The 94,984-nt window shown below is 34.2% G+C and carries 80 protein-coding genes, 1 pseudogene, 1 riboswitch and 2 other annotated features; of the genes and pseudogenes, 62 read left to right on the top strand and 19 right to left on the bottom strand.

Features of this window, described 5'->3' with window-relative positions; genetic code table 11:
- Positions 1 to 590 (top strand): annotated as a pseudogene (locus tag BM153_RS09470) (hypothetical protein); the annotation flags it as partial.
- Between the two features lie 88 nt (positions 591 to 678).
- On the opposite strand, the gene BM153_RS09465 reads toward BM153_RS09470, so the two are convergent.
- The 6 genes from BM153_RS09465 to hydF form a co-directional block, all read right to left on the bottom strand.
- Positions 679 to 1,107 carry a PH domain-containing protein gene (locus tag BM153_RS09465; protein ID WP_092873098.1) on the bottom strand — a complete coding sequence of 143 codons (429 nt, stop codon included), beginning with the start codon at positions 1,105 to 1,107 and terminating at the stop codon, positions 679 to 681.
- A 519-nt stretch (positions 1,108 to 1,626) separates the two neighbouring features.
- Positions 1,627 to 1,884 (bottom strand): hypothetical protein, encoded by a 258-nt coding sequence (locus BM153_RS09460; RefSeq protein WP_092873096.1) that lies wholly within the window; start codon positions 1,882 to 1,884, stop codon positions 1,627 to 1,629.
- Positions 1,885 to 2,489: 605 nt separating this feature from the next.
- On the bottom strand, positions 2,490 to 4,484 hold the full coding sequence (locus BM153_RS09450; protein ID WP_092873092.1) for an NAD(P)/FAD-dependent oxidoreductase: 1,995 nt from the start codon (positions 4,482 to 4,484) through the stop codon (positions 2,490 to 2,492).
- Between the two features lie 482 nt (positions 4,485 to 4,966).
- Positions 4,967 to 5,701, bottom strand: coding sequence for a DUF6796 family protein (locus BM153_RS09445; protein ID WP_092873090.1), 735 nt, complete (start codon positions 5,699 to 5,701; stop codon positions 4,967 to 4,969).
- 666 nt (positions 5,702 to 6,367) lie between these two features.
- Positions 6,368 to 7,675, bottom strand: coding sequence for an aspartate ammonia-lyase (locus tag BM153_RS09440; RefSeq protein WP_092873088.1), 1,308 nt, complete (start codon positions 7,673 to 7,675; stop codon positions 6,368 to 6,370).
- 68 nt (positions 7,676 to 7,743) lie between these two features.
- A complete protein-coding gene (gene hydF / locus BM153_RS09435) occupies positions 7,744 to 9,036 on the bottom strand; it encodes a [FeFe] hydrogenase H-cluster maturation GTPase HydF (RefSeq protein ID WP_092873086.1) in 1,293 nt (430 codons plus the stop codon).
- 375 nt (positions 9,037 to 9,411) lie between these two features.
- Here hydF and BM153_RS09430 point away from each other — a divergent pair, with 375 nt between their 5' ends.
- From BM153_RS09430 to tyrS, 4 genes are all read left to right on the top strand, one after another.
- Entirely contained in the window at positions 9,412 to 9,789 is a 378-nt protein-coding gene (locus BM153_RS09430; protein ID WP_092873084.1) for a GntR family transcriptional regulator, read from the top strand.
- Between the two features lies 1 nt (position 9,790).
- A complete protein-coding gene (locus tag BM153_RS09425) occupies positions 9,791 to 10,636 on the top strand; it encodes an ABC transporter ATP-binding protein (protein WP_092873082.1) in 846 nt (281 codons plus the stop codon).
- Positions 10,637 to 10,654: 18 nt separating this feature from the next.
- Positions 10,655 to 11,302: an ABC-2 transporter permease gene (locus tag BM153_RS09420; protein ID WP_092873080.1), complete on the top strand. Its 648-nt coding sequence runs from the start codon at positions 10,655 to 10,657 to the stop codon at positions 11,300 to 11,302.
- A 128-nt stretch (positions 11,303 to 11,430) separates the two neighbouring features.
- Positions 11,431 to 11,666: a binding site (T-box leader), on the top strand.
- Positions 11,667 to 11,745: 79 nt separating this feature from the next.
- A complete protein-coding gene (gene tyrS / locus BM153_RS09415) occupies positions 11,746 to 12,966 on the top strand; it encodes a tyrosine--tRNA ligase (protein ID WP_092873078.1) in 1,221 nt (406 codons plus the stop codon).
- Positions 12,967 to 13,066: 100 nt separating this feature from the next.
- Here tyrS and BM153_RS09410 read toward each other — a convergent pair whose 3' ends face one another.
- On the bottom strand, positions 13,067 to 13,915 hold the full coding sequence (locus tag BM153_RS09410; RefSeq protein ID WP_092873076.1) for a hypothetical protein: 849 nt from the start codon (positions 13,913 to 13,915) through the stop codon (positions 13,067 to 13,069).
- Between the two features lie 176 nt (positions 13,916 to 14,091).
- Positions 14,092 to 15,552 (bottom strand): carbon starvation CstA family protein, encoded by a 1,461-nt coding sequence (locus BM153_RS09405; RefSeq protein WP_092873074.1) that lies wholly within the window; start codon positions 15,550 to 15,552, stop codon positions 14,092 to 14,094.
- A gap of 271 nt (positions 15,553 to 15,823) precedes the next feature.
- On the opposite strand from BM153_RS09405, the gene BM153_RS09400 reads away from it, so the two are divergent.
- The 9 genes from BM153_RS09400 (at position 15,824) to hydE (ending at position 22,422) form a co-directional block, all read left to right on the top strand.
- Positions 15,824 to 16,327, top strand: coding sequence for a YcxB family protein (locus BM153_RS09400; RefSeq protein ID WP_092873072.1), 504 nt, complete (start codon positions 15,824 to 15,826; stop codon positions 16,325 to 16,327).
- Between the two features lie 11 nt (positions 16,328 to 16,338).
- Positions 16,339 to 16,791 carry a tRNA (adenosine(37)-N6)-threonylcarbamoyltransferase complex ATPase subunit type 1 TsaE gene (gene tsaE, locus BM153_RS09395; protein WP_092873070.1) on the top strand — a complete coding sequence of 151 codons (453 nt, stop codon included), beginning with the start codon at positions 16,339 to 16,341 and terminating at the stop codon, positions 16,789 to 16,791.
- Positions 16,792 to 16,828: 37 nt separating this feature from the next.
- A complete protein-coding gene (tsaB, locus tag BM153_RS09390) occupies positions 16,829 to 17,551 on the top strand; it encodes a tRNA (adenosine(37)-N6)-threonylcarbamoyltransferase complex dimerization subunit type 1 TsaB (RefSeq protein ID WP_092873068.1) in 723 nt (240 codons plus the stop codon).
- Positions 17,552 to 17,587: 36 nt separating this feature from the next.
- Complete coding sequence (gene rimI / locus BM153_RS09385) at positions 17,588 to 18,031, top strand: ribosomal protein S18-alanine N-acetyltransferase (protein WP_092873066.1); 444 nt, start codon at positions 17,588 to 17,590, stop codon at positions 18,029 to 18,031.
- A 41-nt stretch (positions 18,032 to 18,072) separates the two neighbouring features.
- A complete protein-coding gene (locus BM153_RS09380) occupies positions 18,073 to 18,981 on the top strand; it encodes a ribonuclease Z (RefSeq protein ID WP_092873064.1) in 909 nt (302 codons plus the stop codon).
- Positions 18,982 to 19,020: 39 nt separating this feature from the next.
- Entirely contained in the window at positions 19,021 to 20,037 is a 1,017-nt protein-coding gene (gene tsaD, locus BM153_RS09375) for a tRNA (adenosine(37)-N6)-threonylcarbamoyltransferase complex transferase subunit TsaD (protein ID WP_092873062.1), read from the top strand.
- Positions 20,038 to 20,339: 302 nt separating this feature from the next.
- Positions 20,340 to 21,044: a 2-C-methyl-D-erythritol 4-phosphate cytidylyltransferase gene (gene ispD / locus BM153_RS09370; protein WP_092873060.1), complete on the top strand. Its 705-nt coding sequence runs from the start codon at positions 20,340 to 20,342 to the stop codon at positions 21,042 to 21,044.
- A gap of 46 nt (positions 21,045 to 21,090) precedes the next feature.
- Positions 21,091 to 21,336: a TM1266 family iron-only hydrogenase system putative regulator gene (locus BM153_RS09365; protein WP_092873058.1), complete on the top strand. Its 246-nt coding sequence runs from the start codon at positions 21,091 to 21,093 to the stop codon at positions 21,334 to 21,336.
- Positions 21,337 to 21,360: 24 nt separating this feature from the next.
- A complete protein-coding gene (gene hydE / locus BM153_RS09360) occupies positions 21,361 to 22,422 on the top strand; it encodes a [FeFe] hydrogenase H-cluster radical SAM maturase HydE (protein WP_092873056.1) in 1,062 nt (353 codons plus the stop codon).
- Between the two features lie 42 nt (positions 22,423 to 22,464).
- Here the strand turns inward: hydE and BM153_RS09355 are convergent, their stop codons facing one another.
- Genes BM153_RS09355 through BM153_RS09345 form a run of 3 tightly spaced genes read right to left on the bottom strand, consistent with a single transcriptional unit; the run spans position 22,465 to position 25,754 of the window.
- A complete protein-coding gene (locus BM153_RS09355) occupies positions 22,465 to 23,649 on the bottom strand; it encodes a nitrogenase component 1 (protein ID WP_177205636.1) in 1,185 nt (394 codons plus the stop codon).
- Positions 23,646 to 24,983, bottom strand: a complete 1,338-nt coding sequence (locus BM153_RS09350; protein ID WP_092873052.1) for a nitrogenase component 1 — start codon at positions 24,981 to 24,983, stop codon at positions 23,646 to 23,648. The genes BM153_RS09355 and BM153_RS09350 overlap by 4 nt, the downstream gene beginning before the upstream one ends.
- A gap of 18 nt (positions 24,984 to 25,001) precedes the next feature.
- A complete protein-coding gene (locus tag BM153_RS09345) occupies positions 25,002 to 25,754 on the bottom strand; it encodes a nucleotide-binding protein (protein ID WP_092873050.1) in 753 nt (250 codons plus the stop codon).
- Between the two features lie 504 nt (positions 25,755 to 26,258).
- On the opposite strand from BM153_RS09345, the gene BM153_RS09340 reads away from it, so the two are divergent.
- From BM153_RS09340 to BM153_RS09300, 9 genes are all read left to right on the top strand, one after another.
- Positions 26,259 to 27,026: a nucleotide-binding protein gene (locus tag BM153_RS09340; RefSeq protein ID WP_092873048.1), complete on the top strand. Its 768-nt coding sequence runs from the start codon at positions 26,259 to 26,261 to the stop codon at positions 27,024 to 27,026.
- Positions 27,016 to 29,538 carry a nitrogenase component 1 gene (locus BM153_RS09335; protein WP_092873046.1) on the top strand — a complete coding sequence of 841 codons (2,523 nt, stop codon included), beginning with the start codon at positions 27,016 to 27,018 and terminating at the stop codon, positions 29,536 to 29,538. Before BM153_RS09340 ends, BM153_RS09335 begins: the two co-directional genes overlap by 11 nt.
- Before the next feature lie 73 nt (positions 29,539 to 29,611).
- On the top strand, positions 29,612 to 31,975 hold the full coding sequence (gene hypF, locus BM153_RS09330; protein ID WP_242949109.1) for a carbamoyltransferase HypF: 2,364 nt from the start codon (positions 29,612 to 29,614) through the stop codon (positions 31,973 to 31,975).
- A 168-nt stretch (positions 31,976 to 32,143) separates the two neighbouring features.
- Complete coding sequence (locus tag BM153_RS09325) at positions 32,144 to 32,353, top strand: HypC/HybG/HupF family hydrogenase formation chaperone (protein WP_092873042.1); 210 nt, start codon at positions 32,144 to 32,146, stop codon at positions 32,351 to 32,353.
- A 24-nt stretch (positions 32,354 to 32,377) separates the two neighbouring features.
- Positions 32,378 to 33,430 carry a hydrogenase formation protein HypD gene (hypD, locus tag BM153_RS09320; protein WP_242949108.1) on the top strand — a complete coding sequence of 351 codons (1,053 nt, stop codon included), beginning with the start codon at positions 32,378 to 32,380 and terminating at the stop codon, positions 33,428 to 33,430.
- 60 nt (positions 33,431 to 33,490) lie between these two features.
- Positions 33,491 to 34,498, top strand: a complete 1,008-nt coding sequence (gene hypE, locus BM153_RS09315; RefSeq protein WP_092873040.1) for a hydrogenase expression/formation protein HypE — start codon at positions 33,491 to 33,493, stop codon at positions 34,496 to 34,498.
- Positions 34,499 to 35,283: 785 nt separating this feature from the next.
- Positions 35,284 to 35,781: an NADH-quinone oxidoreductase subunit NuoE family protein gene (locus BM153_RS09310; RefSeq protein ID WP_092873038.1), complete on the top strand. Its 498-nt coding sequence runs from the start codon at positions 35,284 to 35,286 to the stop codon at positions 35,779 to 35,781.
- A gap of 138 nt (positions 35,782 to 35,919) precedes the next feature.
- Positions 35,920 to 37,719, top strand: coding sequence for an NADH-quinone oxidoreductase subunit NuoF (nuoF, locus tag BM153_RS09305; RefSeq protein WP_278278335.1), 1,800 nt, complete (start codon positions 35,920 to 35,922; stop codon positions 37,717 to 37,719).
- An 18-nt stretch (positions 37,720 to 37,737) separates the two neighbouring features.
- The gene (locus BM153_RS09300) at positions 37,738 to 39,495 is read left to right on the top strand and encodes an NADH-dependent [FeFe] hydrogenase, group A6 (protein ID WP_092873034.1); all 1,758 of its coding nucleotides are present in this window, start codon (positions 37,738 to 37,740) and stop codon (positions 39,493 to 39,495) included.
- A 310-nt stretch (positions 39,496 to 39,805) separates the two neighbouring features.
- Here the strand turns inward: BM153_RS09300 and typA are convergent, their stop codons facing one another.
- On the bottom strand, positions 39,806 to 41,647 hold the full coding sequence (typA, locus tag BM153_RS09295; RefSeq protein ID WP_092873032.1) for a translational GTPase TypA: 1,842 nt from the start codon (positions 41,645 to 41,647) through the stop codon (positions 39,806 to 39,808).
- A 172-nt stretch (positions 41,648 to 41,819) separates the two neighbouring features.
- Here typA and BM153_RS09290 point away from each other — a divergent pair, with 172 nt between their 5' ends.
- From BM153_RS09290 to dapF, 17 genes are all read left to right on the top strand, one after another.
- Positions 41,820 to 42,980, top strand: coding sequence for a DUF6273 domain-containing protein (locus BM153_RS09290; protein WP_092873030.1), 1,161 nt, complete (start codon positions 41,820 to 41,822; stop codon positions 42,978 to 42,980).
- A 10-nt stretch (positions 42,981 to 42,990) separates the two neighbouring features.
- Entirely contained in the window at positions 42,991 to 44,382 is a 1,392-nt protein-coding gene (locus tag BM153_RS09285; protein ID WP_092873028.1) for a vWA domain-containing protein, read from the top strand.
- Between the two features lie 50 nt (positions 44,383 to 44,432).
- The gene (locus tag BM153_RS09280; RefSeq protein WP_092873026.1) at positions 44,433 to 45,644 is read left to right on the top strand and encodes an ATP-binding protein; all 1,212 of its coding nucleotides are present in this window, start codon (positions 44,433 to 44,435) and stop codon (positions 45,642 to 45,644) included.
- Between the two features lie 100 nt (positions 45,645 to 45,744).
- Positions 45,745 to 46,065 carry a hypothetical protein gene (locus BM153_RS09275; protein ID WP_092873023.1) on the top strand — a complete coding sequence of 107 codons (321 nt, stop codon included), beginning with the start codon at positions 45,745 to 45,747 and terminating at the stop codon, positions 46,063 to 46,065.
- 59 nt (positions 46,066 to 46,124) lie between these two features.
- Positions 46,125 to 46,604 carry a cob(I)yrinic acid a,c-diamide adenosyltransferase gene (locus tag BM153_RS09270; protein ID WP_092873021.1) on the top strand — a complete coding sequence of 160 codons (480 nt, stop codon included), beginning with the start codon at positions 46,125 to 46,127 and terminating at the stop codon, positions 46,602 to 46,604.
- A 51-nt stretch (positions 46,605 to 46,655) separates the two neighbouring features.
- A riboswitch (Lysine riboswitch) is annotated at positions 46,656 to 46,841 on the top strand.
- Between the two features lie 85 nt (positions 46,842 to 46,926).
- Positions 46,927 to 47,814: a 4-hydroxy-tetrahydrodipicolinate synthase gene (dapA, locus tag BM153_RS09265; RefSeq protein WP_092873019.1), complete on the top strand. Its 888-nt coding sequence runs from the start codon at positions 46,927 to 46,929 to the stop codon at positions 47,812 to 47,814.
- 36 nt (positions 47,815 to 47,850) lie between these two features.
- The gene (dapB, locus tag BM153_RS09260) at positions 47,851 to 48,615 is read left to right on the top strand and encodes a 4-hydroxy-tetrahydrodipicolinate reductase (protein ID WP_092873017.1); all 765 of its coding nucleotides are present in this window, start codon (positions 47,851 to 47,853) and stop codon (positions 48,613 to 48,615) included.
- 189 nt (positions 48,616 to 48,804) lie between these two features.
- Entirely contained in the window at positions 48,805 to 50,766 is a 1,962-nt protein-coding gene (locus BM153_RS09255; RefSeq protein WP_092873015.1) for a fructose-1,6-bisphosphatase, read from the top strand.
- A gap of 235 nt (positions 50,767 to 51,001) precedes the next feature.
- The gene (locus BM153_RS09250; protein ID WP_092873013.1) at positions 51,002 to 52,045 is read left to right on the top strand and encodes an ABC transporter ATP-binding protein; all 1,044 of its coding nucleotides are present in this window, start codon (positions 51,002 to 51,004) and stop codon (positions 52,043 to 52,045) included.
- Positions 52,045 to 52,908 (top strand): ABC-2 transporter permease, encoded by an 864-nt coding sequence (locus tag BM153_RS09245; protein WP_092873011.1) that lies wholly within the window; start codon positions 52,045 to 52,047, stop codon positions 52,906 to 52,908. Before BM153_RS09250 ends, BM153_RS09245 begins: the two co-directional genes overlap by 1 nt.
- Before the next feature lie 24 nt (positions 52,909 to 52,932).
- Positions 52,933 to 54,480, top strand: coding sequence for a Gldg family protein (locus tag BM153_RS09240; RefSeq protein WP_092873009.1), 1,548 nt, complete (start codon positions 52,933 to 52,935; stop codon positions 54,478 to 54,480).
- On the top strand, positions 54,481 to 55,053 hold the full coding sequence (locus BM153_RS09235; RefSeq protein WP_092873007.1) for a DUF4340 domain-containing protein: 573 nt from the start codon (positions 54,481 to 54,483) through the stop codon (positions 55,051 to 55,053).
- A gap of 130 nt (positions 55,054 to 55,183) precedes the next feature.
- A complete protein-coding gene (gene hisA, locus BM153_RS09230) occupies positions 55,184 to 55,960 on the top strand; it encodes a phosphoribosylformimino-5-aminoimidazole carboxamide ribotide isomerase (protein WP_092873005.1) in 777 nt (258 codons plus the stop codon).
- A 13-nt stretch (positions 55,961 to 55,973) separates the two neighbouring features.
- Positions 55,974 to 56,813 carry an amidohydrolase family protein gene (locus BM153_RS09225; protein WP_092873003.1) on the top strand — a complete coding sequence of 280 codons (840 nt, stop codon included), beginning with the start codon at positions 55,974 to 55,976 and terminating at the stop codon, positions 56,811 to 56,813.
- A gap of 12 nt (positions 56,814 to 56,825) precedes the next feature.
- On the top strand, positions 56,826 to 58,157 hold the full coding sequence (glnA, locus tag BM153_RS09220) for a type I glutamate--ammonia ligase (protein WP_092873001.1): 1,332 nt from the start codon (positions 56,826 to 56,828) through the stop codon (positions 58,155 to 58,157).
- Between the two features lie 36 nt (positions 58,158 to 58,193).
- Positions 58,194 to 58,742, top strand: a complete 549-nt coding sequence (locus tag BM153_RS09215) for an ANTAR domain-containing response regulator (protein ID WP_092872999.1) — start codon at positions 58,194 to 58,196, stop codon at positions 58,740 to 58,742.
- A gap of 54 nt (positions 58,743 to 58,796) precedes the next feature.
- Positions 58,797 to 59,633, top strand: coding sequence for a diaminopimelate epimerase (gene dapF / locus BM153_RS09210; protein WP_092872997.1), 837 nt, complete (start codon positions 58,797 to 58,799; stop codon positions 59,631 to 59,633).
- A 132-nt stretch (positions 59,634 to 59,765) separates the two neighbouring features.
- On the opposite strand, the gene BM153_RS09205 is transcribed toward dapF, so the two are convergent.
- On the bottom strand, positions 59,766 to 60,713 hold the full coding sequence (locus BM153_RS09205) for a Cif family virulence factor (RefSeq protein ID WP_092872995.1): 948 nt from the start codon (positions 60,711 to 60,713) through the stop codon (positions 59,766 to 59,768).
- Positions 60,714 to 61,077: 364 nt separating this feature from the next.
- Positions 61,078 to 61,325, top strand: a binding site (T-box leader).
- Between the two features lie 69 nt (positions 61,326 to 61,394).
- Between BM153_RS09205 and aspS the strand changes: the two genes are divergently transcribed.
- The 9 genes from aspS (at position 61,395) to radA (ending at position 73,509) form a co-directional block, all read left to right on the top strand.
- Complete coding sequence (gene aspS, locus BM153_RS09200) at positions 61,395 to 62,720, top strand: aspartate--tRNA(Asn) ligase (protein WP_092872993.1); 1,326 nt, start codon at positions 61,395 to 61,397, stop codon at positions 62,718 to 62,720.
- 70 nt (positions 62,721 to 62,790) lie between these two features.
- A complete protein-coding gene (gene gatC, locus BM153_RS09195; RefSeq protein WP_092872991.1) occupies positions 62,791 to 63,084 on the top strand; it encodes an Asp-tRNA(Asn)/Glu-tRNA(Gln) amidotransferase subunit GatC in 294 nt (97 codons plus the stop codon).
- 17 nt (positions 63,085 to 63,101) lie between these two features.
- Positions 63,102 to 64,562: an Asp-tRNA(Asn)/Glu-tRNA(Gln) amidotransferase subunit GatA gene (gene gatA / locus BM153_RS09190; protein ID WP_092872989.1), complete on the top strand. Its 1,461-nt coding sequence runs from the start codon at positions 63,102 to 63,104 to the stop codon at positions 64,560 to 64,562.
- A gap of 3 nt (positions 64,563 to 64,565) precedes the next feature.
- Positions 64,566 to 66,005, top strand: coding sequence for an Asp-tRNA(Asn)/Glu-tRNA(Gln) amidotransferase subunit GatB (gene gatB, locus BM153_RS09185; RefSeq protein WP_092872987.1), 1,440 nt, complete (start codon positions 64,566 to 64,568; stop codon positions 66,003 to 66,005).
- A gap of 402 nt (positions 66,006 to 66,407) precedes the next feature.
- A complete protein-coding gene (locus BM153_RS09180; RefSeq protein ID WP_177205635.1) occupies positions 66,408 to 68,606 on the top strand; it encodes a cadherin-like beta sandwich domain-containing protein in 2,199 nt (732 codons plus the stop codon).
- Positions 68,607 to 68,772: 166 nt separating this feature from the next.
- The gene (locus tag BM153_RS09175; protein WP_092872983.1) at positions 68,773 to 69,156 is read left to right on the top strand and encodes a GntR family transcriptional regulator; all 384 of its coding nucleotides are present in this window, start codon (positions 68,773 to 68,775) and stop codon (positions 69,154 to 69,156) included.
- Between the two features lie 35 nt (positions 69,157 to 69,191).
- The gene (locus BM153_RS09170) at positions 69,192 to 71,645 is read left to right on the top strand and encodes an ATP-dependent Clp protease ATP-binding subunit (RefSeq protein ID WP_092873104.1); all 2,454 of its coding nucleotides are present in this window, start codon (positions 69,192 to 69,194) and stop codon (positions 71,643 to 71,645) included.
- Between the two features lie 81 nt (positions 71,646 to 71,726).
- A complete protein-coding gene (locus BM153_RS09165; RefSeq protein ID WP_092872981.1) occupies positions 71,727 to 72,140 on the top strand; it encodes an endosialidase in 414 nt (137 codons plus the stop codon).
- Position 72,141: 1 nt separating this feature from the next.
- Entirely contained in the window at positions 72,142 to 73,509 is a 1,368-nt protein-coding gene (radA, locus tag BM153_RS09160; protein WP_092872979.1) for a DNA repair protein RadA, read from the top strand.
- A gap of 56 nt (positions 73,510 to 73,565) precedes the next feature.
- On the opposite strand, the gene BM153_RS09155 is transcribed toward radA, so the two are convergent.
- The 4 genes from BM153_RS09155 to BM153_RS13730 form a co-directional block, all read right to left on the bottom strand.
- Positions 73,566 to 75,884, bottom strand: a complete 2,319-nt coding sequence (locus BM153_RS09155) for a cyclic nucleotide-binding domain-containing protein (RefSeq protein WP_092872977.1) — start codon at positions 75,882 to 75,884, stop codon at positions 73,566 to 73,568.
- A gap of 24 nt (positions 75,885 to 75,908) precedes the next feature.
- A complete protein-coding gene (locus tag BM153_RS09150) occupies positions 75,909 to 76,742 on the bottom strand; it encodes a DNA-3-methyladenine glycosylase family protein (protein WP_092872975.1) in 834 nt (277 codons plus the stop codon).
- A 183-nt stretch (positions 76,743 to 76,925) separates the two neighbouring features.
- Entirely contained in the window at positions 76,926 to 77,522 is a 597-nt protein-coding gene (locus BM153_RS09145; protein WP_092872973.1) for a GTP-binding protein, read from the bottom strand.
- Between the two features lie 47 nt (positions 77,523 to 77,569).
- Positions 77,570 to 78,025 carry a hypothetical protein gene (locus tag BM153_RS13730; RefSeq protein WP_092872971.1) on the bottom strand — a complete coding sequence of 152 codons (456 nt, stop codon included), beginning with the start codon at positions 78,023 to 78,025 and terminating at the stop codon, positions 77,570 to 77,572.
- A 436-nt stretch (positions 78,026 to 78,461) separates the two neighbouring features.
- Between BM153_RS13730 and BM153_RS09135 the strand changes: the two genes are divergently transcribed.
- Together BM153_RS09135 and BM153_RS09130 are read left to right on the top strand one after the other, a co-directional pair.
- Entirely contained in the window at positions 78,462 to 79,142 is a 681-nt protein-coding gene (locus BM153_RS09135; RefSeq protein ID WP_092872969.1) for an Hpt domain-containing protein, read from the top strand.
- 16 nt (positions 79,143 to 79,158) lie between these two features.
- Positions 79,159 to 79,383, top strand: coding sequence for a hypothetical protein (locus BM153_RS09130; RefSeq protein WP_092872967.1), 225 nt, complete (start codon positions 79,159 to 79,161; stop codon positions 79,381 to 79,383).
- Between the two features lie 263 nt (positions 79,384 to 79,646).
- Here the strand turns inward: BM153_RS09130 and BM153_RS09125 are convergent, their stop codons facing one another.
- On the bottom strand, positions 79,647 to 80,210 hold the full coding sequence (locus BM153_RS09125; RefSeq protein WP_092872965.1) for a 5-formyltetrahydrofolate cyclo-ligase: 564 nt from the start codon (positions 80,208 to 80,210) through the stop codon (positions 79,647 to 79,649).
- A 270-nt stretch (positions 80,211 to 80,480) separates the two neighbouring features.
- Here BM153_RS09125 and BM153_RS09120 point away from each other — a divergent pair, with 270 nt between their 5' ends.
- From BM153_RS09120 to BM153_RS09070, 11 genes are all read left to right on the top strand, one after another.
- Positions 80,481 to 81,758: a bifunctional folylpolyglutamate synthase/dihydrofolate synthase gene (locus BM153_RS09120; protein WP_143088296.1), complete on the top strand. Its 1,278-nt coding sequence runs from the start codon at positions 80,481 to 80,483 to the stop codon at positions 81,756 to 81,758.
- A gap of 18 nt (positions 81,759 to 81,776) precedes the next feature.
- Positions 81,777 to 83,210, top strand: coding sequence for an MBOAT family O-acyltransferase (locus BM153_RS09115; RefSeq protein WP_092872960.1), 1,434 nt, complete (start codon positions 81,777 to 81,779; stop codon positions 83,208 to 83,210).
- A 23-nt stretch (positions 83,211 to 83,233) separates the two neighbouring features.
- Complete coding sequence (locus tag BM153_RS09110) at positions 83,234 to 84,688, top strand: DHHW family protein (RefSeq protein WP_092872958.1); 1,455 nt, start codon at positions 83,234 to 83,236, stop codon at positions 84,686 to 84,688.
- Between the two features lie 52 nt (positions 84,689 to 84,740).
- The gene (locus BM153_RS09105) at positions 84,741 to 85,646 is read left to right on the top strand and encodes an AAA family ATPase (RefSeq protein ID WP_092873102.1); all 906 of its coding nucleotides are present in this window, start codon (positions 84,741 to 84,743) and stop codon (positions 85,644 to 85,646) included.
- Positions 85,647 to 85,669: 23 nt separating this feature from the next.
- Positions 85,670 to 87,454 (top strand): vWA domain-containing protein, encoded by a 1,785-nt coding sequence (locus BM153_RS09100; RefSeq protein ID WP_092872956.1) that lies wholly within the window; start codon positions 85,670 to 85,672, stop codon positions 87,452 to 87,454.
- Positions 87,455 to 87,550: 96 nt separating this feature from the next.
- Positions 87,551 to 88,900, top strand: a complete 1,350-nt coding sequence (locus tag BM153_RS09095; RefSeq protein WP_092872954.1) for an NCS2 family permease — start codon at positions 87,551 to 87,553, stop codon at positions 88,898 to 88,900.
- Between the two features lie 178 nt (positions 88,901 to 89,078).
- Positions 89,079 to 90,497 carry an efflux RND transporter periplasmic adaptor subunit gene (locus BM153_RS09090; RefSeq protein ID WP_092872951.1) on the top strand — a complete coding sequence of 473 codons (1,419 nt, stop codon included), beginning with the start codon at positions 89,079 to 89,081 and terminating at the stop codon, positions 90,495 to 90,497.
- Positions 90,497 to 91,177, top strand: a complete 681-nt coding sequence (locus BM153_RS09085) for an ABC transporter ATP-binding protein (RefSeq protein WP_092872949.1) — start codon at positions 90,497 to 90,499, stop codon at positions 91,175 to 91,177. The genes BM153_RS09090 and BM153_RS09085 overlap by 1 nt, the downstream gene beginning before the upstream one ends.
- A 3-nt stretch (positions 91,178 to 91,180) precedes the next feature.
- Positions 91,181 to 92,791: a biotin/lipoyl-binding protein gene (locus BM153_RS09080; RefSeq protein ID WP_092872947.1), complete on the top strand. Its 1,611-nt coding sequence runs from the start codon at positions 91,181 to 91,183 to the stop codon at positions 92,789 to 92,791.
- Positions 92,792 to 92,828: 37 nt separating this feature from the next.
- A complete protein-coding gene (locus BM153_RS09075; protein WP_242949107.1) occupies positions 92,829 to 94,190 on the top strand; it encodes an ABC transporter permease in 1,362 nt (453 codons plus the stop codon).
- A 172-nt stretch (positions 94,191 to 94,362) separates the two neighbouring features.
- Positions 94,363 to 94,668 (top strand): YerC/YecD family TrpR-related protein, encoded by a 306-nt coding sequence (locus tag BM153_RS09070; protein WP_092872945.1) that lies wholly within the window; start codon positions 94,363 to 94,365, stop codon positions 94,666 to 94,668.
- A 130-nt stretch (positions 94,669 to 94,798) separates the two neighbouring features.
- Here the strand turns inward: BM153_RS09070 and BM153_RS09065 are convergent.
- The coding region (locus BM153_RS09065; RefSeq protein ID WP_177205634.1) for a transposase at positions 94,799 to 94,984 on the bottom strand (186 nt) is incomplete at its 5' end.

Below are 94,984 nucleotides of genomic sequence, written 5' to 3'. Positions count from 1 at the left end.
TAGGCGAAAAAGATGGATTTTTTAGTAATTTTTATGAATTTGTAGAGCAGGATAAGGTATTTGAAGCTATAAAAGATGATATGGCTGATTGTGGAATTATAATGTCAATGGGAGAGATTTTAGATTATTGGTCTTTTCCTTTGTTAAAAATACCTGCTCATGTATTTCTTAATAAAAATCATCCTCTGGCTAAAAATGAAAAGGTTACTATAAAAGAAATAACAGATTATCCTGTTATTTGCGATGGAAATATTAAAGATTTTTATCGGTCTGTTTATGAAGTAAAAAAGGCTGATAAAAAACAGTTTCAATATATCATTGAGCCTACCATGCTAAAGGCAAGTGTATATCTTTGCGGCCATAAAGACGCGATTCTTTTGGGAAATTTAATTGAAAACTGGTCAAATTATTATGACTCCATAATAGCTCTTCCTTTAGAAGATGTTTCATGGAAGCTTTCAATAATAGGAAAAAAAGACAACATACATAAAGAAGATTGTTTTGAGTTTGGAAAATGTATTAAAAATCATATAATACCAACGGTAGGATTAAAGTATGCTTTGATGGAAAATAGTAAGGAATTTATATAGATTCCTTACTAAAAAATTTGGACGAAAATTCGTGAGAGCTATCATTCTCTAGGAAGATGTTAATAAAATTATTATGTTCATCTCTTGGTTAATTTGGGATTATTTTTTGAATTTCATCAATAAATTCATCTCGATTTTTAGGTGAAATCCCAACTAGATTTGTCACACCGTGATTTTTATACTTAATGAATACCATTTTTTCGCTTAATGCTGGATATCTTCCTAATGATGTCTTTTTATATACTTCTATAATATTTCGGAACGCAATTTCATTCTTATATAGTCTACATTTAATTACTAATCTATCTGTTTCCAAAATATACTTTGTATTTATTGCAGGGTATATCAGTACAAAACAATATACTAATGTAGCAATTATAAACGTCACAAAAATCACAACCGTATTTTCATCTCCTCGTGCGTATAAAAATGAACTAATCAATATTCCTAAAATAACAACTGAAACAATAAAATACATTATGCCTATATTGCTTCTATAAACCTTTTTATCTTTCATTCATAGTCACCTCTTTTTTTTATCAGATTCTCTTTTTTAAACATTGCGTATCAAAATCCCTCAGTGATAGTAACTGACCATCGTTTGAATATTCCAATGAATATAATAACTAATTAGGCAGTATTGTTACAAATTAACTATACCAGGACATATTCTTGTTTTCTGAAAACAATGTTTTTGTAAATTTAGATTACCATTAGTTCTGAAATAAGCAAAGTAACTTTTTTTTTACACTGATGTCAAAAAAAACTATAAAACTTTTTGAACGCAGTGTAAGCAATCCCCCGCTTCAAAAGCGTAAGCTTTAAGCGGGGGTATAAGCTTACTAGTGTCAGAAGGGGTTAAAGCCCCTTCTGACAGGTGGCACAGAGTGCCACTGCGTTCATGAGGAAGTAGCGAAGCGGATTTAAGAATGTCCGCTTTACTAATAGGAATTTTAAATTTCCCTTATTATAAACAAAATATAAAAGTTGCTCCCGTATCAAAAATATATGATATGGGAGCAGGAAAAGTAATTATTTATAAACACGTAATTAAATAAAACGATATAATGGAAAAAAATAAAACTATCCCACTAGAAATAGCTTTTATTTTTTTGTCTTCGCTTCTTAGCAAAATATTTGCTTCAATAATACACGGTGTAATAACAGCATATAATTTTAAAGAATTAGCGATATTAGAAACCGGTAATATATTAGAAAAAACAAAATAGCAATCTAAAAGGCTAAAAATTATAAATAGTCCAATTATAATATTTGCAATACTTTTCTTTGTCATAAGACTCCTCCTTTTAAAAATTACAATGCATACATTGTAGTGTATTTATCATACTTTTCCTTGTCTTAATTTTTTGAAATCAAGATTTCTTTTGTATTTATAGATTAGCATTATTCTGAAAATGAGTAAAGTAAGTTTTTTTTTAACATTAATGTTAAAAAAAACTTACTTTACTTAACTTATATAAATATATGAACTTATATAGATTTATGAAAAAATATGATTCAATATTGATATTAATTTAGGAAATACAAAAAAATACAGAATTAACACCAGAGAGAAAAAGTTTTATTTGTATCAAGACAGACGATTTCTATTGCCATTAGAGAGTTAGAAGAGCAAACAGGTTTTTTCCTTTGTTAAAAATACCTGCTCATGTATTTCTTAATAAAAATCATCCCTTAGCTAAAAATGAAAAAGTTACTATTAAAGAAATAACAAATTACTTTATTATATGCGATAGAAATATTAAAGAAATTTTTCGGTCTGTTTATGAAGTTAAAAAGGCAGAGATAAAACATCTTAATTATAAAGGAATATCTCCCTGTAAAACCCGATAAAAAGATTTCACAAGGAGATAAGCAATGAATATATATTAAAAACTTTTAGATATTAACTGCGGCTTTAAAGGCAGATTTAACTGCAGGACCTACATTTCCTGTTTCGTAAGCATCCCCTACAACAAATACTTCTGTTTCAGGAGCACAATGTCTAAGTTCATCCACTATTTCTATGTTGGATTTAACTCCTAGGGCAAGTAAAACTGTATCAGCTTTAAATTCTATTTCTTTGCCGGAAATTGTATCTGTACATTTAACAAAATCATCAGCAATTTCTGTAAGTTTTGTATTGTATGATATTGCAATTTCATCTTTAGCTATAAGCTCCATAAACTCTTTAACAGCAGCACCTGATGCAGCCATAAATGCTGAAAGATCTGGAGCCATCTCTACAACCACAACATCTTTTCCAGCCTCTTTAAAGTCTATGGCAGCTTCTATACCTACAGCACCGGCTCCAACTATAACTATTTTTTCTCCTACAGGCACTTCACCGGCTTCTGCTAAAGGAGCCCAATGAACATGAGCCTTGTCAACACCTTTAATATTAGGAATAATAGGTTTTGCACCTACTGCAAGTATTATTGCATCATAGTTTTCAAGTTCTAAAAGCTCTTTTGTTGCCTTTGTATTTAATAATATTCTTGCAGGAGCTTTTGCAGCCTGACATTTAAGATATTTTAGATAGTCTCTGATATCCTGCTTAAAGTAAGGGATTCCGGCATAGTGTAAGCTTCCCCCTAAAAATCCTTTTTCTTCATAAAGGGTTACATCATGGCCTCTGTCACAAAGGGTAAGCATCGCCTGGATACCGGCAGGACCTCCACCTATTACAGCAACGCGTTTTTTAACTTTGGCAAGTGGAAGTTCTCCTTCAGGATAACGCATTTCATCTCCCAAATACGGGTTAACGGAACAGTTTATAACTCCTGGAATAAGAAGTCTTAAGCCACAATACTGACATCTGATACATGGTCTGTGATCATCTTCATGACCTGTGGCATATTTTCTAGGCATTTCAGGGTCTGCTAAAAGAGGACGGCACATTGCCACAAAATCAGCTTTTCCTGAAGCAATTATTTCTTCTGCCATTTCAATATTTAAGATTGAACCAACGGTACAGACTAAAAGATCCGGGAATTTTTTCTTAATATCTGCTGCAAAATGAACATTATACATGCGGTCCATCATGTAGTTTTGCCACCAGTTTCTCATATATTCAAATTCTCCGTGAAGTCCGGCAGAAACATGTAAAATATCTATTTTATCTTTGATAAGTTCTATAAATTGTAAAGTTTCTTCAAAATGCATACCGTCAGGGTGAATTTCATCAGCAGAGATTCTAAATTCTATAACGAAATTCTCACCGACTCTTTTTCTGACTTCATCTAAAACTTCTATACAAAAACGGGCTCTGTTTTCTAAAGAACCGCCATATTCATCAGTACGATGATTATAAAGTTTGCTGGCAAATTGTGAAATAAGATTTCCATGACCACCATGGATAAGGCAGATTTTAAATCCGGCTCTTTTACATCTTTCAGCGGCATCTCCGAATTTTTTGACAGTTTCTTTTATTTTTGGTATGTCCATAGCCACTGTTTTCATAGGTTCTCTTCCAGCAGCCATAGCCCTCATTTTTTCTCCGGAAGCAATGATTTCAGATGGTGCAAAAGCCGGTTTTCCGGTTTTTTCAAACTGGGAATCTTTACCATTATGGTTGATTTCCAAAGAAGCTAGTGCACCATATTCATTACACATTTCAACAAAACGCGTAAGTGGAAGTATACATGAGTCATTTCCAAGGTCTAGTTGTCTTTCTTCGTCGCTGGCTTCGCTTTTATCAATAACGCAGTTTCCAACATCAATAATAGCAGTACCTCCTTTAGCCATAGAACGGAAAAATTCAACAAATTCAGCTGTAACTTTTCCATCTTTATCAGCAAGGTTTGGAGAAGGCGGTGCCATTTCCAGACGATTTTTAAAATCTACTCCCCTGACTCTTATAGAGTCAAATACATGTGAATATTTGCTTCCCATTAAATAAATCCTCCTATAATAAAATATGCTTTGTAAATAAGATACAAAAATCAGTTTTTATAATTTTAGATAATTGTTGATAAATATTATAACTATGCAATGTATTTTGTGAACGCAGTGTAAGCAATCCCCCGCTTCAAAAGCATAAGCTTTAAGCGGGGGATTGCTTACACTGCGTTCAAATTCTTAAGTAATTTAAGATTTGTTTATTATGATATGTTTTTTTGCTTTTGTTAAGTAAATTCTTGTAAATAAAATTTTCATTAATATTAACTACACTCACAAGAATGATTATATTATTTATATTATAATTTAAATACGTGGAAAATACTAAAAAAATTATTACATTTTTAAGCATCATATGTGCAAAAAGAACATAGCAGACAAAAAAATTATTAAAAAAATTGTTTAAAAATTAGAAATAAACTCTTAAATATAATGTTAGTTTATATACAATAGGGCATTCCCCTTAAGGCAAAGACTTAGATTGCCAAGGGTTCATTATTAACAGTACTTGGCATTGCAAGTAGTAAACCGGCAAACATAATAATATTACCAATACTTAAAAAGGCAGAGGATAGTGCATTGGCAAACTCAGTATTTCCAAAAAGACTGAATAAGATCCCCATAAACATTCCTAAAGGCAGAGAAAAAATGCTGCACCATTTTGGATATGGAGTAAATTCATTAATAAAGGCAGATATCTGTGCAGCAGATAAAACTATTACAGACAGGAAAAAAATCAAAATAGAGGGCAAAAGGAAAAAGGTAATATAAATGACAGCAAAGGAGGTAGCAGTCTGAACTGCTATGCCATGTTCTTGCATATATTTATTTGAATAAGCCAAAGCTGTTAAAGAAACATGAACTCCGCATGCCCCAAAGCCTATGTAACCAAGGACACCGCTTTTAAATATTTTTGCATGTCCCTTTGATTTGTATTCTATGAGTCTGTAAATTCCGTCATAGGAAAGTCCTTGTATAAATATTCCCAAAAGTCCAAGCAAAGCCCCTGCAAATAGCCTGCTATTTGAAAGCCTTGAATAAAGGGATAATTCCCTTAAAATTCCCGTAAGTCTTTCATCTTTTAGTCCCCAGCCAAGAATCATATTTCCTGAAAAAGCCAGGAATGAAGCAAATAGCCCCAGTTTTAAAAGCTCTTTTATTTTGTTTATATCCATTTCCTTTTTAATATATTGATTGTTTAATTCAGCCATAATTATTTTCCATCTTTAAATTTAATTTGTATATTTTTAATGTCATAAAGTTAATGTCGGCATTTTTTGTTGTTAGTATATGAATTCTCTGACTTAATTCCAAAAAATACCTATATTACAAACTATAAGGATTTAATTTTATATCAGTAAACAAATTTATGACGGAGATTTTTTATTTGAAACTTTAGCTAATTTCGATTAAATATAGGATTATTGAAAAAGTTTTCTTATAAGTTACTTCATCTACAAAGTGTAGCATAGTAATATATATATTGATTTAAAACTTAAATTTATCTTAAGTTTTAAATATTTACTTGCAAATATTGTGAATTGATGGTAAACTGAAAAAGAACAAAATGTTCGAAAAACTTAATGAAACATTCTTACAATATATGTTATTTAATTATAATTTTTGCATTGCGATTAAAGAATACAGTTATTATCGTTGCTTTGATAAATATAATTTTAATAATGTATATGTAAAATGAACATATTAAAAAAGCATAAAATGGTTGTACTTTGCAACTTTTTTATATATAATAACCGTATACCCCTATGGGGTACATTGTTCTATTTCCTATTCTGGGAAAATTAATAGTTAATAAGTTAAAAGCATGAATAAACCTCCGGTTCTTTTGAACTGGAGGTTTATTCTTTCCATTATTTCTAATTTAATATTTCATTTAGCTTTTGTCTGTCCATTAAATTATTATCTATAATATCTTTTTTTATTGCCTTCATATCCCCATTGTATTTTAAAACCAGCTCATTTACCTTATCATAGCCTAAAAAAGGTGTAAGATAGGTGGCAGTGGCAGTGGATTCTTCCAGGATTTTTTTGCAATGTTCTTCATTAAAGCTAAGATTTACTATGCATTTTTCCCTGAAGATTTTTACTGTAGAATTAAGTATTTTAAGTGACTCTAACAGGCTGTCGGCTATAAGGGGCATAAAGGAATTTAGCTCAAAATTTCCGTTTGAAGCTGCCATGGTGATTGCATAATCATTGGCCATTACCTTCATGGCAACCTGCATGGTCATTTCAGGAATGACAGGATTTATTTTTCCAGGCATAATGGAGCTTCCCTTTTGGAGTATGGCCAGGGTGATTTCCCCAAAGCCTCCCGCAGGACCGGAAGATAAAAATCTTATATCATTGGCAATTTTAAAAAGATTTGTAGCAAGGGATTTAAGAAGTCCCGAAACCTCCACGAAAACATCATTATTCTGGGTTAAATCCATGGGATATTCTGCTGGGGCAAGGCCGATTCCGGTGCTGTCTCTTAATATGTCATTTACAAGGTAGATATATTTTTTCCCTGCATTACTGTAAGTGCCTACGGCAGTTCCTCCTAAATTAATATATCTAAGTCTTTCTTCGCCTTTATAAATTCTCCAGCGGTCTCTGCCGATTGCTTGGGCATAGGAACCAAATTCCTCACCTACTGTGACAGGCACAGCATCCATAAGCTCTGTACGGCCAAGTTTTTTAATATGATAAGATTCGTGTTCTCTTCTTTGAAGAGCAGATTGTAACTTGGCACATTCCTCACTAAGGCTTCTTATAAGGCGGATAGCCGCTATCCTTAGGGCAGTGGGATAGATGTCATTTGTGGATTGGGATTTATTTACATCATCTAAAGGATGAATAAAATCGTGGTCGTAAACAGGGTGTCCCAAATGGCTAAGGGCAATGGAAGTAATTACTTCATTGACATTCATGTTTGTAGAAGTTCCTGCTCCCCCCTGAAGGTGGTTGGTGACAAATTCCTTATCATGATGCCCGGCTATTATTTCATCGCAGGCAAATATTATGGCATCTGCTTTTTCTTCATCAATTTCTTTTAATTTTTTATGGGCTATACAAGCAGCCTTTTTTATTTCGGCTATGGCGTGAATAAGTTCTATATGAACCACAGTTTCATCAATTGGAAAATTTTCCATAGCTTTTTTTGTTTCATCCTGGTAAAGCATTTATTTATAAATGTTCTTAATATCTCTTTTGGGTAAGTTGATATTAAAAACAAACTCCTTTCATTTTTTTAATATTCATCAAGACACGCATAAATAAATGGAAAGGCTTCCACGCTTCTTTTTAAAATGTTTTGCATGTAGGCAATGGTTATTCCATAATTTGTAAATGGTATATTCTGATCTTTGGCACAGGCCATTCGATATTTCATCTCACGCTCTGTTATCATACATCCGCCACAGTGAATTATCATTTTATATTCACTTAAATCATCAGGCCAGCCGGTTCCCGAGGTGAAATCAAACTGGAGATTTTTTCCGGTATAGTTAAGAATCCAGCGGGGAATTTTTACTGTTCCAATGTCATCACATTGTCTGTGGTGGGTACAGCCTTCCCCCATGAGAATTTTATCCCCGTCTTTAAGGTTTTCTAAGGCGGTAACCCCCTTTACCACTGTTTCAAGATTTCCTTTGTATCTTGCAAAAAGAATGGAAAAGGAAGTAAGCAAAATGTCTTTTGGAGTATCGGCATTTACTTTTGAAAATACCTGAGAGTCGGTAATTACTATTTTTGGCTTTTTACCAAGGGATTCTAAGGTTTCTCTAAGTTCGTATTCCTTACAGACCACTGCTGTGGCATCGGCTTCAAGTATATCTCTAATGGTTTGCTGCTGTGGAAGGATAAGTCTTCCCTTTGGAGCTGCCTTGTCTATAGGAACCACTAAAACCACAAAATCCGATGGATTTATAAGGTCCGCAACTATTTTTAATTCGCTTTTTGTACTTGGAATTATCTTAGATAGCTTTTCTTTTAATTCGTAGATAAAGTCCTTTAAAAGTGCCTGAACATAAATGGTGTGAGGCTTTTTGTCAGCAGGCAGGTTTTCATTTAAGGCTGCTATTTTTTCATGTAAGGACTTTGATATGTCAAGAAGTCGTCCATCTATTGAATGAACTATGGGAGTTTCCTCTTTTTCATATTCAAAGCAATTATATACTAAAAGATATGGAATTTCTTTATCTAGAAATTTTTTGATAAGTTTGTTTTCTGGCTCTTCAAGGCCGGTTTTATTGTTTACCACAAGAATAGCAATATCACATTTGTTAAGCACCTGATAGCTTTTTTTGACTCTTAGGGCTCCTAATTCTCCTTCATCATCTATACCCGGAGTATCGATGATGACAACAGGACCTAAGGGTAAAAGCTCCATTGATTTAATAACAGGGTCAGTGGTAGTTCCCTTTACATCTGATACAATGGCAAGATCCTGGTCTGTCATTGCATTTATAAGTGTTGATTTTCCGGCATTTCTTTTTCCGAAAATGCCAATATGCAGTCTTTCTGCTGCCGGTGTAGTATTCATTTTTTAAATGGCTGTTTCCCCTTAAAAACAGCCCCCCTCCTTCCAATATAGTTTATAAAAAATTCCCCCCAATGGGATTTTTTATAATGCAAAAAGTCTGTTATTAACTCTTTTATATACAGTTTATTCATAAAAAATTTATAACATCATTACGTCTAAATTTTATCATAATGGCAGTGATAATAAAATGGTCAAAAGGCTAAAAAAAGATATTAAAGTGAAGAAAAAAAAGAATAGTCCCTATGATATTAATATATAAAAAATTAAAATTTCCTATTGACAAACTGTATCTACTGTATATAATAATACATATACAGTAGATACAGTAAATACAGTATAGACATTAAGTGCACTTTTATACGGGAGGTAATATATTTGAAAATATTAATTTCAAATCAGTCAGAACTTCCTATTTATTCACAAATCAAGGAGCAGATTAAAGAGCAGATTTTAAACGGAAATATTGAAGAAGGTACTATACTTCCTTCTATTAGAAAACTTGCAAAGGAAATTGGTGTTAGCGTTATAACTACAACCAGAGCCTATAATGAACTGGAAAAAGAGGGATTTATTGCATCAATGCAAGGAAAGGGCAGTGTTGTTTTATCAAAAGATAATAAGATTTTAAAAGAACAATACCTTATCAGGATAGAAGAAGGGCTTGAAAATGCAATTCAAACTGCTAAAAAAATTGGTATGGATTATGTGGAATTAGAGGAATTGGCTAATAAGATATGGAAAGGAATGGAGTAATATGGAAGATATGTTAGTTGTAAAAAATGTTTCAAAAAAATTAGGAGATTTTTATCTTAATGATGTTTCTTTATCTCTTCCTAAGGGATATATAATGGGATATATAGGAAAAAACGGAGCCGGAAAAACTACAACCATAAATATTATTAATCATCTGATAAATCCTGATTGTGGAAGCGTCACCATTAATGGCATCAGCTATAAGGATAACCCGGTTTTATATAAGGAGCAAATAGGATATGTGGGAGATGAATCTTATTTTCCTCCGGAATTTAAAATAAAGGATGTAAAAAAGGTTTTAAAGATGTTTTACAAGTCTTTTGACGAGAAAAAATTTGATGAGATAGTTGAAAGGGAAGGCCTTAGTAAAGATAAGAAAATCAAGGATTTTTCCAGAGGAATGAATGTTAAGCTTATGTTTGCAACGGTTTTATCAAGAGAAACTAAAATTCTTATTTTAGATGAAGCTACAAACGGACTAGATCCTATAGCAAAGGACAGTTTAATGACAACTCTTCAAGAATATATTGAAGATGGCGAAAAAAGTATTTTTTTCTCAACCCATGTTGTAAGTGACCTTGAACAGATTGCTGATTTTGTTGTAATGATAGAAAATGGAAAACTTGTGATAAATGAACAAAAGGAAGAACTTTTGGAAAATTATCTTATTGTTAAAGGAAATGAATCAGAATTAAAGGGGCTTGAAGGCAATTTATTAGGTAAAAAAAGTAATGATTATGGTTTTGAAGCTATGATTAAAGCTGATTGTGCAGATGAATTTGGTAATAAATTTATTTTTGAAAAACCAAATATCGAACAAATCGCTATACATTTATTAAGGGCCTAAAAAGAGGAGGATGAATTTATGAATACTTTAAATTATATTAAAATTGATTTTCTTAAAAATAAAAGACAAATTATTTTAATTCCTATGTTTGCAATATTTGCAGTTTTATTGTCTAAAAATTCCAATATAAGTGGTGCGTCATATGCCATGTTTGCAGGAACGATAGTGGGAATCAATGCATTTACTTCAGAAAAAATAAAAGAAATCGGATTTATTTCTATGCTTCCAGGAAAGAATATTAATAAAGTTGCAGGAAGATTTTTATATGGAATGATTAATATGGTAATTTTAGAAGTATTATTTTTGGCATTATACTGTATTATTTCCGATTTTTCAAATACGGTTTTAGATAAAGAAAAGATATTTTTAATAGTTCTTTCCACCATGGCAGGAATTGTGCTTATTTCAATAGAATATACAATATTTTATATATTGGGTAAATTTAAAAGTCAATCATTGTTTACTTTTATTATGATGCTTCCGGGAATGTTACTTTTCTTTTTAAGCGTATTCTTTTTGGAAGATGAGAAGTTTTTAAATTTCTTATTTACCAGAAGCATTGAAGAAATTTATCTTTTAGTAACTGTGGCATTTATTATAATTGTATCTTTGTGCTTTACAATTTCAGTTATTGTAGTAAATAAAAAAGATGAAAGAAATGACTAATGACTTTGGAAAAATTATTTGCAAAAAATAAAGTGCTATGATAAAATTTTTTGATGTGAAAGCTTAAATAAAGTAAGTTTTTAATGAAAAAGAATTTGTGGATGTTAAAATATCCGCATTGCATATTTAATATGACTATGAGGGGAAAGAGTAATATGATTTATTTCTTTCAGAGAGTAGCCGGTTGCTGTGAGGCTATAGAAAGATTATATGAATACATCCCTGAGTTTCATCCTGAAAAGTATTCTTAGTAGGGGTTGACGGGTGTGCCCGTTACAGCGCTAAGGTGTGAAAGCACCTAATAAGGAAAAGCTTGTGAGAGCTTTTTAAACCAGAGGTGGTACCACGATGATTCGTCCTCTGCAGATTGTTCTGCAGGGGATTTTTTTATGGCTAAAAAAGATAATAATAAGTGGAATTTGCATTATTGAGAGGAGATTAAAATGGAAATTTATGAAGAATTACAGGCCAGAGGCCTTATTGCACAGGTTACAGATGAACCTGAAATCAAAGAATTGGTAAACAGTGGAAAGGCTAAATTTTATATTGGTTTTGACCCTACTGCAGATTCATTACATGTAGGACATTTCATGGCACTTTGCCTTATGAAAAGACTTCAAATGGCTGGAAATACACCGGTTGTTCTCTTAGGTGGAGGAACAGGTTATATAGGAGACCCTTCAGGAAGAACTGATATGAGACAGATGCTTACTCCTGAGACTATTGAGCATAACTGTAACTGCTTTAAAAAACAAATGGAGCGTTTTATTGATTTCTCAGAAGGTGGAGCTATAGTTGTTAATAATGCTGACTGGCTTTTAAAACTTAATTATGTGGATGTTTTAAGAGAAGTAGGCCCTCATTTTTCCGTTAATAACATGTTAAGAGCAGAATGTTACAAGCAAAGAATGGAAAAAGGTCTTTCATTTCTTGAATTTAACTACATGATTATGCAGTCCTATGATTTTTATCATTTATTTAAGGAATATGGCTGTAATATGCAGTTTGGCGGTGACGATCAGTGGTCAAATATGTTAGGTGGAACTGAGCTTATCCGTAAAAAGCTTGGAAAAGATGCCTTTGCCATGACTATTACTTTACTTTTAAATTCTGAAGGAAAGAAAATGGGTAAAACCGCTAATGGAGCTGTATGGCTTGATCCAAATAAAACTTCTCCTTTTGATTTTTATCAATATTGGAGAAATGTGGGAGATGCTGATGTTTTAAAATGTATCAGAATGCTTACATTTTTACCATTAGAACAAGTTGAAGAGATGGAAAAATGGGAAGGAAGCCAGTTAAACAAGGCAAAGGAAATTTTAGCTTATGAATTAACTTCATTGGTTCATGGTAAAGAAGAGGCCCAAAAAGCTGAAACTGCTGCAAAGGCTTTATTTGCAGGAGGAAGCGATGATTCCAATATGCCTACCACAAAATTAGAAGAATCCCAGTTAACAGATGGAGAAATCAATGTAATGGATCTTTTAGTTGCCTGCAAACTGGCAGCTTCAAAAAGTGAGGCAAGAAGGGTAATAACCCAGGGAGGTCTTACAATAGACGAAGTTAAGGTTACTGATATTTCTGAAAATGTTACCAAAGAAGCTCTAGAAAAGGGAGTTAAGATTAAGAAGGGGAAAAAGACCTTCCACAAGGCAATTATCTAGTAAAAAGTTTTTAAAAATGATAAGGAAAAGAAAGGACTGCCGCATTTTCATGGGGCAGTCCTTTTATGATAACATACAAAATATTTATTTTTTTTCTAAATTATTTCTTCTTTTCTACTTTTATCTTATAGTTAAATGCTTTTTGGTTTCCATAGTTATATATTTGAATATAATAGTAACCGCTTCTTTTAGCTGTTAGTGTAACGCTTCCATTTTTCCTTAATTTTGATCCATAGTCAAAATCGTAAATCTGGTTTGAAGCTAACACATTGATAAGAGTAGTTGATTTAAGGGAGTTTCTAGGTCTGCTGTAAGTAATTTTGTACTTTTTGCCCTTTTGAAGTTTAATTTTGTACCAGTCAGCGTACTGATTCTTTGCGAAATATGCTTCATCACCGTAGGTTCCTGAAGTTGCTTTACCCATGGTAAGTATATTTGCTTTTTGTCTGGTGCCATTACTTTCTCTTTCGTAATTGCTGCAAGACTTTGTTGTAATTGTTATTTTTGATTTGAGATTTTCGTCAGTTCCTGTAATCCAGGTGTTTGGAACAATCTCTAAAACATAGACACCTTTTCTTAATCCAACTCTTTTAGTCTGGCGTTTTAAACTTGTAAGATATAACTCGTTTACATTGTGTCCCCAGACTTCGTTGCTTTTTTTCTCTTTGTAAATGTACATATCAAAGAATTTGCTGGTTCCGTCACTTGCTACAGGATTAGTAACAGAAATATCTACATAACCGTTTTTCTTCATTGTAAATTTTACAAAACAATGATTATCAAAGCTGTTTTTATCCCAGGTTTTAGTGTAAGTACCTTTGGTATGTAGATTTACAACATGGTTGAAAGGTGTATCTGATACTGCATTAACAGTGTTTGTGGCAATGGGACTTAGAAAAAGTACCGTTACCAATAGCAAGATGGTTAATAATTGTTTGATGTTTTTCATTTAATCATATCCTCCTCATAAATATTTTTCTGTTATCTTAGGACATTATAACAGAAAAACAGATTTTACCAATGAAAAATTTATTTTTTTAATAAAAAAGCACTCATTACTGAATTTTTATCAATAATGAGCACTTAATGTAATTATTTTTTATATTTATTAAAGTACTATTTTACTTATTCCTGAGGAATATTTACATTAGGTACTTCAATGTTCTTTCTTGCAATAAGATATATCGCAAGGCATATTATTGCAAAAATAATTCCTGCGGCAATGGCTATCGGATAATAAATATCAGAATTAATATTTAATGCTCTCCACAAATATCCCATACATTCATCTGATGCAAAGAAATAGGTTGTGGTGACAGCTGACATGAATACGGCAGGTACAACTGAGATAATCCATTTTTTATCACTTTTGTAAAGATAAACGGATATAGCCCAAAGAGCAATCATGGCAAGAGTCTGATTTGACCAGGAGAAATATCTCCATACAGCTGAATAATCAAGCTGGCAAATTAATGCACCTGCTCCCAGTAAAGGAAGGGTTACAAAAAGTCGTTTCTTCCAGTCTGCCTGATCTAGTTTAAACCAGTCTGCCAGGGTAAGTCTTGCAGAACGATATGCAGTATCTCCTGAGGAAATAGGACAAATGATAACACCTACCATTGCTAAAATACTTCCGATTTTTCCCATTGTGGACTGACAAATGTTATAAACTACAGCAGAACATCCGCCGCCTGCTTCTAAAAGTGCCTGACTTGAATCATAAACTGAAACTCCGGCAGCAGCCCATACCAAAGCAATAACTCCTTCTGCTATCATTGCTCCGTAGAAAATATTTCGTCCTTGTTTTTCTGATTTACAACATCTTGCCATCATAGGTGACTGGGTGGCATGAAAACCTGAAATAGCTCCACAGGCAACAGTTATAAACATAAAAGGCCATATTGAAATATTGGAAGCGTGAAGGTTTTTGAAATTAACCCAAAGTTCCGGCATTGTAAAATTCCCAGAAAATAACAGTGATGATGCCACACCGATAGCCATTACAATAAGGCAAATACCAAAAAGCGGGTAAATTTTACCGATTACTTTATCGATTGGTACAAAAGTTGCAATAAGATAATAAGCTAAAATAACCCAAAGCCAGAAAGTTCCGGTAAGGTTTTGTGGCGTGATTAATGCAAGAAGGTCTGCCGGACCTGTTGTAAATACTACTCCACACATTACAAGAAGTATAACTGAAAATACCCTCATCACCTGTCTCATCTTATCCCCAAGATATATTCCTGTAAGTTCTGAAATACTTGCACCATTGTGCCTCATAGAGAGCATTCCGCACATATAATCGTGTACTGCTCCTGCAAATACACATCCGAAGATTATCCAAAGATAAACTACCGGACCAAATAATGCACCACTTAATGCTCCAAAGATAGGACCTGTGCCTGCGATATTTAAAAGCTGGATGAGGAATACCTTCCAGGCAGGCATAGGTATATAGTCGACACCGTCATTTATCTTATAGGCCGGTGTCTGTCTGTCGTCGGGACCGAAAACTTTTTCGACGAATTTTCCATAGGTAAGAAAACCGACTACTAAAAATACAACACATACTAAAAAACTAACCATGTTGTGTCTCCTTTCGTTTTCAAAAGATTTTTATATTATCACTTATGTCCCCCCAAAAACAAGACAGCAAATACGATAATAGCAGTTATTGCTTGTTTTGACAATAGTCAATAATCTTTTAAATAATAAGTCGGATTTTTATTATCATTTGTACAATGAAGTTAACTGCATAACTTCTCATAATTTGGAATATATGTTATACTTTTAATTTGTAGAAGAATAAGATTTAGTCATATTCTTTTTTAGTATTCAAAAAAAGAGGAGAAAAAGGTTGAAAGCAGAAGCAGATATTAAATTAAGTGCAGATGATGTGTATGATTTTACTATGTATCATGTCTATTCAAAATTCAGTGGAATCTTTAGTATTATTTTAGGAATATTGATTATAGGACTGGCAGTATATACCTATGATACTGTAAGTCTGGGCTATACCATTATTTATTTACTGGTGGGAGTTATATTTATAGCTTATAACCCCGTAGCCTTAAAGCTTAAAGCTAAAAAACAGTTTACAAACAATCAGGCTTTAGCATCAAATATTCATTATATTTTTGATGAAAAGGGAGTTCATTCCACCCTGGCAAATGAAAGGGCTGATGTGGAATGGGTCAGCATTTTTAAGGTGGTTGAGACAAGAAGGAATTTTCTTATTTACACAACAACCATAAATGCTTCCATTATTCCTAAATCACAGCTTGGGGAAACTGAAAGTCAAATCAGACAGATACTTTCTAAGCATCTTGACACTTATCAAAACAGACTTAAGAAAAGATAAGGAAAGATTAAATGTCAAAGATAAATATAATTGAAACAAATTCTTACGAAGAAACCTTTGAACTTGGAAGAAAAATGGGTCAGGAGGCAAAGCCTGGATGCGTTATTTGTTTAAACGGTGACTTAGGATGCGGAAAGACGGTTTTTACCCAGGGTTTTGCAAAGGGTTTGGGTATTGAAGGCGGTGTATTAAGCCCGACTTTTAATATTGTTTTATGCCATGATGAAGGAAGGCTTCCTCTTTATCATTTTGATGTCTACAGAATAGGTGACATTGAGGAAATGTATGATTTAGGCTATGAGGAATATATTTATTCAGACGGTGTCTGCCTTATAGAATGGGCTGATATGATAAAGGAGATACTTCCTGAAGAAAGAATTGATATACATATGGAAAGAGACCTTGAAAAAGGCCTTGATTACAGAAAGATAGTTATTGAAAAACCGGATAAGGATTTATTATAAACACTTTTACCAGAAGCTTTAGAAAGGCAGTTGTAATATGAAAATTTTAGCAATTGACAGTTCCGGGTTGGTGGCAGGGGCTGCTATTTATGAAGATGGTATTATCAAGGCAGAATACCAGGTTAATTATAAAAAAACCCATTCACAGACACTGCTTCCAATGATAGATGAAATTTTTAAGATGACAGAATCAGATGTGAAGGATATGGATATTGTTGCAGTGGCGGCAGGGCCGGGCTCTTTTACCGGATTACGAATCGGTTTTGCTACGGCAAAGGGGCTTGCCATGGTAATTAATTCACCTATGGTTCTAGTACCTACAGTGGATGCTTTAGCTTATAATCTTTATGGAAATGAGCAGATAATCTGTCCTATAATGGATGCCAGAAGAAATCAGGTTTATACGGGACTTTATACCTTTGAAAATTTTGAATTTAAGGTTATAAAGGAACAAATGGCAGTCGATATAAAAGAAATTATCAAAAAAATAAATGAAATCGGAAAGCCGGTAATATTTACCGGAGATGGTATGCCGGTTTTTAAAGAAAAAATAAAGGAATTAATTACAGTGGATTATTCCTTTGCACCGGCACATCTTTCAAGGCAAAGAGCGGCAGCCCTTGCAAGCCTTGCCCTTGAATATTATGAGAAGGGACTTACCATAGAGGCTGACAAGGCTACCCCTGTTTATTTAAGGCTTTCCCAGGCTGAAAGAGAAAGACTTGAAAGAAACAGAAGATTATTGACAAAACAAAATTAATTTATAAAGTCTTTAGTGGATTTAAAGGATATATGAATGGAATTTTATGTTGATAGGATGACAAAAGAGGATATCGTTTATGTAGCACAGATTGAAAAAGAATGTTTTTCAACGCCCTGGAGTATGGATGCTTTAAATGATTCCTTAAAAAGAAATGACACTGTTTTTTTCGCTGCAAGATGTGACGGAAAAGTGGTAGGATATTGTGGCGCTTATATTTCATTTGAAGAGGCTGACATTACCAATGTGGCTGTTTTAAAGGATTACAGAAGAAAAAATATAGCCATGAGCATTTTACAGGTGCTTTTTGAGTATTGCAGGGAGCTTGGTGTCACAGGCATCTATCTTGAAGTCAGGATTTCCAATGAGGGGGCTGTAGCCCTTTATGAAAAAGCAGGTTTTAAAAATTGTGGAATTCGAAAGAATTTTTATGACAAACCAAGAGAAGATGCAATAATTATGCGCAAAGAAATAGATTAAAGAAAGAAAAATATAAATTTTTTTTATTAGAGAGGAAATAAATGTTAGAAGTATGTTTACTTGGAACCGGTGGCATGATGCCTTTGCCGGATCGTTATTTAACGGCTTTGATGACTAGATATAATGGCAGTAGCCTTGTTATAGACTGTGGAGAGGGAACTCAGATGGCTATAAAGTCTTGCTGCTGGAATTTTAAACCTATAGATGTGATTTGCTTTACCCATTTTCATGCAGATCATATCAGCGGACTTCCGGGTCTTTTATTAACCATAGGAAATGCCGAAAGGACAGAACCTATTACCTTTATAGGACCTAAGGGACTTGAAAATGTGGTTAATTCCTTAAGAGTTATTGCACCGGATCTGCCTTTTCCTATAAAGTTTATAGAGCTTACAAAAAATGAAGAAGAGATAAAAATTCACGGATATAGAATAAAGGCCTTTAAGGTAAATCATAAAATTACCTGTTATGGCTACACCATAAATATTGACAGAGCTGGTAAGTTTGACCCGGAAAAAGCTGCTAAAAATCAGGTTCCTAAAATGTATTGGAGCAAACTCCAAAAAGGGGAAGTAATCGTTGATGGCGATATTACCTATAGGCAGGATATGATTTTAGGAAAGCCAAGAAAGGGCCTTAAGATTACTTATTGCACAGATACCAGACCTACTCAAGAAATCATTGATAATGCAAAAGAAGCAGATTTGTTTATATGTGAGGGAATGTATGGGGAATATGAAAAACTTGGAAATGCTAAGAAGTACAAGCATATGACAATGTATGAAGCGGCTGAAATAGCCCAAAAAGCAAATGTCAGACAACTTTGGCTTACTCATTATTCACCATCAACGGTTTATCCGGAAAATTATTTAAAAGCTGTTAAAAAAATATTTGAAAATACCCATGCTTCAAGGGATGGATATTATGTAGAAATGTTCTTTGAAAATTAACACTGTTTTTTTATATAGTTTTAGAAAGAGGAAAATTTCATGAGTGAAAAGGATATTTACATTCTTGCCATTGAAAGCTCCTGTGATGAAACAGCAGCAGCAGTTGTAAAGAATGGAAGGGATGTTATTTCAAGCATTATTTCGTCCCAGATAGACATACATAAGCTTTATGGTGGCGTTGTACCTGAAATAGCTTCCAGAAAACATATTGAAAGAGTAAACCAGGTTATTAAAGAGGCCATGAAAGAAGCAAATATGGAGTTTGAAGACCTGGATGCCATTGGGGTTACCTATGGACCGGGGCTTGTGGGAGCCTTGTTAGTAGGGGTTTCAGTTGCAAAAGCTATTGCCTTTGCTGCTAAAAAACCTTTGGTGGGAGTTCACCATATTGAGGGTCATATCAGTGCCGCATATATTGAAAATAAGGAATTGGAGCCTCCTTTTATTTCCCTTGTGGTATCTGGAGGACATACTAATATTGTTAAAGTATTAGATTACGGAAAATATGAAATACTGGCTTCCACCAGGGATGATGCCTGTGGAGAGGCCTTTGACAAGGTGGCCAGAGTTATAGATTTAGGTTATCCGGGAGGTCCTAAGATAGATGCTTTGGCAAAGGTTGGAAATCCTTATGCTATAGATTTTCCAAAGGCCAGCGTAAAGGATTCTCCAATGGACTTTAGTTTTAGCGGTTTAAAAACGGCAGTTATTAATTATGTCAATACCTGCAAAATGAAACATAAAACCTTTGTAGATGCTGACCTTGCCGCATCTTTTCAAAAGTCTGTTGTGGATGTTCTTACGGAAAAAACCCTTAAGGCCTTAAAAGACCATGATATGAAGGTTTTATCAATGGCTGGTGGTGTAGCTTCAAATATGGGGCTTAGACAAAGTATTACAAATATGTGCGAAGAAAACGATATTAAACTTTATATACCATCACCTATTCTTTGTACTGACAATGCAGCCATGATAGGTGCTGCTGCCTATTATGATTTTATAAATGGAAAAAGAGACGGCTGGGACTTAAATGCCGTTCCAAATCTTAGTTTCTAAATTTTTATTTTAAATAATAATGCTTGAATGTTTTTTATTCAGGCATTTTTTGTCTTATTAAAAAAAGAAGAACTTGCCTTTTTACTTAAGCTTTTATAAATTATTTTATAAGGAAATTATGTATTTTTGAACGTAGTGTAAGCAATCCCCCGCTTCAAAAGCGTAAGCTTTAAGCGGGGGTATAAGCTTACTAGTGTCAGAAGGGGTTAAAGCCCCTTCTGACAGGTGGCACAAAGTGCCACTGCGTTCATGAGGAAGTAGCGAAGCGGATTCCGAATGTCCGCTTTACAAGGAGAAAAAATATGAATTGTGGCATTTTATTAGCCGGTGGCAAAGGAAAAAGGATGAATTCCCAGATTCCAAAGCAATATCTTTCTTTAAGGGGATATCCTGTTCTTTATTACAGCTTAAAGGCTTTTGAAGAAAGTGATATAGATGAAATAATCATTGTTGCATCAAAAGATTATATGGATTATATAAAAAATGACATTGTTTTAAAATATGAATTTAAAAAAGTAAAAGCCTATGCTCTTTCAGGAAAAGAGAGAATGGATTCTGTGAAAAACGGGCTTTTAGAAGTTGAAAATTGTGAATATGTCCTTATCCATGATGGTGCAAGGCCCATGGTAAGTCCAAAACTTATTAATGATTGTCTAAAAGAGGTAAAAAAATATAAAGCTATTGTAACAGGAACACCTTTAAAAGATACCATCAGATGGATAGATGATAAGGATTTTGGCGGTGCTACTTTGGATAGAAGCAGGCTTAGAAATATACAGACACCTCAGGGATTTTTGTTTGAGGAAATAAAAGCTGCTCATTTAAAATTACAGGAAAACAGAGCCCAAAATGAAGATATAACCGATGATGCAATGGTGCTTGAAAGATTTCTGGGACGAAAAAGTGTTATAATTATGGGGGATTATAAAAATATTAAAATTACTACAGCTGAGGATTTGATAATCGCCGGGGCTTTTTTAGATGAAAAAGAAAAAAATAATTCTTGAAAGACATTTTTTGATACTGTATATTTGAGAAAAAAAGGAGGATTACATGGAGAACAGACTTGCTGTAATGGCTATTATAGTGGAAGATGCGAATGCAGTTGAAAAAGTAAACAAACATCTTCACGATTATAGAGAGTACATTATAGGGAGAATGGGGATTCCTTATAAACAAAGAGCTATTTCAATGATTAGTGTGGCTATGGATGCACCACTGGATGAAATAAATGCCTTGTCCGGAAAACTGGGGAAAATTGAGGGTGTTACAGCCAAGGCAACGATTTCAAAGCTTTAAAAAATATAATGAGAGGGTATGTGAATGGAAGAACTAATAAGAAAGTTATATGAAACAGGATTTTTAGAGAGGGAGGAGTTTAAAAAGCTCATAGAAGACAGGAATGAAGAATCCTATGAAGCTTTAAAAAAACTGGCATCTAAAAGAGCTATTGAAAATTATGGACATGATGTATATTTAAGAGGTCTTATTGAATTTACAAATTATTGCAGAAATGACTGTTATTATTGCGGAATAAGAGCTTCAAATAAAGAAGCGGAAAGATATCGTCTTAGTAAAGATGAAATTTTATACTGTGCTGATATGGGTTATAAATTAGGCTTTAGAACTATAGTTTTACAGGGGGGAGAAGATTTAACCTATAAGGATGAGGAAATTTGTGACATTATAAGAGAAATAAAAAAGCTTCACGAAGATGTTGCCGTAACCTTATCTATTGGTGAAAAATCAAAGGAAAGTTATGAAGCCTATTTCAAAGCAGGGGCTTCAAGGTATCTTTTAAGGCATGAAACGGCAAATGAAGAACATTACAAAAAATTACATCCTGATAAGTTATCTCTTGAAAACAGAAAAGAATGTTTAAAAAATTTAAAAGAAATAGGTTATCAGATTGGAGCCGGATTTATGGTAGGTTCACCGTATCAGACTATTGATTATATTATTGATGACTTATTTTATTTAAAAAAACTTCAACCTCATATGATAGGAATAGGCCCATTTATTCCTCATAAGGATACACCTTTTAAAGATTTTGAAAGGGGAAGTCTGGAATTGACCTTATACATGTTAGCCATACTAAGGTTAATGTTTCCAAAGGTTTTACTGCCTGCCACCACAGCTTTAGGAAGTATTGATCCTAAGGGAAGAGAAAAGGGAATTCTTTCAGGAGCCAATGTAGTTATGCCAAATCTTTCTCCAAAGGATGTAAGAAATAAATACATGCTTTATGATGGAAAAATCTGTACCGGAGATGAGGCGGCGGAGTGCAGAAAATGCATGGAAAGAAGAATTGAAAATATCGGTTACAAAGTGGCAGTTTCTAAAGGAGATCATATTGATTTCGTAAATAATCTAATAAAATGCTAAAAAATTTACCCCCGCTTTAAAAGGCGGGGGATTTATATTGGATTAAACTTTATCACATATCCAGTTTGAAAAATCTTCTCCGGCAAAAAGAGGTATTTCTTCCTGATAATATCTTCCTGAGTAGGCAATATGGGGAATACTTACAAAGTCTGTATCATAAAGATTTTCTTCATGCAGGACTCTTTTATAAAGAGGGTCGGCAATTACCAGTTCAGCTTCATTTATTAATTTTTCAGCATCATCTTCATAAATACCGTCACTGTCATCTTTACTTAGTAAATCGCAGTTTTCCTCAAAAGGCGAAAGAATTTTTATATTTTCATATCCAAATTCCCTGGACAAACAGTATTTTATGGAATCTGCATAAACTGCTTCCCCGATAACAAGAACCTTTTTACTTTTCTTAAAGGATTTATAGCTTTTATATTCAGTGGTATCCTGACTATAAGGAATATCAAGGGCTTCTTTTATTTTATTAATCATTCTTTTAATGCCGGAAATGCCCATAGGTATTCCACAGACATAAGGAATATCATATTTTTCTTTCATAAATTTTGCGGCTAAAAGTCCCGTGGCACTGACAACTACATTTACATGAGCCATTGCTGCTTTTGAAATATCCTCTAAGGTATTTCCCATGGCGAAATTGGAAATAATACTTATATCATTTTTTTCAAATACAGCCATTATGTTTTTGACATGATTAATATCGTAAAAATCAAGGGGTGTAAACCCAAGAATATTAATCTTTATGCCATCTTTAAGGAGCGCTTTTTTATTATCTAAAACGAAGGTTTGGGCTATGCTTTTAAAGGCATGTCCGGCTCCTTTTATGTAAGTATTTATTCCATTTGTCATATATCCAAAGGCAGGTATATCTGTAAGAGCAGTAATTTCTTTGGCAATTCCCACAAAATCCGTTCCCATAAACATAGGAACCGGGGAACCACACATTGCCACAAAATTAGGATGCTCACTTTTACATACTTCTAAAATATTATCTACTAAAATATCATCTCTTCCTAAAATGGCATCGGATTCTGTTAGTCCTGATACATAAAAAAGGCTGTCCATGTCATACCATCTGGGTTCGTCATGGGTATTGTAAGTGGAATTACAGCCTGATGCATCATGGATAATCACTAAGCCCCCTAGTTCGTAAAGGGCAGAAGCTATTCCAAAGGCATCTGCCGAATAGGTTGAAAGAACTCTGTAAACCTGTCTCATCCGTGACACCCCCATCCTTTAACTGAAATAATCGATTTTACATCTGATTCAACTTCAGAAGCATCCACCATCATTTCACACATTTGTCTTATGCCGTCAAAACCGTGAATTCCGCCATTTTCAACAATATTAACCATATGTTTTGTTCCGGTAAAATATGCAGCCTTTTGTCCTATTGCCAAAAGTTCTCCATTATAATCATCTGCAAGATGCTTGTCAACAACCCTGCATTTATAGTCAACCGTTGGAAAAATTTCAAGATTTGGAGCATTATCTTTTAAATATTCAATATCATCTTCTTCAGCCGGGTTTATTTCGTCACAATAAATTCTTATAACATTTATTCCGTAAGAAACAAGTAGTGCTGCTAATGAAAATGGTCTTAATACAGCAGCATAATCAATAACAACCGGCATATCTTTTAAAAATTCTTTTGTAAGTTTTAAGGATTTTATGGCTGTTTCCTTAAGATAAGAAATGTCCATTAAAGGAAGTGAAAGCTTTTTGGAAAGGGAAGCAAGTTCATCTTCAATGGCATCCATATTAAAGGTACAGGGCATAAAAATATAGTCTTGATGAATTCTTTTTTCTAAAGATTTTGCAGCAAACTCGCTACAGTTTCTTGTATAAATATTTAAAAAGCTAAGACTCATTGCCTTGTATTCATCATATTCTTTTGTGTTACAGATATCTCTTACCTCAAAACCTGCATTATTAAGCATTTGCACAAAATCTGAGGATTTTTTTATTGCAAAATTGTTTCCGATAATGTTTATGCTTTTTTTGTCCTTTTCAATGTCAACAAGACCTTCATACAAAGATTTAAACATTAAAGCTTCCGGGGTAAATTTTTGCCTCATGGTAGGTGTCATGTAACATTCAATAAAATCAATATCAGGAAAACGCTCACGCAAAGTTTTATACACAAGATTTAAGTCACAGGCCAGAAAATGGTGGACACAACTGGTGTAGGTTAAAACTGCCGGTGGACGCTTTTTAAGATTATTAATAATATCCGTTACCCCTTCTATAAATAAATCTTCTAAATCTCCCTCTAATATGTCATGTTCTTCCAGATTTATACTGGAATATCGATCAAGTCCGCCATATTCTTCTGCTGATAATACAACCCCCCTAAGACAGACACTGGCACAAAGAAAGATTTGATGACTGTGGGGAATGAGCATTGAGGTGTGGGCTATGGTCCAGGTACCTCTTGCAGGAGCAGAAAAAACAAGCCCTGCCTTAAAAGGCGTAAAGGAATCAAGATTTGAAATCTTAATGGCTAAAGCCTCATCTGCCTCCTTTTTTTCATGCGATAATTTTTTAAACATAAATCCTCCTAAAATAGTTTATAAATCCTTATTTATAACAGCTTCTGCCAAAGCAAGGTATTCCTTTGAAGCCTGACACTCAGGAAATGCATCAAGAACAGCCTTGTGAAGTTTATCAGCCTTTGTAATATCATTTGAATGATTAATTACACCAACTATTGGAGCATTTACTTTTTTAGAAAACTCCTCAACTGCCTCAAGCTCGTCTTCAACATCCTTTTTATTTAAAATAATACCGGAAAGTTTTGCATAGCCCCTGTTTTTAAAATGTTCCACTGCCAAAGCTATGTTATTTGCGGCATATAAAGCCATGTTTTCTCCTGAGGTGACTACATAAACCTTATCAGCATAGCCTTCTCTTATGGGCATGGAAAATCCTCCACATACCACATCTCCCAATACATCATAAAAAATAACATCAGGATTATAGATATCATAGGCATTGTTTTCATCCAAAAATTCCAGGGCTTTAATTATTCCCCTTCCGGCACAGCCTGTTCCCGGTATGGGCCCCCCTACTTCCACACATAAAACCCCGTTATAGCCTACTTTAACCACATCATCAAGGGTCATATCCTTCCCCTTTTGTCTGTAGAGGTCTAAAACCGTATCAATAGGCTTTCCGTCATGTAGATTAATTGTGGAATCGGCTTTAGGGTCACAACCTATTTGCATTACCTTTAGTCCCTTTTTTGAAAGGGCAACGCTAAGGTTTGATACTGTGGTTGATTTACCTATTCCGCCTTTTCCATAAATGGCAATTTTTATCATATCCTTCTCACTACCTCCATAAAAAACTCTTGCCCTTAATTATAGGTTTAATAAATAGATTTAACAATCTTTAAATTTAAATAATTAAAAAATATTAAAAAACTAATTTAATTCTTTGACAATTAGCCTGCCAAATGGTAGGATATTGATAAGATTTATCGTTCTGATTGGAAAGAGATTCTGAACAAAAAGAACTTTTATTACAAAATAATATTTAAGCTCACTCTGACTGCCGGCATTATTATACCTGTGGAAAGATTTGGTTTATAAAAATCCGAAAAAACCTTTTCTTATGTGGAAGGTTCTTTTGGTGAAGGTGCCGGCTGTATTTTGGTATGGTATTTTATAATATTATTTTTTAGGAGTTCATTTTTTAAGAATCGGGAAATGAACTTTTTTTGTTACCAAATACTTAAGGCAAGGCTTTACAATTCTATTTTTATCTAAAACATTTCCCTAAATCAGACGTTTTTTAACTTGTTATTTAAAAAGGAGAAGTAAAATATGTTAAAGATTGCTGTTTATGGCAAGGGAGGCATTGGGAAGTCTACCATTACCAGTAATTTATCAGCAGCCTTTGCAGCCCTTGGAAAGAAAGTAATCCAGATTGGCTGTGATCCAAAGGCAGATTCTACCATAAATTTATTGGGAGGAAATGTGGTAGAACCGGTTATGAACAGATTAAGACAAGAAACCGAAGAGGTTTCCATAGAAGATATATCAAAAAAAGGTTTTAAAGACATTGTCTGTATTGAAACAGGCGGTCCTACACCGGGACTTGGATGTGCCGGAAGGGGAATAATTGCCACCTTTAATTTGTTGGAGGATTTGGAATTATTTGAAAAATATAAACCGGATGTTGTAATGTACGATGTTTTAGGTGATGTAGTATGTGGAGGTTTTGCAGCTCCTATCAGGGAAGGATATGCAAAAAAAGTACTGATTGTCACTTCAGGGGAAAAAATGGCATTATATGCAGCTAATAACATAAACACAGCTGTTAAAAATTTTGAAGACAGAAGTTATGCCAAAGTCAGGGGTATCGTTTTTAATCACAGAAATGTAGAAAATGAAGAAGAAAAAGTAAAGGAATTTTCCAGAAAAAATAACCTTCCTATAGTTGGGGAAATACCAAGAAGTAAAGAAATCATCAAATTTGAGGATGAGGGAAAGACGGTTATAGAGGGAGATCCGGACTCAGAAATCAGCAAGAGATTTTTTGATTTGGCAAATTTACTCCTTTTGGATAAGGAGGATGAGGATGAAGATTGATAATCCAAAAGCAGTCAGCTTTAAGGTTAAAGAACTGGTAGAAAGAGGAGCAAGGGATATTCCAAATGAATTAATATCCAATGAACATCTTATTTATTCTTCCCCGGCTACTCTATCCTATAACTCTCCGGGAGCTTTGGGCTTTGGTGTAAAAAGAGCAGGACTTGTAATTCCTGAATCAGTAATGCTTTTGGTAGCACCAGGGTGTTGTGGAAGAAACACAACAGTTTTGGGAGATGAAAGCGGATATGCTAACAGAATGTTTTATCTTTTAATGAGTGAAAATGACCTTGTTACCGGAAAACATTTAAATAAGATTCCAAAAGCCGTTAAGGAAATTTGTGACAGTCTTGAAAAAAAGCCAAAAATTGTGGAGATATGTATTACCTGTGTAGATGCTCTTTTGGGAACAGACATGGACAGAATTTGTAAAAAAGCTCAAAAAGAAGCTGATGTAAAGGTAATTCACTGTTACATGTACGCTTTAACAAGAGAGGGAAGAAAACCTCCTATGGTTTTTGTAAGGTCAATGATTTACTCTTTGTTAGAGCCGGCAAAAAAGGACCCAAGATGTGTAAACATTCTTGGAAATTTCACACCTTTAGCTGATGATTGCGAGTTTTATGACCTTTTAAAAGAGGCAGGAATAAAACAGATTAATGAAATTTCAAGATTTAAAAACTTTGATGAATATAATGAACTGGCAAAGGCAAATTTTAATATAGTTTTACACAAGGAAACAAATCTTGCCGCAAAGCAGATGATGGATAAATTAAAGATTCCATTTATTGAACTTACAAGGCTTTATCAGCTTGCAAAAATTAGAAATCAATATAGATTGTTTTTTAAGGCAATAGATTGCGAAGTTGATGATGAAAAATACTATGATAAGGCAAAAGAAACCCTTCAAAAATTCAAAGAAAATTATAAAAATCTTACCTTTGCCATAGGTGAAATGATAAATGCAAATCCCTTTGAATTAGCACTAGCCCTTAGTCAGTACGGCTTTAAGGTAAAAGCGGTTTTTGCAAATCTTTCAAAGGATGATTACATTTACTTAAATGAGCTGGAAAAAATCTCACCGGATACAAGGGTTTTTACAAATCTTTCTCCTACGATGCTTAACTTTAAGGTGGAAGAAGAGGTTGATATAACCTTGGGAAAGGATGCTTCTTATTATTACAAAGATGCCTTAAATGTGGCATTTAATCATGAAAGTATTCCTTTTGGATATATGGGATTAATAAGCCTTTTAAAAGAGATAATGCATGTGGTTGATACTAAAAAAAGCCTTGGTGATGAATTTCAGATAAAATATCCGGTACTTTCACAGTACAAGATGAAAAAAGATGCCTATAAAAGTGAAACAAAGGGACTTTGGAAGAAATTATCACCGTTTGCACCGGATCAGTCAGGGGCTTCCTCTGTTTATTACGAGTTTGGAGGAACCAGTGTTATTATTGATGCCGGAGGCTGTGTTGGAAATGTATGCGGTTTTGATGAGCCAAGATGGTTTATTAAAAAAAGTACAATTTTTTCAGCAGGTCTTAGGGATATAGATGCCATTATGGGAAGAGATGAAAAGCTTTTGGAAAAGGTGGAAGATAACCTTAATACAAATGGTGGAGAATTCGTTGCCCTGGTGGGAACTCCTGTACCGGCAGTTATTGGTACAGATTTTAAAGGCCTAAAAAGAATCGGAGAAAAAAGATTAAATATTCCTTTTGTGGGGGCTTTTACCAATGGAGTTGAATATTATGACATTGGAGCCTATAAAGCCTACGAATCATTGATAGATACCTTTACGGATAAAAATGAAGAAGGAAGTAAGAAGGATATTATTGGAATATTTGGTGCCACACCTCTTGATATGCCAACCCTTGAAACAGCCTGCAATTTTAAGAAAAAAGTTGAAGAATTTGGACTTGGTAAAGCTTATGTTTACGGATATGGAGACGGATTGGAAGCTTTAAAAAAGGCCTCTTACGCCAGAGTAAACATAGCAGTTTCAGTATCAGGATTTTTAGCCTGTAAATATATGCAAAAGAAGTTTAATATTCCATTTGTCACCTCTTGTGCCTATGATAAAAAAAGTTTTGAAAGACTTTATAAATCCCTTAAAAATATCTTTGAAAACAAAGAGGAGTCAATAGATGAGGCTGTTACTTATGGGGATAAAAAAGCTCTGTTACTTCATCAGCAGGTATTTGCCAATGAAATCAGAAAAAATCTTTATGATAGTGGTAAATACAAAAAAATTGATGTATGTGGCTATTTTAAAATGGCAGACACCCTTCTTTGTCAAGGGGATAAAAGACTGGTGGAGGAATATGAATTTTGGGATATGGTTAAAGAAGGGGAATATAATGAAATATATGCAGATCCTCTCTTTAAAAAGCTGATACCGGATTTTGAAGGAAAATTCATAAGCCTGCCTCATTATTCCGTATCAGGTCATATGCATGAAATTAAAACAGACAGTGAATATTTTAAAGAAATCATGACAGAATAATTACTTATTGCTGCATAAAAAACGAATAATAACAATGCAAAATTCAATATCTGATTTGTGTGAGGTAATAAGCATGGAGAAGGAAAAACTAATAAGAGTATACGGAATTGTTCAGGGAGTGGGGTTTAGACCTTTTGTAAGTCGTATTGCTGATGAAAATGAAATAAAGGGTAGCGTCTGTAATAAAGGACCTTATGTGGAAATATTCGCCAAAAGCGAGGATGTAAAACTTGAAAAATTCATTGTGGATTTAAGACAAAAAGCTCCAAAACGCTCTGCTATTTTAAAAATCGAAGAAAAAGAGATAGAAGTGGATAAATCTACCAAATTTCAGATAATTAAAAGCAAAAAAGTCAAGGGGGATGTATATGTTTCACCAGACATTGCCATTTGCCCTGATTGTCAAAGGGAGCTTTTTGATAAAAATAATAAAAGATATCTGCATCCTTTTATAAATTGTACGGCATGTGGTCCAAGACTTACCATTCTTGATTCAATGCCTTATGACAGGGTTCGTACCAGCATGGGGGCTTTTCCAATGTGCAAAGAGTGCGAATACGAATATACAACTCCTACCACAAGAAGGTATCATGCCCAGCCGGTTTGCTGTAATGACTGCGGACCAAAGCTTTACATTGTGGGAAAAGAAATATATGACAAAGATGCCCTTATATATACAAGAAAGCTTTTAAGAGAAGGAAAAATAGCTGCAATAAAAGGAATCGGAGGTTTTCATCTTTGTGTGGATGCAAGAAATAAAGAAGCCGTTCAAAGACTTAGAGATTTGAAAAAGCGTCCTAAAAAGCCTTTTGCCCTAATGATGAAAAATATGGAAACTGTTGAAAAGGAATGTATTACAAGCAGTCTTCAAAGGGATATTTTAGAGGGGCCTCAAAAACCTATTATTCTTCTTGAAAAAAGAAAAGATTCTAGTTTGTGTGATGAGATAGCCCCGAAAAATCCAAGTGTTGGAGTAATGCTTCCTTATGCACCGGTACAGCTTTTACTTTTTGATTATCCTGATGGAGAAGAAATGACAGATTGTTTTGTAATGACTTCAGCAAATGTATCAGGAGCACCAATATGCAGAACTGATGAAGATGCAATTAAAGAAATTTCAAATATGTGTGATGTTATTTTATCAAATGACAGAACCATAAGATTAAGAGCAGATGATTCAGTAATGAGTTTTTATGATGATAAACCTTACATGATAAGGCGTTCAAGAGGATATGCGCCCCTTCCTGTAATGCTTGGAAAAGAGTACAAGGGCAAGGTTTTGGCAATAGGAGGAGAGTTAAAATCCACCTTTTGCGTAGGAAGCAATTCACTGTTTTACCTTTCACCATATGTAGGGGATTTAGAAGATATAAGAAGTGTGAAAGCTTTGGAATTTGCCATAGGAAGACTTTCAAGTTTATTAGAGGTTGAGCCTTCTTTAGTAACCTGTGACCTTCATCCAAGGTATAATTCCACCCTTTTAGCGGAAAAAATCGCCAAAGAAAAAGGTATTGAAATATTAAAAATTCAACATCATTATGCTCACATTGCTTCTTGTATGGCTGAAAATGATATAAGCCAAAAAGTTATAGGAGTATCCTTTGACGGAACCGGCTATGGAACAGACAATACCATATGGGGTGGAGAATTTTTAGTTGCTGATTTTTTGGGATTTGAAAGAGTGGCAAAAATTAAACCTTTTAAGCAGGCAGGAGGAGATGCCTCTTCGAAGGAAGGCTATAGAATAGCAGTTTCCATGATAGATTCCATCTTTGGAAGAGAAAAAACAAAAGAAATTTCAGATGCTTTGGGACTTTGTGATGATAAAACCTTAAAGGTGCTTTATATGATGCTTGATAATAACATAAATACCGTAAAATCAACCTCAGCAGGTCGTTTATTTGACGGGGTAAGTGCTATTTTAGGTATAAAAAAAGCTTCTACCTTTGAAGGAGAAGCTTCAATGAGTTTGGAATTTGCTGCCAAAAGCTACGAAAAAGATGTTTTAAGAAATCAAAAAGAAATAGAAATCGATGCTTTAAAAAATGAACTTAAAAACTTTGAAAATAAAGAAGTATACGAGTTAGAAACGGATATTTTAGTAAAAGAATTAGTAGAAAGAAAGTTAAATGGAGAAGATTCACAAAAACTTGCCTATGATTTTCATGTTAAACTATCAAAATTAATAATTAAAAGCTGTTTAATGATAAAAGAAAAAACAGGCTTAAATATAGTAGCCCTAAGTGGAGGCGTATTTCAGAATTTATTGCTTTTAAGACTTTGTGATAAGGGGCTTTCAAAGCTTGGTTTTAAAGTTTTAAAACATTCTCTGATACCGGCAAATGACGGTGGAATCGCCTTGGGACAGGCTGTAATAGCTATGAATTACCTTGAACGCAGTGTAAGCAATCCCCCGCTTCAAAAGCGTAAGCTTTAAGCGGGGGTATAAGCTTACTAGTGTCAGAAGGGGTTAAAGCCCCTTCTGACAGGTGGCACAAAGTGCCACTGCGTTCATGAGGAAGTAGCGAAGCGGATTTAAGAATGTCCGCTTTACAATAAAAACAAATAGAAAGGAAAATCTGTTAGACAGATAAAGGTGAAAAATATGTGTGTAGGATTACCGGGAAAAGTTGAAAAAATAAAAGACGGCATGGCAATAATCGATGCTTATGGTGCAAAAAGGCAGGTAAGTGCCGAACTATTGGAGGATTTAATGCCGGGAGATTATGTAATGGTTCATGCGGGAGTTGCCATTGCAAAAATAACATCAGATGATGATGAAGAGCTTGATGAGCTTTTTAAAGACGAAAAATAAAAGTTAATATGTGGAGGAAGTAAAGTGAGTAGTGAAACTTTAGATTTGGCAAGGGATATTATCAGCAATTATTCCGGTAGAACTTTAAAAATCATGGAAGTATGCGGAACCCATACCCACCAGATTTTTAAGTATGGTATAAGAAAGCTCTTATCTTCTGATATATCTTTAATATCAGGGCCGGGATGTCCGGTTTGTGTTACTCCTACCGGTTTCATAGATGAAGCTGTAATGCTGGCTCTTGAAAAAAATGCTACGATTGCCACTTTCGGCGATCTAGTAAGAGTTCCGGGAAGCGAACAAAGTCTTGCACTGGCAAGAAGCAAGGGGGCAAAGATAAATATAGTATATTCTCCTTTGGATGCTGTGGAATATGCAAAAAATAATCCTGATGAAGAAGTGGTATTTTTGGCTGTGGGATTTGAAACCACCACACCTTCGGCGGCTTTAGCAGTTAAAAATGCCAAAGAAAAGGGAATTTCAAATTTTTCTATTCTGGGAGCTAATAAAACCATGATGAATGCTTACAGAATGTTAAAAGACAGTGCAGATGCTTTTCTTTATCCGGGACATGTGTGTGCCATAACAGGTTTAAAAGAATATGATGAATTAAAAGACGAAGGTATTTATGGAGTAGTTACAGGCTTCACTCCAAAAGAGATTCTTGGTGCTTTGGCCATGACAGTTAAAAAGCTGGAAAAAGGAGAGGCTTTTGAGGAAAATTGCTATAAAAGAGTGGTGACCTATGAAGGAAGTCCCTCAGCACTAAAACTGATAGAAGAAACCTTTGACAGCTGCGATTCAGAATGGAGAGGTCTTGGAATAATAAAGGATTCAGGTCTTTGTCTTAAGAAAAAATACAGTGATTTTGATGCCAGAAAGAAATTTAATCTTCCTGAAATTACGGGACATCCAAATCCACATTGCAGATGTGGTGAAGTATTGCAGGGAAAATGTACACCTAAAGACTGTAAAGTCTTTGGAAAAGGATGTACTCCTGAGCATCCTATTGGAGCCTGTATGGTTTCAGGTGAGGGAGCTTGCAGTGCATTTTACAAATATGGCGGTGATTTTTAACAGCCAAAAAAATTATAATTTTAAGGAAAGAAGGGTAGAGCCCTAAAAGGCGAAAGAAAAATGGAAGAGAAGGTTATAACATTAGCACATGGAGCAGGAGGAAGACAGACTTCTGACGTAATAAACAATATTTTTAAAAAGAATTTTGCAAACGAGAATTTAACAGCAGATGATGCAGCAGTATTACCAATGGATGCAGGAAAGATTGCATTTACTACAGATGGTTTTATTGTTTCACCGGCTTTGTTTCCCGGTGGAAACATTGGAAAATTAAGTATCTGCGGTACGGTAAATGATTTATCCTGCATGGGGGCAAAACCTTTGTATTTATCCTGTGCCTTTGTAATTGAAGAAGGTTTTCCAATAGAAACTTTGGAATTAATTGCAGAATCTATGGCAAAAACAGCAAAGGAAGCAGGCGTTAGGATTGTAGCAGGAGATACCAAAGTTGCAGGAAAAGGTCAGGTAGATGGTGTATTTATCACAACCACAGGAATCGGAAAAATACAAGAGGGAGTTAATACTGCCGGAGACCTTGCAAAACCGGGTGATGCAGTAATAGTAACCGGAGATGTGGGAAGACATGGCTGTACAATTCTTGTAGCCAGAGATTCCTATGGAATTGATGCAGATGTAACAAGTGACTGTGCACCTTTGTGGGATGCAGTTAAAACCATGATTGATACTACAAAAGATATACATGTTATACGAGATGCCACAAGAGGCGGTGTAGGAACGGTTCTTTATGAAATTGCAGAACAAAGCAGCGTAGGGATTAGACTTGAAAAAGAAAACATTCCTGTAGATGATAAGGTAAAAGGTGTATGTGGAATGTTAGGACTTGAGCCTTTATATTTAGCCTGTGAAGGAAGACTTGTGGTATTTGCTCCTAAGGAACATGCTCCTGCCATAGTTGAAGCTTTAAGAAAAGGTAAATATACTCAAAATGCCGCAATCATAGGTGAAGTTACAAAAGAAAATGTCGGAAAGGTTATAATGAAAACAGAGATTGGTTCAGAAACCATTTTGCCTGCACCTGGTGGAGAACTATTACCTAGAATCTGTTAATTAATAGATATAATAATATTCCTTTTTTTATATAAACCCACACTAGAAATCATTTTGTTTTTTGGTGTGGGTTATTTTTAAAAAAATTCATATCAAAAATCTTCTGTCGAATAGTCAAAAATCTAAAAAATAACAATGAAAAAATTGGAAGATAATAACCATAAAATTGAAATTAAAAAGCCCTGATTTGGGAATTAATCAGTAAAAACAATGGTGTTTTCACCAAAAAATATGCTGATTGATAATAAAAATAATTGAGAAAACATATCAATTACAAGGCTATTGTAACAAAGATACAGTTGCCAAATTCCACTCTCAGAATTAAAAAATGGGGGCTTTTTTTAACTAAAAATATATTGCTAATGGTACAAAGAAAAAATCTAATTGAGAAAAATTTTCGTTAAAATAACAAAAAAATATCCAAATAACAGGGAATGGTAAGGTAAATATCTAATCATTGTGTTGATTTTGTACTGATTTGACCAAACTTAACAAAACTAAACTGTAAATAAAGTTTGTTAAATTTTCTGCGCAATATAAAAAAGGGCTTGAAATTATTGATTTTCCACATATTTTTAGTAAACATTTTATAAAAATAAACAAAATAGAGGGCTTAAATAATGAAAAGACAATAAAAAAATATTGAAAATCGGTAAAATTAATGGTAGCATTTAAGATGTAGATAAAAAATAGTTTTGTTAAGTTATTATTCGTTTAGCATTGTTTAAAACAAAACCAAAACAAATAATTAAGCACCTAAAGGTGTGGTAATGGAGGGTAAGAAAGTGGCAATAAAAAAATCAGCCGTTCCTTTTAAAGGAACAAAAGAACAAGAAGCAAAGCTTCATGAAGTAATTGCCGGACTCAAAGAAGAACAGGGATGTCTTATGCCAATAATGCAACAGGCACAGGATATCTATGGGTATCTTCCGATTGAAGTTCAAAAAATTATCGCAGACGATCTTGAAATTCCAATCGAAAAGATTTATGGAGTTGCAACATTTTATGCACAATTTCGTCTTCAGCCAACCGGAGAATACAGAATTTCTGTATGTCTTGGTACAGCTTGTTACGTTAAGGGGTCAGGACCGATTCTTGATAAACTCAAACAACTATTGCAAATCGATATTGATGAGTGTACTCCTGATGGAAAATTCTCACTTGAAGCATGTCGTTGTATAGGAGCTTGTGGACTTGCACCAGTTTTGACAGTTAATGAAGAAGTTTACGGAAGACTTACTTTAGAAGATATTCCGGGAATTATTGAGAAATACTCAAATTAACGTAATGATATTTTGGTAGATCATTACCAGAGAAATGGAGGATAATCAGTGAAGACATTAGAAGAATTAAATGCTGTCAAAGAGCAATATGAGGGTCTTGTTAACTTCAGAAGAATCGGACATGCCGAGGATGCTGTAATAGATAAAAAATACAGACTTCATGTTCTTGTATGTGCAGGTACAGGATGTACTTCATCAGGCAGCTTAAAAATAATAGACAAATTAAATGAAGAATTAAAAGCTAACAATATTGAAAATGAGGTTAAAGTTGTAAAGACAGGATGCCACGGACTTTGTGCATTAGGACCTCTTATGATTGTATATCCGGAAGGAGCTTTTTATTCAAGACTTGAAATAGAACATATTCCGGAAATTGTTAAAAAACACTTTGTAGAAGGAAATGTATGTAAAGAATACTTATACAAAGAAACAGTACTTGAGGATGGTAGCGTTCAGCCAATGAACAATACAGACTTCTACAGAAGCCAGAAGCGAGTTGCTCTTAGAAACTGTGGTGTTATCAATCCAGAAGATATTAATGAATATATCGGTACAGGCGGATATCAGGCAATTGCCAAAGTGCTTCAAACCATGAAACCTGAAGATGTTATCCAGGTAATGCTTGACAGCGGACTTAGAGGACGTGGTGGTGCTGGATTCCCTACCGGTTTAAAATGGAAATTCGCAGCAGCAAGTGTAAATGAGCAAAAGTATGTATGTTGTAACGCTGACGAGGGTGACCCGGGAGCATTTATGGACCGTTCCGTATTAGAGGGAGATCCACATGTAGTACTTGAAGCTATGAGTATTGCAGGTTATGCTATCGGAGCTAACCAGGGTTATATCTATGTTCGTGCTGAGTACCCTATCGCTGTAGAAAGATTAAATATTGCTATCAAACAGGCAAGAGATGCAGGTTTACTTGGAAAAGACATCCTTGGTACAGGATTTGACTTTGATATTGACTTAAGACTTGGTGCAGGTGCATTCGTTTGTGGTGAGGAAACAGCTCTTATGACTTCTATCGAAGGAAACAGAGGAGAGCCAAGACCAAGACCACCATTCCCGGCAGTAAAAGGTCTTTTTGCAAAACCTACTATATTAAACAATGTTGAAACCTATGCAAATATTCCAAAAATCATTATGCAGGGTGCCCAGTGGTTTGCGTCAATGGGTACAGAAAAATCTAAAGGAACCAAAGTATTCGCTCTTGGTGGAAAGATTAACAACACAGGTCTTGTTGAAATTCCAATGGGAACAACTCTTAGAACTGTAATAGAAGAAATCGGTGGCGGAATACCTAACGGAAAGAAATTCAAAGCTGCTCAGACCGGTGGTCCTTCAGGTGGATGTATCCCTGTTGAAAATATGGATGTAGAAATAGATTATGATAACCTTATAGCTATTGGTTCAATGATGGGTTCAGGTGGACTTATCGTAATGGATGAAGATAACTGTATGGTTGATATTGCTAAATTCTTCCTTGAATTTACAGTAGATGAATCTTGTGGTAAATGTACACCATGTCGTGAAGGTACAAAGAGAATGCTTGAAATCCTTGACAGAATTACTGAAGGAAAAGGAAAGATGGAAGATATTGATGAATTGCAGGAACTTGCTGCATTTATTAAATCCAACGCTCTTTGCGGATTGGGTCAGACTGCTCCTAACCCTGTACTTTCAACATTAAGATACTTTAAAGATGAGTATATTGCACATGTTAAGGATAAAAAATGTCCTGCAGGAGTTTGTAAGAACCTTCTTACATTCAAGATTGATCCTGAAAAATGTATTGGATGTACAAAATGTGCTAAGAACTGTCCTGTTGATGCTATCATCGGAGAAAAGAAGAAAGTTCATGAAATTGATACATCTAAGTGTATTAAGTGTGGTACTTGTCTTGACGGATGTAAAAAAGATGCAATCTATAAAGAATAATTAAGGAGAATTAATGCTATGGAAAATGTTACAGTTAAGATAAATGGTATGGATGTAGTAGTTCCTGCAGGCTCCACTGTTCTTGAAGCAGCAAGGATTGCTGGAATAGACATCCCGACATTATGTTATTTAAAAGAAGTAAATGAAATCGGTGCCTGCAGAATGTGCGTTGTTGAAGTAAAAGGTGCTAAAACATTAGTTACAGCTTGCGTATATCCTGTTAATGATGGCATGGAAATCTTCACAAATACAAAGAAAGTTCGTGATTCAAGAAAGAGAAATCTTCAATTATTACTTGCAAGTCACGACAGACAGTGTTTATCATGTGTTGCCAGTGCAAGATGCGAATTCCAGACACTTTGTCAGGAATATGGCGTAGAAGATGCCGGAGTATATGATGGAGCCCGTAATGAATATGAGCTTGATACAAGTGCTGCACACATGGTTCGCGATAACAATAAATGTATCCTTTGCCGTCGTTGCGTTGCTGTATGTGACAAGGTTCAGGGAATCGGTGTTATCGGAAGCAATGGCCGTGGATTTGCAACCTCTATTGGTCAGGCATTTGAAATGGATCTTGCAGACACAAGCTGCGTAAGCTGTGGACAGTGTATCGCTGTTTGCCCAACAGGTGCATTATATGAAAAAGATTACACAGAGCAGGTATTTGAGGCTATAGAAGATCCTGAAAAGACTGTTCTTGTTCAGGCAGCTCCTGCCGTAAGAGCAGCTTTAGGAGAGGAATTTGGCCTTCCAATCGGAACAGATACACAGGGTAAACTTGCTGCATCTCTTAGAAGACTTGGCTTTGATAAAGTATTTGATACAGTATTCTCAGCTGACCTTACAATCATGGAGGAAGCTACAGAATTCTTAGATAGAGTTAAAAATGGTGGAACACTTCCGTTAATTACCTCCTGTTCACCAGGATGGGTTAAATATTGTGAACACTATTTCCCTGATATGACAGAGAATCTTTCATCTTGTAAATCACCACAGCAGATGTTTGGTGCAGTTGCAAAGACCTATTATGCACAAAAAATGGGACTTGATCCTAAAAACATCGTTATGGTTAGCGTAATGCCATGTACAGCTAAGAAATTCGAAGTTGGAAGAGAAGACCAGTGTGCTGCAGGGGAAGGAATTGCTGATGTAGATATTGCAATTACAACAAGAGAACTTGCTTATATGATTAAGAGAGCTGGAATTAAATTTAACGAGCTTCCAGATGAAGAATTTGACAACCCATTAGGTGTTGGTACCGGAGCAGGTGTTATCTTTGGTGCTACCGGTGGTGTTATGGAGGCTGCTCTTCGTACAGCATATGAGACTCTTACAGGAAGTGAACCTGCATCTCTTGACTTTGTTGATGTCAGAGGAACAGATGGAATCAAAGAGGCTTCTTATGAAATTGCAGGCATGAACATAAAAGTTGCTGTTGCATCAGGACTTGCAAATGCTAAGAAACTTCTTAAGGCAGTTAAAAATGGTGAGGCTGATTACCAGTTTATAGAAATCATGGGTTGCCCTGGTGGATGTGTAAATGGTGGTGGACAGCCAAAACAGCCTGCATCAGTTAGAAACTTTGTAGATATACAAAAACTTCGTGGACAGGTTCTTTACGGACTTGATAAAGCAAATCCAATGAGAAAATCTCATGAAAATCCAGAGATTAAAACAATTTACAAAGAATTCTTTGGAGAACCAGGAAGCGAAAAAGCTCATCATATTTTACATACAAGCTATGTTAAACGTGGTGTAAATTCAAATATTTAATAAAAAAACTGTATTAGAAATAATAAATACAGTAAGGGTTTTGTTTGATAAATCTAATTAAAATATATTAAAACACTAAAAGATAGGGAGCTGTCTTGCTTGTAAAAGCGGATGGCTCCTTATTTTGAACGCAGTGTAAGCAATCCCCCGCTTCAAAAGCGTAAGCTTTAAGCGGGGGATAAGCTTACTAGTGTCAGAAGGGGTTAAAGCCACTTCTGACAGGTGGCACAAAGTGCCACTGCGTTCATGAGGAAGTAGCGAAGCGGATTTAAGAATGTCCGCTTTACAAATAACAACAAAAAAAATATTATCATTTTTGTTGTTTTTGCTTAAATGAAGCTCTCTTTCTAAGAGTAGGATCAAGAATTTTCTTTCTGATACGAAGACTTGTTGGGGTTACTTCTAACAATTCATCTGTATCTAAGTATTCAAGAGATTGCTCTAAACTCATTACTTTTTTAGGTGAAAGAGTCAGGGCATCATCTGCTCCTGAAGAACGGGTGTTTGTAAGATGTTTACGCTTACAAACATTAATTTCAATATCTTCGGTTTTTGAGGATTCTCCCACAATCATTCCGGAGTAAACTTTTTCTCCAGGTCCTATAAATAACACACCTCTTTCCTGGGCGGAAAAAAGTCCGTATGTTACTGATTCACCGGATTCAAAAGCGATAAGAGAACCATTTTTTCTATAGGTGATTTCACCTTTATATGGTGCATATCCGTCAAAGATTGTATTCATGACACCGTTTCCCTTGGTGGAAGTCATAAATTCGCTTCTATATCCGATAATTCCTCTGGAAGGAATAGAAAACTCAAGTCTTGTAGAACCGCTTCCGGAAACACTCATATTTCTAAGCTCGCCTTTTCTTTGGCTTAATTTTTCAATAACGGCTCCTGAGAATTCGTCAGGTACATCTACATAACAAAGCTCCATAGGTTCAAGTTTTTTACCTTTTTCATCTTCTTTATATAAAACTTCTGCCTTACTTACAGAAAATTCATAACCTTCACGGCGCATATTTTCAATAAGAACTGAAAGATGAAGCTCACCACGACCTGAAACCTTAAAACTTTCTGTTGTTTCTGTTTCTTCAACACGAAGGCTTACATCTGTATTTAATTCTCTAAAGAGTCTGTCACGAAGATGTCTTGAAGTAATAAATTTTCCTTCTTGTCCGGCAAGCGGAGAATCATTAACATTAAACTGCATTGAAATAGTCGGCTCGGATATTTTCTGGAAAGGAATAGCAACAGGATTATCTACAGAACAAATGGTATCTCCAATATGAATATCCGCAATACCTGATATGGCAACAATTGAACCAATCTTAGCTTCGTTTACTTCAATCTTTTTAAGTCCGTCAAATTCGTACATTTTACTGATACGAACCTTTTCTTTCTTGTCAGGATCATGGTGGTTTACAACAACGGCATCCTGATTAATTTTTAAAACACCATTATCAACCTTACCAACGCCGATACGGCCTACATATTCATTATAATCAATAGTAGATATAAGAACCTGTGTATTAGCTTCAGGGTCACCTGTTGGAGCTGGTATATAATCAACAATTGTATCAAAAAGAGGCTTCATATCCACAGGTTTATCACCAATATTTTTAAGAGCATAACCATCTCTTGCTGAAGCAAATACGAAAGGACAATCAAGCTGTTCTTCGCTGGCATCCATATCCATTAAAAGCTCTAAAACCTCATCTATTACTTCATCAGGACGAGCTTCAGGTCTGTCAATTTTGTTAACACATACAATAACAGGCAAATCTAAAGCTAATGCCTTTCTAAGGACAAATTTGGTCTGTGGCATGGCACCTTCAAAAGCATCAACTACAAGAACAACTCCGTTTACCATTTTAAGGACACGCTCAACTTCTCCACCGAAATCGGCATGGCCCGGAGTATCAATAATATTTATTTTAATATCTTTATAATAAACTGCTGTATTTTTGGAAAGAATAGTGATTCCACGTTCTCTTTCTATATCGTTAGAGTCCATGACTCTTTCCTGAACTTCCTGATTGGCACGAAAAACACCACTTTGTCTAAGTAACTGGTCAACCAGTGTGGTTTTTCCGTGGTCAACGTGAGCGATAATCGCAATATTTCTTACATCATCTCTGGTAATGTTCATCACGAACCTTCTTTCTTTTAAATCATAAAAATTAGGACTGCAATTGCAATCCTATCGACACTAACTTAAATATATTATCATAAATAGAAAAAAAAGCAAGTGCAGGTTTGCTTCATATGATATTATATAGGTATATAGTTAATAAGTATAAAAACTTTATTTAGGGGAAAAAATGGCAGAGATTTACATAGATGGAAAAAAGAAAATACTAGAAGAATTAAGAGGAGAAGATTGTAAAGAAACAGCCCTTTCTTTCTTAAATTTTTCTGCAAAAAATCTTAAAATAAGTAATAATTTTATATCAGTAACCAACTTAAATAAAACAGCTCTTTTTTCTAACAGCCAAAATGAAATGGAAATTGAAAAGTTATTGAAAATACTTAAATCCTGGTGTCTTTATTATCACGAATTTCTGGCAAAAAAACTAATAGAAAGTGGTAATATAAATGCTTTAAGGCTACTTATTTTTATTATTAATAATCAAAATGAAATCTGGATAAATAATAATTATTCCGACGAAATTTTTATGATGTATGTAATAGACTGCTATATTGATATGGCTTTAAAAAGCCGAAAAAGTGCTATTGTCGTCTGGCTTTTAGATTATAAGAACAAAAATTTTTCAAAAAAAGAATGGGAAGAAGAAAGATTTAGTAAGTTGCAGGATAAGTTGGAACTTCGTAAAAAAAGCCTGACAGAGCGTTTTTCTTATTTTGAAATTGATGATTTTAGCTTTAATAAAAGAAAAATTGAAACGATAAAAGAGGGAAGTTTGATAGAATTTGGGGCTTATTACTATGATAGAAATTTTTTAATAAAACCCCTAAAATTCATTGTTTTGGAAAAAAATTCCAACAAAGCCCTTATTATTTCAAAGGATATTTTAAGTTTTAATATTTATAATGAGGATATATTAAACAATGAATGGAGAAACTCTTTTATCAGAAAATGGTTAAATGACACCTTTTATAACAAAGCTTTTTCAAAAGAAGAAAAAATGTTTATAAAAACAACTGATTTAGAAGTATCAATAAATCCAAAAACCAATGTTTCAAATGGTTTACCTACAAAAGATAAAGTCTTTCTTTTAGATGTTTTAGAAGCTGAAAAATACCAAAAAAAAGGTTTATTATCTTTTGGAAATGTAAATGAATTTGCTTATTTTGAAGATAAGACTTTGAACAAAAATTCCAATAATTCTTTTTGGCTTAGAAGCCTGGGATTTAGTAAAACCAACGCCTGCACTTTAAAATCTGATGGTAGTATAAATTACCAGGGAGATTATGCAAAGAGTAAAAATGCAATAAGACCTGCAATGTGGATTAGGATATAGTGGAGTGTTTATGAAAGAAAATATATCTGATAGAAGTAAAAAATTACTTGAAAAAACCCAAAATTCAATATTATTGGATATGCCTTTTCTTGCTCTTGCCCTTTCAAGGCTTGATTTTAAAGAAACAAAGGATGTTTTTTTAATGACAGACGGGGAAAGTTTGTTTTATAGGGCGGACTTTATATGCAGGCTTTATGATTTGCAGGGAGATTTAAAGGTTCTTAAATTATACTATATGCATCTTTTATTTCATTGCATTTATCAGCATTTTTATTTATATGTCCTTATGGACGAAAAATATTATGATTTAGCCTGTGATATTTTTGTAGAAAATGCTTTGTATGACCTTGATTTCTTTGATGAAAAAACTTTAAATCTGGATTTAAAAACAGATGAAAATTTGAATATAAGCATTAATAAAAACTCCTCGAAGTCCTTTATTTTAAAGGATTTAAAGAAGGAAATATCAGATTTTAATATTATAAATCTCTATCAGTATTTAAGAGAAAATATACACGAAAATACCCTTAAAAAATGGTCAGACATCTTTTCAAAAGATAATCATAATATTTGGTACGATTTAAGAAGTTTTAAACATAAGCCTGTTTTTTATGGTGATTTTAGTGAAAATTCTAAAGGAGAGTCTTTAAACTCAAGCTTTGTAAAAGAAGACACCAAAGAAAAATGGGAAAAAATATTTAAAATTACAAAAAAAGAAATAAAAAGGGTAAGGGACCAAAAAGCAAGGGGAAGAAAAAACGAAATAATGGAAATATCAAAACCTCAATTTGAAGAATATGATTATTCAAACTTCTTAAGGAATTTTGCCAAAGAAAAGGAAGTTTTAAAGTTAAATCAGGATGAATTTGATTATATTTTTTACAGTTACGGCTTTAATCTATATGAAAAAATAGCCCTGATTGAGCCCCTTGAGTATAAGGAAATAAGGGGTATAAAAGAGTTTGTTATAGCTATTGATACCTCAGAGTCTACCAGCAGGGGACTTGTGGAAAAATTTGTTACTAAAACCTATAATATTCTTAAAGATACGGAATCCTTTTTTACAAAGGTTCAATTATATATCATACAATGTGATGAGGTAATTGAAGAAATAAAACGAATTACCTCTAAAGAAGAATTTGAAGACTATATTTTTAATATGAAGATAAAAGGCCTTGGAGGTACTGATTTTAAGCCTGTTTTTGAATATGTGGATTCCCTTATTAGAAAAGGAGAACTTACTAATTTAAACGGACTGATTTATTTTACGGATGGGAAAGGTCAATATCCTTTTCCGGATAATGCACCGAACTATAAAACAGCCTTCGTATTAATAGAAGAAAATGGAAGTGAAAATATAGATATTCCATCCTGGGCAAAAAAGATGGTATTTAAAGACTAAGTTTCTACAAATGCGTAAAATCAAGGGATTGGAATAGAAGAGGTTAAAATATGAACATAAAAAAAGCAAAAAAACAGATTAAAAATACCCTGATTGCATATTTTACAAAAGATGAAAAAGGGAATTTTTTACTACCGGTGGAAAAGCAAAGACCCCTGTTTTTAATGGGACCTCCGGGAATTGGAAAAACAGCTATTGTAAGCCAGGTGGCAAAGGAGATGAATGTGGGATTTTTAGCTTATTCCATGACTCATCATACAAGGCAAAGTGCCATTGGCCTTCCTTACATCGAAAAGAAAATATATGAGGGAAAAGAGGTCAGTGTTTCAGAATATACCATGAGTGAGATAATTGCCTCCATTTATGAATATATGGAAAAAAGCAAAAATAAAAACGGAATACTTTTTTTGGACGAAATCAACTGTGTTTCAGAAACATTAGCTCCTTTGATGCTTATGTTTTTACAATACAAGACTTTTGGAAAACACAAGGTTCCCAAGGGATGGGTAATAGTAACAGCGGGAAATCCTCCGGAATACAATGACAGTGTCAGACAGTTTGATATTGCAACCTGGGACAGATTAAAAAGAATCGATATAGAACCTGATTTTGAAAGTTTTAGAGAATATGGTATATCAATGAGCCTTCATTCTGCCATAATTACTTTTTTGGATATTAAAAGAACTGCCTTTTATAAAATAAGCAATAATGGGGCAAAGAAATCCTTTGTTACCGCAAGGGGCTGGGAGGATTTAAGTCTTATAATAAAACTTTATGAAAAAAATGAAATAGAAGTGGACGAAGACCTGGTATCTCAATATCTTCAGGACGAAGAAATCGCAAATGCCTTTGTTAACTACTATCATCTTTATAACAATTACAGATGTGATTATCAGATTGAAAATATATTAAAAAACAAGGTTGACAAGACAGTTAAAGAAAGGGTAAAAAAGGCAACTTTTGATGAAAAAATATCTTTAATAAGTTTATTGTTTGATACCATAAAAGAAAAAATAAAAAAGCATGTTTTGTTATATGAAAGCTCTGATATAAGTGCATTTGAAGAATCAGAAAAATCAGGAAAAGAGCTTTCAGATGAAATATCAAATGCCATTGATTTTTGTCAGAATAATTTTGACGGCAGTAAAGAAGCCCTGGTTTTAATAAGCAGGTTAAGCTTTGATTCGGTTTGTGCTACTTTTATTGCAAACTATGGATGCAGGTCTTATTTTAAGTATAATGATGCACTTATTTTTGAATGATTAATAAAAAGACTATTAAAAAAAGATAAAAAAGATTATAATAATAGGATAGTCCTTCATAAAAATGTTTATTTTCAAAGTAAAAGGAGATGATTTTTACATGGGAAAGTTTGGTAAAAAGAAGAAAAAAAGAGTTGCTCAAAGCAAAGAAATTTTTGAAAGAGTGGCTTTTGTAAATGAAATTATTGAATGTGATGACCCGGATATGGTAAAAATCGCATGTATGACAACGACAGGAAGAGTAGATGTATCTGTTTCAAAGGCTATGCTTGAAGATTCAGCTTTTGAAGAAGATATGTGGATAGGGATGCTTAGAAATCCTTTTGGAGAAACCGAGCTTGTTTTAAGAGAAAAAGACAGTCCGGATTATAATAGTATTGATGATGATCTTAAAAAGATTCTTGAAAAGGAACTCTTTTAGTTAAATATGTGTTTTTACAGGAGAAAATGTTTTTATTGTTAAAATAGGAGAGAAACGGATTGGGAAAAAAAATAATATATTATGGTTCAGGTAAAGGAAAAAGTATGGCAGCTTTAGGCTTTGCTGTTCAATACGCCGGTTTAGGCGAGTCGGTTGATGTTATACAATGTTTAAAAACCAAGAATATTAACGAAACAAATTTCCTGCAAAGATTAGAACCGGAGATAAAAATGTTTCGCTTTGAAAAGTCGGAATGTTCCTTTGAAGATTTATCCCAAGAGGAAAAACAGGAAGAAAAGATTAATATAAAAAATGGTTTGAATTTTGCAAAAAAAGTCCTTTGTACCGGGGAATGTACAATGCTGGTACTTGATGAAGCTTTAGGGCTTATAGATGAGGGCATTGTAGATGCAGAAGAAATCATTGATATATTACAGGCAGGAAATGAGGACACTTCAGTTATTATAACCGGAAGAAATATGTGTGAAAAACTTAGAGATTATGTAGATGAAATTTACAGAATTGATGTTGAAAAATAATAATTATTATTGACAATATTTGGTGGTGATGATACCATTATTTCAATTAGACGTTTAGGTAGAGGTTGCGCGTCTCATAAGTAGGATATTGGATGTATCAGGTACAGTTGAAGATATCTGAAAGGGTGAAGCGCCGAAAGATGGATTTTCCCTGAGATTTCCATCTTGGGCATATGGTTAATAGCCATATGACTGTCATCTTTATTTTAAAAATATTGATGGAGAGCTATCACGAAAAATTTTTTGTTTTTGTATTTGTTATTTTCGGACTGGCTCTTTTGTGGGTCAGTTTTTTATTGCTTATAAAAAGGAGGATATTATTATGGCAATTTTTAAAGGTGCAGGAGTTGCGCTTGTAACACCATTTAAAGAAAATGGAGAAGTAAATTACGAAAAACTTGAAGAATTAATTGACTTTCATGTAGAAAATCAGACAGACAGTATTATTATTGTGGGAACTACAGGTGAAGGCTCAACATTATCTGAAGAAGAGCACATTGAATGCATAAAGGTTGCTATCTGTAAGACAAATAAGCGTATTCCTGTAATAGCCGGAACAGGTTCTAATTGTACCAAGACAGCTGTTTACCTTTCAAAGGAGGCTCAACAAGCAGGAGCAGACGGGCTGTTAGTTGTTACCCCTTATTATAATAAAGCTACACAAAACGGTTTAATTGCCCATTATACTACCATAGCAAAAAGTGTTGATACTCCGATTATTATGTATAATGTTCCAAGTCGTACAGGATGTGCCATTGCTACTAGTACAGCAGCAAAATTATTTAAGGATGTTGATAATATTGTTGGAATTAAAGATGCAGTGGGTAATCTTTCACAAACTGCAGAGCTTATGCATCTTACCAATGGAGAGCTTGACCTTTATTCCGGAAATGATGACCAGATAGTGCCTATTCTTTCCTTAGGAGGAATCGGAGTAATTTCTGTTCTTTCAAATGTGGCACCTAAGTATACACACGATATTGTTTTTGAATACTTAAATGGAAATACTTCTAAAGCAGCAAAGCTTCAATTAGATGCAATTCCACTTATTAAAGCCTTATTTAGCGAGGTAAATCCTATTCCTGTAAAGGCAGCCATGAATATTTTAGGCCATGAAGTTGGAGATTTAAGACTTCCACTTACAAATATGGAAGAAGCAAACCAGGCTGTTTTAGCAAAGGCTATAAAAGAATTTGGAGCATGTCTTTAAAAAACGGTAAATGATTTTATCTTTAAGGAGGAGAAGATGACAGAAATTATTATGCATGGCTGTAACGGTCATATGGGTCAGGTTATTACTTCTATTGTTGAAAAAGATGATGAAGCAAAAATTGTGGCTGGAGTTGATATTACAGGAGAAAAATTAAATGATTATCCTGTATTTAAAAATATTTCAGATTGTAATGTAAAAGCTGATGTTATTATAGATTTCTCAGCAGCTGCTGCTTTAGAGGATGTATTAGAATATAGCCAAAAAAATCATATTCCTGCTGTATTATGCTCAACAGGTCTTTCAAATGAGCAGGTTGAAAAGATAAAAGCATGCTCAGAAAAAGTTGCCCTTTTAAAATCGGCAAATATGTCTTTGGGTATCAATATGCTTATGAATCTTTTAAAAACCGCTGTTAAGGTTCTAAATCCGGAAGGTTTTGATATTGAGATAGTAGAAAGACATCATAATCTTAAAAAAGATGCCCCAAGTGGAACGGCTTTAGCACTTGCTGATGCCATGAATGAGGCTTTAGAAAAACCTTATTCCTATAATTATGACCGTTCTAAGGACAATGAGCCTAGAAAGAAAGAAGAAATAGGAATTGTAGCCCTTAGAGGGGGAAATATTGTAGGAGAGCATGAGGTGGTTTTTGCAGGAAATGATGAAGTTATAGAGTTTAAGCATACTGCCACCTCTAAGGCTGTATTTGCAAAGGGTGCTGTGGCAGCAGCAAAATTTCTTAAAAATAAAGAAAGCGGACTTTTTGATATGGCAGATGTAATTTCGGCAGCTAAATAAATTAATAATAAACCAGGTCAAGGTAATATTTGACCTGGTTTTTTTCTTGAGAAAATTTAAGGATAAAGAAGCTTTGGAAAACTTGCACCGCCTTTTATTTTTATTTATAATGTTAGATATAAGGGATTTTTTATAGTTCGTTTTTGTAAAAGATTCATAAAAATATTTGATATAAAGAAAGGGGAAATAATGGAAGCATCAGAATTCAAATATCTAAAAGGGCTTTCGAAAGTTTATCCAAACATTGCAAAAGCATCAAATGAGATTATTAACCTTCAGGCGATTTTGAATCTGCCAAAAGGTACAGAGCATTTTGTTACAGATATTCATGGAGAATATGAACAATTTCATCACGTTCTTAGAAATGGTTCCGGAGCAGTCAGAAGAAAAATAGATGATGTATTTGGAGCTACCATCACTACAAATGAAAAAAAGGCACTTGCCACTCTTATATATTACCCGGAGGAAAAAATAAAAATAGTGGAGGCTGAAGAGGCTGATAATATTGATGACTGGTACAGAGTCACTATATACAGACTTATTCAGGTAACAAAGATTGCATCGGCAAAATATACCCGTTCGAAGGTTAGAAAGGCCATGTCAAAGGAATTTGCCTATATCATAGAAGAACTGGTTTCAGAACGCTATACTCAGGATAATAAAGAAGAATTTTATAACGGAATAATTGATACAGCCATTGAAACAGGAATGGCAAAACAGCTGATAATAGCCTTTTGTAATCTTATTCAAAGGCTTACAGTGGATCATCTTCATGTTTTGGGAGATATTTATGACAGGGGCCCTTATCCAAATAAAATAATGGAACTTTTAATGTCTCATCATTCTGTGGATATCCAATGGGGAAATCATGACATAGTGTGGATGGGAGCGGCAGCAGGTCAGACTGCCAACATAGCAACTCTTTTAAGAATCTCGGCAAAATACGGAAATTTACCTATATTAGAGGAAAGCTATGGAATAAATCTTCTTCCATTAGCCCGTTTTGCCATGAAAGTCTACGCTGATGATCCTTGTAGTTGTTTTACCGTAGGTTACAGAGAAGATGATATTACAAATATCAAAGATGTTGAATTGGATAAAAAAATGCATAAAGCCATTGCAATTATACAATTTAAAATTGAGGGACAGATTATTAACAGGCGACCTGACTTTCATATGGAAAAGAGAAATCTTTTGGATAAGATTAATCTTGAAAAAAAGACTGTAACAGTTGAGGGAAAGGAATATGAACTTCTAGATACCAACTTCCCTACAATAGACCCAAAAGATCCTTACAAGCTTTCAAAAGAAGAAGCAGATGTAATGGAAAGACTGAAACAGGCCTTTATAAATTGTGAAAAACTTCAAAGGGATGTTAGATTTCTATTTTCAAAAGGTTCTCTTTATAAGGTATTTAATGATAATCTTTTATTCCACGGTTGTATACCACTTGATAAAAACGGAAAGTTTAAAAAAGTGAAATTATTTGGAAAAACTCTTAGTGGAAAAGAACTTTTTGATACCCTTGATAATTATGCAAGACTGGGTTATTACTCCTTAGACCCGGAGGAAAAACTAAAAGGTCTTGATATGATGTGGTATATGTGGATTAATGAAAATTCACCTTTGTTTGGTAAGGATAAAATGACCACTTTTGAGAGATATTTTATTGCTGACAAGGCTACCCATAAAGAACCAAAAAATCCTTATTATAAATATATAAATGAGGATGAAACCGTTGATATGATTTTAAATGAATTTGGACTTTTTGCAGAAGACAGCCACATTATTAACGGACATATTCCGGTTGCTTTTAAAGATGGAGAAAGTCCTGTAAAGTGCCATGGCAGGGTTTTGGCTATTGACGGAGGTTTTTCCAAGGCATATCAGCCCAAGACAGGAATTGCAGGCTATACTCTCATTTATAACTCCTTTGGACTTCGTCTTGCTGCTCATGAGCCTTTTAAATCTATGGAGCAGGCTATTATAAACGAAAGTGACATACATTCGGATAATGTTTTGGTTCAAAGGGTGGTTAAGAGAAAAAGAGTTGCAGATACCGATACCGGAAAAGAACTTAAGGATTCTATAGAGGATTTAAAAAAGCTTGTTAAAGCTTATAGACAAGGTTGTATTTCCCAGGCTGAATAAAAAAAATTAATATTATACAAAAACGAATTTCCCGGCAGACAGCGAAAAAAAGCAGGATGCCGGGGATTTTTGCTTAAAGCCTTTATTTTAAAGGAATTTAAGTGTTCACATAAAGCACACATTTTTGTGCTTTTTTAGACACAAATATTAATTATCATATTTTGGGTTAAGAATTATGCATTTATAATTAGCAAAATAAATTACCTGACAAAATTAATTAAGGGAGGACGCTATTTTGATAGAAGTAAATAATCTTGTCAAAAAATACGGCAATCACCTGGCTTTAGACCATATCAGTTTTAAAATCGAAAAAGGACATATTTATGGTTTACTTGGCCCAAATGGTGCCGGAAAATCAACTACCATGAATATTTTAACAGGATATCTGGCAGCTACGGAGGGAGAAGTCATAATTGACGGACACAGTATTTTTGATGAGCCGGATTTGGCAAAAAAAAATATAGGATATCTGCCTGAGCAGCCACCGGTTTATATGGATTTTACCGTATTTGAATATTTGAAATTTGCGGCAGAACTAAAAGGCATCAAAAAAAATGAAAGATTAAAAAATATCAAAGAAGCCATGGAAATGGCAAGGGTATTTGATGTAAAGGATCGTATAATAAAAAATCTTTCAAAAGGTTACAGACAAAGAGTGGGACTTGCCCAGGCCATACTGGGATTCCCGGATATTATTATTTTAGACGAACCGACGGTAGGCCTTGATCCTAAGCAGATTATTGAAATGAGAGAGCTTATAAGAAATCTTGGAAAAAAACATACGGTAATTTTAAGTTCTCATATTCTTTCAGAAGTCAGTGAAATATGTGATTACATATTGATTATTTCAGGTGGAAAGCTTGTTGCCAGTGACAAGGCCTCAAATCTTTCCAACATGAAAGAGGAAAAACAAAAGGTTAAACTAGTAGTTAAATGTGAAATTAACAGGGCTAAAGAAATAGCTCTTAAAGTTACTGAAGACGTAAAAGTAAAATCAACACCACAAAAGGAATATGTGGAGGTTGAGGCCTTCGCAAAAGAGGATATAAGAGAAGCAATATCCATTGCCTATATGAATGAAAAATGTCCTATTATTGCCATGTCTTCTAATGAAACTTCTCTTGAGGATGTATTCCTTGAACTTACATCCGGCAATAATACAAAAGACAATACTATAAAAGAGAAAAAATCTGAAAAAGCAGTTGAATCTGTTATAGATGAAACTATGGAGGATATTTTAGAAGAAAATGATGAAAATAACGGAAAGGAGGAAGAATAATGCTTGCAGTATTTAAAAAGGAATTAAGATCATATTTTACATCAATGACAGGATATGTATTTATGGCCTTTTTTGTGGCTGTTGTAGGAATATACTTCCTTGCCTATAACTTAAACTATGGTTATCCTTATTTTACTTATTCACTGTCATCAGCTTCCTTTGTATATATAATTATTGTACCTATACTTACCATGAGAATAATTGCCGAGGAAAGAAAACAAAAAACAGATCAGCTTCTTTTAACAGCACCGGTATCCATTGTAAAAATAATTCTTGGAAAATATCTTTCCCTTCTTGCAATTCTTGCCATACCTATAGCAATGTTTTGCTTGTATCCACTGATTTTAACACAGTTTGGAAAGATTAATTTTCAGATGACCTATACAGGAATATTGGGATATTTCTTATTGGGAGCAACTTTTATGGCAGTGGGAATGTTCATTTCCTCTATTACTGAAAGTATGGTAATAGCTGCGGTTTTATCCTTTGGAGTTTTATTTTTAAGTTATATGTGTACGGGACTAGCTGATTTTATTTCATCCGAAGCTTCAGCTTCCTACATTGGCTTTATGTTAATTGCCATTTTAGTTGGTGTGATTATGTATATTATGACCGCTAATTATACTATGTCTGCCGTTATATGTCTTGCTTTAATGGTAGCAGATACAGTTTTGTATTTTGTAAAGTCTTCTCTTTTTGAAAGTGCCTTACCGAATATGCTTAACGCTTTATCACTTACAAAGAAATTTTCGGATTTATCTTCAGGAATGTTTGATTTAACTGCTATTGTTTACTACATTTCAGTAAGTGGCTTATTCATATTCTTTACTGTTCAGTCTGTTCAAAAGAGACGCTACAGTTAGTTGATAAGGAGGTTACAAAAGATAATGAGTAATTTTAAGAAAAACGATGAAAATACTAATATAAAGCCAAAAAAAATAAGAAAGAAAATCACCTTTGAAGACATAAAGAAAAGCTTTTCCACAAAAAATTTTAAAAGCGGTTCCTATAGCTTTTTACTTTCTGCAATAGTACTTGCTATTGTAATAACCATAAATCTTGTAGTAGGAGCTTTTCCATCCAGTGTTACTTCCTTTGATTTATCAGACCAGAAGCTGACAATTTTATCAGACCAGACAAAAAATCTTATTTCATCTGTTAAAGATGATGTAAATATTTATTTAATTGCAGAAAAAGGAAAAGAAGACAGTACAATTCAGACACTTTTGGAAAAATATAAGGATTTGTCAAAGCATGTTAAGGTAAAAACCATTGACCCGGCACTAAATCCAAATTTCACTTCAGATTATACTACCTCTGATGTATCTTCAAACAGTGTAATTGTAAGCTGTAATGATAAGTCAAAAGTTGTTGACTATAATAATATTTATGTCACTTCCTACGACTCTTCAACTTATTCTCAAACAAGTGAATTTGATGGTGAAGGACAGATTACCAGTGCTATTGACTATGTTACCTCAGAAAATGTGCCTGTTATATATACACTTTCAGGTCACAACGAAACAGAACTGTCAAGTGATTTTATAAACGATATTGAAAAACAAAATCTTTCCGTGGAAAGCTTGGATTTACTTAACAAGGGACAAGTCCCTGATGACTGTGCATGTCTTATTATTTTGGGCCCTCAAAAGGACTTGTCTTTAGACGAAGCAAGTGCCGTGAAAGAATATTTGAAAAGTGGAGGAAAGGCGTTTATTTCAACTGCCTATACGGGAGAAGATACTGAATTTACAAACTTTTATTCAGTACTTGAAGAATACAATACAAAAGTAGATGAGGGAATTGTAATTGAGGCAGATTCTTCTTCCTATGCTAACCCTTATCCATCCTATATTTTGCCAACACTTTCATCAGAAAGTACAATAACTTCAACTATTTCAGCTGAAAATATGAGGATACTTTTACCTGTTGCCCAGGCTTTTGAAACAATTGATGAAAATAATACAGATATTACAATTACACCTCTTTTAACTTCTTCTTCATCATCCTATTTAAAGGTGATAACCAATGAAACTCAGTCCTATGATAAGGATGAAGGAGCAAAAGAGGGAAGCTTTAATCTTTCAACTCTTATTACAAAAAGCATAAAACAAAAAGATGTAAGTGCAGATGAAAGTGAAAATGATTCCTTAGACAATAAAACAGCCTTGATTTTGGTATCTACTCCCCATGTGGCAAATGACCAGATAAATCAAACAGTGGCAGGGGCAAATGAAGATTTTGTAATAAATTCATTAAGTTATCTTTGCCAGCATAAAAGCTCAATTTCAATACATTCAAAATCCCTTTCCGTGGATTATCTGACTTTATCTGCCGGTCAGAAAAACCTTTGGTCAATACTTTTAGTTATTGTCCTTCCTATTGTCATAATTGGAACAGGTTTATTTGTCTGGTTAAGAAGGAGGCATAAATAATTGAAAAAGAAAACATTAACCTTAATAATAAGCTTATTTTTCTTAGTAGCATTTATAGCAGCCTATTTTGCAGTAAGCTCTTATACAAAAAACAAAGAAGAAAAAGAGACGGCTAAAGAAAATGAAAATCAAGTTACCCTTCTTACTTTGGAAAGTGATGACATCACAGAATTTTCCTATCCTGGAAGTGCTGGAGATTTAAGCTTTATAAAAAAAGATGATAACTGGACTTATGAGGCGGATTCTTCCATAGAGCTTTCAAACGATAAGGTTCAGGATATTGCAGATAATTTTACTTCTGTAATAGCAGACAGATTGGTGGAAAATGATGCAAAAGACCTTTCAACCTACGGTCTTGAATCACCTTCTATGACCTTGACTGTCAGCACCTCAAAGGGTACTACGGATAAAATACTTATTGGTGATTATAATTCCACAACAGGTAGTTATTACGCAATGATAAATGATAAAGAGGATGTATATCTATTGCCTTCATCCTTTACATCTTCATTTTCCTCATCTGTAGATGACCTGAAAAAAGAAGAAAATAGTGATAAGGCTTCATCCAATTAAATAAAGGCTTCATTGAATTATTGACTAACGGCAAAGTATCGTTTATCATATTTAATGAAAACAAAGGGGTTTTCGTCTTATTTGTGTACGAAAATCCCTTTTGTCAATTTAAAAGATTGGAGTTATTTTCATGAGATTTCGACCATGCATTGATATACATGACGGAAAGGTAAAACAGATAGTAGGTGCATCTTTAAATGATAATGGGGCAGAAGAAAATTTTGTATCACAAAAAGATAGCTCCTTTTATGCATCAGTCTACAAAAAAGACGAAATATATGGCGGACATGTCATAATGCTTAATCATCAGGGAAATGAAGGATATGAAGCCACAAAAAAAGCCTGCCTTAAAGCCTTGAATTCATTTGAATACGGACTAATGGCAGGAGGCGGTATAAATCCTGATAATGCCGGGATTTTTCTTGAAAACAAGGCATCCCATGTTATTGTTACCTCCTATGTATTCAAGGATGGAAAAATTGATTTTGACAATCTAAAGAAAATGACAGACGCAGTTGGAAAAAAACATCTTTGCTTAGACCTTAGCTGTAAGGAAAAAGAAGGAAGTTATTACATTGTCACAGACAGATGGCAAAAATTCACCGAAACTGTGTTAAATGAAGAAACTTTAGATATGCTTTCTGCCTACTGTGATGAATTTCTGGTTCATGCTGCCCATGTTGAAGGGAAAAAAGCAGGAATTGATGAAAAATTAGTTGATATTCTTGGAGAATATTCACCTATAGATGTCACTTATGCAGGAGGAATAAAAGATTTTTCAGATATTGAAAAAATAAGAAAGATTGGAAAAGGAAAGGTCGATTATACAATTGGAAGTGCCCTTGATCTTTTTGGAGGAGATATTTCATATAAAGAAGTAGTTAATAAATATCACGATAGAAAATAGAAGGTGACAATAAATGGTAATTGATTTTCATAGTCATGTATTTCCTGAAGCTATAGCGGAAAAAGCCCTAAGTCACATTGAAGAGACAGATGAATGCCATAGAGTGACTAACGGAACCATGAAGGATTTTCAGGAAAATATCCAAAATTCAGGAGTGAATCTTTCAATTCTTTTGCCTGTGGCTACAAGCCCAAAACAGTTTGAAACCATTAATAAAGTTGCTTTAGGCTACAATGAAAAGTATGATAATGTTCTTTCCTTTGGAGGGGCTCATCCTTTAAGTAATCATTGGAAGGAAGAATTAAAAGAAATCAAAAGTATGGGATTTAAGGGAATAAAAATGCATCCCGATTGTCAGGATACTCCTTTGGATTCTGAGGAAAGTATCAGATTTATTGATTATGCGGCACAGTTGGGACTGGTAAATGTTATTCATACAGGATTTGATCCTAACTATCATGGCTCTACCAATTGTGATCCAAGGGCAATCAGAAATCTTTTGGATGCCCTGGGGGAAGATATACCAAATCTGGTACTGGCACATCTTGGAGGACTTGATTTTCATCCTGAGGATATTGACCTTATTTGTGATTCAAAGGTTTATTTTGACATTGCATGCTATAACTTCATCCCTATTAAAGATGATTTGATTCAAAAAATAGTAAAAAGACATGGTGCAGACAAAATAGTATTTGGAAGCGATTGTCCGTGGTCAGATCCAAAAAGTGACATAGAAAGGATTTTGACCTATGACCTTTCTGACGAAGAAAAAGATAAGATATTTTATAAAAATGCATTAAAATTATTGAAAATGAAAGAGGAAGACATTAAGGTCAAATCTTATGCATTTTAGTAGGAGGTTTTTATGGCAAAATATACTAAACAGGATATTATCGATATTGTACAAGATGAGGATGTTGAATTTATTCGACTTCAGTTTACGGATATTTTTGGCACTTTAAAAAATGTTGCTATTACTTCAAGTCAGCTTGAAAAGGCGCTGGATAATAAATGTATGTTCGACGGGGCAAGTATTCAGGGCTTTGCAAGGGTAGAAGAATCGGATATGTATTTAAGACCGGATTATGATACTTTAGCGATTTTTCCATGGAGACCACAGCAAGGAAAGGTGGCAAGGCTTATTTGCGACATCTATAATCCTGATGGCAGTCCCTTTGAAGGAGACCCAAGATATATTTTAAAGAAAGTTACCAAAAAGGCGAAAGACTTAGGCTATACCTTTAATGTAGGCCCAGAATGCGAATTTTTCCTTTATCATATGGATGATGATGGTCAGCCTACCACAATTACCCATGAAAAAGCCGGATATTTTGACCTTGGTCCTATAGACTTAGGAGAAAATGCCAGAAGAGATATGGTACTTACTTTAGAGGATATGGGCTTTGAAGTTGAAGCATCCCACCATGAGGTTGCCCCGGCTCAGCATGAGATAGATTTTAAATATGACGAAGGAATCGTAACTGCCGATAATATTATGACCTACAAGCTGGTTATAAGAACTATTGCCAAAAGACATGGACTTTTTGCAACCTTTATGCCAAAACCTAAATTCGGGGAATGTGGTTCTGGTATGCACACCAATATGTCCTTATCAAGAGATGGTAAAAATATTTTTGCTGATCCTTCGGATAAATTTGGTCTTAGCAAAGAAGCATATTATTTTATTGGTGGTATTATGAAGCATATTAAAGCTATTACAGCTATTACCAATCCTATAGTTAATTCTTATAAAAGACTTGTTCCAGGCTTTGAAGCACCGGTACATATCGCCTGGTCTGCAAAAAACAGAAGCCCTCTTATAAGAATTCCTGCTTCAAAAGGAGAAAGCACAAGAATAGAACTTAGAAGTCCTGATTCTGCCTGCAATCCATATCTGGCACTGGCTTTATGTCTTGCAGCAGGTATGGAGGGAATTGAAGAAAAAATAGAACCTATGGAAAGCATTGATATAAATACATATGATATGAGCGAAAAGGAACTTAAGGCCCTTAATCTTGAAGAACTTCCGTCAAATTTATCCAAAGCCTTAGATGAAATGGAAAAAGATGAGCTTTTAAGACAGGTTCTTGGAGATCATGTATTTAATATTTATCTTGAAACCAAGAGAAAAGAATGGAGAGAATACAGTTCGCAAGTTACTAAATGGGAGATTGATCAATTTTTATATAAGATTTAGTTATATAAAATACTTAGCGTAAAGGAGGTTACTTGCGTGACAAATATAATGGTGGTATTTCCCAAAAAGGAAATAGCACTAAACATTAAAAGGATTCTGGTTAGAAGCGGTTTTAGTGTTGCAGTAGTGTGTACAAGCGCAGCCATGGCCATAAACAACGCTGATTCACTATCCGGTGGTATTATTGTTACAGGTCCCAGACTTCCTGATATGATGTTTACTGAGCTGAATGAATATTTATGTAAGCAGTTTGATATGCTTCTTATTGCTTCTGAAGAATATTGCTACACAGGAAGTAAGGAAGGGATAGTAAGTATCACTAAACCTTTAAAAGTGACAGATTTAATAAATACTTTGGATATGATGGTTACAGCTTATGAAAGAAGAAAAAAAAGGCTTAAGCTGAAACCCAAATTAAGAAATGATGCCGACAAAAAAATAATCAATGATGCCAAGGCTTTGCTTATGGACAGAAATAATATGTCCGAGGAGGAAGCCCATAAGTATCTTCAAAAGTGCAGCATGGATAGTGGAACCAATATGACAGAAACTGCTCATATGGTAATCAGTCTGTTTATGACATAATAGTCTGCTATTATAATAAAATATTTCATTATGAAGTATGAAAAGGAGAAAAAAATGAAATTTACCAAAATGCATGGAATTGGAAATGACTATGTTTATGTAAATTGTTTTAAAGAAGAAGTCAAAGACCCTGAAAATTTGTCAATTAAATTAAGTAACAGACATACAGGCATAGGTTCAGACGGACTTATACTTATTAAGCCCTCCACTAAGGCAGATTTTTTCATGGATATGTATAATGCTGATGGTTCCAGGGGAAAGATGTGTGGAAATGGTATCCGTTGTGTAGGAAAATATGTATATGACCATAAAATGACGGATAAAACCTCCTTAAGTATTGAAACCTTATCCGGAATTAAATATTTAGAATTAAATGTAGGCGAGGATGGAAAGGTTATTTTAGTAAAAGTAAATATGGGAGAACCAATACTTAAGACAAAGGATATACCTGTGGTATTTGATAAAGAAAGAGTAATAAATGAACCATTTACTGTAGATGGGATTAATTATAATTTAACTGCCGTGTCTATGGGAAATCCCCATGCTATAGTTTATATTGATGATGTTGACGGATTAGAAATTGAAAAGACAGGTCCAAAATTTGAGTTTGACAGCCGTTTTCCTGAAAGAGTAAATACCGAATTTGTGAAGGTTTTAGATAGAAAAAACATTCAAATGAGAGTATGGGAAAGAGGCTCCGGAGAGACTATGGCCTGCGGAACAGGTGCCTGTGCAGTGGCAACAGCCTCCATACTTAACGGATATGTTGATAATGATGTGACAATTCATCTTTTAGGTGGAGATTTAACCATTTCCTGGGAGGGTGAAGGAAATGACCTTTACATGAAAGGAAATGCAGTAACGGTTTTTGAAGGAGATTATCCCGTATAATTATAATTAAGGATGTAGCCGAAATGACTACATCCTTTTTAAAGTTTAATTTGTTTACACTGCGTTCATGAGGAAGTAGCGAAGCGGATTCCGAATGTCCGCTTTACAAATGCTTCTTAAATTGCTTTATTATTATTCGGAAGATAATCCTGCTATAAGCCACTTATTATCTATTTGTTTCATAAGAACACTTGTGTATTTAAAATCTGAGTTTTCTCCCCCTACAGATTTTAAATTTACGCCAACATAGTAGATATTGTAATATTCCCAATAACGAAGAGCCATATCACCATCATCATAAGAATCTATTTCGGCTGATTTTATATTATAAAATGAATCATCACCAAAATAATGCATCTTGCAATAGTCGGTACAATAAGATTTCATTGTATCAAAGTCCTTATTTTTAAAGGCTTCAAAAAAAGCATCAATTACCTTCTTTTGTTCTTTTAGTTTTTTTTCTCCATTTGTAACATAGGTTATTTTTTGAATGTTTATTGTCTTGTCAGTTTCAGGGAGTATTAAATCTCCTTCATAATCATTTATAAGTCCCATGCCGTTAATAAGCCAACTATTTTGGGATTTTTTAATTTTGACAGTTCTAAAAAAGCCACTTCCTGATAGAATGATATTGGAATTTTTCCTTAAATTACAGTCTAAATACACGCCAACCCAGTATTCATCTTCATTTTCATAATAACGAAAACTTTCTTCTCCATCAATATATGACTCTATTTGGGCAGAAGTCATATCACAAAAAGAATCCTCTAAAAAGCAGGAATCAACACATTCTTTTGTACAATAAGACTTCATTGTATCAAAATCCTTGTTTTTAAAAGCTTCAAAAAAGGCATCAATAACCTTTTTTTGTTCTTCTAACATATTATCATCTTTAATTACAGAAACCTTTGTAATATCTATTGTAGAGATGTTTTTTGAAGATTTATTACTGCTTTTTTCCTCTAAAGCTTCATTACCGGTATCTGATTTTACAGTACTTACTGTTTTTTTTGTTTCGCTTCCACATGCCCACGAAGTGACTGCTAAAATTGTAATAAAAATAAGAATTAACTTTTTCATGCCTTCCTCCTTTTTAATAATTTACCATTTCATGTAAATGTTTAAAAATAATAATTTTTGGAAAAATACATACTCTTTTCCCTTAAAATCAAAATTTTTAATAGTTTGATAAATACAGCTTATCAGTTTAAAAATGTAATTTTTAAATATAATAATTTATAATTACTATATACTACTATAACTATGATATAAAAATGTGTCAATATATTAAAAATGCTATATATACTTTAAATTTATAAAAAAATACAATATTTATTTACAATTTTTTCCTTAAAAAAAATATAAAGATAAATAATACTTGCATTTTTTTGTGAAATAGGTTATTTTAGTAGACAGTGACGATTTAGTTCGCTAAATTGATAGAGTAAATGCTATGAAGGAGAGTCCTTTTTATGGAACTTGACAGAAAGACCGTGTCACCGGCTGAGAGCATGGTTAAAGGAATTATTAAGGGTAACACTACCGGAGCAGCTTTTCTGAAATTTTAGTAGGTTAAGACGTAAATCATGCGTTAAATGAAAATGAGAGGGAAACAAAAATAGATTGTCAGATTGTTTTTTTGTTTTCAATGCGGGTGGTACCGCGAGATATTTTAGATAACTCGTCCCGGATACATTAGTTTGTATCCGGGCTTTTTTTATACCTGGCTTAATAATTATTTTGAAAAAGGAGACAGTTGTAATGGAATTTGTAGAAGGCGTATTAAAACGGGATGATTTGGAAATAAGCGACATTCAGGCGGGAGATTATGAAGGAAAAGATGTTTGCGTAAAGGGAAATGTACATGTAATCAGAAACATGGGAGATATCGCTTTTATTATATTAAGGAAAAGACAAGGACAGCTTCAATGTGTTGTGGATAAGAAAGATCTTTCCATAAAGGAAATTCATGAAGAAGCCTGTCTTAAGGTGGAGGGAACTGTATCTAAGACAGATAAGGCTCCAAACGGATTTGAAATTCTTACTAAAAAAATTGAAATTATTTCAAAGCCTAAAGAACCTATGGTACTTCCTGTAGGAAAATGGAAAATGAAAACTTCTCTTGAAACAAAGATGTCTTTAAGACCAATCGCTCTTAGAAATATCAGAGAAAGAAGTAAATTTAAAATTCAGGAGGGTATTCTTAGAAGCTTTAGGGATTATCTTTATTCTGAAGGTTTTACAGAAATTACAACTCCAAAGATTAATGCCAAAGGAGCTGAAGGTGGTTCAAATCTTTTTAGATTGGAATATTTCAACAAAAAAGCCGTATTGGCACAAAGCCCACAGTTTTACAAACAGATGATGGTAGGTGTATATGAAAGAGTATTTGAAACCGGACCGGTTTTTAGAGCTGAAAAACACAGCACCAAAAGACATCTTAATGAATATATGGGTCTTGACTTTGAGATGGGATTTATTGACAGTTTTGAAGATATCATGAATGTGGAAACCGGATTTTTAAAATATATGGTAGAATTTTTAAAAAAGGACTATCAAAAAGAATTAAACATATTAAATGTTGAACTTCCTGTAATTGATAAGATTCCACAGGTAAGATTTGATGAGGCTAAAAAACTTGTTTCTGAAAAATATAACAGAAAAATCAAAAATCCATTTGATCTTGAGCCGGAAGAGGAAGAACTTATCGGAAAATATTTTAAGGAAGAATATGGAAGTGACTTTGTATTTGTAACTCATTATCCATCAAAGAAGCGTCCTTTTTATGCTATGGATGACCCGGAAGATGAAACAGTTACTTTAAGCTTTGACCTTTTATTTAGAGGCATTGAAATCACAACAGGAGGACAAAGAATCCATGATTATGACATGCTTATGAAAAAAATAGAGGCCAGAGGAATGACCAGTGAAGGCATGGAGCACTATTTAATGATATTTAAGTATGGAATGCCACCTCATGGAGGATTGGGACTTGGACTTGAAAGACTTACCATGAAGCTTCTTGGAGAAGAAAATGTTCGTGAGACTTCAATGTTCCCAAGAGATTTAAGCAGACTTGAACCTTAATTAATATAAAACTGTAATAACTAATTATTATGTATTTTTATGCATGTATTATTAAAGGGAGAAGAAAATTATGGCAAATGTAATTTCAGATGAAACCATAGAATATGTTGGTATTTTGGCAAAACTTGAACTTTCCGGTGAGGAAAAGGAAAAGGCAAAAAAAGATATGGAAAGCATGTTGGATTATGTGGATAAGCTTAATGAATTAGATACAGAAGGTGTAGAACCTATGTCCCATGTGTTTAAAGTAAATAATGTTTTTAGAGAAGATGTTGTTACTAATGAGGACACTCACGAACTGATTTTAAAGAATGCTCCACAACAAAAAGAAAATCAGTTTAAAGTACCTAAGACTTTTGATTAATTTACGGGAGGAAAAAAATGAGCTTAAATGATTTAACAGCTTTAGAATTATCCAAAAAGATAAAGGATAAGGAAGTATCAGTAAAAGAGGCAGTTTTGGCTTCTTTTGAACAAATAGAAAAATACGATGAACAATTAAACTGTTATGTAACTACTTTAAAAGAAGATGCCCTTAAAAGATCCGAAGAAGTACAAAAAAGAATCGATAATAATGAATTAACAGGTTTATTGGCAGGAGTTCCTATTGCAGTTAAAGATAATATTTGTACTAAGGATGTTTTAACAACCTGCAGTTCAAAAATACTTGAAAATTATTATCCTACATTTTCAGCTACAGCTGTTGAAAATATTGAAAAAGAAGGCATGATAGTTCTTGGAAAAACCAATATGGATGAATTTGCCATGGGAAGTACAACAGAAACTTCCCATTATGGAATAACAAGAAACCCATGGAATACAGACAGGGTTCCAGGGGGGTCTTCAGGAGGGTCTTGTGCAGCAGTGGCAGCAGCAGAGTGTTTTACAGCTTTAGGCTCTGATACAGGTGGTTCCATAAGACAGCCAAGTTCATTTTGTGGAGTAACAGGAATGAAGCCTACTTATGGTACAGTTTCCCGTTATGGTCTTATTGCCTATGGTTCATCCCTTGATCAAATCGGCCCTGTAGGGAAAAATGTGGCTGATGTGGCAGCTTTAGCTGATGTTATTTCTTCTTATGATAAGAAGGATTCCACCAGTGTAAAAAGGGAATATGCTTTTTATGATTCTATAAATGAAGATATTAAAGGCTTAAAAATTGGTATTCCAAGGGATTATTTCTCAGAAGGACTCAATGAGGAAGTTAAACAAGCTGTAATGAATTCAGTAAAGGAACTGGAAAAATGCGGTGCCATAGTGGAGGAATTTGATTTAAGCCTTGTTGATTATGCCATTCCTGCATATTATGTTATTGCATCAGCAGAAGCCAGCTCAAACCTTTCAAGATTTGACGGTGTAAAATACGGTTTTAGAGCCCCTGAATATGAAGGACTTCACAATATGTATAAGAAAACCCGTTCAGAAGGCTTTGGCTCAGAGGTAAAAAGGCGTATAATGCTTGGATCTTTCGTATTAAGCTCAGGTTATTATGATGCATATTATTTAAAAGCTTTAAGAACCAAGGCTCTTATAAAGGAAAGTTATGATAAGGCATTTGCAAAATATGATGTTATTATCGGACCTGCAGCCCCTACAACAGCCCTTAAAATCGGTGAAAGCTTAAGTGATCCTATAAAGATGTATCTTGGAGATATATATACCGTATCTGCTAATCTTGCAGGACTTCCTGGAATCTCAGTTCCTGTAGGTCTTGACAAAGCAGGACTTCCTATTGGAGTTCAAATATTGGGAGATTGCTTTAAGGAAAATAATATTTTGAAAACAGCAAAGAAAATAGAAGAAATCGCAGCTTTTGGAAAATGCCAGATTGCAGGGAGGTAAAAAATGGAAAAAGAATATGAAACAGTCATAGGACTTGAAGTACATGTGGAATTAGCAACAAAAACAAAAATATTCTGCTCATGCTCAACTGAGTTTGGTGGAGCTCCAAATACCCATACCTGCCCTGTATGTACAGGAATGCCGGGTTCACTTCCGGTATTAAACAGGCAGGTGGTGGAATATGCCATAGCAGTGGGACTTGCCACCAATTGTGATATTACACAGTATTGTAAATTTGACAGAAAGAATTATTTTTATCCTGATAATCCACAAAACTATCAGATTTCTCAGTTATATCTTCCGATTTGCAGAAACGGACATGTGGAAATCGAAGTTAATGGAAGCAAGAAAAATGTTGGAATCCATGAGATACATATGGAAGAAGATGCAGGAAAATTAATTCATGATGAATGGGAAGATTGTACTTTAGTTGATTATAACCGTTCCGGTGTACCTCTTATAGAAATAGTATCAGAGCCGGATATGAGAAATGCCGAAGAAGTAATTGCATATCTTGAAAAACTTCGTACTACCATACAATATCTTGGAGCATCTGACTGTAAGCTTCAGGAAGGTTCAATGAGAGCAGATGTAAACCTTTCCGTAAGGGAAGTGGGCTCAGATAAATTCGGAACAAGAACCGAGATGAAAAATCTTAACTCCTTTAAGGCCATTGCCAGGGCGATAAAAGGCGAAAGAGAAAGACAGATTGAACTTATTGAAGAAGGTAAAAAAGTAGTTCAGGAAACCAGAAGATGGGATGATAATAAAGAATATTCATATGCTATGCGTTCCAAAGAGGATGCTCAGGATTATCGTTATTTCCCGGAGCCGGATCTGGTGCCGATTTTTATTGACAGCGACTGGTTAAAAAGAGTAAAGGCTGCCCAGCCGGAACTTAGGGAAGAAAAACTTCTTCGTTACGAAAAAGAATATGATATTCCAAGGGATGATGCTTTAATCATTACCGAATCCAGAAAAATGGCAGATATATTTGAAGAAACCACCAAGCTTTGCGGGGATGCAAAAAAGACAGCCAACTGGCTTATAGGAGAGACTATGCGTCTTGTAAAAGAAAATGAGATGGATGTGGCTGATATAAGCTTTTCACCGGAAAATCTTGCAAAGCTTATTAAAATAGTTTCAAAGGGTGAAATTAATAATATCGTTGCTAAAGAAGTATTTGAAGAAATATTTAAAAATGATATTGACCCGGAAAAATATGTGGAAGAAAAAGGACTTAAATCAGTAAATGATGAAGGCACCCTTAAAGAAGTAATTCAAAAGATTGTGGATGAAAATCCAAAATCCGTAGAAGATTATAAAAACGGTAAGAAAAAGGCAATAGGCTTCCTTGTGGGACAGACCATGAAGGCCATGAAAGGAAAAGCTGACCCGGCAGCCGTTAATAAGATTCTTGGAGAAATTTTGAACGCAGTGTAAGCAATCCCCCGCTTCAAAAGCGTAAGCTTTAAACGGAATGTCCGCTTTAATAATTAAATTTTAACCATAGCATTTGATAAAAGACTTAAAACCCCCTAAAAGCAAGGATTTTAAGCTCCTTTGTCAAATGCTATATATTTTGTTATAAACAAAATAATAAAATCTATATCTTTTTACTAAATAGTTAAAATATCAGAAATGTTGTAATGATTTCCTTAAAATGCTATAATATTTTAGTATGTAGAAAAAGCGGGGCTTTACAGTACGCTTAAGAATAAAATATACAGTTGTAATAGAAGAAAAAGGGGAGGATTCAGTTAATTACTAATCCATAATTACAATTTAATATTAAAAATCTATTACAGATATAATGGCAGAAAGGGTAGATAAATGAAGAACAATATGAAAAAATATTTACTATTATTTTTTAGTGTTATCTTTATGTTTTGTTTCAACACTAGTATTTCTTTAGCATCAAATGAATATGCTACGATTACGGGAGGTGGAGACATTAATGTGGGAGACTCCGTTAATGTTGCCATGAAATTTACCAATAATAACGGTATGAATGGAATGCAAGGTACCCTTACATATAATCCGGAAGTAGTGGAATTTGTTACGGCAGAGGGTTGTAGTGCTTCTGCAGATAATGGAACAGTTACATATTCCACAAACTACGATGGAGTAACCAAAAGTGCAGATGCTGTATTTACCTTTAAGGGAGTCGGTGGTGGAAGTACTGATATTTCTATGGATACCTGTGAGATTATAAATTCAGTAGGACCGGTTAACTGTGCCGGAGGTATAGTAAGTATTACAGTTGCCGGAGATGCAGCTAAGTCAAACGATGCAAACTTAAGTGAACTTTCCATTGCACAAGGAAATATTTCACCGGAATTTAATCCAGATGTTACAGACTATTCTTTAACAGTAGGCTCAGACCAGGATAAGCTTGATATTACCGCAAATCCTTCAAGTGATAAGGCAAGTGTGGGAATTAAAGGGGCTGATGCTTTAAATGATGGAGAAAACAAGGTAGTTGTAAGCGTTACCGCAGAAGATGGAAGTGTAAAAGAATACAATATTTCTGTTACCAAAGAAGCTTCCGGGGATTCTTCTGAAAATAAAAATAAGGATAATGGTGATAAAGACACAAAAGAAAACAAAGATGATACTAAGAAAAAAGCGGATATTGATTTAAAATCCATTATGGTGGGACAAACCGAATATGAGCTTAATGATAATATTCCTAAAAAAATAATACCGGCAGATTTTAAGGCATCTGTAGTTGATATAAGTGGAGAAACCGTTAACAGTCTTGCCTTTGAAAAAGGTGATATCACCCTGGTATATTTAAAAAACAAGCAGACTACAAAAAGCAGTCTTTTCGTATATGTTGAAAAGGAAAAGGCTTTTTATCCTTTCGTAAAAATTAAATATAAGGACACATATCTTATATTTACGGAAGTTTTTGATTTGTCAATTGTTCCGGATAATTACATAGCCACAACAGTAAAAATTGATAAAAAAACAATAAATGTTTATCAATACGGACAGACAGTTGAAACTTCCCAGGATGAAGATAAAAGTACATCTGCTTCAGCCATGGCTGGAATTTATCTTGTTGCCAATGCACAAGGGAAAGAAGAAGTCAGTGATTTTTATCTTCTTTATGCAATGAACAGTAATGGTGAAAGTGCCTGGTATCAATATGATGTTAAAGACCAGACCATTCAAAGATATAATGGTGATATTTATACTACTTCCGAAAATGCAAAGACAATGGAAGAAAAATATCAGGAACTTGAAAATAAATATAATGGTGATACCGGAATGCTTAGAATGATTGCCATTATACTTGGGATTGTGACAGCAGGACTTTTGGCAAGTGTATTTGTAATTACCAGAAGAGCTAAGAGACAAAATGATATGATGCCACTACCTTTTGACAGCAATAACAATAATAAAGATTTGGAATTTTTAAGGGATGCTGCTAAGCGTACAGCTAACGATGGCATTGAGAAAAAGCCTGCAAAAGAGGAAAAGCCAGACAGTAAAAATGTTAAACCTCAAAAAGTAAATTCTGAAACAAAGGATGATATTATTGGAAATCATATAGATGAAGTTGACAAGATTCCTGAGTTAAGCAGAACATCTAGACAAAAAAGAACTAACAACGGCAGTAAAAATGCCACTGCCAATAATAAAAACAATAAATCCAAAAAACAAAGCAGTAAAAATGTAAATAATACTGTTTCAGAGGAAGAAAAGAAGAAAGCAGAATTTGCTGCTAAAAAAGAAAGAGAAGCTATTATTGCCAAGGAAAATGCCAGAAAAGAGGCTATGAAGGCTGCCAAGGCTATTGAAGAAGGTGCAAAAGCTGCTAAAAAAGCCAGCAAAGCAGTAGAAAAACAAGTGGCTGTAGAACCGGATATTAGAGAGATATCTCTTGAGGGAAATACCAATGAGTCTACAAAAAATAATGCTCTTTATGATGCAGTTGCCTTGTCAAATCAAAACAAAGAAAAATCTGAAGCGGTAATAAAAAAGACAACTGTAGATATTAATGATGATGATATTGAATTTATTGATTTAGATTAAAATACTTTTGACTTATCAATACAACTGTTATAATATTGTTATAACAGTTGTATTTTTTGTACCTTTAATGCTGAATTTAAAGGCAGTTCGGGTAAAATTTCACATACTCCCACAGGTACAAAAAGCTCCGGCATATTCTTTTGCAGACAAAATGGAGAGTGATAGAATGCTTATAGAGATTGATTTCAACAGTGATGAAGCTTTGTATATTCAGCTTCGAAATCAGATAATTATCGGCATCGCCACTGACAGATACCGTGAGGGAGATTCACTTCCATCGGTAAGAAGCCTTGCCGACAATATTGGAATTAATATGCACACAGTAAATAAAGCTTATAATTGTCTTAAACAGGAGGGACTAATCAGTCTTGACAGAAGGAAGGGGGCAGTTATCTGCATAGACGTAGATAAAATCAGAGCTTTAAAAGAAATGAAAGAAGAACTTAAAATTCTATTGGCAAGAGGTCGATGTAAGAATATATCAGTTAATGAAATACACCAGCTAGTCGATGAGATTTATACTGAATATGAAAGAAAGGAGAAGCTTTAGGAATAGAAGAAACTGTTTTTAAAGTGAGAGTAATTATGCAAAGTAATTATACCGCAAAGGCTAAAAAAGTGTTGGATATAGCAGACAGAGTTTCCAAAAATTTAGGACATGGCTATATCGGAAGCGAGCATATTTTATTGGGACTTTTGAATGAAGGAACAGGTGCAGCTTCCAAACTTCTTTCTGATGCAGGAATTGAAGATAAAAAACTTATGGAGCTTTTAGAAGAATTTATAGTTCCGGGAAGCACTACAGTTTTAGAAAGGGACGGATATACCCCTATAGCAAAAGAGATACTTTCAGATGCCCAAAAAGAAGCAGAAAGGCTTAAATCTAAAGAAGTGGGAACAGAGCATTTGCTTATAGCCATTTTAAAGCAAAATGATTGTATCGCTTCAAGACTTTTGACCACAATGGGGATAAATATCAGAAAACTTCATTATGATACTTTAATAACCGTTGGAGAAAGTCCTGCCAAGCTTAAAATGGAATTTAACAATGACTCTTTAAATAAAGACAAGGCTTCAAATACTCCTTTTTTAGACCAGTATTCCAGAGATTTGACAAAACTGGCAAGAGAAGGCCAGCTTGATCCTGTAGTGGAAAGGGATGAAGAAATTTCAAGAGTTATTCAGATTCTTTCCCGTAGAATGAAAAATAATCCTGCTCTTATTGGAGAGCCGGGAGTTGGTAAAACAGCCATTGTAGAAGGTCTTTCTCAAAGAATTGCAGATAGAGCAGTTCCTGACAGTGTTTTAAATAAAAGAGTTGTGGGACTTGATCTTTCAGGAATGGTAGCAGGCTCAAAATATCGTGGTGAGTTTGAAGAAAGGATTAAAAAAGTAATCCGCGAGGTAAAAGAATCAGGAAATGTAATTTTATTTATTGATGAGCTTCATACTATTATTGGTGCCGGAGGTGCAGAAGGAGCTCTTGATGCTTCAAATATCCTTAAACCTGCTCTTTCAAGAGGAGAGATACAGGTTATCGGAGCTACAACCATTACCGAATACAGAAAATATATAGAAAAAGACATGGCTTTAGAAAGAAGATTTCAGCCGGTTACAATAGACGAACCTGATATAGAACAAAGTATTAAGATTCTTGAAGGTTTAAAAGACAGATACGAAACTCATCATAATGTAGTTTATACCAAAGAAGCTGTCAAAGGGGCAGTTGAACTTTCAAAAAGATATATCAGTGATAGATTTTTACCTGATAAGGCTATAGATGTCATTGATGAAGCAGGTTCAAAAAAGAAACTTTTAGAATATAAACTTCCTAAAAATCTTTTAGAGCTTAAAGCGCAATTAGATGAGCTTGAAGAAAAGAAAGACAAGGCTCTTACCAATGATGATGTAAAAGCGGCAGTTCAGATTAATAAAAAGCAAAATGAATTAAAGGAAAAATACGAAAAAGCCCTTCAAAAGTTTCATGAAAACAATAAAAAGAAGAATCCTAAAGTATCTCTTGAGGATGTAGCAGCAGTTGTTTCCAATTGGACTAAGATTCCGGTAAACAGGCTTACTGAAAATGAATCCGCAAGACTTCAAAAATTAGAAACAATTCTTCATAAAAGGGTAATTGGTCAGGATGAAGCCATAGTAGCAGTATCTAAAGCCGTAAGACGAGGCAGGGTAGGACTTAAAGACCCTGAAAGACCTATAGGTTCCTTCCTGTTTTTAGGACCTACAGGTGTGGGAAAAACAGAACTTTCAAAGGCCTTGGCAGAGACTATCTTTAATGATGAAAAAGCACTTATCAGGGTTGATATGTCAGAATATATGGAGAAGCATTCAGTTTCAAAGATTATTGGTTCACCTCCGGGATATGTGGGATATGACGAAGGAGGTCAGCTTTCTGAAAAAGTAAGGAGAAGACCTTATTGCGTTATTCTTTTTGATGAAATTGAAAAAGCTCATCCGGATGTATTTAATATTCTTTTACAGGTTTTAGATGACGGACATATCACTGATGCCCAGGGAAGAAAAGTGGATTTTAAAAATACCATTATAATCATGACCTCTAACGCAGGCGCATCTTCCATAGCAGATATTAAAAAGCTTGGTTTTATGTCAGCAGATGATGAAAAATCCGACTATGAGGACATGAAGAAAAATGTAATGATGGAAGTTAAGAGAATATTTAAACCGGAATTTATAAACAGAATTGATGATATTATTATATTCCATTCTCTTAATAAAGCAGAACTTAAGAAGATTGTTAATTTAGTTTTAAAGGCATTATGTGAAAGAGCCAAAGAGAAAATGGATATTAATCTTTCCATCAGAGACTCTGTTAAAGCCAATATTATTGAAAAAGGTTATGATAAACGATATGGTGCCAGACCTTTAAAAAGAGAGATTCAAAGACAGTTAGAAGATAAGCTGGCTGATGCAATTCTTTCGGGAGAGATTAAAGAAGGAGATACTGTAGTAGCAGGACTTAAAAACAAAGAAGTTGTTTTTGAGGTCAAAAATAAAGAGTAACAGTCGTTACAGTTTACTTATCTGTAGCCGATGTAAAATATATCTAGAAAATTATTATATTATTTTTTCGGGAGGATTAAAATGCCAGTAGTAGAAGAACTCATAAGAAAAGAGGAAGACGGAACATTAAGTTTTGGTAATTATTTATTAAATACCAAGGCAAAACTCGATAATTATGAATTTAAAGGAGACTTTTATAAGGTAAAAACCTACGAACAAATCACTAAACTAGAGTGCAATGGAACCTTCGTTTATGAGTCAGTTCCGGGGACAAGTGTAAACAATTTAAAGCTTACCGAAAGTGGTATGTGTTTTACAGTTGAAGGAAAGGAAGATGCCCAGATAACAATTGAACTTGATGAAGGGGTAGATTATAAAGTTTATTTAAATGATGAAGAAGCAGGAATCATGAAAACAAACCTGGGAGGAAAATTATCTGTCGGTGTTGAGTTTGTCAATGGTGAAGCTGTTAAAGTGAGAGTGGAAAAAGCATAATATGGCAAGAAAAAAAGAAAAAACAGTTTTCTTTTGCAAGGAGTGCGGGCACGAGTCTACAAAATGGTTGGGACAGTGCCCGGGCTGCGGCCAATGGAACACCTTTGTAGAAGAAGTTATTAAAAATGATACTAATCTGTCCGGAGAAATCTCTTCGGATTTACCAAAAACAAGACCAACAAAATTAAAAGATGTAAATTATGATGAATTTTCAAGAACCTCGACAAAAATGGAGGAATTAGACAGGGTTTTAGGGGGAGGAATAGTTAAAAATTCCCTTATTTTGCTGGGGGGAGACCCGGGAATTGGAAAATCCACCCTGCTTTTACAGGTATGCAAAAATCTGGCAAATCAGGATAAAAAAGTCCTTTATGTATCTGGGGAAGAATCCTTACAGCAGATAAAAATGAGGGCAGAAAGATTAGGAGATTTTTCAAAAGACATGTATCTGTATTGCGAAACGGATTTAAGTGATGTCAGTAGAGAAATAATTAATAATTCCCCTGATTTTGTGGTAATTGACTCAATTCAGACAATGTATAATGCAAATGTTACGGCTTCATTAGGAAGCGTTTCCCAAATCCGGGAATCTACAGGGATTTTAATGCGTCTTGCAAAAGAGGTAGGTACAACCATTGTAATAGTAGGTCATGTTACAAAAGAAGGAACAGTAGCGGGCCCTAGAGTGTTAGAGCACATGGTGGATACTGTATTATATTTTGAAGGTGACAGATACGCCTCTTACAGAGTTCTTAGAAGTGTAAAAAACAGATTTGGCTCTACAAATGAAGTGGGAGTATTTGAAATGAATGAGGACGGCTTAAGACAGGTGAATAATCCATCGGAATATATGTTAAGTGGTCGCCCTGAAAATGCCACAGGCTCTATAGCTTCATGTTCCATGGAGGGAAGTCGTCCCATACTTTTAGAAGTTCAGGCCCTCATTTGCGAAACCAGTTTTCAAATTCCCCAAAGAACTGCCAATGGTATAGATTTAAAAAGGGTAAATCTTTTAATGGCGGTTTTGGAAAAAAGAGCAAGGGTAAAAATGTCCTTTTGTGACGCATATGTAAATATCGCCGGAGGACTTAAAATAAAAGAACCGGCCATAGATTTAGGAATAGCTTTGGCAATGTATTCAAGCTTTAAGAACATTCCTATAGATGAAAAACTGGTGGCATTCGGGGAAATAGGCTTAAGTGGAGAAGTCCGTATGGTAAATATGGCAGAGCAAAGAGTATTAGAGGCAAAAAAACTGGGATTTGAAAAGGTAATACTTCCTGAAACTTCTGCAAATTCTCTAAAAAAGATATCCGGTATAAAAATTATTGGTGTAAAAGATGTATCAGAGGCTATTAAAGCCTTATAAAAAAAGCCGGTGCTTTAGAATAATTCTAAAGCATCAGCTTGTTTTTTTAGGTATATTTATTTTGCATTTGCAGGATTTACATAAAGTGCCCTGTATTCTTCCAGTTCAGGACTAATAGTTCCGCCCTCTTTGGTAATCTTTGCAAATAAAAGATTAATGCTATGGGCTTTTTTTGCCTGAAGAATATTAAGTCTTTCAAGATATTGTGAGAAGATTGGACTCTTTCCCATAACTGTCCTGTATTTTCTTGAAGGATAGCAATATGAAAACATAATTCTTCTTTCAACTTTATTTAAACGAGGTGAAGCATTTTTACACTCATTCTTAATCCAGATGGCATATTGGGATGTAAAAATCTCCTTAAGGCTATTTCTTGAACGCTGGATAAGAGTTTTGGTTTTTTCCTTGGCCTCAGAAGATAATTCATGATTTTTCTTGTAAAATTGAATATAATCAAAAAATTCTGCTGTAAGAGACTGACAGGATACATCATTCCAACGGGCACCTTCATTTCTACGACACATTTCCCAGCGAAATTCCCCGGTAAGCTTAAGCATTACATCCTCTAATTTTTCAACAAAGAGGATAGAAAGCATCATTCTTGCAGGAGTATCTCTGTAGCTTCCGGAAATTTCCTGCCACATTACACCTCGACCTCCGATATTTGGCATAAGAATAATATATGGTTTGATTTCTTTTTCATAATATAATGACTTAATAGATTCATCACCGGTATATAATATTTCTCTGTAATAAGCCATATAATCAACATCTGTAATATCTTCCAAAACGGAATTAATAGTGGATTCCTCCAGGTAAGCTGCATCAAAAGGCTTCATAAGGTTGTATTCTGCAAATATAGGAAAGAAAGTTGTAATTCTTCCAAAAGTGGTCTGATTACAGGTTTTAAACATATTATCGATTTCGAATATACATTTTGCCTTTGGATCTACTAAAAGCTCATTATATTCTGCTTCAGTAATATCCCCACTTCTTTTTTTGGTACGCAAATCTGCAACATATTCCGTATCAAAGGTATTTTTTGAAGGCTCTACTTCACCGTCATAAATTTTCTCCAGCCATTGATAGAAGGTAAGTACATTGCTGTTGTTATCAAAAATGGAATTTTGAGCACACTTAAATAATGTAATGGCATTTTCTCTGCCTGCGATATTTTCATCCATGTATCCAAAGAGGAAAAACATCTTTAGTAATACAGGAGTATTTAAAGTGGTAAGACTCTTAATTATGCAGGCTTTATAAATATCATTAAATTTATCTCCGATTCTTTTACGGACTATTCTTACATCATCATCTGTAGAGTTTTTGTTTGGAAAAGCAGAAAATTCCTGAAAATTCTTTTTGAAAGCATCAGTAACTTCACTGTCAAGTTCTGAGTATTCAAGTATCTGGTCAAGGGAACCTGCAAGATAATTCATGATTTCATCATCATCTTCCAGTATATTTTCATCAGGAATAAAGTTTTCCTCCACATTATCAAGAATATTGCCGGCCCTGATTTCAGATATGTTTTTTTCGTAAGCAGAAATTCTTTCTTTAAGTAAATCATCATCCACCAGATATGATTCCAAAAGAAGCTTCTTAAGGGCTTCATATTTTTCATCAATAGGCTTAAAGTTTCCGTTACTTTCATGTAGTTTTATTGATAAATCACAAATGGTATTAAAAAAGTCATCACCGGTTTCATTAATAAGAATATTTAAACATTTTTGATTATATTCCTTCATTTCCTTATTAATGGCATAAAGCTTTGAAAAATCCATTCCAAAATAATGAATAGTAGCTGTGCAGGTGGCAGGATTTGGATTTAACATGGCATACCTGGTTTCAGCAGGAAGCTTTGCAAGGCTGTTATAATGCTCCCTTAAATAAGCAGGAAAACTATCCGTAGGAGAGTAATGCCTTAAAGTATCTATGGCTCTGATATTTTTGGATGTAATGGAAAGTCTGTTACACAGATACTTGTATTCCTTATATTCCTTTGTAATATATTTAAAAAGGTCATCACAGCCTGTTTTTAAAATATTATATTTATTTAAATTTTGAATAAAAATATTCAGTGAAGAGTTGACTATGGTTTTGGTGAAGTTAGGTTTTACAGTCAAAAACTTATAAAGACTGTTCATTTCCACAAAATCCACCAGTAAAAGTTCTGTTTCTTCAACAGCTGTATAAGATGCCATATATTCTTTATGAAAAAGTTCACAGCCCTCTAATACATATCCGGCTGAAACAACCATTTTGAAATATCCATAATCTATTTGGACTCTTCCTTGTTTTACGATGCTGATTTGGGTTATGGCATCTGAAGGTGTGTATATTTGTTGTCGTTTTTTATAAACAACTGATTTCATTTGATCCCCTCCTGAGAAAAGTAATTATTTATTCTTTTGAATTTTTGAATATTCCCTGCTTCTTGCATAATAAAACATGTATTGCTGTAATATTCCGGCATAGCCATCATAGCGGGAAATGTCAAAATTATTATTATATTCATCTTCTAAAATTCTTTTAATCCAGACATCTATTGGGAATGCTTCGATTTTATGTAAGGAAAACAAGGCAATACAGTTTGCAATCTTTGTCCCAATCCCGTAAATTGAAGTCAGGAATTTAAAAGCATCATCATAATTTAAATTCTTTGCCTTATCAAGGTCAAATTCACCTGATGATACATTATTTGAAAGCTGATGTATATATTTATCCCTGTAGCCTAAACCGTGCTTTGAAAGTTCTTCTAAACTTGAAATAGCTAACTGTTTAGGGGTAGGAAAAGCATAAAATACCTCATCCTTATAATATATCGGACTACCAAATGAAGCAGACAAGGATTCAATTGCGGATTTAATTGCAGGAATTGATTTTCGCTGGGATATTATGAAAGAAATGGTTGTTTCCCATAATTCCTGACGAAGAATCCTGATACCATAGCCGTATTTTATTGCCTCCTGTAAAAAAATATCATTTTTATCCACACTGTTTTTGTATAGGGAATAATCCGTATCCAGATCGAAATAGTCCTTCCAGATGGTGTCAAAATCCTTCTTACTGCAATCAAAGGCAAATTCATCCTTTGAAAGAGCAGAAATCTTTAAACATTTTCCAAAAGCTATAAGAAAATATTCATTGTCTGAAATTTTATTCATGCGAAAACATTGACCACTGTCTGCGATTTGTTCAAGATTAAAATCATTTAGTTTAACTGTTACCATTTTGTCTCCTTTATAAAGTGTCGGAAAAAAAGTCATATCCCTATTATAATTATTTTGCATTAGTCATACTAGACCCAATTTTCAAAAAAATCAAAAACAAATGTTACAAAACGGCTATTTCATGAAAAAAATCAGCCCGAACAAAGAAATTATCTTTATCCGGGCTGATTTTTTTACAAATTTTTATTTTAAAATATTATTCCAGATAGAATTATCAATACCATTAGTAGCAGCAACTTCATATAACGGTGCTGTAGAATTGAATTTTGTAATGCTTTCTTTTACAGCTTCTACAACATCCTTTTCAACCAGATCAATCTTGTTAATGAGTATATTATCAGCAAAATCAAGCTGTCCCTCTATTAAATTGCTCATGGCATTTAACAGTCTTTTCCATCTTTTTGAATCACATATAACAATTATTTTGGAATCCTTTTTAAGAATGTCTTTGATTTTTTCTTTAATATCTCCCGGAAAAGCCACACCTGTTGCTTCTATTATGAGATATTCAGGATTCATGTTTTTTTCTATATTGTTAATTGCACTCATCAATTCCCCGGAAAGAGAACAGCATGCACAACCTGAAAAAAGATTTTCAACATTATAACCGTCATTTCTGATAAATTTATCATCAATACCGGTTTCGCCGATTTCATTTTCTATTATGGCAACTTTGGTTGATGAATCAGAAGTGGAATTGTCCACTATATAATGTGCAAGGCTCATAAGAACACTGGTTTTACCTGAACCTAAAAAACCCCCAAGAATCAGTATTTTCATTATTCTTTCTCCTTTTAATCATAAAATCAGAAATTTAAATATAAAGCTTAGTCCGCAGTCTTTTTTGTAATGTCATCAAGGATTTCTAAAAGTTTTTTCTTAAGCTTTTTTGCATCAACAGCAAAAACTATGGTAGCAATGCTTAATTTTACTTTTTTGGAATCATTGTTTTTCACACAGACACTACCCTCGGAATCTGTAATGGATAACATTGCCCCCGGTCCTACAATTTCCAGATAGGCTTTAATATGCCCTATAATACCTTCATTTTCTTCTACCCACAGCGCAAGTTTTTTCATACACTCAGATGTTTTTTTTGAGATTTCATCATAATCTTCCGGAATTTCACGCCCTCCTGATGCAACAATTGCTCCTTCATGAAAATGGATTTCAATTTCTTCGTCATGGTGATCGTGCTCATGATGATGGTCGTGCTCATGATGATGATCGTGTTCATGGCAATGCTCATGGTCATGATGGTGTTCATGTTCGTGATGACTCATTTTTAAGTACCCCCTTTTATCTTAAAAAATGTATGCAAAACATAAGACAACCTTTCACATAAAGCGAACAATGAATTAATGTTTTGTTTATAAAAATATTTTATTCTAATTGCAAATTACTTGCAACTAAATGCCTAAAAAAAGTCTAAATATGACGGGTAAAATTGGGGATAATAATGTTTTTTTTAGGGAAAGTATTTTCATTATAAATACTTTAGTAGGAAAATGGTTATTTTAAATGGTCAAATAATTAAACTTTATTTAAGATTGCTATTTATTTTATTTCGGGAAATGACGAAATATTTTATGAAAATAAAAAGAATTAAATTTCTATTAAAAATGAGTTATAATAAAAGAGAAACTTATTAATATCAGGATTTTTACAAAATAGGAGTGGTTATGATAGATTGATATTAAATGTATTGGAGGGTTAGCTATGGATTTTAACGAAAGAGTATTGCCGCCTGAATTAGATGTTCAAAAAGGTATTACTAATTGTAATGGAAGAGAGCAGTATATCCTCGTTTTGTCAGTATTTTGTGAAGACTATGAGGAAAAATCTTCAAATATCAAAAAATATAAAGCGGAAGGCAAATACCAGGAGTATGCTGTGCTTGTTCACGGCTTAAAAAGCGAAGCCAGGTCTATAGGTGCATATGAATTGGGGGAAAAAGCTTATGAACTGGAACTTGCAGGAAAGGCAAAGGACAAAGATGTAATAGAGGCAAAAACAGATGCTTTGTTAGAACATTACAGAAAGACAGTATTAAGTGTAAAAAGAGCTATAAATAATGAAGAAAAAACAGTTGTTATAGCAGGAAGAGATACTGATGTTATCCAGAATCTAAAGGATGTTATTGAGTCAGAATATAAGTGTGCTGCATCAAAAAGCCTTGTATGGGTAAAAAAATATGTGGCTAAAAAAGACGCAGATGCAGTGGTTATTACTGATGATACTCAGGATTTAAATGATGATATTTTACTTAAAATCAAGGGGGTAAAAGATATACCTATTGTCATTTATAAAACCGGAGAGGAAGGAACTGTAGTTACTAAAGCAGACAATACCGGAGATTCAGCGGATACAGTCTTAGAGGTATTAAACAGCCTGCTTTAAGGAGAGAAAAAGAAAAATGTTTGTAAAACCGGATAATACTTACAATGATATCAGATACCGTTCACTAAATAAATGGCTTGATGATATGGAAGAACATGAAGATATCGCAGTAAGATGTGGAGTTCCTCTTGCCAGGGACTATGTTAAATATCTAAAAGATGAAATAAAAAGACTTAATGAAGAAAACCAGTTGAAAAATACGCATATGAAAAAATTGATTGAAAAATACCGTACAAAGTAAAAAGATGGAAATTTTTTTCTTTACAAATTAATAAATTGTATTGTTTGATATTAAAAGTAAAGTCCCTCAGCCTGTTATATCAGCAGAGGGATTTTTCTTTTGGAATTGTTTGATTTTCTTTGTTAATTTACTAAAAAAATATCACAAAAAAACTTCATACTTATGGGAAGTTTTATACTTTAAGCACGAAGCTTTTTTGCAATCAGCCTGAAAAATAAAAAACAGTTGTTTAATCACGGCTAAAATTATTAATTAAAAATAAATTATCTGATGATTTCTGATTGAGTTACTATGGCATCAACTTTATAATCATGTTCTTCTGTTTCAAGATGAGGCAAAATCTGGAAGTCATAAGTCAAAGCTACCTTTAAAAACTCTGTTTCCTTGTGGGAATCCAGATATTTGTCATAGTATCCTCCACCATAACCGATTCTGTTAAAATTGCGGTCAAAGGCAAGACCTGGCATTATTATAAGAACTTTAGGGCTTCCCTTGGCTAAAGTTTCATCACTTGGAACCGGTTCAGGAATTCCCATATCGCTTTTTTTAAGACCATCAAAATTTGTTATATAAAAGAAGTCCATTACATCCCCTACAACTGTTGGAACTGCAACTTTTTTCCCTTTTTTCCAAGCATCCTCAATGATAAGATCTGTTATAACCTCCTGATTATAAGCAATATAAGGATAAATAACATCAGCTTCATTATAAAAGTCACTTTCAATCATGCGTTTAGCAATCTGAGTGCTGTAATCAACAACCTGTTGTCTGCTAAGTTCTTTCTTTTTGGCTTTAATTTGTTTTCTTATTTCTGTTTTATTTACCATCTTCTACCCTCCGTTTAAGTTAGAATTTTTCTAAAAATATTAAAAATATAATTCTATTTTAAGTATTTTATCACAAATTCAACTAAAAAACTGCACAAATCAGAAAAGGCTTAACGGGTGGACATACTTATTTTCTTGTGCTAAAATTCTCTTTATGAATACAGATTTTTTCTGACTTTAAAGCCAATTTTGGTTCATTTAAAAAGTGAAAATATCTGCTTTAAAAATATATGTACGGAAGGGTAATTGCATAGCAATTGGGATGAAAAAATGGATTACGAAGAAAGTTTAGATTATATTCACAGTATCGCCTGGACAGACTGCGAGCCGGGCTTGGAAAGGGAAAGTGAGTTATTGGAACTTATGGGTAATCCCCACAAGGAACTTAAATATATACATATTGCGGGAACTAACGGAAAAGGTTCAACAGCCGCAATGTTGGCTTCAATACTTACAAAAGCCGGATATAAAACAGGACTTTATACTTCGCCACACATTGTAAAGTTTAATGAGAGATTTAAAATAAACGGTGAAGATATTAGCGATGAAAAAGTTACTGAGCTTATTAATTATATGAAACCATTTGCTGAGGCCATGAAGGGACATCCTACAGAATTCGAACTGATTTCAGCACTGGGTTTTGAATATTTTAAAAGGGAAAAATGTGATATTGTCGTTTTGGAAGTAGGACTAGGAGGAAGACTGGATTCCACTAATGTAATTCCTTCACCGGTGGTGTCTGTTATAACGGCGATAGATTTGGATCATACACAGTTTTTGGGTGATACGGTTGAAAAAATAGCCAAAGAAAAGTCCGGGATAATAAAAAATGGCTGTAAATGTGTTATTTATAACCAAAAACCGTCAATTATTGAAGTAGTACGTGATGTATGTGACCAGAATAATGTAGAATTATTCATAAGTGAAGATGACGAAATTATTCCCAAAGATATTAACCTTAAGGGGCAGGTTTTTGATTATAAGGATTTAAAATCTTTAAAAATCGGACTTTCAGGAGTTTATCAGAGAAAAAATGCCGCATTGGTTTTAAAAATAGTAGAAGCTTTAAGAACCTGTTCTTACAATATCAGTGATGATGCAATAAGACAGGGACTTTTGGATACAAAATGGATAAGCAGATTTGAAGTTGTCAGTGAAAGTCCGGTATTTATACTTGATGGAGGTCATAATCCTCAAGGGGTAAATGCCACTATTGAAAGCCTGACCACCTTATTTGGAAATAAAAAAATCATTTTTCTGGTTGGGGTAATGGCTGATAAGGACTTTGAATCAATGATTTCCATGGTTATACCTCATGCAAGGGAGTTTATTGCAGTAGCGCCGGATTGCGAAAGCAGGGCTTTGAATGCCGATGCCCTGGCAAGACTTGTTACAAAAGAATCAAAAGTTGAGGTTCACAGATGCGTAGAATTGTCAGATGGGATTGAAATGGCTTTAAATCACGCAGGTAAGGATGGTGTTATCTGTGCCATAGGTTCTTTGTATCTTTCAGGGGATATTAAGAAGTATTTTTACAATAAAAAATAAAATAAGGCGGAGTGTCCAATGGTATTTTCCAGTTTAATTTTTGTATATTTTTTCCTGCCATTGTGTATACTTTTTTACCTGGCAACGGAAAATGTAAATAACAGAAACAAAGTATTGCTGGTATTTTCAATGATATTTTACGGTTTTTCATCGCCGTCCTATCTGATATTGATGCTTTTTATGGTCTTTATTAGTTATAAGGCCGCTTTGAAAATTCAAGATAGTGAAGATGACAGTATTAGAAAAAAATGGCTTATAGGAAGTGTTACAATAAGTCTTCTTGTGTTGGCGGTATTTAAGTATCTATCACCGATTTTAAGGCTGACAAATTCTTTGACGGGAATGCCTAAAGAAGTTATAAATATAGTGATTCCTGTAGGGATTTCCTTTTATACATTTCAGCTTATATCATATGTAGTGGATGTTTACCGAAAAAAAAGTGAAGCTCAAAAAGAATATCTAAAGCTTTTACTGTACGCAGGATTGTTTTTTCAGTGCGTTGCAGGACCTATTGTCAGATATAGGGATGTTTCAAATGAAATTGAAAACCGCAGTTTCACATTTATTGGAGCTGAAAGCGGCATTACAAGATTTGCCATAGGACTAGGTAAAAAAGTATTATTGGCAAATACCTGTGGACAGGTATTTGCTGAATTTATCCCTGAGGGAGTTGATGCCATAAGCACTACTCCCGTGGCTTCGTTGTGGTTAGGAATGATTTTTTATACCTTCCAGATTTACTTTGATTTTTCGGGATATTCGGATATGGCAATCGGAATGGGATTAATGTGCGGTTTCCATTTTAGAGAGAATTTTAATTATCCTTATATTTCAAAAAGTATAAGAGAGTTCTGGAAAAGATGGCATATTTCTCTTAGCTCATTTTTCAGGGATTATGTATATATTCCTTTAGGTGGAAGTAAAAAAAGCCATAAACGAACTGTATTAAACCTTTTTATAGTATGGACTTTAACAGGAATCTGGCACGGAGCCGGAATAAACTATTGCTTATGGGGAATATATTATTTCATATTTATCACCATAGAGCACCTGTTTTTAAAGGATAAGTTAAAAAAATTGCCAGGGTTTTTATCAAGATTCTATGCTCTTTTTGTAATTTTACTGGGCTGGGTGATTTTTAAGTTTGAAAATCCTTTTGAAATGCTTTCTGTTTTGTCAGGTATGTTTGGCCTGAACAATAACGAGCTTTGGGGTTATGAAACGGGGATACTGATGTTAAATTATTGCTTCTTTCTGGCGATTTGTATATTAGCATCAACACCTGTAGTAAGATATGTTATAAATAAATATGCATCACTTGTTGTCGGAAACGAATTTTACGAGAAAACAGCAAGTATAATGGAAATTGTTTTTCCTACATTTTTATTGGCATTGTCAACAATGGCCCTGGTAGGAAACAGTTATAATCCATTTTTATACTTTAAATTTTAAAAAACAGTGGGGTAAATAGGGTTATGTCTGAGAAAAAGAAAAAATGTTATGCATTAAAGACAAAACTTTTCTTGTTTATTCTTTTTTGTATTGCTAATATTGCGTTGATTATCCCTTTAAGACCAGAGTTTTCTGATGTGGAAAAAAGGAAGCTGGATTCATTTCCTGAATTTACAATAGAAACATTTTTAGATGGCTCGTATTTTTCAGCCATAAGCAGCTGGTATTCCGATACATTTCCTTTTAGGGATCAGCTTGTATCAGCAAATACTGCAGTTACTTCCTTAGAAGGGGTAAAAGCCAACATCATCAAAGGAAGTGTTTCAAAAGGTGATGTTATTCCTGAGGTGGCTGAAAAATCAGAAAAGAAAACCAGGGAATGCATCAAAAAAGATAATTCAGATGATGAAAAAACCAAAAGCGATATTACCAAAGATGATATAGCATACGAAGAAAAAACAGCCATAGATAAACAGATTAAAGAAGAAAAAGATAAGAATAATGAAAATTCTTCAGAATCTGACCAGGCAAAAGACGAAAATAATAAGGATGAAAACATCGAAAATACTACGGATGAAGAATTATCAACCCAGTCTATGGGAGCGATATTTATAGCAGGAAATGCTTGTTATGAGTATTATGGATTTTCCCAGGCTACTTCCGATGCTTATGTTGATACAATAAATACACTTTCATCATGCTTGCCTGATAATACAAAAGTGTATGATATGATTGTGCCAAACAGCATGGATATTACATTAAAGGATTCCATAAGACAAAATTTGAATTCCAGTGACCAGAATAAGGCCATTAAATATATGTACTCAGGTTTAACTGAAAAGGTTGAGCCTGTTAAGATTTTTGACACTTTAAGAAAACACAATGATGAATATATATATTTTAGAACAGACCACCATTGGACCGCTCTTGGAGCTTATTATGCATATAGTCAGTTTAAGAAAGCAAAGGGTGAAAAGGCAAGAAGTATTGATTCTTATCAAAGCGTTGATTATGAGGGATTTCTCGGTACTTTTTATGCACAAAGCGGTAAAATGGATGCTTTGTCACAGCCGGATACCGTCAGGGCTTATATACCTGATGCCACAAATGTAATGACATTTTATGGAAAAGATGGAAATCCGGTAAATTGGAATATAATCAGTGATGTAACAAATTGGAATACAGCAACAAAATACAGCACTTTTATAGGTGGGGATAATCCTTTGGCAATTATTGAAAATCCTCAAAAAACTGATGGAAGCAGTATTCTTGTTATAAAAGAGTCCTATGGAAATGCCCTTGTTCCTTTTTTAGTGGACGATTATCAATATGTTTATGTAATAGATTACAGAAGCTCAAATGAAAAACTGACAAATTTTGTCAATGAAAAAGGAATTAATGATGTATTGTTTATTAATACCATAATTGCTACAAATACTCAAAGTCGTGTAGATGAGATGCGAAATCTTATACAATAAATTGTCTTTGGGAGAAAGGATAACCGTAAAAAAAACGGAAAAAAGGATTTATATGGAATTTTTAAGAGAACAGGGAGTTAATGAAAATCTTATTCAAAAAGTTATAGAATTTAGAGAAAAATACCAGGTTTTTGAAAGTGAAAAATCAAGAATAGAAAAACCCCAAATGAATTTTTATGGTAAGGAAATACTGGAAATGGCAATAAGCGCCATACTGGAAGGTGAAAATATTCTTCTTTGCGGTGCCAAGGCTACCGGAAAAAATGTTCTGGCGGAAAATCTGGCATATATTTTCGGAAGACCCCAATACAATATTTCTTTTCATGTAAATATAGACAGTAATGTACTTATAGGAACAGATACTTTTGAAGATAATAAAGTCAAATTAAGAAAAGGTCCGGTGTATTTAAGTGCTTTATACGGGGGATTTTGTATTTTAGACGAGATTAACATGGCCAAAAATGATGCGGTTTCAGTACTCCATTCCGTTCTTGACCATAGAAAAATAATTGATGTTCCAGGCTATGACAAAATTCATCTAAATGATGCCTGTCGTTTTATCGGAACAATGAATTACGGCTATGTAGGAACCAGAGAACTTAATGAGGCTTTGGTTTCAAGATTTATGGTTATTGATATGCCTTCAATAAAAGAGGAAACTCTTATGCAAATATTTGAAAATGAATTTCCAGATGCAAAAAAAGAAGCACTTTTACAATTTACAAAACTCTTTATGGACCTTCAAAAAAAGGCTGAAAACGGGGAAATTTCCACAAAACCTTTGGATTTAAGAGGTATTATTGCGGCTTTAAGAACTATAAGATGTGGATTAAAGCCTGTTAGTGCGGTAAGTATGGGGATAACCAATAAAAGCTTTGATGGATTTGAAAGGGATATTGTAGGTGATGTGGTCATGACAAGAATTCCTGATTCAATGGAGTGTTTTGATGTCTTTTAAGAGGCATAAAGGAGTAAAAGCCTATGGAAGAAGAAATAGATTACTTTAAGGACGAATATGAACTTGAAGCAGAAAACAGGATAAGAAACCTCTGCTGGACAGTCAGCGGGGATTATAATATGAGCATTACTCCTGATTTGGAATCCTTTAAGCTATCAAAATACATTGGACTTTATGATGCCATAAAACAGGGGGCTTTTGCGAAATATCTTGATAAAGAGGCACTTTCTACCTACATTGTTAAAAAAGTATTCCTTTCGGGGGATAAAGATTATCTTATGTATATTATGCAAATGTGTGTAGATTCTGCAATAAAAGATGCTTTATGCCAGGACAGACCAGGTGTTTTAGCCATTAGAAAACAAGCCTACGAAGATATTTTGGAATACAAATTTGACAAAATGACAGCCACTTTTTTAGGCAGAATAAAGATAGAAGTATTAAAGCAGGAGTTGGGATTTTCAAACGGAGCAAGTCAGAATATTGATGAATATGTAAAACTGATACAGTCTTTAGAAAATGTCACAGACTCAAGAAAAATAATTGAAGCAGTTGATTACATTTATAATAGCTGCATTGACAATACTTTCGAAAAAAAACATGGTGACCTTGAAAAGGTATTGTCTGTTACCATGGAAGAACTTTCAGAATATGACTGGAAGGACTTTTTAAATGACGAGATGTATGAGGATATGTTGGAAAGATATATGGAAGACATTGAAAGTGAACTTTCTGACATAGCAAATACACCGGAAGAAAAAAAGGAAAAAGAAGAAGAACGAAAAAATAATTCATCCATAAGAGCCTATACAGAAGAAGATGTAGAAAAAATATATAGCTATGTAGAGCTAAATTATGGAAGGTCATATTTAAATGAAAATGAGCAAAAGCGTTTAAATAATAGAATTTGCCGTGGAATGCATACAAATTGCAGACTGTATTTTACAGAAGGGATTTTGGCAAATCCCGTAAAGGTAAATTACCAGTATAAATATGCCCAGAGGATGATATCCAACAATCAATTTGAATTAAATAATAATTTCAGGGTTGTAAAAAAGAATATTTCACATCTTGCATCCACCTTGAAACATTCCCTTATTTTCAGGAATCAACGAGAATTTGAATTATCTGATAACGGGTTAATTGTTCCTTCAAGATTGTGGAGACTTGGAAGGGTAAGGGATGACAGGATTTTTTCAAAAGAAATAAGAAAAGATAATTCCCGCTTTGTGGTGGATATTTTAATAGATTCCTCAGGTTCACAAAGAAAACAGGCACCTAAAGTTGCAATTCAGGCCTATATTATAAGCGCCGCACTTAGTCAGGCTAAAATAGCCCACAGGGTAATGGGATTTTCAACTTTTTGGAATTATACAATAATGCAAAGATTCAGAGAGTACGATGACCCGGAATCTAAGGATAAAGAAATATTAAAATTTCTGGTATCTTCAAATAACAGAGACGGTCTTGCCATAAGGGCGGCTACAGATTCCCTTATTCAAAGAGAAGAGGACAATAAAATACTTATTATATTAAGTGATGGTAAGCCAAATGATGTTGCCATTAAAAGAAGTGGAGCCGCAAAGGCGAAACCTTACATAGGAAAAGCTGCCATAAATGATACTGCCTTAGAGATAAGAAAGTGCAGAAGTCTTGGTATTTCTGTATTAGGAGTTTTTACCGGGCATGAAGAAGATTTGATAGCAGAAAAGAAGATATTTGGAAAAGATTTTGCCTATATCAGAGACATAAACAATTTTTCCAATATAGTAAGTGTTTATTTGAAAAAACAAATTACTGACACATAGTGCAATAAAAAAATTGTGTAAAATTTGCCTATATGATATAATGTTCTCCGTTGTTTTATGAATACCCCTTAAGGGTTACAAGAAGGAGGAACTTATATGCTTGAACGATTGTTCAAACTTAAAGAGAATAATACTGATGTGAAAACAGAAATCGTTGCAGGTATTACTACTTTTATTACCATGGCATACATACTTGCCGTAAATCCATCTATGTTAGTTGATGCAGGAATGGATAAAGATGCAGTTATGTTAGCTACAGCTTTAGCTGCAGCTTTTGGTTGTCTTTGTATGGGATTATTGTCAAATTATCCATTTGCTTTGGCAGCCGGAATGGGATTAAATGCCACATTTACTTATACTTTATGTATAGGACTTGGTGTTTCCTGGAAACTGGGTCTTTTTGCAGTGTTTGTTGAAGGTCTTGTATTTATTTTACTTTCACTGGTAAATGTCAGAGAAGCGATTTTTAATGCCATACCAAAGAATTTAAAATTTGCAATAAGCACGGGACTTGGATTTTTTATAACCTTAATCGGTCTTGAAAATGCGGGAATAGTAGTTGCAGATGAATCTACATTAGTAGGAATGGCCAATATCAGCGGAGATTTTGCAAATCAGGGTATTGCCATATTACTTACAATGATTGGAGCTTTGGCAATTATTATTCTTATGATAAGAGGCATTAAAGGAGCAATGCTTATCGGTATATTTGGAGTTTGGATTATAGGAATCATTCTTCAAATTACAGGAATATTCCAATATCCAATAAGTCTTTTACCTTCCTTTAAGGATGTAAATTACGGGGCTTTGTCAATTACCTTTGGACAGTGTTTTAATCTTGATTTTACAGGTGTTGATATAGGAAAATATATTTCCCTTGTTATTTCACTGTTATTTATAGATATTTTTGACACATTAGGTGGAATTATCGGTCTTGCTTCAAATACCAATATGTTAGATGAAAACGGAAAACTACCTAAGATAAAAGGAGCCTTATTGGCAGATGCATTGGCAACCACAGCCGGTGCCATATTTGGAACATCTACCACTACAACCTTCGTAGAAAGTGCTACCGGAATGGAAGCAGGAGGAAGAACCGGTCTTACAGCTATTACTACAGGATTTTTATTCTTACTGTCATGCCTTTTAGCACCGGTATTTACTGCCATACCATCATTTGCTACTGCACCTGCACTTATTGTAGTTGGAGTATTTTTAATGAAGAGTGTAACCAATATTGATTTTGGTGATTTATCTGAGGGCTTTCCTGCATTTATATGTATTGCAGCTACAGCTTTTACATACAGTATTTCCAACGGAATGGCCTTTGGAATTATTTCCTACACAGTTATTACATTACTTTCAGGTAAGGCAAAAGAAAAGAAATTAAGTACACTTATGATAATACTTTCAATCATATTTATTATTAATTACGCAGCTTTATAAAGAAAATAATATACAATTTTAAGGAAGGCTCTGGCTAATTTATTGAAATTACAGAGTCTTTTTTAAATTTCTTAAGAAAAAACTAAAAAAGTTGTAAATATTTAATTAATAATGTGGTTTAATATATATTAGGGCTGATTGCGCGGCCAATTATAATAATAAATCAGGAGGATAAGTGATGAAGTTAAACAAAAAGATTGGGATTCCTGTAGCCATTATCATTGTGGTAATAGCAGGAGTACTTATCTGGTATTTCGGTATCAGAAATGTAGTGGGAACCAAAGGGTTGGTTTATGTAGAAAAGGTAAGTGAAATTATAGGGGGCGATAAAACCGGCATACAAAACCGTTATGCAGGTGTTGTAGAAGCTCAGGATACTGTTAAGATTGCCAAAGCCTCTGACAAAGTGGTTGGAGAAGTATTTGTTACAAAAGGTCAGGAAGTTAAAACCGGAGATCAGTTATTTAAATATGACACGGCAGACCTTAATACAAAACTTCAGCAGGCACAGCTTGAGCTTGACAAATTAAACAATGACATTGCTGACAATACAGATCAGATAAATACACTTAATGCTCAAAAGGCAACTGCATCTGCAGAAGAACAGGCAGATTATAATTCTCAGATTCAGGAATTAAATCTTGAAATCAAGCAGTCTCAATATGACAAAAACAGTAAACAGATAGAAATAGACGGACTTAACGAATCTATTAATAATGCTGTTGTTGTTTCCACTGCTGATGGAATTGTAAAAAGCGTTGGAAGTCCGGGATCTTCAGATAATTTAGATTCAGACCAGAATTCAGATGTTTCAGATGATGCATTTGTTACGATTTTAGTATCAGGAAATTACAGAGTGAAAGGTTTAGTCAGCGAACAAAATGTCTATACCATTGAAAAAGATGCCAAGGTAATTATCAGATCAAGAATGGATGATAAACAGACCTGGGAAGGTACAATCAGTAATGTAGACACACAGTCAAACGACGAAAACAATAACAACAATAATGATGATGATTATTATGGTTCTCAATCAGGCGATACTTCAACAAAATATCCTTTTTATATTTCACTTCCAAGCAGCGAAGGTCTCTTACTTGGACAGCATGTATATATTGAAATGGATCAGGGACAGACAAGCAAGAAAAAAGAAGGTCTTTGGCTTATGTCAGGCTATATTGTTCAGGAAGATGAGTCTGCTTATGTATGGAAAGCGGATTCAGGCAAGAAACTTGTAAAACAAAAAGTTACTCTTGGAGATTATGATGCAGAACTTGATGAATACGAGATAAAAGACGGCCTTAAAGAAGATGATTACATCGCATGGCCACAGCCAAAATATGAAGAGGGACTTTCAACTACAACAAATGTTTCAGAAGCAGGAGATTTCTCAGAAGATATAACCGGTGACGAAGGAGAATATTCTGATTTTGGCGAAGGAGACTGGAGTTCTGATTCCATAAAAGATTTAGAAGGTGGAGATATGGGAGATAAGGATGTAGATTCCCTTGAAGAACCATCTAAAGAAGGCGACGAAAATATAGACAAAGAAAGTGTACAGGATGATGATACTACTGCTGTAGGAGGAGAAGGTTAATGCTTTTAGAATTAAAAGATATTTATAAAGATTATCTTCAGGATAAGCTTGTTATTCCTGTTTTAAAAAATGTATCTTTAGCTGTGGAAGAAGGCGACTATCTTGCTATAATGGGTCCTTCAGGTTCAGGAAAGACGACTTTGATGAATATTGTGGGATGCCTTGATAAGCCTACCAGTGGAACATATCTTTTAGATGGTGAAGATATAGCTAAAATGAATGATAAGCAGCTTTCAAATGTAAGATTAAATAAAATCGGATTTGTATTTCAGAATTTTAATCTCTTGGCAACACAAAGTGCTCTTGATAATGTGGCACTTCCGCTAATTTATGCAGGTGTTAAGAAAGCAGAAAGAAGAGAAAAAGCCCGTATTGCTCTTGAAAGAGTCGGACTGGGAGAAAGAGTTAATTTTAAGCCTACCCAGTTGTCAGGTGGTCAAAAGCAAAGAGTTGCCATAGCCAGAGCCATGGTAAACTCACCAAAGATACTTTTGGCAGATGAACCTACAGGTGCCCTTGATTCAAAATCAGGTGATTCCATAATGGAACTTTTTTCCAGTCTTAATAACGATGGTGTAACAGTAATAATGATTACCCATTCCAGAGAAATTGCTGATTGTGCTAAAAAGTGCATATTTATCAAGGACGGAATCATTGAAGAAGATACAGGGAGGATATAGACCATGGAAAAAGGTAAGAAAATTCTCAAAGCTGTAATTATTACACTTATAATAATTGCTCTGATTGGTGGTGGAGTAGGATATTATATTAATTATTCAAACCAGCAGCTTGTGGCAAAGGTTATGTCGGTAAGTAATTTGGGTTATGAAGATTATGAAAGCTCCGGAACTACTACCGGAAGTATAAAAAGCAATAAATCACAATCCATTTATTTGGATGATGATATGACTTTAAAAGAAGTCAATGTTAAACAGGGTGATACGGTAAAAGCCGGAGATGTGCTTTTAACCTACGAAAGTGAAATGCTTCAGATTAATGTTCAGGAAAAGCAGCTTCAGATTACCAACACAGCTACTCAGATAAAAAACAAAGAGGCAGAACTTCAAAAGTTTAAAACCATGACTCCTGTTACCCCAAAAGAACCGGAACCTGACACACCGGATAATCCCGATACACCGGATGATAATGATGATATTGCCGGAAAGGTAGAAAATCCGGAAAAAGTTGTGGCAATAGGTACGGTAAATGCTATTTCCCAAAGCTATTATGGAGATGGCAGTAGCAAAAATCCATACAGATTCCTGTGTACCGAGGATGGCTATGTAACAGGAGAATTATTTAATACTCTTGGTGGCTATAATGATGAAGGGGAACAGGTTAATGATGGGAAATATGCTGTTTTTGAAATACGCGAGGGAGATGTATTAACAGGAACAAAGCTTGAAAATACCACCATTGACGGTTCTATGCTTCCATATATGAAGAAAAAAGACAAGGTAAGCGTAAAGCTTTTAACCACCATGGTAACAGAAGCGGTAATAGACGAACCTGAGGAGGAGCCTGATAATGAGCCTGAGGAGGAGCCACAGGAAGAAGGTTATACCCAGCAGGATATAAATGATAAAATCAACTCCATTAATTCAGAACTCAGACAGCTTAATCTGGCACAAAAAGAAAACCAGGTTGATCTTGAAACTGCTCAGAAAGAACTTGATAAAGCCAATGTAAAAGCGGAAATGGATGGAATAGTTGTTACTTGCGGAAATATGGATGAGCTGCCTTCATCAGATCGTCCCATGATAGTTATCAGCGATGCAGCAGGAATGTATGTTACCGGAACTGTTAGTGAATTTGATTATAATGACTTAAAAGTAGGTCAGGTAATTTCCGGAAACACCTGGGAGACAGGTACCTATTTTACTGCAAAAATTACGGATATTTCCACATATCCTTCCAATAGCAATGATAATGATTACTATGGACCGGGAAATAGCAATACATCATATTATCCTTTTACAGCATATATAGAAGATGCTTCAGGCCTTAATAATGGCGAAGGAGCAGATATTACCCTTAAAAACAACGAAGGAAACAAGGGCTTTTACCTACCAAAAGCCTATGTCAGAAAAGACGGAAATACTTATTACTGCTTTGTAAGAAATGATGAAGGTGTTTTGGAAAAGAGAAAAGTATCTGTAGGACAGTCTTCAGATTCTTATTATGTTAAAATCTATTCCGGAATTACAATGGATGATTATGTAGCCTTCCCTTATGGAGATACAGCAAAAGAAGGTGTCAAATGCGAAGAATACAGCTACGATATGGACTTCTAAATTTATTTGTGAATTTGAATGAAAGGGGAAAAAGAGATTGATAGAAAATATACGATTATCTTTTCAGGGAATATGGGGACATAAGCTTCGTTCATTGCTTACCATGTTAGGAATCATAATAGGTATTGCAGCAATTATAGCTATTGTTTCTACAATTAAAGGAACCAATGAGCAAATAAAGCGAAATTTAATCGGTTCCGGAAATAATACGGTAAAAGTTGAATTAAGAAACTCTGAAGACGAATACGGGGAATCTCAGGTATCTGCCTTGGGGCTACCTGAGATTGATAAAAATGTTATAAATCAGATAGAAGAATTTGATGAGGTAGAATCTGCAGTTGTATATCATAGCACAAGTGTATACAGCGGATTATATTATAAAAATAATTCATTAAGTAATGGCCATGTTTATGGAACAACAGCAAAATATTTTGATGTGGCAGGACTTAAGATAAAGCAGGGAAGAGGTTTTATGGACTCTGATATTTCTAAATACAGAAAAGTGGCTATTATAGATAATGAATCCTTAGATGCCTTTTTTATAGACGGAGATCCTATCGGTCAGACAATTGAAATTCAAAAAGAGCCTTTTACCATAATAGGTGTGGTTACAGAGTCTGAAGAATTTGAACCTGTAATAAATTCAGAAGAAGATTACTACAGCTATCAGTCAGAGGCAGGAGGAAATGTTTATGTTCCTTACAGTATCTGGCCGACTATTTATGGATATGATCTGGCACAAAATGTCCTTATTAAGGCAAGTACAACTGACGAGATGAGTAAGGCTGGTAAAACGGTAGCTGATTATTTAAATAGTCAGATTCCGCAATCACAACAGACACCAGCCGGTCAGGAAAGTGCAGCTATGGGAGACCAGGAAACATTGACAGATGTAGAAGGGGATAAAGGTGATGCTGATATCTCAGGCGAAGGTTCCTCTTCAAAATCAGGCATTTCCTATAAGGCAGAGGATAAACTAGAAGAAGCAAAACAGCTTCAGCAGTTAAGTACTGCCACCAATCAGCAGCTTATATGGATTGCAAGTATTTCACTTTTAGTTGGTGGTATAGGTGTAATGAATATTATGCTTGTGTCCGTCACAGAAAGAACCAGTGAAATCGGGCTTAAAAAAGCTATTGGTGCAAGAAAGGGACAGATTATGCTTCAGTTCTTAACAGAAGCGGCTGTACTTACAAGTCTGGGAGGACTTATAGGAGTTATAGCAGGAATAGTTCTGGCACAGGCTATATCCAAGCTATCTTCAACACCGGTAGCCATAAGTGTTCCGGCGGCAGTTTTGGGAGTTGTATTCTCAATGCTTATTGGTATAGTTTTTGGACTGCTTCCTTCAAGAAAGGCTGCAAATTTAAATCCTATAGAGGCATTACGACACGAATAATATTAAATAAATATAAAAAAATGTTAACATTCTTTCTAGTGCGGACATTTGTCTTTAACGTGTTAAATCGTTAAAGAATCTTGTTTACTTAAACACTTTAGTATGGTAAAATACTGTTTGTTATAAGAGGTGAATGACTTTAATATAACCTAGTGCAAGGAGACAAACTAGTATGAACAAGAAAATAAATACAGACTCGGTTCGTATGTTATTTGAGGCAATTTTAACTTTGAAGGATGAAGATGAATGTTTTACATTTTTCGAAGATGTGTGTACAATTAATGAAATTATTTCATTGGCGCAGCGTTTTGAGGTTGCGGGTATGCTCAGAGAACACAAGACATATTTGGAGATTGCTGAGAAAACAGGAGCTTCGACAGCTACTATCAGTAGAGTAAATCGTTCGTTAAACTATGGAAATGATGGTTATGATATGGTATTTAAAAGATTGTCGGATACTGGAAAAAAAGAGGATTAAATCATGACCACCGGCTCAGCCGGTGGTTTGCTCTGCGGCTATAAGCCGCTGTTACTAGCTACCCCTAAAGGGGCTCTGAAAAATCCGCCAGCCGCACTACGATTACTGGCGGGCTCTCAAGAGCCTCTTTTTATTTGCCCTTGTTTACCGGCTGACCCGTAAACGGATCTATAAATTCACTTAGTGACATTTGATCATATTCTAAATCTTCTTTTAGTTGGTTGCGAATATACTGTTCAATCTTTTTTGCATTTTTACCTACGGTATCTACATAATATCCTCTGCACCAGAAATGTCGGTTCCCGTACTTATACTT

This window comes from Acetitomaculum ruminis DSM 5522, assembly GCF_900112085.1.
In the GTDB taxonomy this organism is placed as follows: domain Bacteria; phylum Bacillota; class Clostridia; order Lachnospirales; family Lachnospiraceae; genus Acetitomaculum; species Acetitomaculum ruminis.
The sequence above is the reverse complement of the archived record's forward strand: the minus strand, read 5'-3'. Positions and strand labels throughout refer to the sequence as shown.

What these genes read in the sequence shown, in the direction of transcription:
- BM153_RS09465 (WP_092873098.1), bottom strand. Translation starts at nt 1,107, where the DNA reads ATGAAAGATAAAAAGGTTTATAGAAGCAATATAGGCATAATGTATTTT.
- BM153_RS09460 (WP_092873096.1), bottom strand. Translation starts at nt 1,884, where the DNA reads ATGACAAAGAAAAGTATTGCAAATATTATAATTGGACTATTTATAATT.
- BM153_RS09450 (WP_092873092.1), bottom strand. Translation starts at nt 4,484, where the DNA reads ATGGGAAGCAAATATTCACATGTATTTGACTCTATAAGAGTCAGGGGA.
- BM153_RS09445 (WP_092873090.1), bottom strand. Translation starts at nt 5,701, where the DNA reads ATGGCTGAATTAAACAATCAATATATTAAAAAGGAAATGGATATAAAC.
- BM153_RS09440 (WP_092873088.1), bottom strand. Translation starts at nt 7,675, where the DNA reads ATGCTTTACCAGGATGAAACAAAAAAAGCTATGGAAAATTTTCCAATT.
- hydF (WP_092873086.1), bottom strand. Translation starts at nt 9,036, where the DNA reads ATGAATACTACACCGGCAGCAGAAAGACTGCATATTGGCATTTTCGGA.
- BM153_RS09425 (WP_092873082.1), top strand. Translation starts at nt 9,791, where the DNA reads ATGGAAGATATGTTAGTTGTAAAAAATGTTTCAAAAAAATTAGGAGAT.
- BM153_RS09420 (WP_092873080.1), top strand. Translation starts at nt 10,655, where the DNA reads ATGAATACTTTAAATTATATTAAAATTGATTTTCTTAAAAATAAAAGA.
- tyrS (WP_092873078.1), top strand. Translation starts at nt 11,746, where the DNA reads ATGGAAATTTATGAAGAATTACAGGCCAGAGGCCTTATTGCACAGGTT.
- BM153_RS09410 (WP_092873076.1), bottom strand. Translation starts at nt 13,915, where the DNA reads ATGAAAAACATCAAACAATTATTAACCATCTTGCTATTGGTAACGGTA.
- BM153_RS09405 (WP_092873074.1), bottom strand. Translation starts at nt 15,552, where the DNA reads ATGGTTAGTTTTTTAGTATGTGTTGTATTTTTAGTAGTCGGTTTTCTT.
- tsaE (WP_092873070.1), top strand. Translation starts at nt 16,339, where the DNA reads ATGTCAAAGATAAATATAATTGAAACAAATTCTTACGAAGAAACCTTT.
- tsaB (WP_092873068.1), top strand. Translation starts at nt 16,829, where the DNA reads ATGAAAATTTTAGCAATTGACAGTTCCGGGTTGGTGGCAGGGGCTGCT.
- rimI (WP_092873066.1), top strand. Translation starts at nt 17,588, where the DNA reads ATGGAATTTTATGTTGATAGGATGACAAAAGAGGATATCGTTTATGTA.
- BM153_RS09380 (WP_092873064.1), top strand. Translation starts at nt 18,073, where the DNA reads ATGTTAGAAGTATGTTTACTTGGAACCGGTGGCATGATGCCTTTGCCG.
- tsaD (WP_092873062.1), top strand. Translation starts at nt 19,021, where the DNA reads ATGAGTGAAAAGGATATTTACATTCTTGCCATTGAAAGCTCCTGTGAT.
- ispD (WP_092873060.1), top strand. Translation starts at nt 20,340, where the DNA reads ATGAATTGTGGCATTTTATTAGCCGGTGGCAAAGGAAAAAGGATGAAT.
- BM153_RS09365 (WP_092873058.1), top strand. Translation starts at nt 21,091, where the DNA reads ATGGAGAACAGACTTGCTGTAATGGCTATTATAGTGGAAGATGCGAAT.
- hydE (WP_092873056.1), top strand. Translation starts at nt 21,361, where the DNA reads ATGGAAGAACTAATAAGAAAGTTATATGAAACAGGATTTTTAGAGAGG.
- BM153_RS09355 (WP_177205636.1), bottom strand. Translation starts at nt 23,649, where the DNA reads ATGAGACAGGTTTACAGAGTTCTTTCAACCTATTCGGCAGATGCCTTT.
- BM153_RS09350 (WP_092873052.1), bottom strand. Translation starts at nt 24,983, where the DNA reads ATGTTTAAAAAATTATCGCATGAAAAAAAGGAGGCAGATGAGGCTTTA.
- BM153_RS09345 (WP_092873050.1), bottom strand. Translation starts at nt 25,754, where the DNA reads ATGATAAAAATTGCCATTTATGGAAAAGGCGGAATAGGTAAATCAACC.
- BM153_RS09340 (WP_092873048.1), top strand. Translation starts at nt 26,259, where the DNA reads ATGTTAAAGATTGCTGTTTATGGCAAGGGAGGCATTGGGAAGTCTACC.
- BM153_RS09335 (WP_092873046.1), top strand. Translation starts at nt 27,016, where the DNA reads ATGAAGATTGATAATCCAAAAGCAGTCAGCTTTAAGGTTAAAGAACTG.
- hypF (WP_242949109.1), top strand. Translation starts at nt 29,612, where the DNA reads ATGGAGAAGGAAAAACTAATAAGAGTATACGGAATTGTTCAGGGAGTG.
- BM153_RS09325 (WP_092873042.1), top strand. Translation starts at nt 32,144, where the DNA reads ATGTGTGTAGGATTACCGGGAAAAGTTGAAAAAATAAAAGACGGCATG.
- hypE (WP_092873040.1), top strand. Translation starts at nt 33,491, where the DNA reads ATGGAAGAGAAGGTTATAACATTAGCACATGGAGCAGGAGGAAGACAG.
- BM153_RS09300 (WP_092873034.1), top strand. Translation starts at nt 37,738, where the DNA reads ATGGAAAATGTTACAGTTAAGATAAATGGTATGGATGTAGTAGTTCCT.
- typA (WP_092873032.1), bottom strand. Translation starts at nt 41,647, where the DNA reads ATGAACATTACCAGAGATGATGTAAGAAATATTGCGATTATCGCTCAC.
- BM153_RS09290 (WP_092873030.1), top strand. Translation starts at nt 41,820, where the DNA reads ATGGCAGAGATTTACATAGATGGAAAAAAGAAAATACTAGAAGAATTA.
- BM153_RS09285 (WP_092873028.1), top strand. Translation starts at nt 42,991, where the DNA reads ATGAAAGAAAATATATCTGATAGAAGTAAAAAATTACTTGAAAAAACC.
- BM153_RS09280 (WP_092873026.1), top strand. Translation starts at nt 44,433, where the DNA reads ATGAACATAAAAAAAGCAAAAAAACAGATTAAAAATACCCTGATTGCA.
- BM153_RS09275 (WP_092873023.1), top strand. Translation starts at nt 45,745, where the DNA reads ATGGGAAAGTTTGGTAAAAAGAAGAAAAAAAGAGTTGCTCAAAGCAAA.
- dapA (WP_092873019.1), top strand. Translation starts at nt 46,927, where the DNA reads ATGGCAATTTTTAAAGGTGCAGGAGTTGCGCTTGTAACACCATTTAAA.
- dapB (WP_092873017.1), top strand. Translation starts at nt 47,851, where the DNA reads ATGACAGAAATTATTATGCATGGCTGTAACGGTCATATGGGTCAGGTT.
- BM153_RS09255 (WP_092873015.1), top strand. Translation starts at nt 48,805, where the DNA reads ATGGAAGCATCAGAATTCAAATATCTAAAAGGGCTTTCGAAAGTTTAT.
- BM153_RS09245 (WP_092873011.1), top strand. Translation starts at nt 52,045, where the DNA reads ATGCTTGCAGTATTTAAAAAGGAATTAAGATCATATTTTACATCAATG.
- BM153_RS09240 (WP_092873009.1), top strand. Translation starts at nt 52,933, where the DNA reads ATGAGTAATTTTAAGAAAAACGATGAAAATACTAATATAAAGCCAAAA.
- hisA (WP_092873005.1), top strand. Translation starts at nt 55,184, where the DNA reads ATGAGATTTCGACCATGCATTGATATACATGACGGAAAGGTAAAACAG.
- BM153_RS09225 (WP_092873003.1), top strand. Translation starts at nt 55,974, where the DNA reads ATGGTAATTGATTTTCATAGTCATGTATTTCCTGAAGCTATAGCGGAA.
- glnA (WP_092873001.1), top strand. Translation starts at nt 56,826, where the DNA reads ATGGCAAAATATACTAAACAGGATATTATCGATATTGTACAAGATGAG.
- dapF (WP_092872997.1), top strand. Translation starts at nt 58,797, where the DNA reads ATGAAATTTACCAAAATGCATGGAATTGGAAATGACTATGTTTATGTA.
- BM153_RS09205 (WP_092872995.1), bottom strand. Translation starts at nt 60,713, where the DNA reads ATGAAAAAGTTAATTCTTATTTTTATTACAATTTTAGCAGTCACTTCG.
- aspS (WP_092872993.1), top strand. Translation starts at nt 61,395, where the DNA reads ATGGAATTTGTAGAAGGCGTATTAAAACGGGATGATTTGGAAATAAGC.
- gatC (WP_092872991.1), top strand. Translation starts at nt 62,791, where the DNA reads ATGGCAAATGTAATTTCAGATGAAACCATAGAATATGTTGGTATTTTG.
- gatA (WP_092872989.1), top strand. Translation starts at nt 63,102, where the DNA reads ATGAGCTTAAATGATTTAACAGCTTTAGAATTATCCAAAAAGATAAAG.
- gatB (WP_092872987.1), top strand. Translation starts at nt 64,566, where the DNA reads ATGGAAAAAGAATATGAAACAGTCATAGGACTTGAAGTACATGTGGAA.
- BM153_RS09180 (WP_177205635.1), top strand. Translation starts at nt 66,408, where the DNA reads ATGAAAAAATATTTACTATTATTTTTTAGTGTTATCTTTATGTTTTGT.
- BM153_RS09175 (WP_092872983.1), top strand. Translation starts at nt 68,773, where the DNA reads ATGCTTATAGAGATTGATTTCAACAGTGATGAAGCTTTGTATATTCAG.
- BM153_RS09170 (WP_092873104.1), top strand. Translation starts at nt 69,192, where the DNA reads ATGCAAAGTAATTATACCGCAAAGGCTAAAAAAGTGTTGGATATAGCA.
- BM153_RS09165 (WP_092872981.1), top strand. Translation starts at nt 71,727, where the DNA reads ATGCCAGTAGTAGAAGAACTCATAAGAAAAGAGGAAGACGGAACATTA.
- radA (WP_092872979.1), top strand. Translation starts at nt 72,142, where the DNA reads ATGGCAAGAAAAAAAGAAAAAACAGTTTTCTTTTGCAAGGAGTGCGGG.
- BM153_RS09155 (WP_092872977.1), bottom strand. Translation starts at nt 75,884, where the DNA reads ATGAAATCAGTTGTTTATAAAAAACGACAACAAATATACACACCTTCA.
- BM153_RS09150 (WP_092872975.1), bottom strand. Translation starts at nt 76,742, where the DNA reads ATGGTAACAGTTAAACTAAATGATTTTAATCTTGAACAAATCGCAGAC.
- BM153_RS09145 (WP_092872973.1), bottom strand. Translation starts at nt 77,522, where the DNA reads ATGAAAATACTGATTCTTGGGGGTTTTTTAGGTTCAGGTAAAACCAGT.
- BM153_RS13730 (WP_092872971.1), bottom strand. Translation starts at nt 78,025, where the DNA reads ATGAGTCATCACGAACATGAACACCATCATGACCATGAGCATTGCCAT.
- BM153_RS09135 (WP_092872969.1), top strand. Translation starts at nt 78,462, where the DNA reads ATGGATTTTAACGAAAGAGTATTGCCGCCTGAATTAGATGTTCAAAAA.
- BM153_RS09130 (WP_092872967.1), top strand. Translation starts at nt 79,159, where the DNA reads ATGTTTGTAAAACCGGATAATACTTACAATGATATCAGATACCGTTCA.
- BM153_RS09125 (WP_092872965.1), bottom strand. Translation starts at nt 80,210, where the DNA reads ATGGTAAATAAAACAGAAATAAGAAAACAAATTAAAGCCAAAAAGAAA.
- BM153_RS09120 (WP_143088296.1), top strand. Translation starts at nt 80,481, where the DNA reads ATGGATTACGAAGAAAGTTTAGATTATATTCACAGTATCGCCTGGACA.
- BM153_RS09115 (WP_092872960.1), top strand. Translation starts at nt 81,777, where the DNA reads ATGGTATTTTCCAGTTTAATTTTTGTATATTTTTTCCTGCCATTGTGT.
- BM153_RS09110 (WP_092872958.1), top strand. Translation starts at nt 83,234, where the DNA reads ATGTCTGAGAAAAAGAAAAAATGTTATGCATTAAAGACAAAACTTTTC.
- BM153_RS09105 (WP_092873102.1), top strand. Translation starts at nt 84,741, where the DNA reads ATGGAATTTTTAAGAGAACAGGGAGTTAATGAAAATCTTATTCAAAAA.
- BM153_RS09100 (WP_092872956.1), top strand. Translation starts at nt 85,670, where the DNA reads ATGGAAGAAGAAATAGATTACTTTAAGGACGAATATGAACTTGAAGCA.
- BM153_RS09095 (WP_092872954.1), top strand. Translation starts at nt 87,551, where the DNA reads ATGCTTGAACGATTGTTCAAACTTAAAGAGAATAATACTGATGTGAAA.
- BM153_RS09090 (WP_092872951.1), top strand. Translation starts at nt 89,079, where the DNA reads ATGAAGTTAAACAAAAAGATTGGGATTCCTGTAGCCATTATCATTGTG.
- BM153_RS09085 (WP_092872949.1), top strand. Translation starts at nt 90,497, where the DNA reads ATGCTTTTAGAATTAAAAGATATTTATAAAGATTATCTTCAGGATAAG.
- BM153_RS09080 (WP_092872947.1), top strand. Translation starts at nt 91,181, where the DNA reads ATGGAAAAAGGTAAGAAAATTCTCAAAGCTGTAATTATTACACTTATA.
- BM153_RS09070 (WP_092872945.1), top strand. Translation starts at nt 94,363, where the DNA reads ATGAACAAGAAAATAAATACAGACTCGGTTCGTATGTTATTTGAGGCA.